The sequence below is a fragment of the Actinacidiphila alni genome, from assembly GCF_900112845.1.
GTDB classification, from domain to species: domain Bacteria; phylum Actinomycetota; class Actinomycetes; order Streptomycetales; family Streptomycetaceae; genus Actinacidiphila; species Actinacidiphila alni.
Window position 1 is genome coordinate 172,357 of the sequence record NZ_FONG01000006.1, and the last position, 115,343, is coordinate 287,699.

General features: G+C 72.5%; 95 protein-coding genes and 4 pseudogenes (2 of these 99 only partly in view). 36 read left to right on the forward strand and 63 right to left on the reverse strand.

Features of this window, described 5'->3' with window-relative positions:
- The 7 genes from BM076_RS12245 to BM076_RS12275 all read right to left on the reverse strand — a co-directional run.
- Positions 1-92: the beginning of an ABC transporter permease gene (locus BM076_RS12245; protein ID WP_093713501.1), read on the reverse strand. Its footprint begins 664 nt before the window's first position; 92 of the gene's 756 nt are visible here — the first part of the coding sequence; its start codon is at positions 90-92; its stop codon lies beyond the left edge, outside the window.
- Positions 82-1,014, reverse strand: coding sequence for an ABC transporter ATP-binding protein (locus BM076_RS12250; protein ID WP_322935144.1), 933 nt, complete (start codon positions 1,012-1,014; stop codon positions 82-84). The genes BM076_RS12245 and BM076_RS12250 overlap by 11 nt, the downstream gene beginning before the upstream one ends.
- 2 nt (positions 1,015-1,016) lie before the next feature.
- On the reverse strand, positions 1,017-1,316 hold the full coding sequence (locus BM076_RS12255; RefSeq protein WP_093713502.1) for a hypothetical protein: 300 nt from the start codon (positions 1,314-1,316) through the stop codon (positions 1,017-1,019).
- Entirely contained in the window at positions 1,313-3,958 is a 2,646-nt protein-coding gene (locus BM076_RS12260) for an AfsR/SARP family transcriptional regulator (RefSeq protein ID WP_093713503.1), read from the reverse strand. The genes BM076_RS12255 and BM076_RS12260 overlap by 4 nt, the downstream gene beginning before the upstream one ends.
- A 62-nt stretch (positions 3,959-4,020) precedes the next feature.
- Positions 4,021-5,364: a pyridoxal-dependent decarboxylase, exosortase A system-associated gene (locus BM076_RS12265; protein WP_107416953.1), complete on the reverse strand. Its 1,344-nt coding sequence runs from the start codon at positions 5,362-5,364 to the stop codon at positions 4,021-4,023.
- Complete coding sequence (locus BM076_RS12270) at positions 5,361-6,959, reverse strand: acyl-CoA ligase (AMP-forming), exosortase A system-associated (RefSeq protein ID WP_218160067.1); 1,599 nt, start codon at positions 6,957-6,959, stop codon at positions 5,361-5,363. The genes BM076_RS12265 and BM076_RS12270 overlap by 4 nt, the downstream gene beginning before the upstream one ends.
- 7 nt (positions 6,960-6,966) lie before the next feature.
- Positions 6,967-7,266 (reverse strand): phosphopantetheine-binding protein, encoded by a 300-nt coding sequence (locus tag BM076_RS12275; protein WP_245796005.1) that lies wholly within the window; start codon positions 7,264-7,266, stop codon positions 6,967-6,969.
- Between the two features lie 349 nt (positions 7,267-7,615).
- Here BM076_RS12275 and BM076_RS12280 point away from each other — a divergent pair, with 349 nt between their 5' ends.
- Complete coding sequence (locus tag BM076_RS12280) at positions 7,616-8,701, forward strand: helix-turn-helix transcriptional regulator (protein ID WP_093713504.1); 1,086 nt, start codon at positions 7,616-7,618, stop codon at positions 8,699-8,701.
- A 333-nt stretch (positions 8,702-9,034) separates the two neighbouring features.
- Here the strand turns inward: BM076_RS12280 and BM076_RS12285 are convergent, their stop codons facing one another.
- Positions 9,035-10,870 (reverse strand): condensation domain-containing protein, encoded by a 1,836-nt coding sequence (locus BM076_RS12285; protein WP_093713505.1) that lies wholly within the window; start codon positions 10,868-10,870, stop codon positions 9,035-9,037.
- A 249-nt stretch (positions 10,871-11,119) separates the two neighbouring features.
- Here BM076_RS12285 and BM076_RS12290 point away from each other — a divergent pair, with 249 nt between their 5' ends.
- The 10 genes from BM076_RS12290 to BM076_RS12335 all read left to right on the forward strand — a co-directional run bounded on the left by BM076_RS12290 (position 11,120) and on the right by BM076_RS12335 (position 20,014).
- Positions 11,120-11,320 (forward strand): hypothetical protein, encoded by a 201-nt coding sequence (locus BM076_RS12290; RefSeq protein WP_143120560.1) that lies wholly within the window; start codon positions 11,120-11,122, stop codon positions 11,318-11,320.
- A 175-nt stretch (positions 11,321-11,495) separates the two neighbouring features.
- A complete protein-coding gene (locus BM076_RS12295; RefSeq protein WP_093713507.1) occupies positions 11,496-11,762 on the forward strand; it encodes an acyl carrier protein in 267 nt (88 codons plus the stop codon).
- 39 nt (positions 11,763-11,801) lie between these two features.
- A complete protein-coding gene (locus BM076_RS12300) occupies positions 11,802-12,410 on the forward strand; it encodes an acyl-CoA dehydrogenase family protein (RefSeq protein ID WP_093713508.1) in 609 nt (202 codons plus the stop codon).
- Complete coding sequence (locus BM076_RS12305) at positions 12,407-13,543, forward strand: acyl-CoA dehydrogenase family protein (protein WP_093713509.1); 1,137 nt, start codon at positions 12,407-12,409, stop codon at positions 13,541-13,543. The genes BM076_RS12300 and BM076_RS12305 overlap by 4 nt, the downstream gene beginning before the upstream one ends.
- Complete coding sequence (locus BM076_RS12310; RefSeq protein WP_093713510.1) at positions 13,540-14,142, forward strand: GNAT family N-acetyltransferase; 603 nt, start codon at positions 13,540-13,542, stop codon at positions 14,140-14,142. Before BM076_RS12305 ends, BM076_RS12310 begins: the two co-directional genes overlap by 4 nt.
- Positions 14,139-14,639, forward strand: coding sequence for a GNAT family N-acetyltransferase (locus BM076_RS12315; protein WP_093713511.1), 501 nt, complete (start codon positions 14,139-14,141; stop codon positions 14,637-14,639). Before BM076_RS12310 ends, BM076_RS12315 begins: the two co-directional genes overlap by 4 nt.
- Positions 14,632-15,069, forward strand: coding sequence for a GNAT family N-acetyltransferase (locus BM076_RS12320; RefSeq protein WP_093713512.1), 438 nt, complete (start codon positions 14,632-14,634; stop codon positions 15,067-15,069). The genes BM076_RS12315 and BM076_RS12320 overlap by 8 nt, the downstream gene beginning before the upstream one ends.
- 3 nt (positions 15,070-15,072) lie before the next feature.
- Positions 15,073-15,663, forward strand: coding sequence for a GNAT family N-acetyltransferase (locus BM076_RS12325; RefSeq protein WP_093713513.1), 591 nt, complete (start codon positions 15,073-15,075; stop codon positions 15,661-15,663).
- Positions 15,660-19,172: a S41 family peptidase gene (locus BM076_RS12330; RefSeq protein WP_093713514.1), complete on the forward strand. Its 3,513-nt coding sequence runs from the start codon at positions 15,660-15,662 to the stop codon at positions 19,170-19,172. The genes BM076_RS12325 and BM076_RS12330 overlap by 4 nt, the downstream gene beginning before the upstream one ends.
- A complete protein-coding gene (locus tag BM076_RS12335) occupies positions 19,169-20,014 on the forward strand; it encodes a 4'-phosphopantetheinyl transferase family protein (RefSeq protein WP_093713515.1) in 846 nt (281 codons plus the stop codon). The genes BM076_RS12330 and BM076_RS12335 overlap by 4 nt, the downstream gene beginning before the upstream one ends.
- A 36-nt stretch (positions 20,015-20,050) precedes the next feature.
- Here the strand turns inward: BM076_RS12335 and BM076_RS12340 are convergent, their stop codons facing one another.
- Positions 20,051-20,608, reverse strand: a complete 558-nt coding sequence (locus BM076_RS12340; RefSeq protein ID WP_093713516.1) for an RNA polymerase sigma factor — start codon at positions 20,606-20,608, stop codon at positions 20,051-20,053.
- A gap of 443 nt (positions 20,609-21,051) precedes the next feature.
- Between BM076_RS12340 and BM076_RS12345 the strand changes: the two genes are divergently transcribed.
- From BM076_RS12345 to BM076_RS12355, 3 genes are read left to right on the forward strand one after another with little or no spacing between them, the layout of a single operon-like run.
- Positions 21,052-22,623, forward strand: coding sequence for a CDP-glycerol glycerophosphotransferase family protein (locus tag BM076_RS12345; RefSeq protein WP_245796006.1), 1,572 nt, complete (start codon positions 21,052-21,054; stop codon positions 22,621-22,623).
- 2 nt (positions 22,624-22,625) lie between these two features.
- On the forward strand, positions 22,626-23,342 hold the full coding sequence (locus BM076_RS12350; protein WP_093713518.1) for an IspD/TarI family cytidylyltransferase: 717 nt from the start codon (positions 22,626-22,628) through the stop codon (positions 23,340-23,342).
- Positions 23,343-23,347: 5 nt separating this feature from the next.
- Positions 23,348-24,421, forward strand: coding sequence for an NAD-dependent epimerase/dehydratase family protein (locus BM076_RS12355; protein ID WP_093713661.1), 1,074 nt, complete (start codon positions 23,348-23,350; stop codon positions 24,419-24,421).
- Between the two features lie 104 nt (positions 24,422-24,525).
- On the opposite strand, the gene BM076_RS12360 is transcribed toward BM076_RS12355, so the two are convergent.
- A complete protein-coding gene (locus BM076_RS12360; protein WP_093713519.1) occupies positions 24,526-25,335 on the reverse strand; it encodes an acyltransferase in 810 nt (269 codons plus the stop codon).
- Between the two features lie 319 nt (positions 25,336-25,654).
- Here BM076_RS12360 and BM076_RS12365 point away from each other — a divergent pair, with 319 nt between their 5' ends.
- Positions 25,655-26,791, forward strand: a complete 1,137-nt coding sequence (locus tag BM076_RS12365; RefSeq protein WP_093713520.1) for an L-talarate/galactarate dehydratase — start codon at positions 25,655-25,657, stop codon at positions 26,789-26,791.
- A 57-nt stretch (positions 26,792-26,848) separates the two neighbouring features.
- Here the strand turns inward: BM076_RS12365 and BM076_RS12370 are convergent, their stop codons facing one another.
- The 3 genes from BM076_RS12370 to BM076_RS12380 all read right to left on the reverse strand — a co-directional run bounded on the left by BM076_RS12370 (position 26,849) and on the right by BM076_RS12380 (position 30,234).
- On the reverse strand, positions 26,849-28,501 hold the full coding sequence (locus BM076_RS12370; protein ID WP_093713521.1) for an MFS transporter: 1,653 nt from the start codon (positions 28,499-28,501) through the stop codon (positions 26,849-26,851).
- 204 nt (positions 28,502-28,705) lie between these two features.
- The gene (locus BM076_RS12375; RefSeq protein ID WP_093713522.1) at positions 28,706-29,104 is read right to left on the reverse strand and encodes a RidA family protein; all 399 of its coding nucleotides are present in this window, start codon (positions 29,102-29,104) and stop codon (positions 28,706-28,708) included.
- Positions 29,101-30,234 carry an acyl-CoA dehydrogenase family protein gene (locus BM076_RS12380; protein ID WP_093713523.1) on the reverse strand — a complete coding sequence of 378 codons (1,134 nt, stop codon included), beginning with the start codon at positions 30,232-30,234 and terminating at the stop codon, positions 29,101-29,103. Before BM076_RS12380 ends, BM076_RS12375 begins: the two co-directional genes overlap by 4 nt.
- Before the next feature lie 103 nt (positions 30,235-30,337).
- On the opposite strand from BM076_RS12380, the gene BM076_RS12385 reads away from it, so the two are divergent.
- Together BM076_RS12385 and BM076_RS12390 are read left to right on the forward strand one after the other, a co-directional pair.
- On the forward strand, positions 30,338-31,945 hold the full coding sequence (locus BM076_RS12385; RefSeq protein ID WP_093713524.1) for an AMP-binding protein: 1,608 nt from the start codon (positions 30,338-30,340) through the stop codon (positions 31,943-31,945).
- 74 nt (positions 31,946-32,019) lie between these two features.
- Positions 32,020-32,835, forward strand: coding sequence for a PaaX family transcriptional regulator (locus tag BM076_RS12390; protein ID WP_093713662.1), 816 nt, complete (start codon positions 32,020-32,022; stop codon positions 32,833-32,835).
- Positions 32,836-32,842: 7 nt separating this feature from the next.
- Here BM076_RS12390 and BM076_RS12395 read toward each other — a convergent pair whose 3' ends face one another.
- Both BM076_RS12395 and BM076_RS12400 read right to left on the reverse strand, forming a co-directional pair.
- The gene (locus BM076_RS12395) at positions 32,843-35,191 is read right to left on the reverse strand and encodes a bifunctional salicylyl-CoA 5-hydroxylase/oxidoreductase (protein ID WP_177246422.1); all 2,349 of its coding nucleotides are present in this window, start codon (positions 35,189-35,191) and stop codon (positions 32,843-32,845) included.
- Between the two features lie 2 nt (positions 35,192-35,193).
- Positions 35,194-36,021 carry an enoyl-CoA hydratase family protein gene (locus BM076_RS12400; protein WP_093713525.1) on the reverse strand — a complete coding sequence of 276 codons (828 nt, stop codon included), beginning with the start codon at positions 36,019-36,021 and terminating at the stop codon, positions 35,194-35,196.
- A 294-nt stretch (positions 36,022-36,315) separates the two neighbouring features.
- Between BM076_RS12400 and BM076_RS12405 the strand changes: the two genes are divergently transcribed.
- Positions 36,316-36,765 carry an ATP-binding protein gene (locus BM076_RS12405; protein WP_093713526.1) on the forward strand — a complete coding sequence of 150 codons (450 nt, stop codon included), beginning with the start codon at positions 36,316-36,318 and terminating at the stop codon, positions 36,763-36,765.
- Between the two features lie 27 nt (positions 36,766-36,792).
- On the opposite strand, the gene argF is transcribed toward BM076_RS12405, so the two are convergent.
- Positions 36,793-37,791 (reverse strand): ornithine carbamoyltransferase, encoded by a 999-nt coding sequence (argF, locus tag BM076_RS12410; RefSeq protein ID WP_093713527.1) that lies wholly within the window; start codon positions 37,789-37,791, stop codon positions 36,793-36,795.
- A gap of 76 nt (positions 37,792-37,867) precedes the next feature.
- Positions 37,868-39,094, reverse strand: a complete 1,227-nt coding sequence (locus BM076_RS12415; protein ID WP_093713528.1) for an arginine deiminase — start codon at positions 39,092-39,094, stop codon at positions 37,868-37,870.
- Between the two features lie 149 nt (positions 39,095-39,243).
- Here BM076_RS12415 and BM076_RS12420 point away from each other — a divergent pair, with 149 nt between their 5' ends.
- A complete protein-coding gene (locus BM076_RS12420; protein WP_093713529.1) occupies positions 39,244-40,287 on the forward strand; it encodes an SPFH domain-containing protein in 1,044 nt (347 codons plus the stop codon).
- Positions 40,284-41,180, forward strand: a complete 897-nt coding sequence (locus tag BM076_RS12425) for an NAD(+)/NADH kinase (RefSeq protein WP_093713530.1) — start codon at positions 40,284-40,286, stop codon at positions 41,178-41,180. Before BM076_RS12420 ends, BM076_RS12425 begins: the two co-directional genes overlap by 4 nt.
- A 58-nt stretch (positions 41,181-41,238) precedes the next feature.
- On the opposite strand, the gene BM076_RS12430 is transcribed toward BM076_RS12425, so the two are convergent.
- The 3 genes and pseudogenes from BM076_RS12430 to BM076_RS12440 all read right to left on the reverse strand — a co-directional run.
- Positions 41,239-42,471, reverse strand: coding sequence for an ROK family transcriptional regulator (locus tag BM076_RS12430; RefSeq protein WP_322935271.1), 1,233 nt, complete (start codon positions 42,469-42,471; stop codon positions 41,239-41,241).
- Positions 42,472-42,511: 40 nt separating this feature from the next.
- On the reverse strand, positions 42,512-45,556 hold the full coding sequence (locus tag BM076_RS12435; protein WP_093713531.1) for an alpha-mannosidase: 3,045 nt from the start codon (positions 45,554-45,556) through the stop codon (positions 42,512-42,514).
- A 215-nt stretch (positions 45,557-45,771) separates the two neighbouring features.
- Positions 45,772-46,125, reverse strand: a pseudogene (locus BM076_RS12440) (MFS transporter); the annotation flags it as partial.
- Here BM076_RS12440 and BM076_RS12445 point away from each other — a divergent pair.
- Positions 46,115-46,714, forward strand: a pseudogene (locus BM076_RS12445) (helix-turn-helix transcriptional regulator); the annotation flags it as partial. The pseudogenes BM076_RS12440 and BM076_RS12445 sit on opposite strands and share 11 nt — an antisense overlap.
- Positions 46,715-46,818: 104 nt before the next feature.
- Here the strand turns inward: BM076_RS12445 and BM076_RS12450 are convergent.
- The 7 genes from BM076_RS12450 to BM076_RS12480 form a co-directional block, all read right to left on the reverse strand.
- Entirely contained in the window at positions 46,819-49,362 is a 2,544-nt protein-coding gene (locus BM076_RS12450) for a polynucleotide kinase-phosphatase (RefSeq protein ID WP_093713533.1), read from the reverse strand.
- Positions 49,359-50,870: a 3' terminal RNA ribose 2'-O-methyltransferase Hen1 gene (locus BM076_RS12455; protein WP_093713534.1), complete on the reverse strand. Its 1,512-nt coding sequence runs from the start codon at positions 50,868-50,870 to the stop codon at positions 49,359-49,361. Before BM076_RS12455 ends, BM076_RS12450 begins: the two co-directional genes overlap by 4 nt.
- A gap of 34 nt (positions 50,871-50,904) precedes the next feature.
- Positions 50,905-51,876, reverse strand: a complete 972-nt coding sequence (gene mmuM, locus BM076_RS12460) for a homocysteine S-methyltransferase (protein ID WP_093713535.1) — start codon at positions 51,874-51,876, stop codon at positions 50,905-50,907.
- 7 nt (positions 51,877-51,883) lie between these two features.
- Positions 51,884-52,807 (reverse strand): LLM class F420-dependent oxidoreductase, encoded by a 924-nt coding sequence (locus BM076_RS12465; protein WP_093713536.1) that lies wholly within the window; start codon positions 52,805-52,807, stop codon positions 51,884-51,886.
- A gap of 105 nt (positions 52,808-52,912) precedes the next feature.
- A complete protein-coding gene (locus BM076_RS12470) occupies positions 52,913-53,326 on the reverse strand; it encodes a DUF6099 family protein (RefSeq protein ID WP_093713665.1) in 414 nt (137 codons plus the stop codon).
- A 134-nt stretch (positions 53,327-53,460) separates the two neighbouring features.
- Positions 53,461-53,832 carry a nucleotide pyrophosphohydrolase gene (locus tag BM076_RS12475; RefSeq protein ID WP_093713666.1) on the reverse strand — a complete coding sequence of 124 codons (372 nt, stop codon included), beginning with the start codon at positions 53,830-53,832 and terminating at the stop codon, positions 53,461-53,463.
- Positions 53,833-53,840: 8 nt separating this feature from the next.
- Complete coding sequence (locus tag BM076_RS12480) at positions 53,841-55,112, reverse strand: AAA family ATPase (RefSeq protein ID WP_093713537.1); 1,272 nt, start codon at positions 55,110-55,112, stop codon at positions 53,841-53,843.
- 148 nt (positions 55,113-55,260) lie between these two features.
- On the opposite strand from BM076_RS12480, the gene BM076_RS12485 reads away from it, so the two are divergent.
- Complete coding sequence (locus tag BM076_RS12485; protein WP_093713667.1) at positions 55,261-55,863, forward strand: DUF1697 domain-containing protein; 603 nt, start codon at positions 55,261-55,263, stop codon at positions 55,861-55,863.
- Positions 55,864-55,931: 68 nt separating this feature from the next.
- Here BM076_RS12485 and BM076_RS12490 read toward each other — a convergent pair whose 3' ends face one another.
- The 10 genes from BM076_RS12490 to BM076_RS12535 all read right to left on the reverse strand — a co-directional run bounded on the left by BM076_RS12490 (position 55,932) and on the right by BM076_RS12535 (position 66,387).
- The gene (locus BM076_RS12490; RefSeq protein ID WP_143120561.1) at positions 55,932-56,180 is read right to left on the reverse strand and encodes a hypothetical protein; all 249 of its coding nucleotides are present in this window, start codon (positions 56,178-56,180) and stop codon (positions 55,932-55,934) included.
- Positions 56,181-56,207: 27 nt separating this feature from the next.
- Positions 56,208-57,566, reverse strand: coding sequence for an Nramp family divalent metal transporter (locus BM076_RS12495; RefSeq protein ID WP_093713668.1), 1,359 nt, complete (start codon positions 57,564-57,566; stop codon positions 56,208-56,210).
- A 49-nt stretch (positions 57,567-57,615) separates the two neighbouring features.
- Complete coding sequence (gene groL, locus BM076_RS12500) at positions 57,616-59,265, reverse strand: chaperonin GroEL (RefSeq protein WP_093713539.1); 1,650 nt, start codon at positions 59,263-59,265, stop codon at positions 57,616-57,618.
- 20 nt (positions 59,266-59,285) lie between these two features.
- Positions 59,286-60,311: an NAD(P)-dependent alcohol dehydrogenase gene (locus tag BM076_RS12505; RefSeq protein WP_093713540.1), complete on the reverse strand. Its 1,026-nt coding sequence runs from the start codon at positions 60,309-60,311 to the stop codon at positions 59,286-59,288.
- Positions 60,308-61,096, reverse strand: a complete 789-nt coding sequence (locus BM076_RS12510) for an iron-sulfur cluster assembly protein (RefSeq protein ID WP_093713541.1) — start codon at positions 61,094-61,096, stop codon at positions 60,308-60,310. Before BM076_RS12510 ends, BM076_RS12505 begins: the two co-directional genes overlap by 4 nt.
- The gene (locus BM076_RS12515) at positions 61,093-62,100 is read right to left on the reverse strand and encodes an amidohydrolase family protein (protein WP_093713542.1); all 1,008 of its coding nucleotides are present in this window, start codon (positions 62,098-62,100) and stop codon (positions 61,093-61,095) included. The genes BM076_RS12510 and BM076_RS12515 overlap by 4 nt, the downstream gene beginning before the upstream one ends.
- A 20-nt stretch (positions 62,101-62,120) precedes the next feature.
- Positions 62,121-62,462, reverse strand: a complete 342-nt coding sequence (gene mimD / locus BM076_RS12520) for a propane 2-monooxygenase effector subunit MimD (RefSeq protein ID WP_245796008.1) — start codon at positions 62,460-62,462, stop codon at positions 62,121-62,123.
- On the reverse strand, positions 62,459-63,565 hold the full coding sequence (locus BM076_RS12525) for an aromatic/alkene monooxygenase hydroxylase subunit beta (RefSeq protein ID WP_093713543.1): 1,107 nt from the start codon (positions 63,563-63,565) through the stop codon (positions 62,459-62,461). Before BM076_RS12525 ends, mimD begins: the two co-directional genes overlap by 4 nt.
- A 47-nt stretch (positions 63,566-63,612) precedes the next feature.
- Entirely contained in the window at positions 63,613-64,665 is a 1,053-nt protein-coding gene (locus BM076_RS12530) for an FAD-binding oxidoreductase (protein WP_093713544.1), read from the reverse strand.
- Positions 64,666-64,746: 81 nt separating this feature from the next.
- Positions 64,747-66,387 (reverse strand): ferritin family protein, encoded by a 1,641-nt coding sequence (locus tag BM076_RS12535; RefSeq protein ID WP_093713545.1) that lies wholly within the window; start codon positions 66,385-66,387, stop codon positions 64,747-64,749.
- Positions 66,388-66,640: 253 nt separating this feature from the next.
- Here BM076_RS12535 and BM076_RS12540 point away from each other — a divergent pair, with 253 nt between their 5' ends.
- A complete protein-coding gene (locus BM076_RS12540) occupies positions 66,641-68,497 on the forward strand; it encodes a sigma-54-dependent Fis family transcriptional regulator (RefSeq protein ID WP_093713546.1) in 1,857 nt (618 codons plus the stop codon).
- 50 nt (positions 68,498-68,547) lie between these two features.
- On the opposite strand, the gene BM076_RS12545 is transcribed toward BM076_RS12540, so the two are convergent.
- A complete protein-coding gene (locus BM076_RS12545; protein ID WP_093713547.1) occupies positions 68,548-69,885 on the reverse strand; it encodes a class I SAM-dependent RNA methyltransferase in 1,338 nt (445 codons plus the stop codon).
- 110 nt (positions 69,886-69,995) lie between these two features.
- Complete coding sequence (locus tag BM076_RS12550; protein WP_093713548.1) at positions 69,996-72,050, reverse strand: APC family permease; 2,055 nt, start codon at positions 72,048-72,050, stop codon at positions 69,996-69,998.
- A 213-nt stretch (positions 72,051-72,263) separates the two neighbouring features.
- On the opposite strand from BM076_RS12550, the gene BM076_RS12555 reads away from it, so the two are divergent.
- Positions 72,264-72,929: a potassium channel family protein gene (locus BM076_RS12555; RefSeq protein WP_093713549.1), complete on the forward strand. Its 666-nt coding sequence runs from the start codon at positions 72,264-72,266 to the stop codon at positions 72,927-72,929.
- Positions 72,929-73,618, forward strand: a complete 690-nt coding sequence (locus tag BM076_RS12560; RefSeq protein ID WP_093713550.1) for a potassium channel family protein — start codon at positions 72,929-72,931, stop codon at positions 73,616-73,618. Before BM076_RS12555 ends, BM076_RS12560 begins: the two co-directional genes overlap by 1 nt.
- Positions 73,619-73,708: 90 nt before the next feature.
- On the opposite strand, the gene BM076_RS12565 is transcribed toward BM076_RS12560, so the two are convergent.
- The 4 genes from BM076_RS12565 to BM076_RS12580 all read right to left on the reverse strand — a co-directional run bounded on the left by BM076_RS12565 (position 73,709) and on the right by BM076_RS12580 (position 78,394).
- Positions 73,709-74,554: a DUF3159 domain-containing protein gene (locus BM076_RS12565; protein WP_093713551.1), complete on the reverse strand. Its 846-nt coding sequence runs from the start codon at positions 74,552-74,554 to the stop codon at positions 73,709-73,711.
- Positions 74,555-74,557: 3 nt separating this feature from the next.
- Complete coding sequence (locus BM076_RS12570; protein ID WP_093713552.1) at positions 74,558-74,956, reverse strand: OB-fold nucleic acid binding domain-containing protein; 399 nt, start codon at positions 74,954-74,956, stop codon at positions 74,558-74,560.
- A 94-nt stretch (positions 74,957-75,050) separates the two neighbouring features.
- Positions 75,051-75,734: a response regulator gene (locus tag BM076_RS12575; RefSeq protein ID WP_093713670.1), complete on the reverse strand. Its 684-nt coding sequence runs from the start codon at positions 75,732-75,734 to the stop codon at positions 75,051-75,053.
- A 104-nt stretch (positions 75,735-75,838) separates the two neighbouring features.
- Complete coding sequence (locus BM076_RS12580; RefSeq protein ID WP_093713553.1) at positions 75,839-78,394, reverse strand: sensor histidine kinase; 2,556 nt, start codon at positions 78,392-78,394, stop codon at positions 75,839-75,841.
- Positions 78,395-78,670: 276 nt separating this feature from the next.
- Between BM076_RS12580 and BM076_RS12585 the strand changes: the two genes are divergently transcribed.
- Entirely contained in the window at positions 78,671-79,903 is a 1,233-nt protein-coding gene (locus tag BM076_RS12585) for a hypothetical protein (protein ID WP_177246423.1), read from the forward strand.
- Between the two features lie 457 nt (positions 79,904-80,360).
- Here BM076_RS12585 and BM076_RS12590 read toward each other — a convergent pair whose 3' ends face one another.
- The gene (locus BM076_RS12590; protein WP_177246424.1) at positions 80,361-82,598 is read right to left on the reverse strand and encodes a tetratricopeptide repeat protein; all 2,238 of its coding nucleotides are present in this window, start codon (positions 82,596-82,598) and stop codon (positions 80,361-80,363) included.
- 172 nt (positions 82,599-82,770) lie between these two features.
- Here BM076_RS12590 and BM076_RS12595 point away from each other — a divergent pair, with 172 nt between their 5' ends.
- Complete coding sequence (locus BM076_RS12595) at positions 82,771-85,998, forward strand: AfsR/SARP family transcriptional regulator (protein WP_093713555.1); 3,228 nt, start codon at positions 82,771-82,773, stop codon at positions 85,996-85,998.
- Positions 85,999-86,357: 359 nt separating this feature from the next.
- Here BM076_RS12595 and BM076_RS12600 read toward each other — a convergent pair whose 3' ends face one another.
- The 5 genes from BM076_RS12600 to BM076_RS12620 form a co-directional block, all read right to left on the reverse strand.
- Positions 86,358-87,092, reverse strand: coding sequence for an ABC transporter ATP-binding protein (locus BM076_RS12600; RefSeq protein WP_093713556.1), 735 nt, complete (start codon positions 87,090-87,092; stop codon positions 86,358-86,360).
- Entirely contained in the window at positions 87,089-87,235 is a 147-nt protein-coding gene (locus BM076_RS37475; protein WP_245796009.1) for a hypothetical protein, read from the reverse strand. The genes BM076_RS12600 and BM076_RS37475 overlap by 4 nt, the downstream gene beginning before the upstream one ends.
- Before the next feature lie 232 nt (positions 87,236-87,467).
- Positions 87,468-88,241 (reverse strand): DUF3710 domain-containing protein, encoded by a 774-nt coding sequence (locus BM076_RS12610; RefSeq protein WP_093713557.1) that lies wholly within the window; start codon positions 88,239-88,241, stop codon positions 87,468-87,470.
- A gap of 2 nt (positions 88,242-88,243) precedes the next feature.
- Positions 88,244-88,774, reverse strand: coding sequence for a dUTP diphosphatase (dut, locus tag BM076_RS12615; protein ID WP_093713558.1), 531 nt, complete (start codon positions 88,772-88,774; stop codon positions 88,244-88,246).
- Positions 88,771-89,379 (reverse strand): PaaI family thioesterase, encoded by a 609-nt coding sequence (locus tag BM076_RS12620; RefSeq protein ID WP_093713559.1) that lies wholly within the window; start codon positions 89,377-89,379, stop codon positions 88,771-88,773. Before BM076_RS12620 ends, dut begins: the two co-directional genes overlap by 4 nt.
- Positions 89,380-89,492: 113 nt before the next feature.
- Between BM076_RS12620 and BM076_RS12625 the strand changes: the two genes are divergently transcribed.
- Positions 89,493-90,386 carry an SDR family oxidoreductase gene (locus tag BM076_RS12625; RefSeq protein WP_093713560.1) on the forward strand — a complete coding sequence of 298 codons (894 nt, stop codon included), beginning with the start codon at positions 89,493-89,495 and terminating at the stop codon, positions 90,384-90,386.
- A gap of 37 nt (positions 90,387-90,423) precedes the next feature.
- On the forward strand, positions 90,424-90,921 hold the full coding sequence (locus tag BM076_RS12630) for a DUF3093 domain-containing protein (RefSeq protein ID WP_245796010.1): 498 nt from the start codon (positions 90,424-90,426) through the stop codon (positions 90,919-90,921).
- Positions 90,922-90,946: 25 nt separating this feature from the next.
- On the opposite strand, the gene BM076_RS12635 is transcribed toward BM076_RS12630, so the two are convergent.
- From BM076_RS12635 to BM076_RS12650, 4 genes are all read right to left on the reverse strand, one after another.
- Positions 90,947-91,636, reverse strand: coding sequence for a hypothetical protein (locus BM076_RS12635; protein WP_177246425.1), 690 nt, complete (start codon positions 91,634-91,636; stop codon positions 90,947-90,949).
- Positions 91,637-91,735: 99 nt separating this feature from the next.
- Positions 91,736-92,035 carry a DUF4193 domain-containing protein gene (locus BM076_RS12640; protein ID WP_033173914.1) on the reverse strand — a complete coding sequence of 100 codons (300 nt, stop codon included), beginning with the start codon at positions 92,033-92,035 and terminating at the stop codon, positions 91,736-91,738.
- Positions 92,036-92,529: 494 nt separating this feature from the next.
- Complete coding sequence (locus tag BM076_RS12645) at positions 92,530-93,699, reverse strand: sensor histidine kinase (RefSeq protein WP_245796012.1); 1,170 nt, start codon at positions 93,697-93,699, stop codon at positions 92,530-92,532.
- Positions 93,700-93,830: 131 nt separating this feature from the next.
- Positions 93,831-94,484, reverse strand: a complete 654-nt coding sequence (locus tag BM076_RS12650; protein ID WP_093713563.1) for a response regulator transcription factor — start codon at positions 94,482-94,484, stop codon at positions 93,831-93,833.
- Between the two features lie 304 nt (positions 94,485-94,788).
- On the opposite strand from BM076_RS12650, the gene BM076_RS12655 reads away from it, so the two are divergent.
- Positions 94,789-94,977 carry a PIN domain-containing protein gene (locus tag BM076_RS12655; protein WP_093713564.1) on the forward strand — a complete coding sequence of 63 codons (189 nt, stop codon included), beginning with the start codon at positions 94,789-94,791 and terminating at the stop codon, positions 94,975-94,977.
- A gap of 124 nt (positions 94,978-95,101) precedes the next feature.
- On the opposite strand, the gene BM076_RS12660 is transcribed toward BM076_RS12655, so the two are convergent.
- Both BM076_RS12660 and BM076_RS12665 read right to left on the reverse strand, forming a co-directional pair.
- Complete coding sequence (locus BM076_RS12660; RefSeq protein ID WP_093713565.1) at positions 95,102-95,920, reverse strand: inositol monophosphatase family protein; 819 nt, start codon at positions 95,918-95,920, stop codon at positions 95,102-95,104.
- A gap of 11 nt (positions 95,921-95,931) precedes the next feature.
- On the reverse strand, positions 95,932-97,065 hold the full coding sequence (locus BM076_RS12665; protein WP_093713566.1) for a ferrochelatase: 1,134 nt from the start codon (positions 97,063-97,065) through the stop codon (positions 95,932-95,934).
- Positions 97,066-97,318: 253 nt separating this feature from the next.
- Here BM076_RS12665 and BM076_RS12670 point away from each other — a divergent pair, with 253 nt between their 5' ends.
- The 3 genes from BM076_RS12670 to sepH all read left to right on the forward strand — a co-directional run bounded on the left by BM076_RS12670 (position 97,319) and on the right by sepH (position 101,329).
- Positions 97,319-98,569: an MFS transporter gene (locus BM076_RS12670; protein WP_093713567.1), complete on the forward strand. Its 1,251-nt coding sequence runs from the start codon at positions 97,319-97,321 to the stop codon at positions 98,567-98,569.
- Positions 98,517-99,848 carry a D-arabinono-1,4-lactone oxidase gene (locus BM076_RS12675; protein ID WP_093713568.1) on the forward strand — a complete coding sequence of 444 codons (1,332 nt, stop codon included), beginning with the start codon at positions 98,517-98,519 and terminating at the stop codon, positions 99,846-99,848. Before BM076_RS12670 ends, BM076_RS12675 begins: the two co-directional genes overlap by 53 nt.
- A gap of 374 nt (positions 99,849-100,222) precedes the next feature.
- Positions 100,223-101,329: a septation protein SepH gene (sepH, locus tag BM076_RS12680; protein ID WP_093713569.1), complete on the forward strand. Its 1,107-nt coding sequence runs from the start codon at positions 100,223-100,225 to the stop codon at positions 101,327-101,329.
- 77 nt (positions 101,330-101,406) lie between these two features.
- On the opposite strand, the gene BM076_RS12685 is transcribed toward sepH, so the two are convergent.
- Positions 101,407-102,243, reverse strand: a complete 837-nt coding sequence (locus BM076_RS12685; RefSeq protein WP_093713570.1) for a sulfurtransferase — start codon at positions 102,241-102,243, stop codon at positions 101,407-101,409.
- A 224-nt stretch (positions 102,244-102,467) separates the two neighbouring features.
- Between BM076_RS12685 and BM076_RS12690 the strand changes: the two genes are divergently transcribed.
- Positions 102,468-103,211 (forward strand): VOC family protein, encoded by a 744-nt coding sequence (locus tag BM076_RS12690; protein WP_093713571.1) that lies wholly within the window; start codon positions 102,468-102,470, stop codon positions 103,209-103,211.
- Between the two features lie 325 nt (positions 103,212-103,536).
- Here the strand turns inward: BM076_RS12690 and BM076_RS12695 are convergent, their stop codons facing one another.
- Positions 103,537-104,703 (reverse strand): ROK family transcriptional regulator, encoded by a 1,167-nt coding sequence (locus tag BM076_RS12695; protein WP_177246426.1) that lies wholly within the window; start codon positions 104,701-104,703, stop codon positions 103,537-103,539.
- 257 nt (positions 104,704-104,960) lie between these two features.
- Between BM076_RS12695 and BM076_RS12700 the strand changes: the two are divergent.
- Both BM076_RS12700 and BM076_RS12705 read left to right on the forward strand, forming a co-directional pair.
- Positions 104,961-105,407 (forward strand): annotated as a pseudogene (locus BM076_RS12700) (Gfo/Idh/MocA family protein); the annotation flags it as partial.
- Positions 105,394-105,898: pseudogene (locus BM076_RS12705) on the forward strand (sugar phosphate isomerase/epimerase family protein); the annotation flags it as partial. The pseudogenes BM076_RS12700 and BM076_RS12705, both read left to right, overlap by 14 nt.
- Before the next feature lie 123 nt (positions 105,899-106,021).
- On the opposite strand, the gene BM076_RS12710 reads toward BM076_RS12705, so the two are convergent.
- The 6 genes from BM076_RS12710 to BM076_RS12735 all read right to left on the reverse strand — a co-directional run.
- On the reverse strand, positions 106,022-109,675 hold the full coding sequence (locus BM076_RS12710) for a glycoside hydrolase family 3 C-terminal domain-containing protein (RefSeq protein WP_093713573.1): 3,654 nt from the start codon (positions 109,673-109,675) through the stop codon (positions 106,022-106,024).
- Positions 109,672-110,385 carry a hypothetical protein gene (locus BM076_RS37480; RefSeq protein WP_245796013.1) on the reverse strand — a complete coding sequence of 238 codons (714 nt, stop codon included), beginning with the start codon at positions 110,383-110,385 and terminating at the stop codon, positions 109,672-109,674. Before BM076_RS37480 ends, BM076_RS12710 begins: the two co-directional genes overlap by 4 nt.
- A gap of 237 nt (positions 110,386-110,622) precedes the next feature.
- The gene (locus tag BM076_RS12720; protein ID WP_093713574.1) at positions 110,623-111,273 is read right to left on the reverse strand and encodes a thymidine kinase; all 651 of its coding nucleotides are present in this window, start codon (positions 111,271-111,273) and stop codon (positions 110,623-110,625) included.
- A gap of 68 nt (positions 111,274-111,341) precedes the next feature.
- Positions 111,342-112,535: an alkaline phosphatase family protein gene (locus BM076_RS12725; RefSeq protein ID WP_093713575.1), complete on the reverse strand. Its 1,194-nt coding sequence runs from the start codon at positions 112,533-112,535 to the stop codon at positions 111,342-111,344.
- Positions 112,535-113,119, reverse strand: a complete 585-nt coding sequence (locus BM076_RS12730) for a DUF5998 family protein (RefSeq protein WP_093713576.1) — start codon at positions 113,117-113,119, stop codon at positions 112,535-112,537. Before BM076_RS12730 ends, BM076_RS12725 begins: the two co-directional genes overlap by 1 nt.
- Positions 113,120-113,195: 76 nt before the next feature.
- On the reverse strand, positions 113,196-115,343 hold the 3' portion of the coding sequence (locus BM076_RS12735) for a bifunctional acetate--CoA ligase family protein/GNAT family N-acetyltransferase (RefSeq protein WP_093713577.1). The gene runs 645 nt beyond the window's last position; only the last 2,148 of its 2,793 coding nucleotides appear in the window; the start codon falls outside the window, past its right edge; its stop codon occupies positions 113,196-113,198.

Here is a 115,343-nt window from a genome sequence, read left to right on the forward strand (position 1 = left end):
ATGTAGCTGATCAGCTGGCCCGGGTCGCGCAGCCGCAGCAGGGTGTTGTGCTTGGCCATCAGGCCGGTCCGGTAGAGGGCGTCAGTCGCCATCGAGCACCGCCAGGGATCGGTAGAGGTCGTCGAGATCGGGCTTGCGGACGTCCACCGAGACGACCGGCTGCCCGGTGTCGGCCAGCAGCCGCATCAGAGCGGCGGTCGGGTCGGTGGTCGACTCGTGCAGTTCGGTGCCGTCGGCGAGGGTGACGCGCACCTCGCCGGGCAGGCCCTCCAGGAGCTGGGCGCTGGTGCCGCGGGCCACGACGCGGCCGCGCTTGGCGACCGCGAGGGTCGCCTCCAGTTCGGTGAGTTCGGTGAGGTAGTGGGTGGTGTAGACGACGGCGGCGCCGTCGGCGGCGCGCAGCTTCACCGCGTCCAGCAGCGCCTGCCGGGTCTCCGGGTCGGCGCCCGCGGTGGGCTCGTCGAGCAGCAGCAGGGCGGGGCGGTGGATCATCGCGACGGCCGCCTGCGTACGGCGCTGCTGGCCGCCGGACAGGACGCCGGCCGGGCGGTCGAGGAATTCGGTCAGCCGCAGGGCGGCGGTCAGTTCGTCGATCGCGTCGGTGAGCGCCTTGCGGCGCAGGCCGGACAGGCCGCCGAACAGTTTCAGGTGCTCGCGGACGGTGATCGGCGGGTACAGCGCGATGTTCTGCGGCGAGACGCCGATCCGGCCGCGTGCCTTCGCCGGCTCCTCGCCGCCGATGAGCGCGGTGCCGGAGTCGGCCCTGATCAGCCCGGAGACGATCTCGACGAACGTCGACTTGCCCGCTCCGTTGTGCCCGACCAGGCCGACGATCTCGCCCGGCCGCGCCGTCAGGTCGAAGCCGTCCAGCGCCTGCACGTCGCCGTATCTCTTGCTGAGCCCGGCCACCTCCAGCATCGCCCGCCCGGCCCTGGCCTTGCCGCGGCCCACCACCGGCAGAGCCTTGGGCGCCGGTTCGTCCTCACGTCCCGCCGGCGGCGCGGGAGTCCTCAAGCTCATTGCTCCTCCAGGGAATCGGTGTGCTGGGTGCGACGGATGAGGGTCTCGGCGTAGGCGCTGCCCGCCGTGGGGTACGTCCGCTGTGCGCGGCCGACGACGTCCGCCGCCGGGCGCCCGGGCCGTACGGGCCCGCGGACCGGCCACTCCGGCAACCCGGGCCCGGCCGGGCACACCGTGACCGGCGTGGGCGCCACGGGCCGGACCGACAGCGGCAGGCAGCCCACGCCCGTCGAGATGTCCGACGAACCCGCGGCGGGCGGTGGCGTCAGGTGAGCGCGCCGCAGGCGCGGGGTCACAGCTCCTCCACGGATTCGGTGCGGCGGCGGGTCGGGAAGGGGGCGGCGGGGCGCTGGCGCGGTGCGGGGGTGCGGGCGGCGGCGCGGGCCGCGGCCGGGGTCGCGGGGGTGGCGCCGGTGCTGGCCGCCAGGCCGTAGCGGCGCTGGGTGGCCGGGGTGGCGGTGCCCGTGGTGCGGGCCGGGGCCGTGGCCGGGGCGGGGCGGCCGGGGCGCGAGGCGCGGCCGTCGGCGGGCTGCGACGTCTCGCGGGCGAGCCGCCCCAGCGCGACGGCCGCCGCCTCGTACCAGGACGCGGCGCCGAGCCGTTCGAAGACGCCGAGCGCGCCGCGCAGCCGTGCGGTGGCCTGCTCGTAGCGGCGCTCGCGCAGGTCGAGGGTGCCGAGCGAGTACAGGATCGCGGCCTCGCCGAGGGAGTCGCCGGCCTTGCGGGTCGCGCGCAGCGCGTCGGTGCCGACGGTCCGCCAGTCGTCGTGCGCCCGCTGGACGGCGGCCAACAGGCCGACGGAGACGGCCAGTTGCCAGCACGCCTCGGTCTCGCCGATGTCGCCGGCCTGGCGTACGGCGGCCAGCAGCGTCTCGCGCTCGGTCGCGTACCACTCGCCGGTGTCGCTGAGCACGGCCCGCAGCACGGGCAGGTCCATCGGCCAGCGGGTGGGGTGCTGCTGCTCGGCGGCCGGGGTGCCGCCCTGCCGCAGCAGCGCCTCGTCGGCGAGGGTGAGCCAGGCGCCGAGCATCCGCCGGCGCGGGGTCCGCTCGTCGTGCTCGTCGGCGAGCGCGGCCAGGCACTCGGCGGCGTGCAGCCGGACCAGGCCGCCCATCCGGTAGCGGGCGGTGACGCCGCTGCCGCCGACCAGGTCGACCAGCCGCGCGTCGGCGAGCGTCTCCAGGACGTCCACCGCCGCGGCGGGCGCCGCGTCGAGCAGCGGCGCCGCCGTCCACGCGGGGAATTCCGCGGTCGGCAGGCCGCCGAGCCGGGCGAACAGCCGTTGCGCGGGCGCGTCCAGCAGGTCGTACGTGCCGCGCAGCGCCGCCCGTACGTCCTGGCCCTGGTGGGACAGCTCGTCCAGCCGGCGGCGCTCGTCGCGCAGCCGCGCGGTGAGCTGGCCCAGGCTCCAGTGCGGCCGGGCGGACAGCCGGGCGGCGGCGGCCCGCAGCGCCAGCGGCAGCCCGTCGCACAGCTCGGCCAGTTCGATGGCCTCGCTGGGCTCGGCGGCGACCCGCTCGCGCCCGGTCATGGCGGCGAGCAGTTCCACCGCCTCCGGGATCGCCGGCACCGCCACGTCGACGGTGTAGGCGTCGGCGGGCGCCGACAGCCGGGTCCTGCCGGTGACCAGCAGCCCGCAGGTGGGCGCGCCGGGCACCAGCGGGCGCAGCAGCGTCTCGTCGGCGACGTCCTCGACGACCACCAGCATCCGCCGCTCGGCGAGCGCGCTGCGGTAGAGCGCCGCCCTGCCGTCCAGGCTCTCCGGCACGGCGGTGCCGGTGAAGCCAAGGGCGCGCAGGAAGCGTTCGAGGACGTCGGAGACCTCGCGCTGCCCGGCGCCCGCGGGCAGCCTGGCGTAGAGCTGGCCGTCGGCGAAGGCCGGGGCGAGCGCGTGCGCGGCCTCGATCGCCAGCGCGGACTTGCCGACGCCCGCGCAGCCGGTGATCAGCGCCATCGGCGCGGCGGCGCCCGAGAGGCTGTCGGCCAGTTCGGCCAGCACCTCGGTGTGGCCGGTGAAGTCGGTGAGCCGGGCCGGGAGCATCCGCGGCAGCGGCAGCGGCGCGGTGCCGTCCAGGGTGACGGGCGCCTCGGCCTCGGGCAGGTCCAGATCGGCGGAGCCGTTGAGGATGGCCCACTCCAGGCGCAGCAGCACCGGGCTGGGCTCCAGGCCGAGTTCCTCGATGAAGGTGCGCCGGGTGCGGTGGTACGCCGACAGCGCCTCGGCCTGCCGCCCGCAGCGGTAGAGCGCGGTCATGAGCTGCACGGCGGGGCGCTCGCGCAGCGGGAATTCGGCGGCCAGCGCGCTGATCTCACCCAGCACCTCGTGGTGCAGGCCGAGCCGCAGCTCCGCGTCCAGGCACTCCTCCAGTGCCTCGAAGCGGCGCTCGGCGATCCGCACCAGCTTCGTCTGCACGACGGGGCTGTCCACCTCGGGCAGCGGATCGCCGTTCCACAGGTCGAGCGCCTCGCGGAAGGCGGTACGGGCGGCCGCGGGCCGGCCGTCGGCGGCGGCGAGCCTGCCGCGCGCGGCCAGTTCGTCGAAGACGTGCAGATCCAGCTCACCCGCGGCCAGGTCCATGGTGTAGCCGAGGCCGCCGCTCATCCGGATCCGCTTGCCGAGCCCGGCGCGCTCCATCCCCTGCCGCAGCGCGGAGACCGCGGTCTGCACCTGCGAGCGTGCGGTGGCCGGCGGGGTGCCGCCCCAGACCGCGTTCACCATCGTCTCCAGACCGACACCGTGGCCGGTCTCCAGCAGCAGCAGCGCCAGCACGATCTGCTGCCGCCGGGCCGTGACCGCCATGGGCTGCGACCCGCGCACCTCCAGCGGGCCGAGCACCCGGAACCGTATGCCGGCGCCCGACGGCGCGTCGCCGGGCGCCGGCGGGTCCGCGGTGGGGTCCGCCGTGCTCCCGGCGGGGAGGGGTGATGCGATCGCCATGTCCGTCAGCCTTCCTTGCAGCGTGGGGCTCGCGGGGCCGGTGCCGCCGCGGCGGGGTGGAGTCAGATCAGGACTTCGTGGGGTGCCGGGTGGCCGAGGAAGCCGACCGGACTGGCCGTCAGGCCGTAGGCGCCCGCCTGGAACACCGCGACGAGGTCGCCGATCTCCGCGTGGGGCAGTGACACGTCCTTGCCGAGCAGGTCGAGCGGGGTGCACAGGCAGCCGACCACGTCCACCGTCTCGGTGGCCGGCCCGGTGGCAGAACCGGCCACCGCGATCGGGTAGTTGCGCCGGATGGCCCGGCCGAGGTTGCCGGTGGCGGCGAGCTGGTGCTGGAGGCCGCCGTCCACGACGAGGAAGGTGGTGCCGCGCGAGACCTTGCGGTCCACGACGCGGGTCAGATAGACGCCGGCCTCGCCGACGAGGTAGCGGCCCAGTTCGATGACGGGCCGGACCTGCGGGAAGGCCGGGCGGATGGCGGTGTCGAGGAGCTTGCCGAGGTTCTCGCCGATCGGGCCGAGGTCCAGGGCCCGGTCGCGGGCGGCGTAGGGGATGCCGAAGCCGCCGCCGAGGTTGAGGTAGCGGACGGGTGCGGGCGCGTGGTCCGCCAGGCCGGTGACCAGGTCGACGGTGGCGCGCTGGGCGGCGCAGATGCTCTCCGCGTCGAGATTCTGCGAGCCGGCGAAGACGTGGAAGCCGTGGAAGTCCAGGCCGGCCGCGCCGATCGCGGCCAGCAGCTGCGGTGCCTGCTCGGCGTCCACCCCGAACTGCTGCGGCCCGCCGCTCATCTTCATACCGGAACCACGTACGGCGAAGGGCGGGTTGACGCGCAGCGCGACGCGGGCGGTGATGCCGAGCTGTTCACCGGCCAGGCGGACCCTGGCCAGTTCGGTGGCCGACTCCAGCTCGATCAGGACACCGGCGGCGACGGCCTGCCGGATCTCGATGGAGGTCTTGCCGGGCCCCGCGAAGCCGATCCGTTCGGCGGGGACGGTGGTGTCGAGCGCGCTGAGCATCTCACCGGCCGACGCGACGTCGAGTCCGTCGACGAGGCCGCTCATGTGGTGCAGCAGCGCGGGCATCGGATTGGCCTTGACGGCGTAGTTCAGCTCCACGCCGTCGGGCAGCGCCGACCGCAGCTCGGCGACCCGGCGGCTGATCAGCCCCCGGTCGTAGGCGAAGAAGGGGGTGGAGCCGACGCGTTCGGCCAGCCGCGCGACGGGCACGCCGCCGACCGCCAACTCGCCGTCCACGACGGCGAACCGGCCGTGCCGGCCGAAGCCGCCGAAGGCGTCCGGGTCGGCCGCGGGGTGTACGGGGGCGGCGGCTTCCTCTACGTGTGCCGCCGGTACATGTGCCGGTACGTCCGCCGCCGGGGTGGCCGTCCCGGTGCCCGCGCCGCTCATCGGGTGCCCTCCACGGTCTTGCGCAGCTCGACCCGGTCGAATTTGCCGTTGACCGAGCGGGGCAGCACGTCCAGGACGACGGTGCGGCGCGGCAGCATGTACGGCGGCAGCTCGCGGGCGAGCACCTGGTGCAGCCGCGCGGTGTCGCAGGCCCCGGCGACGACCAGCACGACGTGCTGGCCGAGCCGTTCGTCGCCAACGCCGAGCGCGACCGCCTCGGTGGCCAGGCCGCTGGCATACACGGCCTCCTCAATCTCGGTGGGGCTGATCCGGTAGCCGGAGGACTTGATCATGTCGTCGGTGCGGCCGACGAAATACAGGAAGCCCTCCTCGTCGCGGTAGACGGTGTCGCCGGACCAGACCGCCAACTCCGTTCCGCCGTACGGGACGGCGCCGGGGACCGGGCGGAAGCGTTCGGCGGTGCGCTCGGCGTCGTTCCAGTAGCCGAGGGCCACCAGCGCGCCGCGGTGCACCAACTCGCCGTGCTCGCCCGGCTCGCAGGGCGTGCCGTCGGGGCGGAGCACCATGATCTCGGCGTTGGGGATGGCCTTGCCGATGGAGTCGGGGCGGCGGTCGGCCTCGTCCGGGTCCAGGTAGGTGGAGCGGAATGCCTCGGTCAGCCCGTACATCAGATACGGCCGGGCCTGCGGGAAGATCTCGCGCAGCCGCCCCAGGGTGGCGCGCGGCATCCGGCCGCCGGTGTTGGCGAAGTACCGCAGCCGCTCGGTGGCGTCCTGCGGCCACTGCTGGGCGGTCAGTTGCAGCCACAGCGGCGGTACGCAGGTCAGCGCGGTCACACCGTGCCGGGCACACAGCCGTACGACCTCGCGCGGCAGCAGGTAGTTGGTGAGCACCAGGTGGGCGCCGGTGATCAGGGTGGTGGTGAGCTGGCTGAAGCCGGCGTCGAAGCTGAACGGCAGCGCGGCCAGTACGACGTCGTCCTCGGTGTGCCCGAGGTAGGAGGCGACGCTCTCGGCGCCGGAGAGCAGATTGCGGTGCGAGAGGACGACGCCCTTGGGGCCGCCGGTGCTGCCCGAGGTGTAGAAGACGGCGGCCACATCGGTGTCGACGACGGCGTCCGCGCCGGGCACCGGGAGCGGTCCTTCGGCGCGCAGCCGCTCCCACGGCACCGCGGTCCAGCGGTCGTCGGCGGGCAGTACGGTGCCGGTGTCGCCGATCAGCACCAGGTGGCGGACGGTGGTGTCCGGCGGCAGCGCCGCGCGGACCGTCTCAAGACGCTCGGCGGTGGTGATCAGCGCGGTCACGTCGCAGTCGGTGGTGATACCGGCCAGGTGGCGGCCCTTGAAGAGCGGGTTGACGGGGACGAAGACGGCGCCGGCCGCGGAGGCGGCCAGCATCGACACGACGGTCTCGACGCGCTTCTCCGCGTAGACGGCGACCCGGTCGCCGCGCCGCACGCCCAACGCGTGCAGGCCGTACGCCACTTCGGCGACCTGCCGGGCGAGTTCGCCGTAGCTGACGGTGCGGTCCTTGAACGTCAGGGCGGGGCGGCGGGCCGCGCCGCGCGCGATCAGCCGGTCAAGTCGGGTCAGCGGCGCGGCGGCCTGCCGCGCGGCCATCGTCGGCTCGGTCATCGCCGGCTCACTTCTCGCCGTCGGACTCGGCGGCCGCGGCGTCCGGCTCGACGAATTCGGCGACGGTCGCCCACAGCGAGCCGACCGTCGCGAACGTCTCCTCGGTCAGCAGCTCGTCGTCCAGCTCGACCCCGAAGTGGTCCTCCAGGTCCGCGAGAAGCTGGACGACGCCCATCGAGTCCAGTCCCAGCGCGGCCAGATCCGCGTCCGGCGACAGTTCGTCGCCCTCGGCGTACGGCAGTCGGGGCAGCAGTACGTCCTGAAAGGTGCGCGGAATCTTCCGCATCTCCCGCGTCGTCTCGGCCATGGCGGTCGGTCCCCTTGTCTTCTCGCCTCGTCTCCCGGCGCGTCCGTCTCCGTCCGCGTCCGGGGCGCGGGGTCCGCCCGCGCACAGCGATTACTTGACCGCCGGTCCCTCTCGAACCGCCATCGCCGCGCTCTCGCCGCCGGCCGCGGACGGGCGTCGCGGGGGCCTTCGGCGGCGGTGCGGGCAAGCGGGCCGATAGCGGTTCGATAGTCCGCCGGGAGCGGGTATCGGCGGGCCCGGCCGGGCGGTGAGAACGGCGTGATGGCGGCCCGACGCACCATGGGCGGAACACATACGGAACCCGACCCGCCGCGGCACCGCGTTGATACACGAAGGGGAGGAACCCTCCATGCTCACGGGGATATCGGACCTCGCGCCGACACCGGACCGCCCGCCCGAGTACCCGCTGCCCGCCGTCCACGACCGGCACCACGCGGCCGACGGCCACGACAGCGGCGACCTCGTCGCGGTGTACCAGTACGCGACCCGGCGCGGCGCCGTCACCCCGGGCTCGATCGAGCTGGTCGCCCTCGAACTCGGCCTGTCCGCCGGGGAGGTCTTCTCGGCCGCCGCCCGGCTGGTCGAACTGCGGCTGCTGCGCACCGACGAGGTCGGCGGCACCGGCCTGGTGCCGGTCGACCCGCACTCGGCGGCGACGCTGCTGACGTCGCCGATCGAACGGGCCATCCTGCAACAGCGGGAGCTGGCCGACCGGCTGCGCGCCCGGATCGATTCCATCGCCGGCGGACCGAGCGGTGCCGACGGGCCGCTCGGCGTCATGGACACCGTCGAGGGCGAGGCGGAGATCCGCGGTCTGCTGCGGCTGGCCGCCGTCGACTGCCGGACCGAGGCGATCGTGCTGCGGCCCGGCCACGACGAACGGATCGCGCCGGACGACCTCTTCGACGCCTGCTACGACGCGCTCGGGTCCGACACGGACGTACGGGTGCTCTCGCCGCACCGCGACCGGGCCGATTTCGCGTCCCGGGCCCGCGCGAAGAAGCTTGCCGAGCGGGGGGCGGCGATCCGTACGATCCGGTCCGTGCCGCAGACGGCGGTGGTCTTCGACCGGGCGCTCGCGGTGGTCGTCACCGCGGGCGAGAACGGCGGCCCGCCGACCGCGCGGCAGGTCCGTGACGAGACGATGATCCGGTGCATGGTCGACATGTTCGACCTGCTCTGGGACGGGGCGGCGCCGTTCGCCCTCGACGAGGCGGGGTACGCGGAGGACATCAACGACGATCTTCAGCGGTCGATCGCGCGGCTCATGGCGCAGGGGCTGACCGACGAGGTTGTCGCGCGGCGCCTCGATATGTCCGTACGGACGTGCCGGCGCCATATCGCCGCTCTCTTGCGGAGCCTCGGGTCCGTCAGCCGGTTTCAGGCCGGCGTCCAGATCGCGCACCGCCTCTCCGCGGAGGAGGCTGCCGCCTGACCTGGCCTTCTCCCCCGGACGCCGTGGGGCCCATCCCTGACAGGGATGGGCCCCACGGCGTCCGGCACTGGGTGCCCGATGCGCCACGCGGCGCTTGCGGTGGAGGGTGCCCCTTCAGGGGCGCTGGGGGCACCTCCCAGCGGTAGCTGGGGGAGGAACTGCGCGCTCAGCCCACGCGGGGCCACAGGCAAAAAACCGCCCCCAGCGGGGCAGACGCTGTTGTTTTCGCGACCACCGGCCCGGTGGGGGCTGAGCGCGCAGTTCCCCGCGCCCCTAAAAACATGACTCCCGCCCTCCGCAGGAGACCTCAGCCACCGCACTCCGCAGGAGGACTCACCGTTCCCCGGAGGGGGTGAGGGTGCGGGCGAGGCCCGACAAGGGGCGGGGGCCGGAGAGGTCGGTGAGGTCAAGACCTTGCCAGCCACGGGAGCGGAGGACGGAGAGGACGCGCGGCCCGCGCAGGAGACGGCCACCGGCGGCGACGTAGGAGACGTCGGAATCGACGGAGGCGAGGCCATTGACCTCGGCGACGACGGCGGCGAGGTCGGCCGCCCCCGGCGGCACCGTACCGCCGGGAGAACCGCACTCCGGGGGAAGGCCGACAAATTCGTCGGGGCAGCGCGCCCCCGGCGCACCGGGAACCGCGTCCAGGCAGTGCAGCCGCAACTCCCCCTCGGACAGCGCCCCGTGCGCCTCGACGGTGGCGAGCAGCCGCCCGCCGGCGACGGACACGACGGCGGACCGTACGGCAGGATGCGCCCGCACCACCCGTTCCGTGGCGTCGAGATCGACGGTGTCGGGCCCGAGCCGGGCGAGGCGGAGCGCGGCGGGCGGGGCGAAGCCGAAGAGGCCGGCGGCCTCGCCGAGGCGCAGGTCGGCACCGGGCTCGCGGTGCGCTTCGAGCAGCCGCGCGTACCCGCGCAGGACGCGCTCGACGCCGTCCGCGTCCATGAGAGCGGCCGTGGCGTTGAAGGCGACGGTGACGCCGTCGTCCCACTCCCCGACCCGGAGGTAGGTGTCGGTGCCCGACCGCGCCCAGGCCGTCGGCTCGGGTATCCGCAGGAAACGTTCCTTCCGCGTCCCGCAGCTCGTCCCGCCGTGGCTGAGGAAGTTGACCTCGGAGGAGGCCCGCAGCGGTGTGCCGCGCCGGAAGCCGTCGCGCGCGACGATCTCCATGACCTCGTCGTACGGCGCGTACGCGTGCTCCTGCGCGGTGTCGACGGCGCGCGCGACCCGCGCGACCACCTCGGCGAAACCGGGGTCGCCGCCGAGGTCCACCGAGACGAGCACCGGCGAGAACATGCAGGTCATGACCGACATGCGGGGCCCGTCCTCGCGGTGGCTGGTGAGCCAGCGGAAGGTGACCGCGGGCTCCCCCGCGTACGTCGCCATGGCCACCGCGTACGCGGCCAGGTGCACCACCGAGGGCCACACCCGCAGCCACCCGGCGATCTCGCGGACCGCGCCGAGCAGCGTCGGCGAGGTGAGTGTGGCGCCGTACGCGGCCGGTCCTTCGGGCGGGGCGGGCGTACGGCGCCGCGCGAAGGTGTCGGCGGGCAGCGCGGGCACGGTGTCCTGCCAGTACCGCAGGACCGCCGTGCGTTCCGGTGTCGGCAGCGCCTCGGCCGCCGCGAGATCGGCGGGCTGGTACGCGACCGCCGGCAGCTCGACACGGCGGCGTTCGGCGAGCGCGCCGAGCAGCGCCTCGAAGTCCCGCTGGAAGAGCTGGATGCTCCAGTCGTCGAAGGCCAGGTGGTTGAGGACCAGCGCGAGCCTGCGCGGCACGCCGCCGGTGGTGACCGCGCACGCCCTGATCGGCCACTCCCGCGCCAAGTCGAACTCGGTCACCGACATCTCGCTCACCACGGCCGCCGGCGCGGGCGTGCCGTCCTGCTCGGTGCTCGCCACCCGCAGCGGCAGCGGCCGGGGCGGTTCGACCCGCTGGCGCGGGCCGGGCGCCGCGTCCGCGTCGAAGACCGTGCGCAGCCCCTCGTGCCTGCGCACGAGATAGCCGAGCGCGGACTTCAGCCCGGCCAGCGAAAGCCCGTCCGGCAGTGGGGTGTTGACGACGATGTGCGCGTCGTAGCGGGTGCCCGCCGGCACCTGCTGGTAGCGCAGCCAGTGGTACCGCTGGCCCCAGCAGAGGTCCGCGCTTCTCACCTCGGGCATCCCGCCCTCCTCTGATTCCGCGTGGGTTCGACTTCCCAGGATCCGGCTCCCGGCGGAATAACGGCAGCGTTTCGCGGTGGCCGATTGTGGACGGCAAAAAGCTGCCACCGGGATTCAACCGCCCACCGCCGGGCGAGGGTTGACGGGGCAGCGGCCGTCCGGGAATCTCGGTGATGTCGGAGAAACCTGGTCCGGCATCCGGGATCCCACCCGGGGCCCGGAATTCCTTTCACGGAAGGTGTGATTTCTTTGTCGTCCAAGATCGCTGTGAAGGCCGCCGTCAAGGCCGCGTCCAAGGCTGCCTCGAAGGCCGCCTCCAAGGCCGCGAGCAAGGCGGCCGTGAAGGAGTCCTCGAAGGCGGCGAGCAAGGCCGCGTCGAAGGCTGCTTCCAAGGCCGCGTCCAAGGCCGCGAGCAAGGCGGCCGTGAAGGCCGCGTCGAAGGCCGCCTGACCTCGGACTCAGTACCGTCCGAGCGTACGGCCGGCTGATCCGTCGCCGGCAAGGCGCCGCGACCGCCCGCGAGGCGGCCGGCGCCCTGCCGGCGGACCCGCCGGGCCCCGCACGGGACCCGGACACCGGCACCGCCGTTCGGAACCGCCCGCCCAGTAATAAAAGGGGAAGCCCGGTGGAACACGCCGAGATCATCGATCACCTTCAGCATTCCCTCTCCGTGATCCTGGACCGCCCGCTCCCCGAATTCAGCGCGGACACCAGGATTCTCGAAGACCTGGAGATCGACTCCATGCGATTCGTCGAACTCCTCATGAGCCTCGAGGACACCATCGGCCTCGAAGTCGACCCGGAATCCCTCGAACCCGAGGTTTTCCAGTCGGCGGGCTCCTTTGCCGACTACATCAAAATCCGGCTCGACCTCTCCCGGGTCGCCGGATAGCCGGACCGCCGACCACGGCACGGCCCAACGGAGGATTCGATGAGGGACACGCTCATGGCGTGCGAAGCGGCGGCCCACGACGGCGGGTTCACGCCCGGCCTGGAGCTGGCGCTGCGCACGGTGGACACCGCCGTTCCTCCGGGACGCGTCACCGCCCTTCCGGCGGACCGGGTGCCCGCGGGCGCCGTCGTCGTGCCGCACCGCCTCGCCGCGCTGGAAGGCGTGGCCTTCGTGACCTCCGCGCCCGCCGGGCCGGAACCCGCCCACGCCCAGGGGGACCACCGCACCGTGTTCGCCGCGCTGCTCGGCGCGGTACGGGTGGGTGTGTCCCGCAGGCTGCTCGACGACGCCGTCGCCCATCTGTCGGGCCGGGCGGCCGGCGGCGAGCCCCTGATCCGCAAACAACTCGTGCTCGGCACCGTCGCCGATGTCATCACCGCGCTCGACGCCGTACGCCAACTCCTGTGCGTCGCCCACCGCGTGCCCCGAGCGGTGACCGACGCGCACGACCGGATCACCGCGCTCGACTGGGACACCGCCAAGCTCTTCGGGGCCTCCGGCTTCCTCGCCGACGGCCCGGTGCGCGGTGCGTATGTCGGCCGGCTCGCGGCGGACTGCTGGACCGACCGGGAGGACGTACAGCCATGATCCCCCTCGACACTCCGCTGCGGGAGCTGCGCGAGCAGTGCCGGGAGGCGGGCGCGGAACTGCGCGCGCACGCCCTGGCCGTCGACGCCGACCCGGCGGGCACCGCCCACCTCGACCTGCCGATCCTCGCGCTGGTCAGGTCCGCCTCCACGCCCAAGGATTTCCGCACCGACTCCGCCGTGGACGACGGCGGTTACTCCGACAGCTGCCTGTCCCGGGTGGTCGCGGGCGTCGAACTCGCCCGCGGCGACGCGGGGGTGCTGTGCGCCAACACCGGCCCCTCGCTGGCCGGGGTCGCCGTCGACACCCTGGGCAGCCCTGAGCAGCGCGAGCTGTTCTACGAGACCATCGCCGACGGCCGCGCCTGGACGTTCTTCGGCATGACGGAGCCGGCGCACGGCAGCGACGCGACCGCCATGGAGAGCAGGCTCGACGCGGCGGGCGACCCCGCCGACGGTTATCTGCTGTCCGGCACCAAGCGCTATGTGGGCAACGCCTCCCGCGGCGCTATCGGCGTGGTATTCGCCCGCACCGGCCGCACCCCGCTGTCCATCCGCGGCGCCCTGATCCGGCAGCCGGCGCCCGGTTTCCACGGCGAACCGCTGGACATGATCGGGCTGCGCGGCGCCCGGATCTGCCGGCTCGCGATGGACGAGGTGCCGGTGCCGCGCGAGATGCTGCTCGGTGCCCATCTGCCCGCCTCCCGGCGGGGGTTGTGGGGCATCAGCCGCACCTTCAACGCGATGCGGCTGCAGATCGCCGCGCTGGCGCTGGGCACCGCGCTCGGCACCCGTGACTACGTGGTCGAGCAGCGGCCCAACTGGTCGGGCCACGAGGTGATGTCGGCCCGGCTCGACGCGGCGACCGCGCTGCTGTACGAGTCCGCAGCGGCCGTGGACCTGCAACCCGACGCGGTGCGGCCGCCGTCGACGGCCAAGCTGCACATCACCGACCTCGCGGTACGCACCAGCCGGTGGGCGGCGCGGGCGCTGGGGCCCGGCGCGCTGCTGGAGCACCCGCTGCTGGAGAAGTGGAGCCGGGACGTGCTCGCCTTCGAGTTCATGGACGGCACCAGCAACATCCAGCGGCTGCACATCACCCATGACCTGTCCTCGCGGAAGGTGCGGACATGACCACGACCACGGACATGACCGCCGCCGGCACGGGAACCGGCCTCGCGACCGGCCCCGACACATACGCCGCCGCCGATCCCTCGACGGACCTGAGCGGCGCCGCCCCGGAAGGCACCGGCTTCCGCTGGTCCGCGCGCCCGGTCACCGCGGCCGACCACGCCGCCGTACTGGACCTCTTCACCGAACCCGACTTCTACTTCCGCACCCACCGCCCCGACACCCGCCCGCAGTGGGAGGTCCTCTCGCTGCTCGACGAGGACACCCGGCTGCTGAGCGCGGACGGCCGGCCGGTGGGCCTGTACGCCCTGGAGGTCAGCGGCGGTGAGCACGCCTGCCACTTCTTCCTGCACCTGCGGCTGACCGCCCGCCTGCGCCCGGACGCCTGGGCGTCGGCGTACCGCGAGCTGATCAGGGCGCTGCGCTGGCAGCGCGAGGTGGTCCGACTGGCCGTCGTCGTCGGCGAGTTCGACGACCGAGGGCTGACCGCCGCCCGGCTGGCCGGCTTCGCCGAGGAAGGCGTCCTGGCCGGGAACATCGTCCACGACGGGCACCGCCGCGGTTCCGTCTTCCTCTCCCGGATCTGGGAGCCCACGTCATGATGCTGCGCGGATACCGGGACTCCGACCTGCCGCTGCTCAGCGGCGACTGGCTGCCGGGCGAGCTGCTCGGTCTGCCCGTGCCGGGCCGGCCCCCGCTGGCCGAACCCGCCCGGGTGCCCGCACCCCGCGATCCGGCGGAGGACGGGGCCACCGGCGAGGACGACGAACTGTGCGTCGTCCCGGGCGCCGGCTTCGTCCGGCTGGCCGCCGTGGACTGGGTGCACCGCAGGGCGCGCCTGGAGATCGGGCTGCGGCCCGGCGCGGAGGGCGGCGCCGAGCCGCTGCTGAAGGCCGCGCTCGACCACGCCTTCCGGGCGCTGAATCTGCGCCGCGTCTTCGGCTGGGTGACACCGGCCGTACCACTGCCGTCCGGGCTGCCGCGCGACGCGCTGCTGCGCGACGCGGGCCTGGCCCCGGAGGCCGACGTCCCGCGGGCGCTGTGGCTCGACGGCCGCCCGGTGGCCCGACAGATCTGGGGAGCGACCCGCCATGGCTGACCTGAGCCTGCTCGGCACCGCCGAGGCCGCCGCGCGGCTGAGCGCCGCGCCGCAGACCGCCCGCGGCTTCCTCGGCCTCGACCCGGTCACCCAGAACGCCGCGCTGCTCGCGCGCGAGCTGACCCGTACCGGGGCGCAGGTGCTCAGCGCCGACGGCGTGCTGCTCGGCTACGCGCCCAACTCCGTTCAGCCGCGCCAGGGTTGGGTCGCCACCACGTCCGCGGATCCGGCGCCGCTGGCCGCGCTGCTTGACTTCCTGCGCACCTATCGCCGCTGCACCTCCTACGTCGCGGAGGTCCCCGAGGGCGCGCCCGCGGTGGCCGCGCTTGAGGCGTGCGGTTTCACCGGCGCGGGCCGGCTGCCCGGTCATGTCTTCCACTCCGGCGGCTACCACGACGTGCTGGTCTACAGCGCCACCCAGGAGGGCTGAGCCATGCCGTTCGTGACCGTCCGGCACTTCACCGAGGACGACATCCCCACCCGTACCGCCCTGTTGCGCGAGTCGCGCTTCCAGGCGAATCTCACCGACTTCGCGGTCGTCAGCGCCGACGACGCCCTGACCGCCAACCAGCGCCGCACCATCGAGCGGGAGCACGCGGTCAAGCGGATGTTCACCCTGTGCGGCAGCGGCGGCGGCACCGTCGGCTTCGCCTGGATCACCTCGATCGACTGGCCGGGCCAGACGTGCGAGCTGTCCTTCGGCGTGCTGCCCGAGTGCCGCGGCCGGTACGGCGCCGCCGCCGTCGCCGCCGCCCACGCCCACATCCGCGCGGAGTTGAACATGCGGGTGGTCGTCAACCAGGTCCTGGAGCACAACACGATGCTCGTTCCGGCCGAACTCCTCAGTGAGCAGCGGCGGGTCCGCTGCGCGTACGACTCCTACACCGTCGGCGAGTGGCGCACCGCGTGCTACTGGACCGAGAGCGAGCAGGACGTCGCCCGGCAGCGCGAGCAGGCCGCGCAGCGGCGCCGCGCGATCGCCGACCGTATCCGCACCGCGTCCGCGTCACCCCTGCCGTCATGAACGCCCGTACCGCGGAAGGCGGTTATCTGCACCACGCGACGATCGCGGGCGACACCGTGGCGTTCGTGTGCGAGGACGAGCTGTGGACGGTGCCGGCGGACGGCGGCACCGCGCGCCGGCTCACCGCGGGCAGCACCGCGTGCGCGGGGCCGCGGCTGTCGCCGGACGGCCGGCGGATCGCGTTCACCGGCACCTTCGACGGCCTCACCGAGGTGTGCCTGACGTCGGTGTCCGGCGGTCCGGTGCGGCGACTGACGTACCAGGCGGGCCGCTGCGCGGTCGCCGGCTGGCACCCACTGACCGGTGAGGTGCTGTACGCGAGCACCGCGGGCCAGCCCGAGGGCTTCGGCTTCCGGCTGTTCGCGGTGCACGCCGACGGCGGCCCGCCGCGGCTGATCGAGGCGGGCCCTGCCGCGGCCGTCTCGTACGGCCCCGGCGGGGGCTGCGTGATCGGCCGCAGCATCGCCGACCCGGCACGGCGCAAGCGCTACCGGGGCGGCGCGGCGGGCGAGTTGTGGGTGGACGCGGACGGCACGGGCGACTACCGGCGGCTCGACCTGCCCGCGGGCAACCAGGCCGACCCCTGCTGGGTGGGCGACCGGATCTACTTCATCAGCGACCACGAGGGCATCGGCAACGTCTACTCCTGCCACCCGGACGGCACGGGTCTGACCCGGCACACCGACCACGACGAGTTCTACGCCCGCGGCCTGTCCACCGACGGCCGCCGGCTGGTCTACCACAGCGGCGCGGTGCTGCACGTGCTGGACCCGGCGCGCGGCGGCAGCAGGCCGCTGCCGACCGACCTGGCGCCCGCGGGCGTCCAGCACCAGCGCCGTATCGTCTCGGCGACCGGCTTCCTGGACGGCGCGCACCTCAACCCCGACGGGACGGGCCTGGCGATCACCGCGCGCGGCAAGGCGTTCACGCTGGCCCCCTGGTCGGGTCCTGTGCGCCGGCACGGCCGCGCCGACGGCGTCCGCTACCGGCTGCTGAACTGGCTCGCGGACGGCGAACGGCTGGTCGCGGTGGCAGGCGACGACGGACCTGGCGAACGGCTCGCGCTGCTGCCCGCCGAGGGCGGCGCCGAGCTGCTCGGGGTGTCGCTGACCGACCTCGGCTACGTCACGGCGCTGGCCGCCTCGCCCGCCACCGGGCAGGTCGCCTTCGCCACCAACCGGCAGGAGCTGTGGAGCGTCGACACCGACCGGCCGCGCCTGGAGCCGCGGCTGCTCGACACCAGCGCGCACGAGCGGATCGAGGACCTGGCCTGGTCGCCGGACGGCCGCTGGCTCGCCTACACCTATCCCGACACGCCCCGAAGCACCGCGATCAAGGTCGCCGAGGTCGACACGGGGCAGACCTTCCGGGTCACCCGCCCGGTGCTGCGCGACGCGCTGCCCTGCTTCGACCCGCTGGGCCGCTATCTGTACTTCGTCGGGCAGCGCGATCTGACGCCCGAGCACGACCAGGTGCAGTTCGAGATCGGCTTCCCCTTCGGCGCCCGGCCGTACGCGGTGCCGCTGACCGCCGGCCAGCAGCCGCCGTTCGTGACGCCGGGGCCGTCGGACGACGCGGGCGGCTTCGACGGACTGGGCGGGCTGGGCGAGCTCGACGTGCTGGACCGGCGCGGCGGACTTGACCCCCTCGACGGGCTGGACGGCCTCCTGCTGGACGGGCCCGGCGCCCCGGATGCCGCCGACGGCCCGGACGGGGAAGCGTACGGCGACGGAGCCGGGTACGAGGACGGCGATCAGGAACACGGCCGGGTGGCGATCGACTTCGAGGGCATCGAGCGGCGGCTCGTCCCGCTGCCCGTGCCCGAGGGCCGGTACGCGACGGTGCTCGGCCTGCCCGACTGCGTGCTGCTGCTGTCGGTGCCGCTCAGCGCGCCGGAACCCGACGACCCGCCGCAGCAGCAACAGGAGGGCAGCGTCACGCTGGTGGACCTCGCGACAGGCGACGTCACCGAGGAGTACCTCGGCCCGGTCGACGAGATCAGCACCGACCGGGCGGGCACCTCACTGCTCTACCGGCACAATCACCGGCTGCGCGTCGTCCCGGCGGGCGCCCCCAAGGAGGCCGTCGAGGACTTCGACACGCCCATCGCGCCGCCCGGCCGGCCCACCGGCTGGATCGACCTGGACCGGGTGAAGATCCCGTTCGTGCCGGCCGCCGAATGGCGGCAGATGTTCCGCGAGGCGTGGCGCCTGCAACGCGAGAGCTTCTGGAACGCCGACATGTCGGGGATCGACTGGGACGCGGTGCACAGCTGCTATCTCCCGCTGCTCGACCGGGTCGCCACCCGCGCCGAACTCTCCGACCTGGTCTGGGAGTTGCACGGCGAACTGGCCACCTCGCACGCGTACGAGCGGGGCGGCGACTACGGCGAGCGCGGCGGCGAGGCGCAGGGTTTCCTCGGCGTCGACTGGGTGCCGGCGCCCGAGGCCGACGGCCGCTGGCGGATCGCGCAGGTGCTGCGCGGCGACCCGTGGAATCCGGACGCCACCTCGCCCTGCGACCGGCCCGGTGTCGACATCCGCGCGGGCGACGAGATCGCCGCGGTCGACGGCAGGCCGGTCGGCCCCGGCGGCCCCGCCGAACTGCTCACCGGACTCGCCGGACGCGAGGTCGAACTGACGGTGCTGCGCTACGGCGCCCGGCCGCGCCGGGTCGTGGTCAGGGCCGCGCGCAGCGAGGCCCGCGCCCGCTACCTGGACTGGGTCGCCCGCAACAGCGCCTACGTGGACGAGGTGTCGCACGGCCGGCTCGCGTATCTGCACGTGCCGGACATGTTCCGTACCGGATACGCCGATTTCGTCCGGCAGTTCCTCGGCGGCCTGGACCGCGAGGGCCTGGTGGTCGACGTGCGGTACAACGGCGGCGGGCATGTCTCCCCGCTGCTGCTGGACCGGCTGGCCCGCAGCAGGACCGGCGCCGAGCACGGCCGGTGGAGCGGCGCGGTGCCGTATCCGCTGGAGTCGCCGCGCGGACCGATGGCGGCGCTGATCAACGAACAGACCGGTTCGGACGGCGAGATCTTCGGCCACATGTTCCGCGAGCGCGGGCTCGGCACCCTCGTCGGCACCCGCACCTGGGGCGGCACCATCGCCACCTGGCCGCGGCACGGCCTGGTCGACGGCACCGTCACCACGCAGCCGGAATTCTGCTACTACTTCCGCGGTGTCGGCGCGGGCCTGGAGAACCGCGGCGTGGAGCCGGACATCACGGTCTCCGTCGTCCCGGCCGGCCCCCGCCCGGGCCTGGACGCCCAACTCGCCACCGCCGTCAGCCACTTGCTGACCGTCGTCGCGGGCGCCTCCCCCTCACCTGGTTTCGGCGAACCGGAGACGGCGGCCTCCGGCCCGGTGGGTGTCGGCGCCGGCTCCCCGGCGGCCCCGCGTACGGCACCGGCCCGCCCCGCCCGCACCCGCACCACGGGAAGCACCGGCACCCGCAAAGCCGCGGACACGGGCGGCGGCCCGGACACGGGAGGGACCAGCGGATGACCGGGACACGGCCGGCCGCGGCAACGCGACCGCCGACCGGCACGGCGGACCGTACGATGCCGGATCCGGTCAGCAGGACCGGCCACGCGGTGCCGGATCCCGATGGCACGACGGGCCGTACGGCCACCGGCGTGGCGGTGTTCGCGCCGCCCGCGCGCGGCGTCTGCGATGTGTGGCTGGTGCCGGTGCGGCGGCGGGCGGAGTGGGTGGGGCTGCTCGGGTCCGAGGAGCGCGCGCGGTGGCGGACGATCGGCGCGGGGCCGGCCGCGGACACGCTGCTGACCTCGCGGGCCGCCCAACGGCTGGTCGTGGCACGCTACTTGGGCGTGTCCCCGGAGGAGGTGACGGTCGAGCGGAGTTGCGCGCTGTGCGGCGCGCCCCGGCACGGACGGCCGCGGGTGCCGGGCGCCGCCGTCGACTTCTCGGTGTCGCACACCGACCAGTGGCTGCTGATCGCGGTCGTCGGCGGCGCGGACGGAAGCCTGGTCGGCGCCGACCTCGACCGCCTGGACCCGGGCCGTGACGCGGACGGCCTCGCGGCACTCACCCTGACCCCGGCCGAGCACGCCGCGTACGTCCAACTCCCGGATCCGGAACGGCCGGTGGCGTTCCTGGACGCCTGGGTGCGCAAGGAGGCGGCGATGAAGCTGACGGGCCACGGCCTGTCCGCTCCCCCGGCCGCCATCGACGTCCGCACCCCGCTGGCCACCGCACCGGGTGTCACGACCTGGCCGCGGACGGCGCTGCACCTGACCGCGCTCGCGGCGCCACCCGGCCACCGCGCGGCCCTGGCGACGACCGCGCCCCTGACCCGGGTCGAACGGCACACGCTGCCGGAGTGAGCGGTCAACCCCGGCGACCCGAAAATTGACGTGCCGTCAGACCTCGGAGCCGCGGCCTGAACCGGGCTGGTCGAGCCAGGACTTGAGCTGGTCGGCGAGCCGCCGGTGCGCGCGCCTGACGCGCGACTCCACGATGCCCGGCGGCACTTCGGTGATCCGGGCGACCTCGTCGACCGACAGATTCTCGACCTCGACGAGGTAGAGCGTGACGCGGACGATCGGCGCGAGGGCGTCCTTCGCGTCGCGGATCACCTCGTCGGGACTGGTGGGAGCCGACGGCACGGACCGCGGCGCGCCGCCGCGCAGCTCCTGCGAGTCGAACCAGGCGCCGACCAGATGACCGTAGAGCCAGGGAACGACACCGCCGGCCGGCCGCGCCCAGTGGAAATCGCGCACCGCCCGCTCGAAGGTCCGCCCCACCAGCTCCTCGGCTGCGGCCTGACCGGAGGTCATCCACCGGGCGCCTGCGTAGACGCGGTCGAGATGGACGAGCACGTCGCGCTCGAAACGCCGGTCCTCCGACGGAGCGTCGCCGTAGGACGGCCGGACCACCATGGTGCTCATATCGCTCTCCTCGCCGACGACGTCCCGCATCGATCGATGATCGATCAGACCACTTACGGGAACCGCCTGTCCAACACCGAGTCCGAATGATGGCGATAGGCAGGGGCTATGGAGGCTGACCACAGGGCGCGGGACCCGGAACCGGGCGGCGGACCGCCGCCGCCACCCATCGATCCCCCTCTGGACAACGTTGTCATTTCCGGCAATTTAAAGCTTTACGACTCCTTGGTGAACCCATTGGTTCGTGCGCTACCATCCCCCCACCTCCAGCGCGGAACCCGCACTTCCGCGCTGTGACGCAGCCCCCACGCAACGCGACCGCCAGCAGCGGAAGGACGAGGATGACGCGTACATCTGTCGAGTCGATCTCCTGGGAACGAGTGCACCTCACCCTGGATGTCGCTCTCAGAGGCTTCTCAGGAAACGCTAACAGTCTTCGCTTCCTGCTCATTGACGACGATCGCGAACTTCCGGTGAACAGTAGGCAAATCACCGCGGAACAGCACAGGCTGGAGATCAACGTCACCAACTTCGCGGACCGCCGTCAGGTGCCCAACGGCACCTGGCGCATCGTCCCGACCTGCGACGACGAAAAGTTGCCTGCAGCCACCTTCGACCTCGACGCGGCGGACCGCCTCGACATCGATTCCCGGACCTTCCTGTACGACCGCAACCGCACGGCGTACGTCATCGGCTTCGGGATATCGGACGACGAGGACAGCCCCGAGTTTCTGATGCGGACGTATCAGCTCTTCCGCGGCGCCGGGCCGGCCAAGAACCCGGTGAAGAAACCGCTCGGCAAGCGGCTGGCGCTGAAGGTGCTGCCGCGGGCCCGGCGCCGGAAGATCGCCCAGCGCCTGTACTGGACGGCGCGGCGCGTCCGGCCGCCGAAGGGCGACCGCATCCTGTTCGCCTCCGAGATGCGCACCTCGCTCGGCGGCAACCTGGCCCGCGTGCACGACCGGATGATCGAACGCGGCCTGGACAAGAAGTACACGTTCAACCACTCGTTCCGGGTGCCGGCCACGGCCAACAAGTGGAGCACGCTGCGCCTGATCTACTTGCTGGCGACGTCCGACACCGTGCTGATGGACGACTATTTCGGCCTGCTGGGCAATCTGGAGGTCTCGCCCGACACCAAGATCATCCAGCTCTGGCACGCCGGCAGCGGCTTCAAGGCGGTCGGCTACAGCCGGTTCGGCAAGTACGGTTCGCCGAAGCTGTCCAACGCGCACCGCAAGTACACCTATGTCATCACCGGCTCCAAGCACCTGGTGCCGGTGTACGCCGAGGCGTTCGGCATCGAGGAGTCCGCGGTGGTGCCGACGGGCCTGCCCCGGATCGACACCTTCCTCGACGAGGAGCGGTCGCAGAAGGTCAAGGACGACTTCTTCGCCGCCCACCCGGAATTCCGCGGCAAGAAGATCGTGCTGTTCGCGCCGACCTTCCGCGGCAAGAGCATCGGGGACGCGCACTACCCGTACGAGCGGATCGACTTCGCCAAGCTGCACGAGGTCTGCGGCGACAAGTACGTGGTGCTCTTCCGGATGCACCACTTCATACCGGACGCCCCGCCGATCCCGGACCAGTACCGCGACCGGCTGGTGGACTTCGCGGCCTTCCCCGACACCAACGACCTGCTGCACGTCACCGATGTGCTGGTCACGGACTACTCGTCGGTGATCTACGAGTACACGCTGCTGGACAAGCCGATCCTGTTCTACGCGTACGACAAGGACACGTACTCGGTGATCCGCGGCTTCCACCGCGACTACGACAGCGTCGCGCCCGGCACCATCTGTGTGACCTTCGACGATCTGCTCAAGGCGCTGCAGGACGAGGACTTCGACCTGTCGAAGGTCGAGACCTTCCGGCGGGAGAACTTCGACTACGTCGACACCAATTCGGCGGACCGGGTCATCGACTGGCTGATCGTCGGCGGCACCGACCCCGAGCACATGCCCGGCGAGCACAAGTGGCTCGCGTCCGTCCCGGAGGAGCCGGCCGTGGCCGACGAGCCCCTCAGCGATCAGTCGGAAGCGTGACCATGAACGTCGCCATGCTCTTCGCCGGTGGCATCGGCTCGCGCATGAACTCCCGTGCGCTCCCCAAGCAGTTCCTGGAGATCCACGGCAAGCCGATCATCATCCACACCCTCGAACGCTTCGAGACGCACCCGGAGATCGACGCCATCGCGATCGCCATACTCCCGGAGTACCGGGAGTACATGGAGAAGCTGCTCAAGCGGTACGAGATCCAGAAGGTCAGGTGGATCGTGGACGGCGGCAGTACCGGCCAGGAGTCGCGGCACAACGCGCTCAGGTCGGTCGCCGCCGACTGTCCCGACGACACCGTCGTCCTCATCCACGACGGTGTACGGCCGCTGATCGACGCGCAGTTGATCAGCGCCAACATCGCGATGGTGCACGAGCACGGCTCGGCCATCACCTGCACCAAATTCAACGAGACCGTCGTGTCCAGCGCGCGGGACCACATCGACGACGTGATCCCGCGGGACAACATCTACGCGGCCCAGGCCCCGCAGAGCTTCCACCTCGGCGAGATCCTCGCGCTGTACGACCGGGCGGTCGCCGAGGACGAGCACGACACCATCGACTCGTGCTCGCTGATGCACCGCTACGGCCACAAGATCTACCGGGTGGTCGGACCGCGCTCCAACATCAAGATCACCACGGCCGAGGACTTCTACCTCTGCCGCACGTTCTTCGAGATCATTGAGAACCAGCAGATCGTAGGTATGTGATACCCGTGCCCACCCCGTCCACCGACTCCAGCCCGGTCGTGCAGCACGACCTCCACGAGATCCTCGACCGCGACCTGCCCTGGGAGGAACTGTCGGGCGCCGCGGTGCTCGTCACCGGTGCGAGCGGCATGCTGCCGTCGTACGTCGTCCGCACCCTGCTGGCGCTCAACGACCGTGCGGGGGCCGGCATCACGGTGCACGGTCTGGTGCGCGACGGGGACAAGGCCCGCCGGCTGCTCGCCGATGTGCTCGACCGGCCGGACTTCCACCTCCTCGTCCAGGACGTGACGGCCCCGGTCGACCTGCCGGGTCCCGTCGACTACGTGATCCACGGGGCGAGCGCCGCACGGCCCGCGCTGCACGGCAGCCGGCCGGTGCTGACCATCAAGGCGAATCTGCTGGGCACTTTCAATCTGCTCGACCTGTGCGTGGACAAGGGCAGCCGCGGCTTCGTGCTGATGTCGTCGGCGGAGGTCTACGGCGCCCAGCCCGACGGGACCGAACTCATCGGCGAGGAGAGCTACGGCGGCTTCGACTTCCTCAACCCGCGGGCCTGCTACGCCGAGGGCAAGCGCGCGGCGGAGACGATCTGCACGACGTATCAGGCGCAGTACGGCGTGACCAGCCGCGTCGTCCGGTTCGGCCATGTCTACGGTCCCGGCATGGCGCTGGACGACGGCCGAGTGCAGGCGGACTTCGCGGCGAGCGTGGTGTTCGGCAAGGACATCGTGCTCAACAGCGACGGTTCCGGTGTGCGGACCTACACGTATGTGGCGGACGCGGTGGCGGGGCTGTTCTACGCGCTGCTGCGCGGGGAGGAGACCGCGTACAACGTGGCGGACCCGGCGGGCCTGGTGTCGATCCGGCGGCTGGCGGAGCTCTTCACCGAGGTGCGTCCGGAGCGCGGGCTGCGGCTGCGCTTCACCAATGAGTCCGACGCGCGGTCCTACAGCCTGGTCAAGAAGCAGGGCCTGGACAGCGCGCGGCTGGCGGCGCTCGGCTGGCGCCCGGTGGTGGAGCTGTCGAACGGGCTGAACCGGATGGTGACGCATCTGGAGGCGGACGCGGCGGCCGGCTAGCGCCCCGGGGGACGAAAAAAGCTTCGGGTGCGGAATTCCCCTCCGCGCCCGAAGCAATTTCCTTGTGCCCGCTCCGCCGTCAATTCACCGGCGGCCCCGCGGGATCAGGACGACCGCATTTTCCTGATTTTCCGCCGCGCCGGCGCGGGCAGGAGTCCGGCCGCGCGCCGCTTCATTCCCCCGCCCTGCTTCCGCACCACCGGATTGTCCGGCACGGCGCGGTCGTCGGTGAGATTCCAGTACTGCGACGATTTCTCGCCCTTGCGCGGATATTCCTCGTTCGGGCGGCGGGGCACGACCTCGGGGCGCTCCCACGCGATGTTGCGCCGCACCACACGGGCCGGTGCTCCGACGGCGACGCAGTTGTTGGGGATGCGGGAGGTGACGATGCTGCGGAAGCCGATCACCGACCCGTCGCCGATGGTGACACCGCCCATCACGACGGCGTGCTTGGCGATCCAGACGTGCTCACCGACGACGATGGACCGGGACGGGTTCACCCGCTTCTCGGTCCGCACGTCGTAGATCGGGTGCGTGTCGTCCCCTCTGACCTCGATGTTCTTGGCGAACATCACATCGGCGCCGATCGTCACGGACACGCCCTCGACCGCGCTGATGAAGGCGCGGCCGGCGCAGCCCACGTTCTCCCCGATCCGGATCAGGGACTCGTGCCCGCAGCGCAGCTCGAAGCGCAGCCCGGCCCGCTTCTTCGTCGTCCGCTCGATCTCGATCCGCCCGTTGTCGCCCGTGAAGGTGACGAGCAGATCCTTGACGTCCGCCTTGGAGTCGATGACGAGTGTGTTGTTCGACCCCTTGAAGCGGATATCGATCTTTTCCTCGATGGGCTCGCCGTCGTAGATGATCTCGTTTCCCTGATCGTCCTTGTGGCGTTGCAGTGTGCGCACTTGCAGCATCGCGAATCGAGGGGCGTCTTCGATCGACTGCGATCGTCTTCGAGCGGTTCGAAGTGGGCCCTGCCCCTCGCACCTCCATTCCGGCCTGAGATTTCCGTCAAGCTATCAGATGGAGTTGTGCCTGAATATTGGTGCGGCCGAACCGATCACCGGCTCTTCGGGATGCGGACAGCCCCGTTCGGGGTGTGGACACCCCGGCCGCTGACTGGCACATTATTCATGGATGAACCCATGATTCACATATGCGACCCGAGATGACCCAGGTACACCCGAGGTACAACCCAGGCACGACCGAGGTACGACCCAGGAGGTCCGCGTGATGAGCACTCCGCCCGCCGGTGACCGGATACGTACGGTCCGGTTGTCGTCCGTCGGGCTGCCGCTGGCGGTGCCGGTCAGTGACGCGAAGGTGCTGACCGGGGTGCAGGCGCCGATGACCGAGGTGGTGCTGCTGTTCGCGGAGATCACCACCGAGGACGGCCACGAGGGGATCGGCTTCGGCTACGCCAAGCGGGCCGGCGGTCCCGGGCAGTTCGCGCACGCGCGGGAGATCGCGCCGGTGCTGGTGGGCGAGGACCCCAACGACATCGGGCGGCTGTGGGACAAACTGGTGTGGGCGGGCGCCTCGGTGGGGCGCAGCGGGCTCGCGACACAGGCGATCGCGGCCTTCGACATCGCGCTGTGGGACCTCAAGGCCAGGCGCGCCGGGCTGCCGCTGGCCAAACTGCTGGGCGCGCACCGGGATTCGGTGCGCTGCTACAACACCTCGGGCGGCTTTCTGCACACCCCGGTCGAGCAGGTGATGGAGAACGCGACCGCGTCGCTGGAGCGCGGGATCGGCGGCATCAAGATCAAGGTCGGCCAGCCGGACAGCGCGGCCGACCTCAAGCGGCTGGCGGCGGTGCGGGCCCATCTCGGCGACGACGTACCGCTGATGGTCGACGCGAACCAGCAGTGGGACCGGCCGACCGCCGGGCGGCTCGGGCGGGCCCTTGAGTCCTTCGGGCTGACCTGGATCGAGGAACCGCTGGACGCCTACGACGCGGAGGGGCACGCGGCGCTGGCCGCCGCCCTGGACACCCCGATCGCCACCGGCGAGATGCTGGCGAGCGTCGCGGAGCACATGGCGCTGATCGACGCGCGGGCCTGCGACATCATCCAGCCGGACGCGCCCCGGGTCGGCGGCATCACGCAGTTCCTGAAGCTGGCCGCGCTCGCCGACCACCACCGGCTGCAACTGGCGCCGCACTTCGCGATGGAGGTCCATCTGCACCTGGCGGCGGCGTATCCGCGCGAGCCGTGGGTCGAGCACTTCGAGTGGCTGGAGCCCCTCTTCCACGAGCGGCTGGAGATCAGGGACGGCCGCATGCACCTGTCCGACCGCCCGGGCCTCGGCATCACCCTCACCGACCGGGCCCGCGCCTGGACCAGGGAGCACTACGAGACCGGAGCCTGATCCGCGGGACCCGATTCCAAAGGGCCCGATCCGCGGGCCCGGTCCGCGGGGCGGGCCCTAGGAGCGCCGGCCGCGCAGTCGGAGCCAGACGTCGCGGGCCTGGCGGCCCGCCGCGGTGCGGCTGCGGGCGACCAGCCGGCGGGCCTGGCCCGGTGTCTCCACCATGGCCCGCGAGCCGGACAGCGGCTGGCCCGCCGTCTCGTAGAGGAAGACGGTGGAGATCAGTCCGATGACGCCGGCCACCATCAGGTAGTAGGCCGGGACCATGTCGTTGCCGGTGGCCGCGACGAGCGCGGAGGCGAACAGCGGGGTGGTGCCGCCGAAGAGGGAGACGGAGATGTTGAAGGCGATGGACAGCGCGCCGTACCGCATCCGGGTCGGGAAGAGCGCGGGGAGCGTGGCCGCCGAGGTGCCGGCGAAGGTGACGAGCAGCAGTCCGAGGATCGCGCAGCCGACCGCGGGCAGCGCGATGCCGCCCTGCCGGATCAGCAGGAAGGCCGGAATGGACAGCGCGATCAGCGCGACGCTGCCCGTCATGAAGACCGGCCGCCGCCCCCAGCGGTCGGAGGTGCGGCCGACGAGCGTGATGGTCAGCACCACCAGCAGCATTGTGCCGAGCACCAGCAGTTGTGCGGTGGTGTCACCCATGTCGAGGGTGTCCGTCATGTAGGTCGGCAGGTAGGACGTGACCATGTAATTGGTGACGTTGTAGAGCAGCACCAGACCCATGCAGATGAGCATCGCCTGCCAGTGGTCGGTGAAGATCTCCTTCAGCCGCCCGCCCCCGGACTGCCGGGCCTCGTCCACGGCGGTGCCGCCCGGCGCCGCGCGGGCGGCCTGGGCGGCCTCCTCCTTGAAGGCGGGGGTGTCCTCCAGCTTCAGCCGCATGTAGAGGCCGACGACCCCCAGCGGCCCGGCGACCAGGAACGGGATCCGCCACGCCCAGCTCTCCAGGCCGTCCGAGCCGACGGACAGGGTGAGCACGGTGACCAGGCCGGAACCGAGCGAGTAGCCGACGAAGGTGCCGAAGTCGAGCCAACTGCCGAGGAATCCGCGCCGCCGGTCGGGCGCGTACTCCGCGATGTACGTGGTCGCGCCCGCGTACTCGCCGCCCGTGGAGAAGCCCTGCACGAGGCGGCAGACCAGCAGGAGCAGCGGCGCGAGCAGGCCGACGGAGGCGTGCGAGGGCAGCAGGCCGACGGCGAAGGTGCTCGCCGCCATCATGATCATGGTGATCGCGAGGACCTTCTGCCGCCCGATCCGGTCGCCCAGCGGCCCGAAGACGAATCCGCCCAGCGGCCGTACGAGGAAGGCGGCGGCGAAGGTCGCGAAGGTCGACACGACCTGCGTGCCGGGCGAACTGGAGGGGAAGAAGACCTTGCCGAGGGTGCCCGCCAGATAGGCGTAGACGCCGAAGTCGAACCACTCCATGGTGTTGCCGAGCGCCGCCGCGCCGACCGCGATCCGTACCTTCGGCAGATCGGCGACGGCGACGTCCTCGGCGCTCAGCGCGCGCTTGCGGCGGCGCAGCAGCGTGCGGTAGAGCTGGTCGACCCGCTCCCCCGAGTGCCCTTGGCGCACCCGGTCCGATCGGTCCCGCGCCCGTTCCGGCTTGTGCTGTGTCCGGTCCCGCTTGCCACGCGCCCGTTCCGGCTTCTCGCGTCCGCGCTCGCGCCGGGGCCCGCCCGTTCTCCGGCCGTGCGTGTCCATGACCCGTCCTCCTCGTCGGCTTCGCTCCTTCCTATCCGGCCGACTTGCCGACGGGCCCCAGGCACAGCGGCCGTTCACTCCAGGAGCGGAGCGTACGGCCCAGTGCCGACGGTGCGGACCGGGCCGGATCAGGCCGGACCGGGTCGGATCAGGACGGATCAGGCCGGATCACCGGGAGAACGGATCGCAGGGCCGCGGGGCGGGTTACGGCAGGACGGCGATGCCGTCGATCTCCACCAGGGCCTGCTCGTCCCAGAGCCTGACCGCGCCGATCACCGCCATCGCCGGATAGTCGCGGCCCGCCGACTCCCGCCAGATACGGCCGAGTTCGGCGGCGTGCGCGCGGTAGTCGGCGACGTCCGTGGCGTAGACGGTGACCCGGGCCAGATCGGCGGGGGTGCCGCCGGCCGCGCGCAGGGCGGTGAGGAGATTGCCCAGCGCGCGCCGGAACTGCGCGGGCAGGTCGTCGCCGACGACCGCGCCGGAGGCGTCGAGCGCGGTCTGGCCCGCCAGCATGACCAGGGTGCGACCGGTGGCGCTGACGGCGTGCGAGAAACCGCTCGGCGGGGACAGTTCCGCGGGGTTGATACGGCGCAGGCTCATCGGTACAACTCCCTGGCGATGATGGTGCGTTGCACTTCGGTGGCGCCCTCGTAGATCCGCGGCGCGCGGACCTCGCGGTAGAGGTGTTCGAGCAGGTGGCCGCGGCGCAGGGCGCGGGCGCCGTGGATCTGGACGGCGGCGTCCACCACGTACTGCGCGGTCTCGGTGGCGAAGAGCTTGGCCATCGCCGCCCGGGCGGTCAGATCGGCGGCGCCGGTGTCGTACGCGGCGGCCGCCGCGTACACCAGCAGCCGGGCCGCCTCGGTGCGGGTGGCCATTTCGGCGAGCGGGTGCGCCACCGCCTGGAGGTCCTTCAGCGGGCCGCCGAAGGCGGTGCGTTCCCCGGCGTGCGCGACGGCGGCGTCCAGCGCGGCCTGCGCCATGCCGACGGCGAAGGCGCCGACGCTCGGCCGGAACAGGTCGAGGGTGGCCATCGCGGTACGGAAACCGTGGTCGGGCACGCCGAGCAGATCGTCGGCGCCGACCGGGACGCCGTCGAAGACCAGCCGTCCGATCGGGTGCGGCGAGAGCATGTCGAGGTGCTCGCCGGTCAGCCCCGGCCGGTCGGCGGGGACGGCGAAGGCGGTGACGCCGCGCGCGCCGCTGCCGCCGGGACCGGGGCCGGGCGCTGTGCGGGCGAAGACGGTGAGGATGTCGGCCTCGGGCGCGTTGGAGATCCAGCACTTCTCGCCGGTCAGCCGCCAGCGCCCCGGGCCGTCCGGCTCGGCGGCCAGGGTCAGCGCGGCGGCGTCGGAGCCCGCGCCGGGCTCGGTGAGCGCGAAGGCGGCCACCGCCCGGCCGGCCGTCACCTCGGGCAGCCAGCGGGCGGCGACCGCGGGCGCGGTGAGCAGCGGATGGGCGCCCAGCCCCTGGAGCGCGAGCGCGGTCTCGGCCTCGGTGCACTCGCGCGCGAGCGATTCCCGCAGTACACAGAGATCGAGGGCGGACACGGGCGCGCCGTCGCCGGGCAGCACCCGGGCCAGCAGTCCGAGGGCGCCGAGTTCGGCGAGCAGCGGCCGGTTGACCCGGCCGTCCGCGCCGGCCTCGGCCAGCGGTCGCAGCCGGTCCGCCGCGAGCGCTCTGATCCGGTCCGCCCAGGCCGACCGTTCCGGATCGAGGGTGAACGACATCGCCCGCCTCCCACCTTTATCGCGTCCTGTTGACTGCCGTCATGAACACGTTACGCTGAAACCCCTGCCGCCAGGTGCTTACTCGTCGAGGGGCATTGTCGCCATGGACCTGCTGCCTTCAGCCCATGTGGACACCTTCGCGCGCGACCATCTCCCGCCGCCCGAGCAGTGGCCGCACCTGGACCCCCACGACGCGGGCGCCGGCCCCGGCTATCCCGACCGGCTCAACTGCGCCGCCGAGCTGCTGGCCGGCGGCCGGCCCGGCGCGCCCTGCCTGCGGCTGCCCGACGGCTCCGAATGGACGTACGCGGACCTGCGCGCCGCCACCGCCCGGATCGCCCATGTGCTGACCGACGAGCTGGGCGTGGTGCCCGGCAATCGGGTGCTGCTGCGCGGGCCGACCACCGCCTGGCTGGTGGCCTGCTGGCTCGCGGTGCTTGAGGCGGGCGCGATCGCGGTCACCGTGCTGGCCGCCCAGCGGGCGCACGAGCTGGCGGCGGTGGGCCGGATCGCCCGGGTCTCGCACGCGCTGTGCGACGCGGGCTGTCTCGACGAGCTGGTCGCGGCCGAGCTGCCGGACCTGCGGATCACGCCGTTCGGCGGTACGGGCGAGGACGATCTGCTGCGGCTGGCCGCGGGCCGCCCCGAGACGTACGACCCGGTGCCCACCTCGGCCGACGACGTGGCGCTGATCGCCTTCACCTCGGGCACCACCGGGCTCCCCAAGGGCTGTATGCACTTCCACCGCGATGTGCTGGCGATAGCGGACACCTTCTCGGCGCGGGTGCTGCGGCCGGTCGCCGACGACGTCTTCACCGGCAGCCCGCCGCTGGGCTTCACCTTCGGCCTCGGCGGCCTCGTCGTCTTCCCGATGCGCGCGGGCGCCTCCACGCTGCTGCTGGAGCGGGCCGGGCCCGAGGAACTGCTCACGGCGATCGAGAAGCACCGCGTCACCGTGCTGTTCACCGCGCCGACCGCGTACCGCGCGATGCTCACCGACCTGGCGTCGTACGACGTGTCCTCGCTGCGCCGCTGCGTGTCGGCGGGCGAGAATCTGCCGGCCGCGACCTGGATGGGCTGGCACGAGCGGACCGGGCTGCGGCTGATCAACGGGATCGGCGCGACGGAATTGCTGCACATCTTCATCTCCGCCGCCGACGAGGCGGCCAGGCCCGGCGCGACGGGTGTGCCCGTGCCCGGTTACGACGCGCGGATCGTGGACGAGCGGCTGCGGCCGGTGCCGGACGGCGAGCCCGGGCTGCTGGCCGTCCGCGGACCGACCGGCTGCCGCTATCTGGCCGACGAACGGCAGACGCAGTATGTGCGCGACGGCTGGAATCTGACCGGCGACACCTACGTCAGGGACGCCGACGGCTACTTCCACTACGTGGCGCGCGCCGACGACATGATCATCTCGGCGGGCTACAACATCGCGGGCCCGGAGGTCGAGGAGGCGCTGCTGCGCCATCCGGACGTGCGGGAGGCCGCGGTGATCGGGGTGCCGGACGAGGAGCGCGGCCAGATAGTGCGGGCCTTCGTGGTGCTGCACGACGGGGTGCAGGGCGGCGAGCGGGCGGCGGTCGCGCTGCGCGACTTCACCAAGAGCGTGATCGTGCCGTACAAGGCGCCGCGCGACATCCGTTTCCTGCCCGCGCTCCCCCGCACGCCGACCGGCAAGCTCCAGCGCTTCCGGCTCCGCGACCTGGACTGAGCCCCCGGCCCGGACCGGTGGGCCGGGTCGGTGGGCCGGGCAGGATCCGTACGACAGGCCCTAGGGTGATCACCGTGACCGAGCAGCACACCCCGGGTTCCCTGATCCTCAGCTTCTACGGCGCCTACGGGCGCGCGGAACTGGCCGGGCGGGTCCCGGTCGCCGTGCTGATCCGGCTGATGGGTGCGGCGGGCGTCGACGCGCCGTCGGTGCGCTCGGCGGTCTCGCGGCTGAAGCGGCGCGGGATGCTGGTCTCCGAGCGGGTCGGCGGGGCCGCGGCGTACGCGCTGTCGCCGGACGCGCGACTGGTGCTCGCGGACGGCGACGGCCGGATCTACGGCTCGGGCGCGGCGGCGGAACCCGATCCGGAGGACTGGCTGCTCGCGGTGTTCTCGGTGCCGGAGTCCGAGCGGCACAAGCGGCACCTGCTGCGGTCCCGGCTCGCCGGGCTCGGCTTCGGCACGGCAGCGCCGGGGGTATGGGTGGCGCCGGGCGCGCTGCACGAGGAGACCCGGCACATGCTGCGGCGGCTCGAACTGGCCCCGTACGTGGACCTCTTCCGCGGCGCGCACCTCGGTTTCGCCGCGACCGCGGAGGCGGTACGGCGCTGGTGGGACCTGGAGGCGCTGGCCGCGCTGCACCACGCTTTCCTGGCGGCGCACGAGCCGGTGCTCGCGCACTGGTCGGCCGCCGCTCCCCCGCCGCCGGACCTGGCCTTCCGCGACTATCTGCGGGCCCTGGACTCCTGGCGCAGGCTGCCCTACGCCGACCCGGGGCTGCCGCCCGCGCTGCTGCTCGCGGACTGGCCGGGCGCCCGCTCGGCGGCGGTCTTCACGGCGCTGCACGTACTGCTGCGCGACGCGGGCGCCCGCTTCGTGACCTCGGCCTGACGAGCCGTCAGGAATCCAGCGTGAGGCGGGGCTTGGGCGCGTCGGTGCGGCCGGTGGGCGGCGGCCTGCGGCCGGCGAGGTACGGCGCGGGCCAGGGCGCGGCCGGGCCCGCATAGGACTGCTCGGCGGCGGCGTGCAGCGTCCAGTGCGGATCGTACAGATGCGGGCGGGCCAGCGCGCACAGGTCGGCGCGCCCGGCCAGCAGCAGCGAATTGACGTCGTCCCAGGAGGAGATGGCGCCGACCGCGATCACCGGCAGGCCCGTCTCGTTGCGGATCCGGTCGGCGAAGGGCGTCTGGTAGGAGCGGCCGTACGCGGGCCGTTCGTCGGCGACGACCTGGCCGGTGGAGACGTCCACGATGTCGGCGCCGTGGTCGGCCAGCGCGCGGGCGACGGCGACGGCGTCGTCCCCGGTGGCGCCGCCCGGCGCCCAGTCGGTGGCGGAGATCCGCACGCTCAGCGGCTTGTCCGACGGCCACATCTCCCGTACGGCGTCCAGGACTTCGAGGGGGAAGCGGAGCCGGCCCGCGAGGTCGCCGCCGTAGCGGTCGGTGCGCCGGTTGGTGAGCGGGGACAGGAAGGAGGAGAGCAGATAGCCGTGCGCGCAGTGCAGTTCGAGCAGGTCGAAGCCGGCCCGGGCGCCGCGCTCGGCCGCCGCCGCGAACTGCTCGCGGATCCCGGCCAGTTCACGGTCGGTGAGGGCGTGCGGGACCTGATTGACGCCCTCGCGGTACGGCAGCGCCGAGGGCGCGACCAGCGGCCAGTTGCCGTCGGGCAGCGGCTGGTCGATGCCGTCCCACATCAGGCGGGTGGAGCCCTTGCGGCCGCTGTGGCCGAGCTGGAGCCCGATCGCGGTGCCCGGCGCGTCATGTCCCGGGCTGTCCTGGCCTGTGCCGCCCTGCTGGTGGACGAAGTCGGTGATCCGCCGCCAGGCGGCCTCCTGTTCGTCGTTCCACAGGCCCGTGCAGCCCGGGGTGATCCGGCCGTTCGGACTGACGCACACCATCTCGGTCATCACCAGTCCGGCGCCGCCCAGCGCCCGCGCGCCCAGGTGCACGAGGTGGAAGTCGCCGGGCACGCCGTCGCGCGCCACGTACATGTCCATCGGCGAGACCACGACGCGATTGCGCAGCGTCAGGCCGCGCAGGGTGAAGGGCGTGAACATCGGGGGTGTGCCGGGCGGTGCCCCGAAGCCGCGCTCCACGCCATCGGTGAACTCCCGGTCCCGCAGCCGCAGATTGCCGTGCGTGACGCGGCGGCTGCGGGTCAGCAGATTGAACGCGAACTGCGTCGGCGGCTGGTCCACATAGCTGCCGAGCCGTTCGAACCACTCCAGGCTGGCCAGCGCCGCCCGCTGGGTGCTCTCCACCACCGGCCGCCGCTCGCTCTCGTACGCCGCCAACGCCGCGTCCACGTCCGCCTGTTCGCGCAGGGCAGCGGCGAGCGCCAGGGCGTCCTCCATGGCCAGCTTGGTGCCGGAGCCGATGGAGAAGTGCGCGGTGTGGGCGGCGTCGCCGAGCAGCACGGTCCGGCCGTGCCGCCAGCTGTCATTCGTCACCGTGGTGAAGGACTGCCAGCGCGAGCGGTTGCCGTGCAGCGCTCGGCCGTCCAGCACCCCGGCGAAGAGTTTCTCGCAGGAGGCGATGGCGCCCTCGGCGCCGTCCGGCAGATCCCCGGCCTGTTGGTCGAAGCCGGCGCGCCGCCAGACCTCCTCGGCCATCTCCACCACGAAGGTGCTGGCACCGCGCCGGTACGGGTAGGCGTGCGCCTGCATCACCCCGTACGGGGTCTCCAGGATCTCGAAGCGGAAGGCGTCCAGCGGGAGGTCGGCCGACAGCCAGATGTAGCGGCAGTCGTGCGCGGTCAGCCGCGGGCGGAAGACGTCGGCGTGCGCGGTGCGGGTGGCGCTGTGGGCGCCGTCGGCGGCCACCACCAGGTCGTGGCCCGCGGCGAGTTCGGCGGCGGTGGGCGCGCTCGTGCGGATCCGTACGTCGACGCCGAGGTCGCGGCAGCGCGCGTACAGCAGGGCCAGCAGCCGGCGCCGGTCGAGGGCGGCGAAGCCGTGGCCGCCGGAGCGGGTGAGCCGGTCGCGGTGCCGGATGTCGATCGCGTCCCAGCGCACGAATTCCTTCCGCATCCCCGCGTACACGACCGGGTCGGCGCTCTCGATGCCGCCGACGGTCTCGTCGGAGAAGACCACGCCGAAGCCGAAGGTGTCCTCCGGAGCGCCGCGCTCCCACACGGTGACCGAGCGGCCGGGGTCGAGGCGCTTGAGCAGCGCGGCGGCGTACAGCCCGCCGGGGCCGCCGCCGATGACGGCGACGCGCTCGGCCACGCGGTCGCGGCGGCCGGGCACGGCTAGCGGCCTTCCCAGCGCGGCTCGCGCCTGCCGGTGAAGGCGGCGTGGAATTCGGCGTAGTCGGCGCTGGTCATCAGCAGTGCCTGGGCGGCGGCGTCCATCTCGACGGCGGCGGCCAGCGGCATGTCCAGTTCGGCGGTGAGCAGCTTCTTGGTCTGCTGGTGGGCGAGCGCGGGGCCGTCGGCGAGCCGGCGGGCCAGCGCGGCGGCGGCCCCGTCGGCGCCGCCGTCCGGCGCGGTGACGCTGACCAGGCCGATCCGGTCGGCCTCGGCCGCGTCGATGGTGTCGCCGAGCATCAGCAGCCGGGTGGCGTGGCCGAGGCCGACCAGCCGGGGCAGCAGATAGGCGGCGCCCATGTCGGCGCCGGCCAGGCCGACCCGGGTGAAGAGGAAGGCGAAGCGTGCGGTCGGCTCCACGATCCGGAAGTCGGCGGCGAGCGCGAGAACGGCCCCGGCGCCGGCCGCGATGCCGTGCACGGCGGCGAGCACGGGGAAGGGCGCCTCGCGGATCGCCCGGACGACCTGGCCGGTCATCCGGTTGAAGTCCAGCAGTTCCCCGGTGCCCATGGCGAGGGTGGCGCCGATGATCTCGTCCACGTCGCCGCCGGAGCAGAAGCCGCGCCCGGCGCCGCCGAGCACCAGGGCCCGGGTGTCGCCCTCGCGGGCCAGCTCGGCGAGCAGGTCGCGCAGGTCGGCGTAGGCGCCGAAGGTCAGCGCGTTGAGCCGGTCGGGCCGGTCGAGGGTGACGGTGACGATCCCCGCGGAGCGGTCGACGCGCAGATGGCGCCAGTGACCGGTGGGGCTCGCGGAGCTGGGATACGGACTCATGCGCGGCCTCCTGGACTCGTACCGACGTTATCACCTGTTCGTGACTGTCGTCAGGAGGGCGAGATACGGCAACGCGTCGGGCCGCGGGCTCGGCGGCGCGCCCGGCAGGCGCGCGGACCCGGGTAAAGGCGGTGTCGGACCGGTGGGACTTTGGTCCCCGGGACCTCCGTCCGGACGCCTCTGCTGCCCGGAGTGTCCGATTCCTAAGGTGGAGAACACCAAGGCGATCGACGCCGCGGAACCGCACCGCCGGACCGGAGCGGAACCGCCCACCGGACCAGAACGGAGCCCGCCATGACCAGCGCCAGCCGCACCGCCGGCGAATTCCCCGACCGGCCGACGGTCTGGCGGATCGACCTGCCGCACTCCCCCGCGGCCGTCCCGCTGGCGCGCGCCATGATCCGTACCGTGCTGGTCGAGCTCGGCCAGGACACCGGGCCGGACACCGACACCGCCGAACTGCTCACCGCCGAGGTGGTCGCCAACGCCGTGGAGCACACCCCGCACGGCCCGATCGAGCTGTTCGTGGAGCTGCTGCCGTCCGGTTTCCAGGTGGAGGTGCACGACCAGGGCCTGGACTTTCCCGTCGGCCTGAATCTGCTGATCCCGGCCCAGCCGGACCCGCCGGAGACCGGCGACCTGGACGAGCACGGGCGCGGCCTCATCCTGATCCGCGCGCTGAGCGCGGACTCCGGCTGCCGGCTGACCGGCTCGGGCAAGGCGGTCTGGTTCACCCTGCGCTGAGCCCGGACCGCCGGGCCGCGCCCCGGCTCAGGCCAGCGTCGCGACCAGCACCGCCTTGATGGTGTGCATACGGTTCTCGGCCTGGTCGAAGACCACCGACCGGTCGGACTCGAAGACCTCGTCGGAGACCTCCAGATACGTCAGCCCGGTCCGCTGGTGGATCTCCCGCCCGACCGCCGTGCCGAGGTCGTGGTACGCGGGCAGGCAGTGCATGAAGCGCACGTCCGGATTGCCGGTCGCGGCCAGCACGTCGGCGGTGACGGCGTACGGCGCGAGCAGCGCGATCCGCTCGTCCCAGACCTCCTTGGGCTCGCCCATCGACACCCACACGTCGGTGTGCACGAAGTCCGCGCCGCGCACGGCCTCCGCCACGTCCTCGGTCAGCGTGATCCGTGCGCCCGACGCCTCGGCGAGCCGCCGCGCGTGCGCGACCACGTCCTCCCGCGGCCACAGCGTCGCGGGCGCGGCGATCCGTACGTCCATGCCGAGCAGCGCGCCGGTGACCAGCAGCGAATTGCCCATGTTGGAGCGGGCGTCGCCGAGGTAGGCGTAGGAGATCGCGGTGAGTGGCTTGGAACTGTGCTCGGTCATGGTGAGCACGTCGGCGAGCATCTGGGTGGGGTGCCACTCGTCGGTGAGGCCGTTCCACACCGGGACGCCCGCGTATGCTGCCAGCTCCTCGACGACCTCCTGGCCGTTGCCCCGGTACTGGATGCCGTCGAACATCCGGCCCAGCACCCGGGCGGTGTCCCTGACCGACTCCTTGTGGCCGATCTGCGAGCCGGAGGGGTCCAGATACGTGGTGGACGCGCCCTGGTCGGCGGCGGCGACCTCGAAGGAGCAGCGGGTCCGGGTGGAGGTCTTCTCGAAGACCAGCGCGATGTTCCGGCCGGTCAGCAGCCGCTCCTCGGCGCCGGCCTTCTTGGCGGCCTTCAGCCGCGCGGCCAGCTCCACCAGGTGGCGGAACTCCTCGGGCGTGAAGTCCAGCTCCTTGAGGAAGTGGCGGCCCTTGAGGTCGACGGCCATGCGGAAGCTCCTGGGATCGGGCGGACGGAGAACGCTGGAAGTCTATACGTAGATCAGCATTCTTATACAGCCCCGCTTATACAGCCCCGTCGCGTTCGATCGGGCAGCTCATGCAGCGCGGGCCGCCCCGGCCCCGGCCCAGTTCGCTGCCCGGGATCTCGATCACCTCGATGCCGCGCTTGCGCAGGAAGGTGTTGGTGGTCGCGTTCCGCTCGTAGGCGACCACGACGCCCGGCTCGACGGCCAGTACGTTGCAGCCGTCGTCCCACTGCTCGCGCTCGGCGGCGTGCACGTCCTGGGTCGCGGTCAGCACCTGGACCGAGTCCAGGCCGAGGGCCGCCGCGATGGCCCGGTGCATGTGCTCCGGCGGATGGTCGGTGACCTTGAGGTCGCCTGTGCCCGAGCCCGGCTCAATGGTGTACGAGGGCAGCATCCCCAGGCCCGCGTACTGGGTGAAGGTGTCGCCGTCGACCATCGTCATCACGGTGTCCAGGTGCATGAACGCCCGCCGCTTGGGCATGTCGAGCGCCACGATGGTGCGCGCGGAGCCCGCCTCGAACAGGCCCTGCGCCAGCATCTCCACCGCCTGCGGGGTGGTGCGCTCGCTCATCCCGATCAGCACCGCGCCGTTGCCGATCACCAGCACGTCGCCGCCCTCGATGGTGGAGGGGTAGTCGGCCTGCCCCTTGGACCAGAGGTGGAAGTCGCCGCCGGCGAACAGCGGGTGGTGCCGGTAGATCGCCTCGAAGTGCACGGTCTCGCGCTGCCGGGCGGGCCAGCGCATGGCGTTGATGCTCACCCCGTCGTAGACCCAGGCGGAGGTGTCGCGGGTGAAGATGTGGTTGGGCAGCGGCGCGAGCAGGAAGTCGTCCAGGTCCATGGCGTGGAAGCGGACCGAGACCGGTTCTGCGAAGCGCTCCAGGAATTCCCGCTTGGTCATGCCGCCGATCAGCGCCTCGGTCAGCTCGGCGATCTCCAGCCGCTCGAACGCCTCCCGCAGATGGGGCGTGGCCAGCGGCCCGTACTCCTTGGCCTCGAAGACCCGGTCGAGGACGAGTTCCCGGGCCTGCGGCAGCAGCAGCGATTCACGCAGCAGGTCGCCGAAGAGGTGCACCTCCACACCGCGGTCGCGCAGCACGTCCGCGAAGCCGTCGTGCTCGGCGCGCGCCCGACGCACCCACAGCACGTCGTCGAAGAGCAGCGCGTCCTTGTTGCTGGGGGTCAGGCGCTTCAGTTCGAGGTCCGGGCGGTGCAGTATGACGCGGCGCAGCCGCCCGGTCTCGGAGTCGACGTGGAATCCCATGCCCCCATCCTGACCATCGCGCCCGCGATTCACGCGCCGTATCGGCGGGACGCGCCGGGCGCGGCTCCCACCCACCCCTTCATTTCGTCCCCTTGACGATAAGGGGATCCCTCGATATCGTCGCAGTGACGAAAACAGGAGGGGTTCTCATGGCCGACATCACCAGGCGCTTCGGCTGGCGCCATCTGCGTTCCGCGCCCACCGCGCACATCTGCCACCACTCGCGCGGCACCCTGGTGCACGACGGGCCCGGACTCAGCTTCTGGTACCGGTCGTTGACCGCGGCGCTGTCCGAAGTGCCGGTCGACGACCGGGAACTGGCGATGTCCTTCCACGCCAGGACGTCCGACTTCCAGGACGTCAGCGTGCAGTCCACGGTGACGTACCGGGTCAACGCCCCGGCCACCGCCGCCGCCCGGCTGGACTTCTCCATCGACCCCGACACCGGCATCTGGCGCGGCGCCCCGCTGGAGCAGCTCGCCACCCTGCTGACCGAGACCGCGCAGCAGCACGCGCTGGACGTCCTGGCCAGGACCGCCCTGTCGGCCGCGCTGGTCGACGGCGTGGCGGCGGTACGGCAGCGGATCGCCGACGGGCTGGCGGCCGAACCGCGGCGGTCCGCCACGGGCATCGAGGTCGTGGCGGTGCGGGTGGTGGCGATCCGGCCCGAGCCCGAGGTGGAGCGCGCGCTGCGCACCCCGGCCCGCGAGCAGATCCAGCAGGAGGCGGACCGGGCGACGTACGAGCGCCGGGCCGTCGCCGTCGAGCGGGAGCGGACCATCGCCGAGAACGAGCTGGCCAGCCGGATCGAACTGGCCCGCCGCGAGGAACAGTTGGTCGAGCAGCACGGGACGAACGCGCGCCGCGAGGCCGAGGAGGCGGCCGCGGCCGACGCCGTACGCGCCGAGGCCGAGGCGGCCCGGCTGGTGCGGCTGGCCAAGGCGAAGGCGGAGGCGGCGCGCGAGGCGGGCACGGCGCGCGCCGAGGCGCAGGCCGGCTGGTTGCGGGTGCACGCGGACGTGGACCCGAAGGTGCTCCAGGCGCTGGCGCTGAACCGGGTCGCGGAGAATCTGCCGCGGATCGACAGCCTGACGCTCACCCCCGATGTGCTGACCGGACTGCTGGAGCGGCTCGGCCGCGGTGGCGCCCCGGGTGCCGGCGGCGCGTCGGGCGCCGGTGGTGAGCGGCGGTGAGCCTGGCCCCGCGGGCGGTGCTGGTGCACCGGGTCAGCGAGTACGAGGAGTTGCTGGCCCGGCACGGCACCCACGGCCAGGCGGCGTTCTTCCTGTCCTCGCGCGGCCGGAGCATCCAGGAGGTGCGGGAGCGGCACGAGCGGGCGCGGACCGCGCTCGCCGAGGTGGCCGCCGCCGTGCCGTTGCAGTGGCGGCAGGCCCGGGTGGAGCGGGCCGACCTGGACCGGTTCCTGTTCGCGCCCGAGGACGTGGTGGTGGTGATCGGCCAGGACGGGCTGGTCGCGAACGCCGCCAAGTACCTGTCGGGGCAGCCGGTCGTGGGGATCGACACCGACCCCGGCCGCAATCCCGGTGTGCTCGTACGGCACCGGCCCGCGGACGCGGGCAAGCTGCTGGACTCGGCGGTGCGCGGCGGCCGGGCCGACGACCTCACCATGGTGGAGGCCGTCGCCGACGACACCCAGCGGCTGCTGGCGCTCAACGAGATCTACCTCGGGCCGCCCGGACACCAGACCGCCCGCTACCGGATCGGCCCGGACGACGACGCGGCGCCCGCCGAAGCGCAGGCGTCCTCGGGTGTCCTGGTCGGCACCGGCACCGGCGCCACCGGCTGGCTGCGGTCGCTGTGGCAGGAGCGGGGCAGTGGGCTGCCGCTGCCGTCCCCGACCGAGCCGGACCTGCTGTGGTTCGTCCGCGAGGCGTGGCCCTCCCCCGCGACCGGCACCTCGCGGGTCGGCGGTGTCCTGGCCGCCGCCGACCGGCTGCGGCTCACCGTCGAGTCCGACCGGCTGATCGCCTTCGGCGACGGCATGGAGTCCGACGCGCTGGAGCTGACGTGGGGTCAGACCGTACGTCTGGGGCGGTCGTCGACGGCGCTGCGGCTGCTGGGCTGACGCGCCGGTCCGTGCCCGCGGACGCGTGCCGGGGCCGGGGCCGGTGCCGGTGCCGGGCTCAGGTCAGCAGCAGGGTCCTGGGCTGGGCGGAGAGCGTGCTGTCCAGGACGAGGGAGGCCGCCCCCACCGCCGCCACATTCGCGCCGAGGGTCGTGGAGACGACCGCCGTCGGGTGGGTGGCCTTCACGAACGGCGAACCGGCGACCATGGGTTCGATGGTCGGCAGCAGCCGGTCCGCGAGCAGGTGCCAGGTCGGGCCGCCGAAGACGATGGTGTCGATGTCCAGCAGGGTCGCCGCGGTGCAGACACCGCGGCCGATGCGGATGGCGAGGCGTTCGAGGATGCCGTCCGCCCGCGCGTCGCCCTCCGCGGTCATGGCCGCCAGCCGTTCCACCCCGCGCTGCGCGTCGGCCGGATTGGTCACCGCGTATTCGGTGCCGAGCACCCCGAGCGCGACCGCCTCCTCGACCAGGGTCCTGGTCGAGCACCCGGCGCCCAGGCCGCCGACCTCGCCCGCGTTCCCCGAGACGCCGCGCAGCACGGCGTCGTCCACGACCATGCCCATGCCGGTGCCCGTGCCGAAGTAGAAGAAGAGCAGATTGCGGCTGTCGGTGGCCGCGCCGGTCCAGCGCTCGGCGACGACCGCGGCGGTGACGTCCTTGTCGAGGACCGCGGTGAACCCGGTCGCCTCGCTGAGCCGGTCGCGCAGCGGATAGCGGCCCCAGCCGTGGAGTTCCGGCGGGTCGACCACCCAGCCGGCCGTCGCGTCGATGGGGCCGGGGGCGGCGATGCCCAGGCCCAGGATGCGGTCCCGGTCGGCGCCCGATTCGGCGACGAGGCCGGAGACCGAGGCCGCCATGTCGGCGGCGATCTTGTCGGTGTCGCCGCCGCGCGGTGTGGCCCGGCTGCGCTGGGCCACCACGGTACCGAGCAGGTCGACCAGCACACAGGTGATGACGGCCGGGTCGAGGTGCACGCCGAGCGCGTAACGGGAGGCGGGCACGATCTCCAGCAGGGTGCGGGGCTTGCCGTTCCCCATCGGCTGCTTGCCGGACTCCCGTGCCACACCCTGGTCGAGAAGCCTGCGGGTGATGTTGGAGACGGTCTGCGAGGACAGGCCGGTGGCACGGGCCAGTTCGACCCGGCTCAGGCCGGTGGGGTGCCGGCGGATGGCGTCCAGGACCACGGACTCGTTGAAGTCGCCGACGCGCGGCAGATTGGCGCCGCGCCGGATCACGGACGCCGTCCCCCGGTCCTTCCCGCCGGCCGTCACCCCGTCCCCTCCGCGCACCGTCACCCCCGCCTCTTCGCACACCGTCTCACGCGCCGCCTCACGCACCGTCCGGGTCCTCGCCGCGCGGGATGCGGACGGTCACCATCTGGAAGGGCCGCAGCGCGAGCCGTACGTCGCCCTGCCCGCTGGCCGGCGCGGGCGCGTCGGGAAGCGGCCGCTCCAGCAGGTCGGTCAGTACGGCACGTCCGGTGGCGTAGCCGTCGGCCACCGAGACGGTGGCGCGGGCCCGGCCGCCGTGCGCCTCGTAGAGCCGGACGACCAGGTCGCCGCTGCGGTCGTCGGCCAGCTTGACGGCGCTCACCACGACCGCGTCCTCGTCCACGGTCACCAGCGGCGCCACCGGAGCGGCCCCGGTCACCCGGCGTTCGGGGAGATTGGCCCGGTAGCCCTCGCGGACCGCGTCGTCGATGGCCGCCCCGGGCACCAGCGCGTGGTGGAAGCGGTGCACGCCCTGGTCGGTCTCGGGGTCGGGGTAGCGGGGAGCGCGCAGCAGGGAGGCCCGTACGGTCGTGGTCGTCCCGCCGTCGGCCCGCACCGTACGCGTCACATCGTGCCCGTACGTCGCGTCGTTGACGACGGCCACGCCCCAGCCGGGCTCGTCCACGTGCACGAAGCGGTGGTTGCACGCCTCGAACTTCGCCCATTCCCAGCTGGTGTTCTGGTGGGTGGGCCGGTGGACGTGGCCGAACTGCGTCTCGGCGGCGTACCGGTCGGCCTTGACGTCCAGCGGGAAGGCGAGCTTGAGGAAGCGTTCGCGCTCGTGCCAGTCCACCTCGGTGTCGATGTCGAGGCGCCCCACACCGAGCGGCACGGACAGCAGTTGGGTGACGCGGGAGGCGCCGAAGGCGCGTTCCACGCGGACCGCCGCGCCGTCCACGGCCAGTTCGGTGACCTCGGTCAGGTCGCGGCCGGTGTTGCGGTAGAAGGCGTCGACGTCCCACGCGTCCCACTGGTTGGGGAAGTCGGGATGGAGCTGGAGGAGGTTGGCCGCCCGGTCCGGGGCGATCGCCTCGCGGCCGGACATCAGGTCGCGGGCGGAGACGACCAGGCCACGGGCGTCGACCTCGACCCGCAGCAGGCCGTTGTCGAGCACGTAACCGCCGCCCCGGCGCGCGACGGGGGGCACCGCGCCGGCCCGGGACTCGGCGTCGGGGGTGGTGGCGCCGCCCGCGGGGACGCCGCCGCGGGCGTGCGGGGCGCCGTTGAAGGCCAGCGGCACCGTCCCCTCACCGGCCAGCGCGCTCTGGGCGGCGGTGATCAGGCCGTCCAGCTCCCCGGCCAGCCGGGCGTAGGTCGCGCGGGCCTCGCGGTGCACCCAGGCGATGGAGGAGCCGGGCAGGATGTCGTGGAACTGGTGCAGCAGCACCGTCTTCCAGATGCGATCCAACTCGTCGTACGGGTACGGGAATCCGGTACGTGCCGCCGCCGTCGCCGACCACAGCTCGGCCTCCCGCAGCAGGGATTCGCTGCGCCGGTTGCCGCGCTTGGTCTGCGCCTGGCTGGTCAGGGTCGCACGGTGCAGTTCCAGATACAGCTCGCCGACCCAGACCGGCGGATTCGGGTACTCGGCCTCGGCCTTGTCGAAGAACGCGGCCGGCGCCTCCCAGCGCACCGTGGGCGAGCCCTCCAGGCTGCGCAGCCGCGCCGCCCTGGCCACCATCTCGCGGGTGGTGCCGCCCCCGCCGTCGCCGTAACCGGTCGGCGCGAGCGAGCGCGTCGCGACGCCCTTCTCCTTGAAATTCCGTGCCGCGTGCGCGAGTTGGGCGCCCTGGATCTCGCAGTTGTACGAGTCGACCGGCGGGAAGTGGGTGAAGACCCGGGAGCCGTCCACGCCCTCCCACAAGAAGGTGTGGTGCGGGAAGCTGTTGGTGCGGCTCCAGGAGATCTTCTGGGTCAGCAGCCTGCGCACGCCTGCGGCCCTGATGATCTGCGGGAGCCCGGCGGCGAAGCCGAAGGTGTCCGGCAGCCACGCCTCCTCGCTCTCGATGCCGAATTCGTCGAGGAAGAAGCGCTTGCCGTGCACGAATTGGCGGGCCATCGCCTCGGAGCCGGGCATGTTGGTGTCGGACTCCACCCACATACCGCCCACCGGGACGAAGCGTCCGTCGGCCACGGCCGCCCTGACCTTTTCCCAGACCTCGGGCCGGTGCTCCTTGAGCCAGGCGAACTGCTGCGCCTGCGACATGGCGAAGACGAACTCGGGCTCGTCCGCCAGCAGCGCCGTCATGTTGGAGGCGGTCCTGGCGACCTTCCGTACCGTCTCGCGCAGCGGCCACAGCCATGCTGAGTCGATGTGGGCGTGGCCGACCGCGCTGATCCGGTGCGCGGCGGGGGCGGCGGGCGCGGCCAGCACACCGGCCAGTTCGTCCCGCGCGGCCTGCGCGGTGCCGCCCACGTCCTGGAGGTCCACGGCGTCCAGTGCCCTGCTGACGGCGCGCAGGATCTCCCAGCGGCGGGCGCCGTCCACGGGCAGTTCGGCCATCAGCTCGCCGAGCACCTCCAGGTCGGCGACCAGGTCCCACACCGTCTCGTCGAAGACGGCCAGCCGCATCGCGCCGAGCACGTACTGCGGCGCGTTACCCGCCGTGGACAGGTCGCCCATCGGCGTCGGCCGGAAAGGGACGCCGCTCGCGTCGAGATCGGGGTTGGAGGCGGCCTCGATCCGCCACTCCACCCGCTCGCCGCCGGCCACCGGGGAGCCCACCCGCACATAGGAGTTGCGCGGGTGGAGTCCTTTCACGGGGGTGCCGTCGGGCCGGTAGACCAGGCCCTCGCACTGGAAGCCGGGAGTGCGCGGGGTGAAGCCGAGGTCCAGTACGGCCTCGACGGTGTGCCCGGCCCAATCGGCGGGGACCTCTCCGGTGACCTTGAACCAACTGGTCCCCCACGGCGAACCCCACGGGGTGCCTTCGGCGATCGGCCGGGTCGGCGCCGCCAGACCTTCGGCCACGGGGACGGGTTCGCCGGACGCGGACCAGATCTCGACGTCCAGAGGCGCGGTCCGCGGGTGGACGGCGGGGCGGATGCGCTCCCTCAGGACACGTTCGAGGCGCGCCTCGACCAGCTGACGGTCGTCGTGCATGGGGTGAGGTCTCCTGTCGCTGCCGGCGGGTGCGGGCCCGTGCCCTGAGAACCTACGAATGCGCCGGAATGTTTGTCAATACGTTGGATTAACCGGTCGGCGGCCGGTCGTTGGGTGTGAGCGCCGGGTCCGTGGCCATGGTGGCCGGTTGTCCGCCGGGCCCGTCCGGCACCCGTTTCCGCTGGGCCGGCCAACTCGAATCGATGGATTTACGGTCACGACCACGCCGGGGTCTCCGGCTCGCGCAGCGGCCGGGTGAAGAACCAGCCGATCACCGGCAGCGCGATCAGCGGCAGCAGGGCGACCCGCAGGGAGGTGGCGTCGGCGAGGGCGCCGAAGAGCGGGGTGGCGACGCCGCCGACGCTGACGGCGAGGCCGAGCGTGACGCCGCTGGCGGTGCCCACGCGGGAGGGCAAGTAGTCCTGGCCCAGGGTGACCTGGAGGGAGAAGGGGACGTAGAGGCCGGCCGAGGTGAGCGCGACGAAGAGGTACAGGGCGGGGCCCGGCACCAGCAGCACCCCGGCGACCGCGACGGCGGAGACCACGTACGACCGGCGCACCACGCACGCGCACCGCGCCCATGGCGAGCTGCGGTTGCACACCATCGGTCTGCCCGCGTCGGTCAATCCGCTCGGTCTCGCGGCGCCCGCCGCGCTGACGGTCAATCCGCTGCTGCGCGAGCTGATCCTCACTTACACGCGGGAGCACGACGACGCCGAGGCCGGAGGCGGGGGCGGGGCCCGGTCGGCGGGCGGCGCGGGACGGCCGGAGCACCGGCGGATGCGGGCCGTCCTCCTGGACCAGCTGCGCGCCTCGCCGCAGCAGCCGGTGCATCTGCCCACCCCCACCGACGCCCGCCTCGCGGCGGTCTGCGCGATGCTGCACCGCGACCCCGCCGACCCGCGGACGCTCGCCGCCCTCGGGGCGCAGGTCGGCGCGAACGAACGCACCCTCAGCCGGCTCTTCCGCACCGAGGTCGGGATGACCTTTCCGCAGTGGCGCACCCAACTGCGCCTCTACCAGGCGCTGGTACTGCTCAGCGAGGGGCATTCGATCACGCAGGTGGCGCTGCGCTGCGGCTGGTCGTCGGCGAGCGCCTTCATCGACGTCTTCCGGCGGGCGTTCGGCCACACGCCCGGCGGGCACGCCCGCATCTGAGGTGCCCCCGGTCCGGGATGCCCGGGGCGCCGGCGCGGGGTGCGCCGGTGCCCCGGGTCCGGTGCTCCGGGACGGGTCCGCGCACGGGGCGGTGCGCGGAGGGGTCAGAGCCGGGGGTCGACCGGCTCGGACTCCAGGGCCAGGACGGCGAAGACCGCCTCGTGGACGCGCCACAGGGGCTCGCCGCCCGCCAGCCGGTCCACGGCCTCCAGGCCGAGCGCGTACTCGCGCAGGGCGAGCGAGCGCTTGTGGCCGAGGAAGCGGGACCTCAGCCGCTCCAGGTGCTCGGGGCGGGTGTACTCGGGACCGTAGATGATCCGCAGATACTCCCGTCCCCGGCACTTGATGCCCGGCTGCACCAAGCGGCCCTTGGCGTCGCGGACCAGCGCGGCGAGCGGCTTGACGACCATGCCCTCGCCGCCCTCGCCGGTCAGCTCCAGCCACCACCGCACACCGGCCGCGACCGACTCCTCGTCGGAGGTGTCGACCAGCAGCCGCCGGGTCGTCCTGAGCAGCCCGCTCGGGTCGGCCTCCACCAGCCGGTCGATCAGCGCCAACTGCTGGTCGTGCGGCAGCCCGGTGAGGCTGCGGCCCTGCACGGCGAGCAGCTGGAAGGGTGCCAGCCGCACACCCTCCAGGCCGTCGGTGGTCCAGCAGTAGCGGCGGTAGGCGTCGGTGAACGCCGCCGCGTCCGCGGCCCGTTCGCGCTGCCTGCCGAGCAGGCCCCCGACGTCGGTGCCCCGGGCCGCCGCCGCGTCGAGCGCGCTCAGCGCGGCCGGGAAGACGGCACCGGCCGCGGCGCCGACCGCCGCGTACTGCTTGCGCAGCAGACCGGACGCCTTGAGCGACCAGGGCAGCAACTCGGCGTCGAGCAGCAGCCAGTCGGTGGACAGCTCCTCCCACAGGCCGGCCGTGGTGACGGCGGCCCGCAGCCGGGCCAGCACCTCCTCGGTGACGGCCGCGTCGTCGAAGAACGGCCGCCCGGTACGGGTGTGCAGCGTCCCGGTCGGGCCGCCGGTCACACCGAAGTGCTTCTCGGCGGCGACCTCGTCGCGGCAGACCAGGGCGACCGCGCGGGAGCCCATGTGCTTCTCCTCGCAGACGACCTGCTCGACGCCGTCCTCCCGGTAGGCGGCGAACGCCTCCGCCGGGTGCTCCAGATAGCCCTCCTGGCGCGAGGTCGCGCAAGGCGCCATCGTCGGCGGCAGGTAGGCCAGCAGCCGCGGGTCGACCGCGAAGCGGCTCATCACCTCCAGGGCCGCCGCCGCGTTCTCCTCGCGCACCGCGAGCCGCCCCATCCGGCTGGTCTCCACGATCCGCCGGCCGGTGACGTCGGCCAGGTCGAGCGGGCGCCCGTCGTGACCGCCGGGCGCCTCGGTGACCAGCGGCTTGGCGGGCTCGTACCAGACCCGCTCGGCGGGGACGTCGACGATCTCGCGCTCGGGCCAGCGCAGGGCCGTCATCCTGCCGCCGAAGACCGCTCCGGTGTCGAGGCAGATGGTGTTGTTGATCCAGGACGTGTTGGGGACCGGTGTGTGGCCGTAGACGACGGCGGCGCGGCCCCGGTAGTCCTCGGCCCACGGGTAGCGCACGGGCAGGCCGAACTCGTCGGTCTCGCCCGTGGTGTCGCCGTACAGCGCGTGCGAGCGGACCCGGCCGGAGGTGCGGCCGTGGTACTTCTCCGGCAGGCCCGCGTGGCAGACCACCAGCTTGCCGCCGTCCAGCACATAGTGGCTGATCAGGCCGTCGATGAAGTCCGCGACCCGCTTGCGGAACTCGGGGTCGCGGGCGTCCTCGCGCTCCAACTGCTCGATGGTCTCGGCCAGTCCGTGGGTGTGCTGCACCTTGCGGCCCTTGAGGTAGCGGCCGAGCTTGTTCTCGTGGTTGCCGGGGACGCACAGGGCGGTGCCCGCGGCGACCATGCCCATGACGCGGCGCAGCACACCGGGGCTGTCGGGGCCGCGGTCCACCAGGTCGCCGACGAACACGGCGGTGCGGCCGTCGGGGTGCGCGCCGTCCACGTAGCCCAGTGCGGCCAGCAGCGTCTCCAGCTCCGAGCTGCATCCGTGGATGTCGCCGATGATGTCGAAGGGGCCGGTCAGATGCGTCAGGTCGTTGTAGCGGCGCTCGGTGACGATCTCGGCGGCCTCGATCTCCTCGGTGCCGCGCAGGATGTGCACCTTGCGGAAGCCCTCGCGCTCCAGGCCGCGCAGCGAGCGGCGCAGTTCGCGCTGGTGCCGCTGGATGACGTGGCGCGGCAGCGCCGCCCGGTCCGGGCGCCCGGCGTTGCGCTCGGCGCACACCTGCTCCGGTACGTCCAGGACGATGGCGATCGGCAGCACGTCGTACTCCCGGGCCAGCGCCACCAGGTGCTTCCGGCTCTCCGGCTGCACATTGGTGGCGTCCACGACGGTGCGGCGGCCGGCCGCGAGCCGCTTGCCGGCGATGTAGTGCAGTACGTCGAAGGCGTCACCGGTCGCGCTCTGGTCGTTCTCGTCGTCGCTGACCAGGCCACGGCAGAAGTCGGAGGAGATCACCTCGGTCGGCTTGAAGTGGCGTGCGGCGAAGGTGGACTTGCCGGAGCCGGTGGAACCGATCAGGACGACGAGCGACAGATCGGTGACGGGCAGGGTACGTGGTGCGGTCATGCCGCCACCTCCTTCTTCTTGTCCTTGGTCGTGTCGTGGGTGGTCGCGCTCGCGGTCGTGCCGAGGGTGAACACCGCCATCTGGGTGGGCGGGCCGACCTCGGGGTCGTCGGGGCCGATCGGTGCGAGGCCGACGTCGTAGCCGTGCCGGGCGGCGACGGCCGTCGCCCAGTCGCGGAATTCGGCGCGGCTCCACTCGAAACGGTGGTCGGAGTGGCGCGCGTGGCCCGCGGGCAGCGTCTCCCACCGCACGTTGTACTCGACGTTCGGCGTCGTCACGACCACGGTCCGCGGCCGTGCGGAGCCGAAGACCGCGTATTCCAGGGCGGGCAGCCGCGGCAGGTCGAGGTGCTCGATCACCTCGCACAGCACGGCCGCGTCGTACCCCTTGAGCCGGGCGTCGGTGTACGCCAACGAGCCCTGGAGCAGCGTGACCCGCGACGCCTGCCGCTCGCTCAGCCGGTCCAGGCGCAGCCGCCGGGCCGCGATCTCCAGCGCCCGCGCCGATACGTCCACGCCGACGATGTCGGTGTACCGCACGTCCTTGAGCAGTGCCGCCACCAACTGGCCCTGCCCGCAGCCCAGGTCAAGCACCCGCGCGGCACCGGAGTCGCGCAGCGCCGCGAGGATCGCCTCGCGCCGCTGGACGGCGAGCGGCGCGGGCCGTTCCTCGGTCTCCCCGTCGGGTCCCGTGCTGTCGTCCTCGACCGCGTTGTCGATCTCCTCGACCTCGATGTCGTCGGCGTCGGCCAGCCGGGCCAGCTCCAGCCGCTCGTTCGCCTGCCGGGTGAGCGCCCAGCGCCGGGACAGATAGCGCCGGGTGATCAGCTTCTGCTCGGGGTGCTCGGCCAGCCAGCCCTCGCCGAAGCGCAGCAGCTTGTCCACCTCGTCCGCCGACACCCAGTAGTGCTTGGCGTCGTCGAGCACCGGCAGCAGCACATAGATCTGCCGCAGCGCGTCCGCCAGGCGCAGCTCGCCCTCCAGCACCAGCCGCACATAGCGCGAGTCGCCCCACTCGGGGAACCGTGTGTCCAGCGGCACCGCCTCGGCCTCCACCCGCCAGCCGAGCGGCTCGAAGAGCCGGGCGACCAGGTCTGCGCCGCCCCGGGCGGACACCGCCGGGATCTCGACCCGCAGCGGCAGCGGGGCCGCGGCCCGCTCGGGCAGCGTCCGGCACTCTCCGCGCAGCGCCGTGGAGAAAACCGTGCGCAGCGCCACCGCGAGCAGTGACGACGCGGCGTAGGGCCGGTCGTTCACATACTGCGCGAGCGCGGCGTCGGGCGCGCCGCCCCTGCCCTTGCCCTTCCCGCGCCGCACGAGTGCGGGCGGATCGACCTCCAGCAGCAGCGCGGCCGTCGTCCGCTCCGCGCTCGCCTCGGGGTAGAAGACGTGCGCGGTGCCGTAGGAGGTGGAGAAGGTCTGCGCCTTCTCCGGGTGCTTGTGCAGCAGGAACCCCAGGTCAGTGGCCGGGGCGGCCGCGGTGCCGGTGGTGGAGATCGTCAGGAACACCTGACCGAGTATTCCCTCACCCCTCCCCCGCCGACTACGGAATTTGTCCCGCAGACCGGCCCTCGCCGCCGCCCAGCACCGCGGCCAGCGCGCCGATCTCCGCCGGGCCGACCCGGCAGCAGCCGCCGATCAGCCGGGCGCCCGCCGTCCGCCAGGCGGTCACCCGCGCCGGGTCGAAGGTGCTGCCGCCGCGCCAGCGCCGGGTCCCGGCGTCCCACCGCTCCCCGCTGTTGGGGTAGACGACGGCCGGTTTGCCGGTGACCGCCGCCGCCACCCGCACGGCGTGCTCCGCGTCGGCCGGGGCGCAGCAGTTGACGCCCACCGCGGCCACCTCGTCCCTGCCCGCCGCCACCGTGAACGCCTCCGCCAGCGGCTGGCCCGCCCGCGTCCGCTCGCCTTCCACGGTGTAGGAGAGCCAGACCGGGACCCCGGCTCCCTCCGCCGCCCGCAGCAGCGCTTCCGCCTCGTCGGCGTCCGGCACCGTCTCCAGGGCCAGCACATCGGGGCCGGCCGCCGCCAGCGTCTCGATCCGCGGCCGGTGGAAACGCTCCAGCTCCCGCACGCTCAGCCCGTACCGCCCACGGTATTCGCTGCCGTCCGCGAGCATCGCCCCGTACGGTCCCACGGACGCCGCGACCCGCACGTCCGTGCCGCCGGCCGCCGCCCGCCGGGCCAGTTCCACGCTGCGCGCCAGCAGCGCGGACGCCTCGGCCCGCCCGGTCCCGCGCCGGGCGAACCCCTCGTACGTGGCCTGGTAGCTGGCGGTGATCAGCACCTGGGCGCCGGCCCGCACATAGGCGGTGTGCGCGGCCTCGATCTGCTCCGGCGCGTCGGCGAGCAGCCGCGCGGACCAGAGCGGGTCGGACAGGTCGCAGCCCTGGTCGGCGAGCTGGTTGGACAGCCCGCCGTCCAGCACCAGCGCCCTGCCGCCGCCCGTGGCGGAACCCGCGCCGGCACCCGCCGCCGGGAACAGCGGTGCGGGCGGAGGTACGGGCGGCGGGGACATCGCGGCCTCAGCCCACCTGGGTGCGGACCTGGGACGAGATCAGCTCCAGGTGGTCCAGGTCGGACAGGTCGAGGACCTGGAGGTAGAAGCGGGTGGCGCCCTGTTCCGCGTACTGCCCGATCCGGTCCACGACCTCGGCGGGCGACCCCGCGAGACCGTTCGCCTTCAGCTCGTCGACCTCCCGGCCGATCGCCGCCGCCCTGCGCGCCACCTCGGCGTCGTCCTTGCCGACGCAGACCACCAGGGCGTTGGAGTACACCAGGTCGTCCGCACCGCGCCCGGCCGCCTCCGCCGCGGCGCGGACCCGGCCGATCTGCTGCCCGCTGTCGGCCACCGAGGCGAAGGGGATGTTGAACTCGTCGGCGTAGCGTGCCGCCAGCTCCGGGGTCCGCTTGGCGCCGAGGCCGCCGATCAGGACCGGGATCTTCGCCTGCGCCGGCTTGGGCAGCGCCGGCGAGTCCTTGAGCTGGTAGAACGTCCCGTCGTAGTCGAAGGTCTTGCCGACCGGCGTCTGCCACAGGCCGGTGATGACCGCCAACTGCTCTTCGAGACGGGCGATCTTCTCCTTGGGGAAGGGGATGCCGTACGCGGTGTGCTCCTCCTCGAACCAGCCCGCGCCGAGCCCGAACTCGATCCGGCCGCCCGACATCCGGTCCACCTGCGCGACCTGGATCGCCAGCACACCGGGCAGCCGGAAGGTGCCAGCCGTCATGAGGGTGCCGAGCCTGATCCGACGGGTCTCGCGGGCGAGGCCGGCCAGTGTGATCCACGCGTCCGTGGGTCCGGGCAGGCCGTCCGTGTCGCCCATCTTCAGATAGTGGTCCGACCGGAAGAAGGCGTCGAAGCCGAGGTCCTCGGTCGCCTTGGCGACGGTGAGGAGGGTGTCGTAGTCGGCCCCTTGCTGGGGCTCGGTGAAGATTCGGAGATCCATTCCTCCATCCTGCCCCCACCGCGCGGGAGCGTGCGAAAGACACCTCCGGGAAAGGTCCGCCGTCCGCGCGGGGCGCGGCTGTCGTCCGCGCCGCGACCGGTTCCGTCATCGCCCCTCCCCCCTGGTCTCCCGGGTCAGCGCGCGCACCCGGTCCTTGGCCTCGTCGACCGCGTCCAGCGCTTCGATGCAGTTCCAGTAGGCCGCCTCGTCCTCGGCGGTGCAGGTGACCGCGACCAGGGCGAGGCCGATCTCGCCGAGCAGGGTCCGCAGCGCCCGCAGTGTGCCCTCGGGGTCGCGCACCCCGGTCAGCCGCACCGCCCTCGGCGGATCGCCACCGGCGGCCCCCACCACGGGCCCCGGCCCGGCCCGTACCACCGGCCGTTCGTGATCGGCCGTGAGCAGCCGTCCTACCGCCTCGGTCAGCTCGAACGCCTGCCACGCCTCCGCGATGATGTCGTCCGGCTGCGGTGCCCCGCGCATCGTCTGCTCCGCCTGGGCCACAAGTCGTGCCGCGTCCATGGTCCGCACCCCCTCTGTCCTGCGGCGATCCCTTCGCCATAACTCAGAGTGACAGAAACGGGCCGGGCCGTGAAAGGCCCCTCGGGAGATCTGTGGACAACCGGCCGCCTGTGGAAAACCTCCGGGAAACCTGGTCAGCCGGAGGAGCCGGGAGCCCCGCCGGAAGCGCCCGAGGAGGGCTCCCGCGGCCCGTCCTTCCGGGGGAAGCGCAGTTCGTTGCGGTCGATCTTCGCCGCGAGCGCGGCCAGCACATCGATGCCGAGCACCTCGCAGAACTGCAGCAGATACGCCATCACATCGGCGACCTCGTCCCGCACGCGGTGCGCGGTGCCCTCGTCCGCCATCACCTCCGCCGCCTGCTCGGGGGTCAACCACTGGAAGATCTCCAGCAGTTCGGCGGCCTCCACGCTGAGGGCCGCGGCCAGATTCTTGGGTGTGTGGAAGGGCTGCCAGTCGCGGGCCGCCGCGAAGGCGGCGAGGCGGCGCTGGAGCGCCGCCAGATCCATGTCGTCGGTCACCCCGACTGGTCTACCGCATCCTCGCGGCGCCGGGGCCGCGGTACACCGAGTGCCGTCACCGAGACCCCGCCGAGCCCCTCCGCGAAGCCGGCGTCCTGGACGGTGCCCAGCAGCCTGATGTGCCCCCGCTCGGCGGCGGGTCCGGCCAGCCGCAGCAGTTCGCCCAACTGCCGCCGGTCCAGGCCGTGGTCGAGCCCGTCGCCCAGCACGGTCAGCACCTGACTGGCGGGCAGCAGCTCCGTACTCGTGTCGACGTCCAGCACTCCCGGCCCGGTGAGCAGCACCAACGCAAGGGCCAGGAAGCGCAGTTCACCATCACCGAGGCGGTCGACCGGCACCAGACCGAGCGGGCCGCGGTCCACCGCGGCGATCACCGAGTCCACCGGGCCCGACGCGACCGAACCGCCCGACGTACCCGACGCGCACGCGGCGCTCACCACATTCACCGCGCCCGGGGCCACCTCTCCCCCCGCCGCCGCGCGCAGCGCGGTGATCCCCTCGACCGGCGGACTGCACACCGCCCGTACCGCGTTGACCAGTGCAGCGTGCCGCGTCCCGCACTCGCCCTCGGTCCTGGCCAGGACCGCCGACAGGTTGTCGCAGGAGGCACGCAGCCGGCCGTCGCCGACCGGTACCGGCGCACGCATCAACTCCGGCCGCGGCGCGATCGGGAAGACCCCGCGCAGCGCGACGACCATCTGCTCGGCCGCGGCCAGCACCAGCCGCTGGCCGTCCGTCCGCCCCGCGACCCGCAGCGGCAGCAGCGCGGTCGCCAGCCGGTCGTCCGGGAGCGGCGCCCGGGTCACCGCGACCAGGCCCGCGGTGTGCCAGGCAGCCTGCACGGTGCGCCGTTCGGGATCGCGCAACGCCGTGGTCAGCAGCGTCTCGCCCGCGCCGGTGAGCCGCTCGCCGACGATCCGCAGCGTCGGTTCCGCCTGCACGGCCACGTCCAGCCGTACCGGACCCACCGGGCCCGTGACCGTACAGCCGATACGGAAGCCGCGCCGCCCCTGGGCGTCGGGCTGCGCGTCCTGCGGCACGCACGCCGCCGCGCCGCCGCGCACCGCGGAACCGAAGACCTCGTCGAGCCCGTCCCCGCACGCCAGCCGGCCGAGCGCGGCCAGCGCCTCCAGCACGCTCGACTTGCCGGTGCCGCTGGCGCCCGACAGCAGGGTGATCGGCCCGAAGCCGAAGGAGGCGCCCCGATGCGACTTGAAGGCGGACAGCCGCAGTTCGGTGACGACGGGCCTGTCATGGATGCTGGTCATATGCCCGAACGTAATCAGACCCGGCCCTGCCGAACCGTTCCGGCGACCGACCCGTCCTCCGAACGAGCGACACCGCGCATGATCCGTGCTGACGCCGAACCGCCCCCCTTTCTCCGGATTGTCGGTGCCGACCGCTAGCGTGACCACCGTGACGACCCGCGCGAAGACGAACACGGACACGGACACGGACACAAGTACAGGCAAGAGCACGAGCTATGTCGCGCTGCTGCGCGGCATCAATGTGGGTGGCAAGAACAAGCTGCCCATGCAGACCCTGCGCGACCTCCTCGCCGACCTCGGCGCCACGGGCGTCCGCACCCATCTCCAGAGCGGCAACGCCGTGTTCACCCACGAGGAGGCCGATCCGCTGCGCCTGGCCGCCGACCTGGAGCAGCGCATCGCCGACGGGACGGGGCTGACCGTCGCCTGCCTGGTACGCACCGGAGCGGATCTGCGACGCGTCATGGAGTCCAACCCCTTCCCCATGGACGGCGTCAACCCGTCCCGCTTCATGGTGACCTTCCTGTCAGGACCGGTCCCCCTGGACAAGCTCCCGTCGCTCGACCCGGCCGCCTACGCGCCGGACGAATTCCGCCCCGGCGAGCGCGAGATCTACGCCCATTTCCCCGACGGCGTCCGCGACTCCAAGCTCGCCCCGCTCTTCACCGACCGCCGCCTCGGCCTGACCGCCTCGACCCGCAACTGGAACACGGTCACCAAACTCGTGGAGTTGAGCGACGGCGCGACCTGACCCGCGAGGGCGGCCGGGCCGGGGAACGACCTTGCGGGCAGTCTCGTCAGCCGCCCAGCCAGGCCGTGTCAGCCGCCCAGCCAGGCCGCGCCGAGTCCGGCCAGGCCGAGGGCGGCGAGCGTCAGGCTCGCCCGGAGCAGCGGCGGCCCGTGGCGGAGCCACCACCGCACCCGGGGCAGGGCGGCCGACGGGATGAGGTCCCAGTCCACCCGGCGCAGCGCCGCCCGGTGGATCAGCAGGGCGACGGTGCCGAGGCAGCCCGCCTCGGCCAGTGGCGCCGCGATCGAGCGGAGCGTCTCGCTGTCCGTCTCAACCACCGCCTGGAGCAAGGGATCCGGGCCGCCTCACGCGACCACCATCACGATCAGATAGGCGTTCATCGCGATGATCAGCGCCGCCGCGACGACCGCCGCCACCCGGGTCACCCGCCGGTTGACCAACTCCCCCATCAGCGCCGGATCCCCGGTGAACCGCAACAGCGGCACGAGGGCGAAGGGCACCCCGAAGGAGAGCACCACCTGGCTGAGCACCAGCGCGAGCGTCGGGTCGACGCCGAGACAGAGCACGGCCGCGGCGGGCAGCAGCGACACCAGGCGGCGCTGCCAGATGGGGACGGAGCGGCGCAGGAAGCCCTGCATGACGATCTGCCCGCTGTAGACGCCGACGCAGGACGCGGCGAGCCCGGAGGCCAGCAGGGCGATCCCGAAGACGGTCGCCGCGAAGCCGCCGAAGATCGTCCCGAAGGCGCCGTACGCGTCGGTCAGCGAGTCCGCGCCCGAACCGTGCAGGGACGTCGCGGCCATCAGGATGGACGCGTTGACCACGGCGGCGATGCTCAGCGCCGCCACCACGTCCAGCGCGCTCATCCGTACACCGGCCCGCCGGGCGGCGGCGAGCCCCGTCCGGGCCGACCGTCGCCCGTCCAGCCCCGTCCCGGCCGACCGTCGCCCGTCCGACCGTCGCCCGTCCGAACGTCGCCCGTCCGAGCCGGGTGCCGCCGAATCCCGCCCGGGCCGCACCAGTTCCTGCGTGAGCGCCGAGTGCAGATAGATCGCGTGCGGCATGACGGTGGCCCCGACGATGCCGACCGCGAGCAGTGCGCTGTCCCGGCCCGGCAGGCTCGGCGCGAGCCCGCGCACTGCCGCGCCGCCGTCGATGTGCGCGCGGAAGGTCTGGTAGACGAAGGCCACCAGCACCACCGCGAGCAGCGCCGTGATCACGGCCTCGAACTGCCGCCGGCCGCGCTGCTGGAACAGCAGGACCAGCAGCATGCCGGCGACCGTGAGCGCGCCGCCGGCCGGCAGCGGCACGCCGAACAGCATGTTCAGGGCGAGCGCGCCGCCGACCACCTCGGCCAGGTCGGTCATCATGATGACCAGTTCGGCCTGGACCCACAGGCCGATCCGCAGCCGGCGGCCGTACCGCTCCCGGCACATCTCCGACAGGTTCATGCCGGTCGCGATGCCGAGCTTGGCCGACAGGTACTGCACCAGCATCGCCACCGCGTTGGCGACCAGCACCACCCACAGCAGGGCGAAGCCGTAGCGGCTGCCGGCCGTCACATTGGTGGCGAAGTTGCCGGGGTCGACATAGGCGACCGCGGCCACGAACGCCGGTCCGACGAAGTGCGCGGACTGCCGCCCAGGAGTGCGGCGGCCGGTCCCGGGGGGCGTGCGGACCGCTACCGGACCCGGTCTCGCCATGAACACGGCCGCCTCCTCTCGGTCGTGGGGGTTGTCGGCACGGGTCGCGTCAGTAGATGTTGGAGGGCCGGACCATGCCCTCGGCCAGGTCGCCGAAGCCGGGTGCGACGATCGCGCCCGGATTCTGCACGATCTCCTCGACCACCAGCGTCTCCGTGGTGAGCAGCAGCGCCGCGATGGAGGCCGCGCTGCGCAGCGCGGAGCGGGTGACCTTCAGCGGGTCGATCACACCGAGCGCGAACATGTCGCCGAATTCGCCGGTCAGCGCGTTGAAGCCGTGCCCCGCGGGCAGTTCGGCGACCTGGTCCAGGATCCGCTGGCCGTCGTATCCGGCGTTGATGGCGATCCAGCGCAGCGGTTCGCCGAGCGCCCGCCGGACGATGTCGCGCCCTGCGCCCTGGTCGCCGGCCAGGTCCAGGGCGGTCAGCACCGCGGCGGCCTGGGCCAGGGCGGTGCCGCCGCCCGCGACGATGCCCTCCTCGATGGCCGCGCGGGTGGCGGACAGCGAGTCCTCGACGCGGTGCTGCTTCTCCTTGAGTTCCACGCCGGTGGCGGCGCCGACGTGGATGACGGCGACACTGCCCGACATGCGGGCGATACGGAGCTGGAGATTGTCCCGGTCGTGCTCGTTCTCGGCGCGTTCCAGCTCGCGCTTGACCTGCTCGATCCGCGCCGACACCGCCGCGTCGTCGCCGGCGCCGCCGACCAGGGTGGTGCTGGACTCGGTGACGGTGATCCGCCGGCAGCGGCCCAGCTGGTCCAGCCGGACCGCGTCCAGGCTGAGGCCCGCGTCGCCGGTGACGACCTGGCCGCCGGTGAAGACGGCGAGGTCCTCCAGTTCGGCGATCCGCCGGTGCCCGAAGCCGGGCGCGCGCACCACCACGGACTTGAAGGTGTCGTGCACATTGTTCGCCACGAGCATGCCGAGCGCGGGCCCGTCGACGGTCTCGGCCAGGATCACCAGCGGGCTGCCGCTGCGGGTGACCTGTTCCAGCAGCGGCATCAGCAGCTGCACCCGGGAGATCTTCTCGTTGGTGAACAGGATGTACGGGTTCTCGAAGACCGTCTCCATACGGTCCTTGTCGGTGGCCATGTACGGCGAGATGTAGCCGTGGTCGAATTCCACGCCGTCCACGAAGCTCACGTCGAGCCCGAAGGACGGCGACTCCTCGACGGTGACGACGCCGCTGCGGCCGACGCGGCCCATGGCGGCGGCGATGGTGCCGCCGATCTCGGCGTCGTTGTTGGCGGACAGCGTCGCCACGTGCGCGAGGTCCTCCGGTCCGGTGATCTGCCGGGTGCCCGCGGCGAGTTCGCCGAGCACGGCCGCGACCGCCTGCTCGATGCCGGACTTGAGCAGCATCGGGTTGGCGCCCTCGTCGACCGCGCGCAGGCCCTCGCGGACCAGGGCCTGGGCCAGCACGGTGGCGGTGGTGGTGCCGTCGCCCGCGACCCCGTTGGTCTTGTTGGCGACCTCCTTGACGAGCTGGGCGCCCATGTTGGCGAACGGGTCGCGCAGTTGGATCTCGCGGGCGATCGTCACGCCGTCGTTGGTGATGGTCGGCGGTCCGGTCAGCTTCTCGATGACGGCGTTGCGGCCCTTGGGTCCGAGCGTCACCTTGACCGCGTCGGCGAGGGCGTTCACCCCCGATTCGAGCAGCTGCCGCGCCTCGACGTTGAAACGCAGGTCCTTTGCCATCTCCGTAGTTGCCCTTCTGCTCAGGGGACGAGGATCGCCCGGCCGCGGACCTTGCCCCGGTCCAGGTCCTCCAGGGCGGTGGCGTATTCGCCGAGCGGATACGTCGTGGTGTGCAGCGCGACCTTGCCGCGCGCGGCGAGCACCATGAGTTCGGCCAGGTCGTTGTAGGAGCCGACCAGATTGCCGATGAAGTTGATCTCGGTGGAGATGACGTCGATGGTCGGCACCTGGAGGGCGCCGCCGTAGCCGACCACGTAGTAGTTCCCGGCCCTGCGCAGCATCGCCACGCCCGCCTCGACCGCGCCGCCCTCGCCGACGAAGTCGATGACGGCCTCGGCGCCGTGGCCGCCGGTGAGTTCCAGCACCGCAGCGACCTGCCGGCTGTCGGCCCGCACGATGTGGTCGGCGCCGAGCTGTTCCGCGAGTGCGAGCGCGTCCCAGGAGCGGTCCACGACGACGATCTCGGCGGCGGTGAGCGCCCGCAGCACCTGGACGCCGATGTGGCCGAGGCCCCCCGCGCCGATCACCACGACCGTGTCGCCGGGCCGCAGCAGCCGGGCGGCCTTGCGTACGGCGTGGTACGCGGTCAGCCCGGCGTCGGCGAGCGCGGCCACGTCCGCGGGTTGCAGCGCCGGGTCGAGCTTGACCACCGCGCGGGCGTTGGTCCTGATCAGCTCGGCGTAGCCGCCGTCGGTGTCGATCCCGGGGAAGGCCGAGGCCGTGCAGTGCACGTCGTCTCCGTCGCGGCAGGCCCGGCACAGCCCGCAGGTGGCCAGCGGGTGCAGGATGACGGGGTCGCCGACCTCGATGCCGGTGACGGCGGAGCCCACCTCGTGCACCCAGCCGGCGTTCTCGTGGCCGAGCGTGTAGGGCAGTTCCACGCCGGATTTCGCCTGCCACTGGCCTTCGATGATGTGCAGGTCGGTGCGGCACACCCCGGCCCCGCCGACGCGGACGACGACGTCGAGCGGTGAGGTGATCCTCGGGTCGGGGACGACGACGAGGTCCGGGGTGTTGTCGTACTTGCTGAGCCGTACGGCCTTCATCGTGCGTCCTCCTCGTCCGGTGACGGGGCGGCGCTGGCGCCGTCGGTGCCGTGTTCGTCGGCCGCCGGTACGCCGTAGCGGGTCTCCAGCAGGCCGCGGCACATGGTGGCGTTGCCGTCGACGCTGACCCGCACCGCCCGGGCGAAGCGCAGCCGGGCGGGCAGGTCGTCGGCGGACACCGGTGTGCCGTCGTCGTGCACGACCAGGGGCGCGTCGTGGTCGGTCGGCAGGCCGAGGTCGGCGCGACGGCGCAGCAGGCTGTCCCGTTCCGGGGAGGCGGGCAGGTCGGACAGCCGCGCCCGCGTCAGGTCCTCGACCTGCCAGCCGTCCTGGCGCAGCCGTCGGCAGGCCCTTTCCAGGCAGGCCAGATGGGCCTTGCGCAGGAAGGCCAGCCGCAGCTCGGCCAGCTCGCCGCCCGCCAACTGCGGGAAGGTGCCGGCGAATCCGCCCTGCGCGGCGACGCCGGCGTTGATCTCGTCGGCGGCGAAGTGGTCCTCCAGGCGGATCTCGACGGCCGTGACGCCGGGCACCGCGCGTACGGCGTCGTGCGCGTCGGCGACCATCAGGAAGGCGAAGTTGGGGGCACAGAAGTAGGTGGGCAGCCGCAGCCGGACCAGGACGGCGCTGCCGGCCGGCCCGTGGTCGCGGACCACCGCTTCGGTGACGAAGCACAAGGCGGTGATCGGCTGGTCGAGTTCGGGGTCGCGTACGGTGCCGAGCGCGGCCCAGACCCGCTCCTCGACACCGGTACGGGTCCGGTCGGGCGGCCGGGTGACGGTGGTCATGCCACGACCTCCGCTGCGGGCAGCGACAGTTCGGCCGGCACCTGGAGGTCGTACAGCCGGGCCGCGTTGAGGCCGAGGATCTTCCGCTTGACCGTGGTGGTCAGCTCGCCGTACTCCGACCGCATGTCCTCGGGGATCTGGAAGTCGACGAACTGCTCGACCAGCCACTTGGGGTGCCAGATCGCGTAGTCGCTGCCGAACAGGATGCGGTCCTCGTCCAGCCAGTACAGCAACTCGCCGATGATCTGGGCGAAGTAGCGCGGCCTGGTGTGCATCAGCGGGATGGCGACGGCGAGTCCGCCGTAGACGTTGGGCTCCTGGGTGGCGATCCAGCAGAAGTCCTCCAGGCGGGGCAGCCCGACGTGCTCCACGACGAAGTTGAGGTTCGGGAAGGCGCTCGCCACGTCGTCCACGTCGGCGACGTCGAAGGCGTCCCGGTTGAGCGGGTAGACGGTCGGGCCCTTGTGGATGTGGATGTTGCGGATGCCCAGCTCCTCGCACTTGGCGAGATAGCGGTACGACCACTCGTCGGTGAGCTTGTAGCCCTTGGAGTCGCCGCGCCATTCCGCGGTGTAGAGCTTGACGCCCTTCAGTCCGCCGTCGACCGCGGCGAGTTCTTCGAGGCGGTCGAGCCCGGCCTCGCGGTCGCGCGGGTCCCAGGCGTCGTTGAGCACCAGTTTGTCGGCGTGTTCCCGGGTCAGCGCCAGCGCCCTTTCGCGCTGGTGGAATCCGGTGGTGTAGAAGTCGCTGAGATACGCGGGCTGGAAGATCGCCCGGTCGACGTGGCCGGTCTCGAAGAGGTCGTGGATCAGGTCGGCCTCGGAGTACTTCTCGAACTTGTCCAGCGGCCAGAGCCATTCCTTCGGGCTGAGGTTGCGGTGGTAGTCGTAGAAGCACTCGATGAAGCCCTTGCCGTACCGGTTGGCCTGATTCTGCGGGCTGCCGTCCCACAGGGCCACATGGCTGTCGACGACGAAGTAGGACGTGCCGTCCTTGGTGTACATGTGCGTCCTCTCCTGGCGTTCTAGCCGACGGGCTTGAGGTCGAAGTCGATGTATTCGGCCGCCGCTTCCGGGCTGGAGAAGAGCATGGTGCGGTCGTCGAAGTGCACCATGCGGCCGTAGTGGGTCGACATGATCTCCTCGAAGTCCGACTGGTCGAACTCGAAGCCGATCGCGTCGGTGATCTCGGCGAAGTCGAAGAGCAGGCTGCCCTTTCCGTCGACGCGGATCATCGACGGGAGTTCCTCGACGGTCACCCCGGTCTTGCCGCGCATGATCTCGGCGACGACATGGCCGTTCTGGTTGTTCATCAGCGTCACGCCGCACATGTCGGAGAAGGTGCGGTCACTGGCGAATTTCGTCACTGGGCAAGTCCCTTCGGCTCGGAGAGGTCGAGGTCGGACAGCAGGCCGCGGAAGCCGCTGACCGCGTGGGCCCAGGAATCGGCGAAGGTGACCACCCTGTCCTGGGGCTGGGACCAGATCGGCTGCAGTTCGTGCGCGGCCCTGACGCTGCTCGGCACCCACTTGTCGAGCCAGCCCTGCAGGACGTCCCGGTTGGCGGCGCCGTACGTCTCGTCGCCGGTCAGCAGCCGGAACAGCGCGCGGGTGTAGCGCAGGTCGCGGTCGTAGTCGTGCTCGCCGGCGCCGACCAGGGTGGGCGTCACGTAGTCGCCGTTGCGCGCGGAGATCTGCATCACCAGGTGGCTGCGGAAGAGGACGCCGACCAGGGATTCGAAGACGACATTGGCGGCGAAGAGGGATTCCGCCCAGTCGCCGATGGCGGTGAGGCGTTCGACGTTCTCCCGGACGCCCTGCCATACCGGGTCCTGCTGCCAGGTGCGCTTGTGCACACCGCCGTCGAAGGCGATGTCGGACTCGGACAGGTCCAGGTTGTACAGCGCGAGATCCTGCGCGAAGCGGAGTTTGTGGGCGCTGTTCACCGCGATGGCGTTGTTGATCATGTTGGTGGGCGCGGACCGCTGTTCTGAGAGGAACACATGCATGCCCAGGCCGTGTTCCGCGTGCATCCAGGCGCCGAGATTGCGCTCGACGAAGGTGACCCAGCCCGACGACCAGCCGGCGTACGCGTCGGCCTTCCTGGCGTTCTCCAGATTGAGCTGGATCTGCCGGACGACGCTGGAATTGTTGCGGTAGATCGTCTGCTCCCACTCCTCGTTGGGGTCGAGGAAGCGGTGCCAGTCGCTGGATTTGAGCAGCGTCCAGTCCTTGGGGTAGCCGCCGGGGCCGTCGGCGAATCCGTAGATCCAGCCCTGGCTGAGGTGCCGTTCGGGGTCCGGCTGGACGTCGAAGGTGACGTCCTCGTACATCGTGGCGCGCAGTTTCTGCGGGGTGAAGTAGTTGTACGCGCGGCTCCTGGAGCCGGGGAATTCCCGCAGGCCCGCTTCCGCGCCGGTGAATTCCAGCTGCGGGAAGGTCCGTTGCGGGGTGGTCTCCGCACTCGCCATGACGCACACACCTTTCTCTGGTCAGGGGGCGTTCTCAGTGGCGGCCGTCAGTCCTCGGCCGCCGCGGTGATGGTGAATTTGTCGAAGAAGACCTGTTCCTCGGGCGCGCCAAGGCTCTCCAGCAGCGGCAGGGCGGCGTCGATCATCGGCGGCGGGCCGCAGAGGTAGACGTCGCAGTCGGCCAGATCCTGTTCGCGGGCGGCGAGCGCCGTGGTGACCAGGCCCGTCTCGCCGTCCCCGGCGGCGCCCGGCCAGCCCTCCGGCCAGCTCTCGGACAGGCACGGCACGAAGCGGAAGCCGGGGAGCCGGTCGGCGATCGCGGCCAGTTCCTCCAGGTGGAACAGGTCGCGTTCGGTCCTGGCGCCGTAGTAGTAGACGGCCTCACGATCGGTCCCGCTGTCCGCCATCTGCCGCAGCAGCGCGAGGATCGGCGCCATGCCGGCGCCGCCGCCGACGAAGACCAGCCGCCGGTCGGAGCCGGCCCGCAGGGTGAAGGTGCCGAATGGGCCCTTCAGGTCGAGCCGGTCGCCGACCGTGAGCCCGTCCTCCAGCAGGCCGGAGAAGCGACCGCCGGGATACCGCTTGATGATGAACTCCAACTGCCCGTCGGCCGCCGAGGTGTTGGCCATCGAGAACGAGCGGTGCTCATCGGTGCCGGGCACCCCGATGTCCACGTACTGGCCCGGGTGGAAGCGGAATCCGGACTGCTCGGGGAGCGTGAGGCGGAGCAGCGAGATGTCGTGGGTGAGGTCGTCGAGGGCGGCGACGCGCGCGGTCACGTCGAGCACCGGCAGGCCGGACCTGATCATGTCCTCGTCGTAGTTGACGAGTTCGATCTCCACGTCGCTGTAGGCGTGCGACCGGCACAGCAGCACGTACCCCTCGTCGCTCTCGTAGTCGGCGAGCGCGAAGGTGGAGTACCGGCGCATCTGGATGTCGCCGTCGAGTAGGAAGGACTTGCACGCCGAGCACTGGCCCTCCTTGCAGCCGTGCATCAGCGTGACGCCCTGCCGGAAGGCGGCATCGAGCACCGTCTCGTCCTCGGCGGCCTCGATCTCAATGCCCACCGGCTCGAATCGCACCTTGTGGGTGTCGGACATGACGTCGCTCCTCCAGTCACACGGGGGTTACGGGTCCCCGCCGCGCGGTCGGGGCGCGGCGGGGACGCGGACGGCCGTAGGTCAGGCCGCCGGGGTGACGTTCGGGTTCGCCCGGTACGCGGCCACGTGCGCCTCGCGCTCGGCGTCCGACATCTGGTTGAGCAGCACATTGGGGCTGTTGAAGGTGATGCCGCGGACGTCGTCCAGGGTCCACAGCTTCTTCGGGTCGTCCAGGTCCAGGTGCGGCTGCGGGACCAGGGTCCGCCCGTCGTCGCGGACGTAGCCGAGGTCGGTGATGATGTCGGCGAGGTCCTGACCGTGGTAGAGCGTCTCCCACTCGCGCTTGCCGGTCAGCCGGCCCATGTTGGGCGTCGGCCTGCCCTCGTACTCCGGCCGGAAGGCCACCTTGTCGGTCCAGGCGCAGGTCTCCGAGCAGTACGTGCGCCACTGGCCGTCGACCTTGTCGGTGACCATGTCGGAGCGGATCAGGCAGGGCACCATGCAGCTCCAGCAGCGGTGCGGGTACTCGTAGCCGACGTTCTCGAACGCGATCGGCTTGTTGGCGCCCGGGTGCCGGAGCCGGCTGTACTCCTCCCACCAGCGGCCGAACTGGTTGTACCAGCCGGGGTACTTCTCCTCGAACCACTCGAAGTCCCGGTCGGTCATCGGGTCGATCCGCCAGTAGTTGACGGGCCAGCCGGTGGCGAAGAACTGGGCGACGCGGTGCACGTAGTGCTGGTTGTAGATCCGGTCCCACGCCTCCTCGACCAGGTCGTGCGGGATGGTGAGGCCGTACTTCTCCAGCGGGATCAAGTAGCTGCGGTAGTAGTCGTCGTAGATCCACCGGCGCCACATCTCCGCGTAGCTGTCCCGGTCCTTGCGGCGGTCCTTGGTGCCGTACTCGATGAAGGTGCCGATCGCCGCGTCGACCACGCAGTGGTTGTTCCACCAGGCGTAGCGCAGGTCGCGCTCCAGCAGCTTGCGGTTGTCCTCGTCGGCGAGCGCCATCAGCAGGATCGAGTAGCCGTTGGAGATGTGCCGCGACTCGTCGGACTGCACCGAGTGGAAGACCGTCGGCAGCAGATAGTCGCCGTTGGCGGCGGCCTCGGACGGCATGGCCACGAACAGCGTGTTGGTGAAGGCGGTCTCGGCGACGACCGTCAGATAAATGTTGGCCGCGGTGATCGCGTCGCCGGTGATGAAGCCCTCGCCGAACTGGCGGCCGATGGTGCCGCAGTAGCTGTTGGAGAACGCCTTCTCGGTGATGTCGAACCCGGCGGGGTCGATGTAGTGGTTCATGTAGAGGCGCTTGAGGTTCATCTGGATCGTCGAGTGCCGTACCTCGTCGATCATCTGCACGGCCAGGCCGTTGTGGATCTCCGGGTTGGGCACCGCGTCGATGGCCATCGGCATGGCCCGGGCGGCGGAGATCTCCGGGAACGGGATGATCGACAGGAACAGCTTCTGCCACTCCATCCAGCGCTCCTGCACCTGCCGGAACATGTTGCCCCGGATGGCGCCGTCCATCGCGCCGAAGACCCGGTTGTCCTTCTCCTCCTCCATCGGGAAGTAGGACCGCAGGATCTGCTTGAGCGGGTCCTTCTTCGGCGCCTTGTCGAACGTGTAGTCGGTGCCGAAGCGCTTCGCGGGTGTGGCGAAGGTCGGCTCCCACGACAGTTCGGTGATCTTCTTGTGAGCCTTGCTCAGACTCTGTCGGCTCATGCCTTGCCTCCGGTGGATCTCTCCAGTGGCCGGATCTCTCCGGCGGTCGGGTGGCCCACGGCCATGGCGCCCGCGACTGCGCCTCGGCCGGGCTCGATTCACACGTTCTGGTGGGAGGAATCACACGGCACGGGACCGGTGGCGGCGGTCTCAATATGAGACGAAGCGCGGTCTTCCTCTCGTCCCGGCCCGGTCACATGATGGACGCGTGCCTGAAATGGGCACGCCGTGAGCCGGGCAGGGGAGACACATCGTGCCGCCGACAGACTCCGAGCTATCGCGTCCGCACCGTCCGCCGCCGGAACGGCCGTCCGACCGGCCGTATGACCGGCCGTCGGAACGCCCGTCGGACACGCTGGCCGCCGCGCGCGAACGCTTCCTGACGGTCGGCACGGTCGATTCCGACAAGGTCAGGGAGACGATCGCCGCCTCGTGGTGGCGCTCGCGCACCTGGAACATCGCCGCCGACCACGTGCAGTTGGCGTACGACAAGGACCCGGATCTGGAGACGCCGCTCGTGCACGGCGCCGCGCCCGTGCTGCGGCGGCTGCTGGAGCAGCTCGGCGACGACGCGGTGAGCATCGTGCTGACCGACGCCGACGGCGTCGTCCTCGACCGCCGCACCGGCGACCGCCGGCTGGAGGCGCACCTGGACCGCGTCCAGCTCGCGCCCGGTTTCAGCTACGCCGAGCAGTACGTCGGCACCAACGGCATCGGTACGGCGCTGGAGGGCGGCCGGGCCACGGGCGTGTTCGGGCACGAGCACTACGCGGAGAATCTGGAGGAGCTGGGCTGCGCGGGCGTGCCCGTACGGCACCCGGTCTCCGGTCATCTGCTGGGGGTGCTGGACCTGACCTGCTGGAGCCGGGACGCGGGACCGCTGCTGCTGGCGCTGGCCAAGACCACCGCGGGGCACATCGAGCGGGAGCTGACCACGCTCACCGGGCTGCGCGAATTCGCGCTGTTCCAGGAGTATTTGCGGGCCTGCCGTCGCGGTACGAGCATCGTCTTCGCGCTCAACAACAACGTCGTGATGATGAACGACCACGCCCGGCAGCTGCTCGCGCCGCAGGACCAGACGGCGCTGCTGGGCGCGGCGGCCGAGGCGATGTTCGGCAGCCGGCGGGCCACGCTCGACACCGATCTGCCCAGCGGCGCCAAGGCCCGGATGTTCTGCACTCCGGTGCACACCGCGTCGGGACCGGCCGGCGGGGTGGTCAGGGTGCGGCTGACCGAGGCTGGCGCCGGGGTGCCGCTGCTGCCGTCACCGCGGCCGGCGCTGCCGGGCATCGCCGGTTCCGGCGCGCTGTGGCAGCGTGCCTGCGACGACGTGGCCGCCCGCTACCGCGAGCGCGAGTGGATCACCGTGCACGGCGAGGCGGGCGCCGGGAAGCTCGCCGTACTGCGGGCCGTGCACCGGCGGCACGACCCGGCCGGCCGCTTCCATGTGGTCGACCAGAGCGATCCGCGGCTCTTCCTCGCCGAAGTGCGGCGGGAGCTGACCGAGGAGACCTCGGGCGCCCTGGTGCTGCGCCGTATCGACCGGCTGCCGCCGGTGACCGCCCAGGAGCTGACCGTCCTGCTGCGGCAGCACCGCAAGGACGCCGAACGCACCGGGGAGCGCCGCTGGGTGACGGCCACTCACCAGCCACTCGACCGCGAGGGCGTGATCGCCCCGCTGCTGCGCACCTTCCCCGGCGCGGTCGAGGTGCCGCCGCTGCGCCACCACATCGAGGACGTCCGCGAGCTGGTGCCGGTGCTGCTCGCCCAGGTCGCCTCCCAGCCCGTGCCGACGTGCTCGCGCGCCGCCCTCCAGCTCCTCATGCGCGCCGCCTGGCCCGGCAACATCGGCCAGTTGCGGGCCGCCCTCGCCAAGGTCGTCCGCAACCGCCGCTCCGGCGTCATCGAACCCGCCGACCTCCCCCCGGAGTGCCGCGCCGTCGGCCGCCGCGTCCTGAGCCCGCTGGAATCCCTCGAACGCGACGCGATCGTGCAGAGTCTCCTGGACGCCCAGGGCCACAAGAACGAGGCCGCCCGCGCCCTCGGCCTCTCCCGCGCCACCATCTACCGCAAGATCCGCGACTACGGCATCGACCTCCCGCAGACCTGACGTCCGGACCTGACCGTCCTCCGGCAGTCCTCCGGCACCCCGTGCGCGGCTCAGCCGCCCTGGCGCTCCGGCTGGAGGATCGCCACGCACTCCACGTGGTGGGTGAAGGGGAAGAGGTCGAAGGCGCGCAGGGTGGTGGAGCGATAGCCGGCTTCGGCGAAGTAGGCGAGGTCGCGGGCGAGGGCGGCGGGGTCGCAGGCGACGTAGGCGATGCGGCGGGGGGACAGCGAGGCGAGGTGGTGGACGGTCTGCTTGCCGGCGCCGGCCCGCGGCGGGTCGAGGACGATGAGGTCGGCGGAGTCGATACGGGTGCGCGGCAGAACCTGTTCGACCTTGCCCTGCTCGATGCGGACCCGGTCGAAGTCCTGGAGATTGTGCCGGGCGTCCTCGACGGCGCGCTTGCCCGATTCGATGCCGAGGACGGCGCCCTGGTCGCCGACGCGTTCGGCGAGCGCGCCGGCGAAGAGGCCGACACCGCAGTAGAGGTCGAGGGCCATGTCACCGCGGCGCGGCATCAGTCCCTGCATGACGGCCTCCACGAGCAGGTCGGCGGCCTTGGGGTGGACCTGCCAGAAGCCGCCGTCGCCGACCCGCCAGGTGCGGCCGGCGGCGCGTTCGCGGACGAAGGGGCGGCCGTGGACGCGGTGCACGGCGTGGTCGCGTTCGCCGATCCGCTGGACGGAGACGGGCTGGTCGAGTTCGACGATCGGCAGCCGACCGCCGGGGCGCGGGGTGAGGATGACCTGGCGGTCGTGCGAGCCGGTGGCGGCGATGGCCTCGACGGTGGCGATCTGCGGCCAGGTCCTGGCCTCGACGCCCAGCTCGTCGACCTCGGGCGCCGCGATCAGGCAGTGGTCGATGACCTCGACCTCGTGCGAGCGGTGCTTGCGCAGCCCGGCGCGGCCCTCGGCGTCGACCGCGTACTGCACGCGGGTCCGCCACGCGGGCACCTCGCCCTTGGCGACCTTGTCGCCGGGGGCGGGCATCACGGTGCCGTCCCAGCCGGCCTGTTCCGGGGTGAGCCCGGCGAGGCGTTCGAGCTGTTCGGCGACGACGGCGGCCTTGAGGCGGCGCTGCGCGCCGGGCGCCGCGTGCTGCCAGTCGCAGCCGCCGCAGCGGCCGGGTCCTGAGAAGGGGCACGGCGGCTCGACCCGGTCCTTGGAGGCGGTCAGCACCTCCACCGCGTCGGCGCGGACGAAGCGCGCGCCCTCCTCGCCCTCGGTGACCCGGGCCACGACCCGCTCGCCGGGCAGCGTGTGCCGGACGAAGAGCACCTGCCCGGCCTCCGTACGGGCGACGCAGTGGCCGCCGTGCGCCACCGGGCCGACCTCGACCTCGTACTCCTTGCCGACCAGGGACGCGGCGGAGGGGGCGGATTCGGACTGCATGGGCGCGGCGCTCCAGGGCTTCAGGGGACGACGGGGTCGTTCCGGGGGACGACGGGGTCGTCAGGACAAGCCACTGAGTCTACGGCCCCGCGGCGCACCGGCCGGCCGCGCTACTTCTGCTTCGCGCTGTGTTCCTTGTCCCGGCGCGGCGGGGCGACGGGGCCGCGCCGGATGGCGCCGGGGGCGTTCCAGTCCGCGCGCCGCCTGGCCCGTACCTTGGCCGCCTCGGAGGATTCGAGCTGCCAGGGCACCGAGGTGACCATCACACCGGGGGTGAACAGCAGCCGCCCCTTGAGCCGCAGCGCGCTCTGGTTGTGCAGCAAGTGCTCGTACCAGTGGCCGACGACGTACTCGGGGATGTAGATGCTGACCACGTCGCGCGGCGAGCTGCGGCGCAGGCCGCGGACGTACTCGATGATCGGCCGGGTGATCTCGCGGTACGGCGAGTCGAGGATCTTCAGCGGGACGTCGATGCCGCGGCGCTGCCACTCGCTCTGCAGCGCCTTGGTGTCGTCGGGGTCGACATTGATGCTGAGCGCCTCCAGGGTGTCGGAGCGCATCAGCTTGGCGTACGACAGGGCCCGCAGGGTCGGCTTGTGCAGTTTGGAGACCAGCACGATGGAGTGCACGCGGGACGGGCGTACGTAGTCGTCGCCGGGCTCGTCCGCGGCGGCGATCTCGTCGGCGACCCGGGTGTAGTGGCGGCGGATCGCGGTCATCACCGCGTAGAAGACGACCATGCCGAGCACCGCGACCCAGGCGCCGTGGGTGAACTTCGTCAGCAGCACGATCACCAGCACCAGGCCGGTGAGGAAGGCGCCGAAGGTGTTGATCGCGCGGGAGCGGATCATGTGGCGGCGCTTGGCCTGGTCGGTCTCGGTGCGCAGCTTGCGGTTCCAGTGCCGGACCATGCCGGTCTGGCTGAGCGTGAAGGAGACGAAGACGCCGACGATGTAGAGCTGGATCAGCCGGGTGGAGTCGGCGCCGTAGATGTAGACGAGGACGCAGGCGAAACCGGCCAGCATCACGATGCCGTTGGAGAAGGCGAGCCGGTCGCCGCGGGTGTGCAGCTGGCGCGGCAGGTAGCGGTCCTGGGCGAGGATCGAGCCGAGGACGGGGAAGCCGTTGTACGCGGTGTTCGCCGCGAGGAACAGCACCAGCGCGGTCACCGCGGCCAGGAAGACGAACGGGATCGAATTGTGCCCGAAGACCGCCTCGGCGACCTGGGCGATCACCGGGTCCTGGGTGTAGCCGGAGCCGACCGGCTTGCCGTTGTTCAGCAGGTCGGTGGCCGGGTTGGAGGCCATGTGCACCTTGGTGTTCATGGCCAGCGCGATGATGCCGCAGAACATGGTGACGGCCAGCAGGCCCATCGCCGCGAGCGTGGTGGCGGCGTTCTTGGACTTGGGCTTCTTGAACGCGGGGACGCCGTTGCTGATCGCCTCGACACCGGTGAGCGCGGCGCAGCCGGAGGAGAAGGCGCGCAGCAGCAGGAAGATCAGCGCGAAGCCGCCGAGCCCGGAATTCTCCGCGTGGATCGTGTAGTGCGCGGTGGGCGCGTGCATGTCGTGCCCGGTGGCGATCTTGAGGATGCCCCAGGCGATCATGCAGAAGACGCCGAAGACGAAGGCGTACGTCGGGATCGCGAAGATGGTGCCCGACTCGCGTACGCCGCGCAGATTCATCAGCATCAAGATGATGATCATGCCGACCGCGCCGAGCTGCTTGTGCTCGGCGAAGAACGGCACGGCGGAGCCGAGGTTCTCGATGCCGGAGGCGACGGACACGGCAACGGTGAGCACGTAGTCGACCAGCAGCGCGCTGGCGACGGTGAGTCCGGCCCTGGGCCCGAGGTTGGTGGTGGCGACCTCGTAGTCGCCGCCGCCGGAGGGGTAGGCGTGGACGTTCTGCCGGTAGGACGCCACCACCGTGAACATCAGCACGACGACCGCGACCGCGATCCACGGGCTGAAGTGGTAGGCCGACGCCCCCGCGATGGACAGGACGAGCAGGACCTCGCCCGGCGCGTACGCGACGGAGGACAACGGGTCCGAGGCGAAGACGGGTAGGGCGAGCCGCTTGGGGAGGAGCGTCTCCCCCAGTTTGTCGCTCCGCAGCGCCCGGCCGATCAGGATCCGTTTCGGCAGGTCGGTCAGTTTGGACACCCCGCGATGTTAAGGGATCGTCAATACCGACGCTCCCCCCACTGCCCTACGGAGTGCGGTCGAGTCGGTGACGGGCCGGGTGGCCGAGGTGGCGAACTTGTGCGACCGCCCGGCGCAACCTTCTCGCCCGCCGCACGCGTGTGTAGCTTTGGCCGCGGTCTGAGACGCTTGAGTGGCTCAGCGACAAAGGTTGTGACAGCCGGAAGGACGGTCGTGCACGTCGTGATTATGGGATGCGGGCGAGTGGGCTCCACTCTCGCGCACTCCCTCGAACAGCAAGGTCATACGGTCGCGGTGATCGACCAGGACCCGACGGCGTTCCGCCGCCTGGGCTCCGGTTTCGCCGGGCGCCGGGTGACCGGAGTCGGGTTCGACCAGGACACGCTGCGCGAGGCCGGAATCGAGGAGGCCGGCGGCTTCGCGGCCGTCAGCAGCGGCGACAACTCCAACATCATCGCGGCCCGGGTGGCCCGCGAGATGTTCGGCATCGAGAACGTGGCGGCCAGGATCTACGACCCGCGCCGCGCCGAGGTGTACCAGCGGCTGGGCATCCCCACGGTGGCCACCGTGCGCTGGACCTCGGACCAGATGATGCGCAGGCTGCTGCCGTCCGGCGCCGAGCCGCTGTGGCGCGACCCGAGCGGCGGTGTGCAGCTCGCGGAGGTGCACACCTCCGTCGCGTGGATCGGTCACAAGATCAGCACGCTCCAGGAGGAGACGGGCGTCCGTGTGGCGTTCCTCACCAGGCTGGGCGAGGCGACGGTGCCGACGTCGCAGACCGTCCTGCAGGAGGGCGACCTGGTGCATGTGATCATGCGCACCGACGGGGTCGCCGAGGTCGAGGCGGCGTTCGCCAAGGGTCCCGAGGAGACGCACTGATGAGGGTCGCCATTGCCGGGGCCGGTGCGGTCGGCCGGTCCATCGCCGGCGAGCTGCTGGAGAACGGGCACGAAGTGCTGCTCGTCGACAAGAACCCGACCTCCATCTCGGTGGAACGGGTCCCGCAGGCGGAGTGGCTGCTCGCCGACGCCTGCGAGATCACCTCGCTGGACGAGGCGGCGCTCCAGCGCTGCAATGTGGTGATCGCCGCCACCGGTGACGACAAGGTCAATCTGGTGGTGTCGCTGCTGGCGAAGACCGAGTACGGGGTGCCCCGGGTGGTCGCCCGGGTGAACAACCCGAAGAACGAGTGGCTGTTCAACGAGTCGTGGGGCGTGGACGTCGCCGTCTCCACCCCGCGCCTGATGTCGGCACTGGTCGAGGAGGCGGTGAGCGTCGGCGACCTCGTACGGCTGCTGCGCTTCAGCCAGGGCGACGCGAATCTGGTGGAGCTGACGCTGCCGGAGGAGGCGGCGCTGGTCGGCACCCGGGTCGGCGACGTGGAGTGGCCGCAGGACACCTCGCTGGTCACCATCATCCGCGGCAACCGCGTCCTGACACCGTCCAAGGACGACGCGCTGGAGGCGGGCGACGAGCTGCTGTTCGTGGCCGCGCCGCACCGCGAGGAGCAGTTGGAGGACCTGCTGTCGGTGCAGGGGCCCGGCCAGGACGCGGGCGGCGACGCGTAGTCGACCGGCGGGTGATCCACCCGCGCCGTACGGGAAGCGGCCCCGTACCCGACGCTCATGTCGGGTACGGGGCCGCTCTCCGTGCGGTGGTCAGGGGCGCGCGTGCTTCGGCGGGCCGCTGGACTTCTCGGCCTTCTCCGGCTGTCCGGTCTGCTCCGCCTGCTCGGCCTTCCGCGCCTTCTCGGCGGCCTCGGCCGCCTCCATCTCCGCGATCACGTCGATCGGCGGCGGCGCCTTCACCAGGAAGATCCAGGTCAGGTAGACCGACAGCAGGAAGGGCGGGATGCCGAGGGCGACCTTGACCCAGCCGAGCTGGGTGGCGTTCCCCCACCAGTACAGCGGGAAGAGGATCGCGGACTTGGCCAGCAGGATCAGGCCCCAGGCCCAGCTCGCCTTGGTGTACGCGCGCAGCCGGCCCGGGTTGCGCTTCCGCCAGGACAGATTCTCCTTGAAGATCGGCCCGAGGATCAGGCCGAGCAGCGGGAAGCCGGCGGCGGCGGAGACCAGATACGCGATGGCCAGGCCGAGCGTGTAGAGCATGCCGGGCAGGTAGAAGTTCTTCGCGTTGCCCGACATCATCGCGAAGACCGCGCCGAAGGCGACACCGAAGACACCGCTGAAGGCGTGCTTGAGGGTGTCCTTGCGGGCCAGCCTGGCCGCGCCCATCAGCACCGACAGGGCGAGCGCCGCGATGGCCGAGCTCTTGATGTCCTTGTTGACCGTGTAGATCGCGACGAAGACCAGCCCCGGCACGGTGGTCTCCACCATGCCGCGCACCCCGCCGAAGGCGTCGAAGAGCGCGGCCTCGGTGACCGCGCGCGCCTCGTCGGTGATGGTCCCGTCGCCCGCGACCGCCTGGTCGTCGGGGCCTGTCCGGTCACCGGGGACCGTCCGGTCGTCCGTGACCGTCTGGTCCGTGTTGTCGATCGACGCCACCTGTTACTCCTGTCCGACCGGACGCAGTTCGTACTTGGGGTTGAACAGCACCGGACGACCCCGGTTCATCGAGATCCGGCCGGAGGCGATGATCCGGCGGCCCGGTTCGATGCCGTTGATACTGCGGCGGCCGAGCCAGACCACGTCGAGCGCGGCGGACCCGTCGAAGAGTTCCGCCTCCAGCGCGGGCACACCCGCCCGGGGACGGAGGGTGACCGTACGCAGCGTACCGGTGACGGACACTATCTGGCGGTCGGAGCAGTCACTGATCCTCGTGCAGCCCACCGCCAGGGCGTCCTTGCGCAGCTCCTCGGAGTGCAGCTCCTCCTGCGAGGAGGACAGGCGGTCGAGCATGCGGCGGAAGCGTCCCGCGGGTCGGTCCGAACGGATGGCACCACTCATAACCTCCAGCGTACCGGGCGGGCACGGCCCGGTCATGGCCCCGAAGGCGGCCTGTGGACAACGCCGCTACGACACGGCACGGCTACGGCTACGGCTACGGCTCGAAGCGGTAGCCCATCCCCGGCTCGGTGATGAAGTGCCGGGGCCTGGCCGGGTCCGCCTCCAGCTTGCGGCGCAGCTGGGCCATGTAGACCCGCAGGTAATTGCTCTCGGTGCCGTAGGCGGGCCCCCAGACCTCCTGGAGCAGCTGCTTCTGGCTGACCAGCCGGCCCGGGCTGCGGACCAGCACCTCCAGCAGGTGCCATTCGGTCGGCGTGAGGCGTACGTCGGCGCCGCCGCGGTTGACCTTCTTGGCCGCCAGATCGACGGTGAAGGTCTCCGTCTCGATGACGGCCGCGTCGTCGTCCGGTCCGGTGGGCGTGGCCCTGCGGACGGCGGCGCGCAGCCGGGCCAGCAGCTCGTCCATGCCGAACGGCTTGGTGACGTAGTCGTCGGCGCCCGCGTCCAGCGCCTCCACCTTCTCGTCGGACGCCTGCCGGGCGGACAGCACGATGATCGGCACCCGGGTCCAGCCGCGCAGGCCGCGGATCACCTCGACGCCGTCCATGTCGGGAAGGCCGAGGTCGAGGACCACCACGTCGGGGTGGCGGGCGGCGGCGACCCGCAGCGCGGTGGCGCCGTCGTGCGCGGCGTCCACCTCGTAGGCGCGGGCCCGCAGATTGATGACGAGGGCGCGGACGATCTGCGGCTCGTCGTCGACCACGAGCACCCGGTACATGTGCGTCCTCTTCTTGTTCTTGTCGTTCTTGTCGTTCTTCTCGGTGCCGATGTCGTTGGGGCCGGCGGTGCCGCTGATCCGGGGGCCGGTCCCGGGAGCCGCCCTCATGTGACGGCCGTCGCGGGCAGGTCGGGTGCGGTCGTACGGCCGCCGCCGCCCGCGTCGCCGGGCGCCGCGGGGAGATTGAGCACCATGGTCAGGCCGCCGCCCGGTGTGTCCTCGGCCACCAGCGTGCCGCCCATCGCCTCGGCGAAGCCGCGGGCCACCGCGAGGCCGAGGCCGACGCCGTTGCCGCGCGGCGCGTCGCCGTACCGCTGGAACGGCTCGAAGATGTGGTCCCTGGCGCTCTCCGGCACCCCGGGGCCTCGGTCGACGACGCGCAGTTCGACGCGGTCGCCGAGGACGCTTGCCGCGACCAGCACCTTCTGTCCCTCGGGGCTGTACTTGACGGCGTTCTCGACGATGTTGGCGACGCTGCGTTCCAGCAGGCCGGGGTCGACGGCGACCATCGGCAGCGTCTCCGGTATGTCGAGCGCGACGCTCTGCTCGGGCACCCCGCCGAGCGCCATCGGCACCACCTCGTCCAGGTCCAGCTCGCGGATCAGCGGCGAGACGGTGCCGGTCTGCAGCCGGGACATGTCCAGCAGATTGCCCACCAGGTGATCGAGGCGGTCGGCGCCGTCCTCGATCCCGGCCAGCAGCTCCGCCTCGTCCTGCGGCGACCAGGCGACGTCGGCGGAGCGCAGCGAGGACACCGACGCCTTGATCCCGGCCAGCGGGGTGCGCAGGTCGTGCGAGACGGCGGCGAGCAGGGCGGTGCGTATCCGGTTGCCCTCGGCCAGCTCGCGGGCCTGCGCGGCCTCGTCGGCGAGCCGCTTGCGGTCCAGGACGACGGCGGCCTGCGCGGCGAAGGCGGACAGCACACGCCGGTCGGAGGCGGGCAGCACGCGGCCGGTCAGCGCCAGGGTGAGCCGGTCGTTGACCGGCACCTCCACGTCGGCGTCCTCCGGCCGTACGCAGGGCCGGCCGCCGACGCTCTGCGCGCAGTGCCAGGCCGCGTGCTCGCTGTCCCGTTCCAGCAGCACCACCGCGTCCATGCCGAAGGTCTCCCTGACCCGCTCCAGCAGGGCCTCCAGCGAGCTCTCGCCGCGCAGCACACTGCCCGCCAGATACGACAGGATCTCCGCCTCGGCGCGCAGCCGGGCGGCCTGCTGGGTGCGGCGGGCGGCGAGGTCCACCACCGAGGAGACGGCGGCGCCGACCACGATGAAGATCGCGATGGCGATGATGTTCTCGGGCTGGGCGACGGTGAAGGAGTGCGTCGGCGGTGTGAAGTAGTAGTTCAGCAGCAGCGAGCCGAGCAGCGCCGCGGCCAGCGCGGGCAGCAGGCCGCCGACCAGCGCGGCGGCCACCGTCATGGTCAGGAAGACCAGCATCTCGGTGCCCTGGCTCATCCCGGGGTGCCAGTTGGTGAGCAGCACCGCGAGCGCGACGGGTCCAGCGACGCCGGTCAGCCAGCCCGCGACGATCCGCGAGCGGCCCAGTTTCGCGCCGCGGGCGGTCGGCAGGCCGCGGCCCTTGGCGGCGTGTTCGTGGGTGACGATGTGCACGTCGATGTCGCCGGACTCGCGCGCCACGGTGCTGCCGACGCCCGGCCCGAGCACGTACTGCCACGTCTTGCGGCGGCTGGTGCCGAGCACGATCTGGGTGGCGTCCACGCCGCGCGCGAAGTCCAGCAGCGCGTCGGGCACGTCGTCGCCGATGACGTGGTGGAAGGAGCCGCCGAGGTCCTCGACGAGGGTGCGCTGCACCGCCAGTTCCTTGGCCGAGCCCGACGCCAGGCCGTCGCTGCGCACGATGTGCACGGCGAGGATCTCGCTGCCCGAGCCCTTGGCCGCCATCCGGGCGGCGCGGCGCAGCAGCGTACGGCCCTCGGGGCCGCCGGTCAGGCCGACCACGATCCGCTCCCTGGCCTGCCAGGCAGCGGATATCCGATGGTCTGCGCGGTACTGCTGGAGGTATTCGTCGACCCGGTCCGCGGTCCACAGCAGCGCCAGTTCGCGCAGCGCGGTCAGATTGCCGGGGCGGAAGTAGTTGGACAGCGCCGCGTCGACGCGGTCGGGCGCGTAGATGTTGCCGTGCGCCATCCGGCGGCGCAGCGCCTGCGGCGACATGTCGACCAGCTCGATCTGGTCGGCCCTGCGCACCACCTCGTCCGGCACCGTCTCGCGCTGCCGCACCCCGGTGATCGACTCGACCACGTCGCCGAGTGACTCCAGGTGCTGGATGTTGACGTTGGATACCACGTCGATCCCGGCCCGCAGCAGCTCCTCGACGTCCTGCCAGCGCTTGGCGTTCCGCGAGCCCGGCACATTGGTGTGCGCCAGCTCGTCCACCAGGACCACTTCGGGCGCCCGTTCCAGCACCGCTGCCACGTCCATCTCGGTGAACGCGGTCCCCCGGTACTCGATCTCCTTGCGCCTGACCTCCTCCAGGCCCGCCGTCATCACCTCGGTGCGCGGCCGGTGGTGGTGCTCCACGTACCCGACGACCACGTCCGTGCCGCGCTCGGCCCGCCGGTGTGCCTCGGAGAGCATGGCGTACGTCTTCCCCACCCCGGGCGCCGCCCCGAGATAGATGCGCAGCTTCCCGCGTGCCATAGCTCCATCGTCCCGCTCAGCCGCGCCCTTCGCCCGGCCGGCCCGGGAGGCGCACACTCCGACTCTAGAACGGCGGAACCCGGCATATCGGGCGCCGGGGCTCCCCGGGGGGCGACCTTGACGGCGTCTTGACGCCGTGGGGCCAGGAGCGGGCCGCGCGCTCCCGGCAAGGTTTCCGCAAGGGTTTGGCATGCCTTCCGCCAGCGGGCCGGGGAATGCCGTCCTACGCGGCCGGGCGCCGGTCGCTGGACGTCGTTTCGACGGGGGGTTTCACCCATGGCAACGGTGAGCGGGCCGAGCGGCCCGGTCATACGCGACCCCGGACAGTGGGCCACACTGTCCGACTGCAAGAAGGTCCTGGTCGTGGTCCACACACTGGTGTACGGCCAGCGGCTGGAGGACGTGTTCGAGCTGCTCCGCTCCGATCTGCGGATCCATGTGATGTTCACAATGGCCCCGCACGCCTTCAACCCGCGGGTGCTCCGCTATCTGGAGGCGCTGGACGGACAGGTGCTGCCCTGGTCCAAGGCCGTCACCACCGAGTTCGACCTCATCCTGGCCGCGGGCTCCCAGGGCCTTGAACAGCTGCACGGCCCCGTGCTGCGGGTGCCGCACGGGGCGGGGCACACAAAGCTGTCCCGGCCGGGCGACGCGCCCTCGCGCACGGTCGGCGGGCTCGGCAGGAATTACCTGATGTGGGGCGACAGGGTCGTGCCCGCCGCGTACGCGCTCGCCCACGACGACGACCTCGCGCAGTTGTCGCGGACCTGCCCCGAGGCGCTGCCGATCGCCGAGGTGGTCGGGGACGCCACGTACGACCGGATCGCGCGCAGCCTCCCGCTGCGGGAGGACTACCGGCGGGCCCTGGGGCTGCGCGACGGCGAGAAGCTGGTGCTGGTCTCCTCCACCTGGGGCACCGGATCGAGCTTCAACCGGATGGAGTCGCTGCTGCCGCGCCTGCTGACCGAGCTGGATCCGGTCGCGGGCTACCGCACCGCGCTGCTCCTGCACCCCAACGTGTGGTCGGGACACGGCGGTTGGCAGATCCGGGCCTGGCTGCGGGAGAACGGCCAGGGCGCCGTGCCGCTCGTCACGCCGGAAGCCGACTGGCGCCCCTTGCTGGTCGGCGCGGACTTCGTCCTGGGCGACCACGGTTCGGTCACGCTGTACGCGTCCATGTGCGACGTACCGATCGTGATGACCCGGTTCCCCGGGCAGGGCGTCAATCCCCGCTCGCCCGCGACGGCCCTCGCGTCGCTGGCACCCGCGCTGTCGCCCACACACCCGCTGCCGCGACAGCTCGCGTACGCGCGGGACCACTACGAGTCGCGGGCGTACCACGGCATCGCGGACCGGATCTCGTCCGAGCCGGGGCGCTTCAACCGGAACATGAGAAAGCTGCTGTACCGCTTACTGCGGATCGGGGAACCGGCGCACGAGCCGTCGACCCGGCCGCTGCCCCTGCCCGAGCCGCTGCCGACCGCCCTGGTGTCCGGCGGTGACGTGTGAGACCCGCCCTCGGTCGCCGGCAGGTCGGGGTGGCTCTGTGGCTGCCCGGCGGCTCCGCCGTCATCCGCGACGAGCATCTGAGTGTCTGCCTGGACGGCGCGCAGGACGTGCGGTGGCAGGGGTGCGCCGACGTGCTGTGGTCCGCCGGGCCGGCGTCCGGCCGCGCCGCGGCCGTCGAACGGGCCGGCATCGCACGCCGGATCCGGCCCGGGGCGCTGGTGGTCTGCGTGGGCTACGGGCAGGGGCTGTGCGTGGCTCTGTGCGCCGCGATGCCCGCGGTGGTGTGGGCGGCACGGTTCACGCCGGGTCCGGGTCGGGGGCTCGCGCGCTCCGCCTGGCCCGCCGCCGCGGCTGTCGGCTCGCTGCTGCACGCGTGGGCGGCGGCGCGGCTGCCGGTGGACGGCCCCGTGGACGTCCTCGCCCGCGGCCTCGGCCGGGTCCGGATGACGCCGGAGACCTATGAGGCCCGGGGGCCGGGCGGCGGAGTGTCCGGCGCGTCCGGCCCGTCCGTCATCGGGGCGGTACCCGCCTCAGGGTGCCCATCCGGCGCAAGGTGTCCCTCCAGCCGGACGACATCGGGGGCGCCGACACCCTCGTAGAGCCGCAGCGACCGCTCGAACGCCTGGCGGGCGTCGTCCGGGCGGTCGGAGCGCCGGTGCACCAGGCCGAGCAGTTCGTACGACCGGGCCTCCCAGTGCACGGAACCGGCCGTACGGAATTCCTCGGCCGCCTGGCGCAGGCAGCGTTCGGCGAGGTCGGTCCTGCCCTCCTCGCCGTGCGCCCGGCCGAGCAGCGCCATGGACCTGGCGGCGTCGTACGTGTCCGACGCCGCCAGCAGCTCGGCCCGTGCCCGGCCCAACTCCCGTACCGCGTCGCCCGGCCGTCCCGCCGACAGCGCGACATCGCCGAGGGACAGCCGGCTCAGGGCCGCGCCGCGGGCGTATCCGATCTCCTCCCTGATCGCCAGGGCCTCGGTGAACCAGCGCACCGCCTCGGTGGGCCGTCCCGCCAGGTGATGCGACTGGCCCAGGCCGTGCAGGGCCTGGGCCTCCATCCGACGGTTGCCGTGCCGACGTGCCAGGGCGAGCGCCTGGCCGAACCAGCCGACGGCCTCCTCCGGCCGGCCGGCGTTGCGCAGCCCCGTCCCGCCGGACGTCAGCATCCGCATCTCGCCCTCGACGTGCGCGGCCCGGCGGGCCGCGTCGAGGCCGATGCGGTGGGCCTCCACCCACGCGTCGTAGGGCCGCAGCCGCAGGAACAGCGGACACATCGCGTCGGTGAGCTGCCAGGCCAGGCCGTCCCATCCGGCGTCCACGGCCGCGCGCAGGGCGATCATCAAACGGCTCTGCTCGCGGCCCAGCCAGCCGAGCGCGTCCTGCTCCCCGGCGAACGCGTCGCCGGTGGGTGTGACCGGCGGGAATTCGTAGTCGCGGTCGAGAGTGCGGTGCGAGGGCAGGATCAGCGCCTCGGCGGCGGTGGCGGTCGCCAGGCACCATTCCAGCGCGCGGCGGACGGCCGCGCGACGCACGGGGACGGGATCGACGGTCTCGGCGAGGCCGCGGGCGTGGAGCCTGACCAGGTCGTGGAAGCGGTAGTGCTCGGGCCCGTCGTCGGTCTGCTCCAGCAGGCTCACCTCGGCGAGCGCGTCGATCCGCCGGACGGCGCCGTCCGGCGCCGGTCCGCAGGCGGCCGCGGCGAGTTCGGGCGGGAAGTCCGCGAAGGGCAGCACGCCGAGCAGCCGGTACAGCGCGGCGGCGTCCTCCGGCAGGAAGCGGTACGAGGCGTCGAGCGCGCTCTGCACGGCTATCCCCTCTCCGGCGCGTAATACGGTCAGCCGTTCCGCCCCGCGGTCGAGCGCCTCCGCGGTGACGGCCAAGGGCTGGCCCGGCCGGGCCGCCATCCGTGCCGCGGCCACACAGACCGCGAGCGCGAGGCCGCCGCAGCGTTCGATCACACGGCGGGCCGCGGCCGGCTCGGCCGCCACCCGTCCCGCGCCGAGCCGTTGCCGGAGGATCTCGGCGGACGCGTCGGCGTCCAGGAAGCCGAGGGGCCGGAAGGCGGCGCCCTCGAGGCCGAGGCCGGTCAGCCGCCTCCGGCTGGTGACGGCGACCACGACGTCGGGTGCCGCGGGCAGCAACGGCCTGACCTGCGCGGCCGACACGACGTTGTCCAGCATGAGGATCAGCCGCCGGCCGGCGGTGACCGAGCGCCAGAGCGCGGCGGTCTCGGCCAGTCCCGACGGCACGGATGTCACGCCGAACGCGCGCAGGAACATCCCCAGCACCTCGGACGGTTCCGCCGGCCCCTCCGGCGCGTACCCGCGCAGATCGGCGTAGAGCTGTCCGTCGGGGAAGTCGTCGGCCTTGCCGCGCAGCCAGTACGAGACGAGGGCCGTCTTGCCCACGCCCGCGGGGCCGTTGACGACGGCCACCAAGGGGCCGTCGCGTCCGGTGTCGAGGAGCAGCGCGTCCAGAGCGGCCAAGTCCCGTGCCCGGCCCACCAGTCGGCGCGGACCTGCGATCAACTGCCGGGGCACCGGCAGTTCCACGGGAACCGGCGCCGCGGGAGCCGCGTGCCAATGGATGTCGCCGACGCTGCCGGCCTGTACGACGCCACCGTGCAGGACACCGCCGGAGATCGCGTTGTGATGGTCGCTGTGAGCGGGATGCGAGGCACGTCGTGATTCTGCGTCCACGGTTCGTTCCCCCGTCGCTCCAACTGGCCGCATATATCAGATGAAGTTGTCACCTGTGGACAGTATGAGCTATTTCCCGCGCACAACGAAGCACAGTGGTATGGCACGGTGACGCACCGTCGTGCCATGCTCACTCGTGGGGACGGCGTGACAAGCAGCCGGAGGGGCAGCGATGGAGATTCATCTCCTGGGCGCGATCGGACTGTCGGCGAACGGAACGGTCCTGCCGCTCGGTTCCGACCGCGAACGCTGCCTGCTCGCATCGCTGGCCCTCGACGTCGGCCGACCGGTCGCCCGGGACGTGCTGGCCGCCCGATTATGGGACGACGAACCTCCCGAACGTGCCCGCGCGAATCTGCACACCTACATCTCCCGGCTTCGACGCGTCATCCGGGAGTCCGCCGCCGCGACCGGGCAGCGGCCCGAGGCGGCCATCTCGCTGCGGGCGCACTCGTACACCCTGGACGCCGAGCCGGAGATCATCGACTGGCACCGCTACTTGCGGCTGGCGGACGAGGCCAGAGCAGCCGCCGAATCCGCTGCGGGGGCCCCGGACGAGCCGGACCGGGACCGGGCGGCCCACAAAGAGGCCGCCGCCCTCGCCCTGTTCAAGCAGGCGGACGGACTGTGGTCGGGCGAGGCGCTGTCGGGGCTGCCCGGCGTCTGGGCCCAGGCCGCCCGGACGTCCATGGCGGAGCGGCGGCTGACGGCGACGCACGCTCGCGTCGAACTCCTCATGAGACAGCGGCAGTTCGCCGACGCGGTGTCCGAACTGACCGAGCTGTCCGAACTCCACCCGATGGACGAGACCCTGACCAGGCACCTGATGGTGGCGCTGTACGGATCCGGCAGGCACGCCGACGCGCTCGCGGTCTACCAGCGGGTCAGACGGCTGCTCAGGGACCGGCTCGGCACCGACCCGGGAGAACGGCTCGCCCATACCCATGGACTGGTCCTCCGTCAGGTCCCGCTGACCGACCTCGTGCCGGGCCTGCGGCCCGAGGCACCGAGCGGCCCCTCGCCGAGCGCGCCCGGTCCCCGCAATCTCCCGCGCCGCCAGCGGCTGGTCGGCCGTACCAGTGAACTGGGCCGTCTGCTGGCGGAGAGCACCGGCGGCTCCGCGGGACCGGTCATCACCATCGAGGCCATCTCCGGCATGGCGGGGGTCGGCAAGAGCACGCTCGCGCTGCACGCCGCGTACCGCCTCGGCGACCGCTTCCCGGACGCCCAGATCTTCATCGACCTCCACGCCCACTCCGTCACCCGGGCGCCGCTCACCCCCGCCGCCGGCCTGGTCGCCCTGTTGCGCGCCTTCGGCATACCGCCCACCGGGATTCCGCACGATCTCCAGGAACGCACCGCCTTGTGGCGCACCGTTCTCACCGGAAAACGCGCGGTGATCGTCCTCGACGACGCGCAGAATTCGGAGCAGGTCGCGCCGCTTCTCCCGGACGACAGCGACTCCCTCATCCTGATCACCAGCAGGCGCCGGCTCACCGAACTCCCTTCCGCACGACCGGTGTTCGTGGATGTTCTGCCGCTCGACGACGCGGTCGACCTGTTTCGCAGACTGGTGGGAACGGAACGCGCGGGCGATACCGACAAGATCAAGGCGGTGGTCGAACGGTGTGCGCTGCTCCCGCTCGCCGTGGAAATCGTGGCCAGCCGTTTCAAGGCGCGCCCCTCCTGGAATCTCGATCACCTTCTCGAACGCCTGTCACGCGAACCGGGCCGGCTCCGTGAAATCCGGGACGGCCACCAGGAGATGGCGGCCGCCTTCGAGATGTCGTACAACGCGTTGACCACACCCCAGCGGGCCGCCTTCCGCCGGCTCAGCCTCCACCCCGGTCCCGACTTCGGCGCACACGCCGCCGCCTCGATCATCGGCGAGCCGCTCGACCGCACGGAGCGGTTGATCGAGGACCTGCTCGACTGCCACCTCCTGCAGGAGCCCCGGGCGAACCGCTACCGCTTCCACGACCTGCTGGCCGAGTACGCCATGCTGCTGGCCGAGTCCGAGGGCCGGGCGAACACCGACGCGTTCCTCCGCCTCGTGGAGCACGCCCTGCGGACCGCCGACAGCGCCGACCGGTGGCTGCGCCCGCACCGCTCCCGCCTCGACCTGCCCGCCCCCGCGCGGGACGTGTGCACCCCGGCCTTCGCGGACGCCGACGAAGCACACGCCTGGGTCGTCGAGGAGATGGAGTGCCTGCTCGCCGTGGAGCAGCGGGCGCGACGGCTGGGCCACACCGCGGAGGCGGCCTGGCTGGCGCACGTCCTGGCGGAGTTCGCCGACTCCGAGGGCTACTGGCCCGAGGCGGTCGACATGCACCGCGCCGCGGCCGACCACTGGCACACCGCGGCGTCACCGCACGCCGAAGCCTGGGCGCTGCTCGCGCTGGCCGGTGTCCATGCCCGGGCCTCGCGCTATCCGCTGTCCGCGGAGGCCGCGGAGCACGCCCTGGCGCTCGCCCGCGCCTGCTCCGACAGGCCGAGCACCGCGGAGGCGCTCAATCAGCTCGGCGTGCTGCACTGGCACGTGAGCGAATACGACGCGGCGGTCACGATCCTCAAAGAGGCGCTCGCGCTCCGTGGCGACGACCCGTGGAACCGCGCCCGGACCTTCAACAATATGGCGATCACATATCTCCACATGGGCGACCACAAAAACGCGCTGGATTCCTTCTCCCGGGCCTCGCACGACCTGCACCTGTCGGGCGACCGCCGCCTTGAAGGAAAATTACTGAGCAATATGGGAGATCTGCACCGCCGGGCCGGCGCCACCGAATCCGCGCGTTCGGCATATCAAGAAGCACTCGCCCTGAGCGCCGATTCCGGAAGCGAGAACGACCGCGCCGTCATCCGTATGAACATCGCCGGCACGATGCGGATTCCCGCCGAATTAGACACGGCCGTGGAATTCTACGCGTCGTCGCTCGCCGTATTCCGCCGACTCGGTGACCGGAAGAACGAGACGAGCGCGCTCAACGGCCTGGGAACGGTGTACCGGACGGCGGGCCGTCACACGGAGGCGGCGATCCATCACGACGCCGCACTGCGCCTGGCGCGCGAGCTGGGAGTGGGCGACGACGAGGCCGCCGCCCTCCGCGGCCTCGGGCTCGCCGCTGCCGCGGCGGGCCAGTACGACCGGGCCCGTGCGCACCTGGAAGAGGCTGCCGCGCTGGCCCTGCGGATCGGCGTCCCGGAGGAAGAGGCGCTCGCCTGCGAGGCGCTCGCGCAGCTCCTGCACGACGAGGGCCGTCAGGAAGAGGCCCGGGGTCTGTGGCAGCGGGCGCTCACCCTCTTCGAGCCGTTCAACAATGTTGCAGCGGAAAGAATCTGGGAACGCGTGATCGAATTTGATCAGAATCGGTCGCGCGCGTGGCGGCGAGAAGCGTAGCGGCGACGCCGTACACCCCCTCCACACCCCCGTCGAATTTGGCATATGCCAATGATCAAGCAAGTCTCGACGTGGTCCACGTTCACCCGTAATGCTTCATCCCTTACCAACGAACTCGGGATTTGAGGCACAACACTTATGCGGTATACCATCGCCGCCATCGTCGTCGGCGTCGCCATATTCCTCGCGCCCGGACAAGCCCTGGCAGAGAATTCCGCGCCGCGGGCGGACCACGGCATCAGTCTCCAGGCATTCATGCATAAGCAGGTCTGCATGCCGATGTGAATCGGACCCGGTGTCCGCCCCGCGGGACGCGGGGCGGACGGCGACGTGCGGCGACCGGGAGAGCACGGGACGGATCAGGTGTCCGAGACGATTCGGCCGTCGCGGAGTTCGAGGACGCGGTCGGCGAGGGCGAGGAGTTGGGCGTCGTGGGTGGCGACGAGGGCGGTGACGCCCTCGCTGCGGACGACGGCGCGCAGGAGTTCCATCACGGCGAGGCCGGTGTCGGCGTCGAGCTGGCCGGTGGGCTCGTCGGCGATGATCAGGACCGGGCGGTTGGCGAGGGCGCGGGCGATGGCGACGCGCTGCTGCTGGCCGCCGGACAGCTCGCCGGGGCGCTGGGCGGCGTGGTCGGCGAGGCCGACCAGGGCGAGCAGGAGCTGGACCCGCTCCTCGCGCTCGCGCGGCGGGACCTTGCGCAGCCGCATGGGGACGCCGACGTTCTCCGCGGCGGTCAGGATCGGGATCAGGCCGAAGGACTGGAAGACGAAACCGATACGGTCGCGACGCATCGCGAGCAGGTCGTCGTCGCCGAGCCCGGCGAGGTCGGTGCCGTCCAGGGTGATCCGGCCGCCGTCGGGGCTGTCGAGGCCGCCGACGAGGTTGAGGATGGTGGTCTTGCCGGAGCCGGAGCGGCCCTTGAGGGCGACCAGTTCGCCGCGCGGCACGGTGAAGGAGACCCCGCGCAGCGCGTGCACGGCGGTGTCGCCGCTGCCGTAGGTGCGGCGCAGATCCTCGACGACGACCATGTCGCCGGACGGCGGTCCGTCCGCGACCGCCGTCGCCGCGTGCCCCGTGGACTGCTCGCTCATGCTTCCTCCCCGTCCTGGCCCGTGTCTCGGTCGGGCCGCACCCCGATGTGGTCGTCCTCCGCGGTGAGCCGCACGCGGCGGCGCAAACCGTAGCGTTCGGTGTACCCCTTCGGGAGCCGCAGCCGCCCCACCCGGTCGAGCACCGCGCACTCCTCGCCCGTGCCGGGCCCCGAGCCGTCCCCCGGCCGCGGCGCTTCGGTCGCCGTTCGGCCGTCGCGTATCCGTACGGTACGCCGGACCTGCCCGGAAACCAGCGGCCCCGTGGGTAACGATCAGGACCGGCCGCGGGGCCGGCCGGAAACGCCGCGCGGCCCGGACCCGTCGGTACGGGTACGGGCCGCTGCGCCGTACGCGGTACGGCTCGGGCGCGACGCCTCAGTGCAGCTCGGTGATCTCCGGGCCGCGCCGCATCGGGTCGATGCCGTCGCCGAACTTCGACGGCTCGCCCTGCTCGGGGGCGGCGGCGCCGTCCGGCACCATCTGCGCGTCGTTCGGCAGCTTCAGCACGATCGGGTCGCGCGGCGCCATCGGGGTCTCGCCGCGCAGCACCACGGTGTCGCGGAAGACGGACTCCAGCACGCCGGCCGCGGCGGGCTGCACCGCGCCCTGGCCGGAGATCACCCCGCGCAGGAACCAGCGCGGGCCGTCGCAGCCGATGAAGCGCACGAGCTGCACGCCATTGGTGCCGTCGGGGAGCTGGACAGGCACCTGGGCCCGCAGTTCCCAGCCGAGCGGCCCCTCGACCTCGTCGACGATGCCGCCCTGCTGGGTGATGCCGGCGGCGATCTCCTCGCGGACCTCGCCCCAGATCCCTTCGGACTTGGGCGCGGCGAACGCCTGGAGCTGCACGGCGCTGTCCCGCAGCACCACGGTCGCGGCGACGATGGACTCGCCCGCCACCTCGACCCGCAGTTCCATTCCCTCGACTCCGGGCACGAACAGTCCGCCCAGGTCGACCCGGCCCTCGCCGGGCTCACTGACCTCGCTCACGTCCCACGGGCCGTCGGGCCTGGGGGCGGGCGGAAGGTTGTACCGGAGGGACTCTTCGGAGTCGTCCGACTCCGCGGCGTCCTCGGCCTGCTCGTCAGGGCCTGCGGCCTCGTCGAGCTCGTCGAGGTCGTCTTCGCGCTCCTTGCGACGACGGAACACGGTCACTGTCCTTCCCGGTCTGCTACGACCGATGCGTATCCGTAGGTGGACGTGTCGGCCGACGGCGTCTCCACCGCGGCATGACCCCCCGTGGAGCCGAAGCCCCCCGCGGCCCTGGCAGAGCCGGGCAGCTCCGCCACTTCGTGGAAGCGGACCCGCTCGACCTGCTGGACGACCAGTTGGGCGATCCGGTCGCCCTTCTCGAAGCGCACGGGCTCGCGCGGATCGAGGTTGACGACGATCACCTTGATCTCTCCACGGTACCCGGCATCCACCGTTCCCGGGGCATTCACCATGGCCACACCGCACCTGGCGGCCAGCCCGGAACGGGGGTGCACGAAGGCGGCGTAGCCGTCGGGGAGGGCGATCGAGATGCCGGTCGGCAGCACCGCCCGCTCCCCCGGCGCCAACTCGGCGGCCTGCGTCGTGATCAGGTCCGCGCCCGCGTCCCCGGGGTGCCCGTAGGACGGTACGGGGACGGACTCGTCGAGCCGCCGCAGCAGGACGTCGAGGGGCGGACGGACGGCGCTCATGGATTCACCTCGAAGGCGCGGGCGACCTTGACCTGGTCGGGGTCCGACATGGCCGCGCGGATCTCCTCCGGGCGGCCGTTCTGCGTGAAGTGGTCGAGCTTGACCTCGATGAACAGCGCTTCCGCGCGGACCGCGACCGGCCCGTCGGGGCCGCCGATCCGGCCCTCGGCCGAGCTGTAGATCTTGCGCCCGGCGACCGCGGTGCAGCGCGCCGACAGGTACAGGACAGAACCGACGGGTACCGGGCGCAGGAAGTCGGACTCCAGCCGTCCGGTGACGGCGATGGCCCGCCGCAGCCAGTTCAGCGAGCCCAGCGTCTCGTCGAGCGCGGTGGCCAGCACGCCGCCGTGGGCGAGGCCGGGCGCGCCCTGGTGGGCGGGCTGCACGGTGAACTCGGCGGTGACGCTGACGCCCTCGTCGGCCCTGGCGGCGAGGTGCAGGCCGTGCGGCAGTCCCTCGCCGCAGCCGAAGCACTGGTCGTAGTGCGCCCCGAGCAGCTCGCCCGGCGCCGGGGCGTCGGGGTGCCGCGCGGGCGCGGTGGCGTCGGGCGGCGGCGTCAACGACGGCCGTCCGGCGCTCTCGGGTCGGTTGGTGGCTCCACTCACGCCGGAGACCCTACCCTTCCGCGGGATCCTTTCCCTGCCGGTGTCCGTTGCCTGTGCGGGTCCCCTCGCCACGTCCCCTCCCCGTGAACACCCCTGGTAGCACCGGAGCGCGCATGTCCGCAGGAGTAGGCCAGTCCGTCGTCGTCACCGGAGCGGGCCGCGGCATCGGCCGCGCGATCACGCTGGAGCTGGCGCATTCGGGCTTCGACGTGATCGGCACGGTACGCAGCGACGACGACGCGCGGGCGCTGCGCGCGGTGGTGGACCGCAGCGGCGCCGCGGTGCGCACGGCGGTGCTCGACGTGGCCGATCCGACGTCCTGCGTACGGGCGTTCACCGAGATCGCCGGGATGACGGACGGCGGTCCGTGGGCGGTGGTGAACAACGCGGGCTTCGCGCAGCCGGGCGCGGTGGAGGACGTGGACGACGAGCAGGTGCGGCGCCAACTGGAGACCAATCTGGTGGCGCCGGCCCGGATCGCGCGGCTGGTGCTGCCGACGATGCGGGCCCGGCGGTCGGGCCGGATCGTCAATGTGTCGTCGATCGCGGGACGGGTGTCGCTGCCGATGCTCGGCTGGTACTGCGCGAGCAAGCGGGGTCTGGAGTCGGTGACGGACGCGCTGCGGATGGAGACCGCGCCCTTCGGCGTCCGGGTCTGCCTGGTCGAGCCCGGCTCGTACGACACGGGCATCTGGGAGACCGCCGCCAAGCTGCTGCCGGACGAGCGGACGTCGGCGTACCAGGAGCAGTATGCGGCGGCCGAGGACGTGCTGCGGGGCAGCCGGGACCTGCCGGGGCCGCGCCCGGTGGCGCAGGCGGTGCGCCGGGCGCTGACCGCGCGCAATCCGCAGCCACGCTATCTGGTGGGGAACGCGGCGCGGTCCACGGCGGTGCTGGACGCGGTGGCGCCGACGGCCGCGTCGGACTGGGCGAAGCAGCTGGCCACCGGGCTGCGCCAGGCGCCGCCACGGGTGTCAAGGGCGCTGGCGCGCCTGCGCGGCAGGTAGCGGCGGCGCGCGCAGCGGCGCATGGCAGTCTGGTGCCATGTCTGGTGCAATGTCTGGCGCGCCGTCGGGCGCAACGTCCAGCGCGACACAGCCGTACGACGAACGCCTCACCGTGCCGCGCTCCTGGTGGTTCCTCGCCTTCGGCGTGGGGGTGGCGATGGCGCTGATCATGTTCCCCTTCGGCCCGCTGCCGATGCTCGCGGGGCTGGCCGGCGGCACGGCCGTGGCCATGATGGCGGTCAGCTCCTACGGCTCCGCGCGGATCCGGGTGGTGGCGGGCTCGCTGGTGGCGGGGAAGGCCCGTATCCCGGCGACGGCGCTGGGCGAGGCCACGGTGCTGGACCCGGCGGAGACGGTCGCCTGGCGCTCGCACAAGGCGGATCCGCGGGCGTACATGCTGATGCGCTCGTACGTGCCGACGGCGCTGAAGGTCGACGTGACCGATCCGCAGGACCCGACGCCGTACGTCTATCTGTCGACGCGTTCGCCGAAGCGGCTGGCGGAGGCGCTGGCGGCGGTGCGGACGGCGCCGTAGCGGCGGGCCGGGTGCCCGGGGGCGCTCAGGACTCGACGGCGGGCGGCTGCCACAGGGTGCCGGTGACGGCGGCACCGGGCGGGGTGGGGGCCTCGGGGAGCTCGGGCCACGGCAGTTGCGCGGCGCGCAGGTCGTGGCGGACCCGCTTGGCGAGCTTGCGGGTGTCGCGGCGGTTCATCACGGCGCCGACGGCCGCGCCGACCATGAACGGCGTCAGGGTCGGCAGATTGCGCAGGGTGCGGCGCAGCAGGCGCTGCCGCATCTCCTTCTTCATGGTGCTGCCCAGGGCCACGTTGACCGTGGACAGTTTCAGTACGTCGATACCGCGCTGCTCGGTCCAGGACCACAGATAGGCGGTGGCGCGCTCGCGGGCGCTGCCCGGCACGCGCAGTCCGTAGACCTCGTGCAGTTCGGCGATGAGTTTGTACTCGACCGCGGCGACGCCCAGCGTCTCGGCGGTCAGCTCGGCCGGCATGGCCGGCGGCGTCGGCAGCATCGCGGCGGCGCCCACACCGGCGCCGACGGTCATGGTGCCCTTGACGGCGGTGGCGATCAGCCGGTCCGCGATGTCCTCCGGGCCGAGCCCGGGGAACTGCTCGCGCAGTGTCGCCAGGTCGCGTACCGGGATGCGCGGGGCGACCTCGATCAGCCGCTCGGCGACCGAGCCCATGCCCGCCATCGCCTTCCTGCCGCCGTAGCGCGCCCCGCTGCGCACTCCGCGTGCCCCACGTGCGGTCGTGGCCGCGAGCGAGGCCCTGCGGCCTCGCTCGTCGCCTTCTCGGCCGTCCTGCGAGCCGGTCACGGCGCCCGCGGATCAGGCCGCGCAGTCGCGGCAGATCGGATTCCCGTTCTTCTCCGACGCGAGCTGCGAACGGTGGTGCACGAGGAAGCAGCTCATGCAGGTGAACTCGTCGGCCTGCCGGGGCAGGACGCGGACCGACAGCTCCTCGTTGGAGAGGTCGGCGCCGGGCAGCTCAAGGGACTCGGCCTGGTCGAACTCGTCGACGTCCACCGCGGAGGTGGACTTCTCGTTCCGCCGGGCCTTCAGTTCCTCGATGCTGTCTTCGTTGACGTCGTCGTCGGTCTTGCGTGGGGTGTCGTAATCCGTAGCCATTTTCGCTCTCCCCCTATGGGTGTCTGTGGTCTCTCCAGCGCACGTAACGCGCGGGAGGCCGGACTTGTGCCCGACCCGAGGCGGAGATTTTGCCTCACATCAAGGCCTGTTACTCAATCGACACCCAACCTCGCCCCCGAAGGGGTGAGTGCGCGGGTGGCCGATCGTCGTCCGCGACGGTCTGAAAGTCATATGTCGCGGATGTCATCACGTGTACTTCCCGTGATCATGACCAGGGGAAACATGGATTTTCCGGTCTTTTTCCCAAAATCTTGATCACTGACTGTAGGCATACTTCCGATCACATGTGCGGTCGATCACAACGGTTCACGACAGGGCGCGGACCGAAAAATTTCTCGCACAGCGAACACGCGTCGGCCGTGCCGTGTCTGCCGGACGAAGCCGGAGTGACACGCTTCACAGCACTTCACGGCATTTCACCGCCCTGCCCCGCGCGATCACCACGCGGCACGGCGGATGGAACGCGGCGCACCCTACATCGGAATCGCGACCCGCATGACCAGGCCCCCGCCTTCGCGCGGCTCCGCCGCGATGGTGCCGCCGTGCGCCCGTGCCACCGAGCGCGCGATCGACAGTCCGAGTCCCACCCCCTTGTCGCTGCCGGTCCGCTCCGTACGCAGACGCCGGAAGGGCTCGAAAAGGTTGTCGACCTCGTAGGCCGGGACGACGGGACCGGTGTTGGACACCACCAGCACCGCCTGGCCGCTCTCCACACCGGTGGCGACGTCCACCCAGCCGTCCTCCGCCACGTTGTACCGCACCGCGTTCTGCACCAGATTCAGCGCGATCCGCTCCAGCAGCACGCCATTGCCCTGCACCACGGCGCCGTCCAGCCGGGAGCGCAGTTCCACGCCCTTGGCCTGCGCCTCGGTCCTGGTCTGGTCCAGCGCCTGGGAGGCCGCCTCGGCCAGATCGACGGCCTTGCGGTCCACGATCTCGTTCTCGCTGCGGGCGAGCAGCAGCAGGCCCTCCACGAGCTGTTCGCTGCGCTCGTTGGTGGACAGCAGCGTCTTGCCGAGCTGCTGGAGGTCCGCGGAGGCTTCCGGATCGGACAGCTGCACCTCCAGCAGCGTGCGGTTGATCGCCAGCGGGGTGCGCAGTTCGTGCGAGGCGTTGGCCACGAAGCGGCGCTGCGCGTCGAAGGAGCGCTCCAGCCGGTCCAGCATCCCGTCGAAGGTGTCGGCCAGTTCCTTCAGCTCGTCGTCCGGGCCGTCCAGCTCGATCCGGCGCTTGAGGTCGGAGCCGACCACCGCGCGGGCGGTCCTGGTGATCCGGCCGAGCGGCGAGAGCACCCGGCCGGCCATCACGTAGCCGAAGGCGAAGGCGACCACGGCAAGACCGATCAGCGCCAGCAGGGACCGCTTGAGCAGTTCGTTGAGCGCCTGCTCGCGCTGGGTCGCGGTGCAGCGCGCCAGCGTGGAGTTGAAGCTCTCCGAGGTGGTCGCGTTGATCAGGTCGGGGCATTTGTTGCTGACGATGCTGACCCGGCCGGTGGTCACGGTGAACAGCGGATCGGTGCCCAGGTGCAGGGCCTGCGCCGCGAGCATGTAGATGATCCACAGCAGCAGCACGCCCGCGATCAGGAACATGCCGCCGTACAGCACCGTCAGCCGTATCCGGATGGTCGGGCGGAGCCAGGGCACCTGGCTCTCGCCCGGCAGCGGGTCCCACGGCGGCCTGGGCGGTGCCGGCGGGGTCGCGGGGGGCGGCGGCGAATCCGCGGGCCCGGAAGGGCCCGTGGGGCCCGAGGGGGAGGTCGAGGACGCCACGGGGATCAGATCCGGTAGCCGGAGCCGGGCACGGTGACGATCACCGCGGGCTCACCGAGCTTGCGGCGCAGCGTCATGACGGTCACGCGCACCACATTGGTGAACGGGTCGGTGTTCTCGTCCCACGCCTTCTCCAGCAGCTGCTCCGCGGAGACCACCGAGCCCTCGCTGCGCATCAGCACCTCGAGGACGGCGAATTCCTTGGGCGCCAGGTGGATCTCGGTGCCGTCCCTGAAGACCTCGCGGCGGTTGGGGTCGAGCCTGATGCCGGAGCGCTCCAGGACCGGCGGCAGGGCCGCGGTCGTCCGGCGGCCCAGCGCGCGCACCCGGGCGGTCAGTTCGGTGAAGGCGAACGGCTTGGGCAGGTAGTCGTCGGCGCCCAGTTCCAGGCCCTCGACGCGGTCGCTGACGTCGCCGGCCGCGGTGAGCATCAGCACCCGGGTGGGCAGGCCCATCCCGACGATCTCCCGGCACACCTCGTCGCCGTGCACCACCGGCAGGTCGCGGTCCAGGACGACCACGTCGTAGTCGTTGACCCCGATCCGCTCCAGGGCGGCGCCGCCGTCGTAGACCACATCGACGGCCATGGCCTCGCGGCGCAGCCCGGTGGCTACCGCATCGGCGAGCAGTTGCTCGTCCTCGACGACCAGTACGCGCAAGGCGCTTTTCCTTCCAGGAGCGGGGGGACACGTGCGGTCCGGCGGCGGCGCGGGGCCGGCCGGGGCAAGGCACGCGGGAACGGCATGAGCTGTGCGAATGCTCCCCCATCCTGCACCGGAAGACCGTAAATCGGCGGTAAGGGAGCCGACGGCGGAATTTCCTCCTGCCGAGGGAGGTTTCCGCTCCGGAAAGCGTGGGGATGACGACTGCACACCCACCCACCACGCCTCGCCACGCGTTTCCCTTCGCGTGGTGACCGGCTTGACACACCCCGTGTCAACGACGACGACGAGGGGGCGCCTGATGGACGCGTTCACCACCGGAATCCTGCAACGCATACGGAGCACCGAGTCCGATCTGCGGCGAGCCCGGGAGACGGGCGACGACTTCCTCGCGGACGTCGAACTGGCGGAGCTCGAAGACCTCCGCCGGCTCGCCTCCGAGAACGGCGTACGTGTCGAGACCGTGGACGTACGGCCGAAGGTCGCCTGATCCGCTTCGGCCGACCCACGAGCCGCACGCCCCGGACACCTGCACAGGTGCCGGGGCGTTCGTATGTCTACGCGCGGATAACCGCAGGGTGGGCGGCCGCGGGTGGCAGCGGCCCGGGCGGGACTCAGTCGTGCCAGGCGCCGAGCCCCTCCAGCCGCTCCTGGAGGGGCTCGAAGAGCCCGGGCGGGGCCGCGATGGTCAGCTCGCCCGAGGCGGCGGCTCCGGGCCGTCCACCGGTCAGCGCGCCCGCCTCCCGGGCGAACAGCGCCCCGGCCGCCAGGTCCCAGGGGTTCAGGCCGCGCTCGAAGTACGCGTCGAGCCGCCCGCAGCCCACGTCGGCCAGGTCGATGGCGGCCGAGCCGCCGCGCCGGATGTCGCGGACCGTGGGCAGCAGCTCCGCGACCACCGCGGCCTGGGCGGCGCGCCGCTCGGCGAGATAGCCGAAGCCGGTGCCGACAAGGGCGTGCGAGAACTCCGGCGCGGGCCGGCAGTGGGCCGGCTCGCCGTTGACGAAGGCGCCGCCGCCGCGGAAGGCCCGGTAGGTCTCGCCGCGCATCGGCGCCTCCACCACGCCGGCCACCACCTCGCCGTCCACCTCGGCGGCGATGCTGACCGCCCAGGACGGCAGGCCGTAGAGGTAGTTCACCGTGCCGTCGAGCGGATCGATCACCCAGCGCACCCCGCTGCTGCCCTCGGCGCTCGCGCCCTCCTCGCCGAGGAAGCCGTCGTCGGGGCGCCGGCCGGCGATGAAGGTGGTGATCAGCTTCTCGGCCGCGATGTCCATCTCGGTGACGACGTCGATCGGGCTGGTCTTGGTGGCGGCCACGCCGAGGTCGGCGGGGCGGCCGTCGCGCAGCAGCTCACCGGCCCTGCGGGCCGCTTCGAGGGCGATCTCCAGCAGGTCGGCGGGCTCGGGCGCGGTGGCGGGGTGGGCGGTGCTCAACTCGGGGCTCCTCAGTCGGTTCCGGCGGCGGCGGGCAGCGGCGTCCTGGCCGGGCAGCAGCCGGCGGGGCAGATGTCGTGGCTCGGGCCGAGCGCGCCCAGGGCGCAGCGCTCGGGGGTGCGGCCGCGTTCGGTGGCGGCGCGCTCCAGCACCAGGTCGCGGACGGCGGCGGCGAACCGCGGGTCGGACCCCACGGTCGCGGCCCTGCTCACCGGCAGCCCCAGTTCCGCGGCCTTGGCGACGGCCTCGGTGTCCAGGTCGTACTTCACCTCCATGTGGTCGGAGACGAAGCCGATCGGCACCATGACGACGGCGGGCGCGCCCTGCGCGTGCGCGTCCGCGAGGTGGTCGCAGATGTCGGGTTCGAGCCAGGGGATGTGCGGGGCGCCGCTGCGCGACTGGTAGACCAGCTCCCAGGGCAGGCCGGCGCCGGTCGCGGCGCGGACCGCGTCGGCGATCACCCGGGCGGTGTCCAGGTGCTGCGCGACGTAGGCGCCGCCCTCGCCGTGCCCGGGCACCGGGCCCGAGGTGTCGGCGGCGGCGGTCGGGATGGAGTGCGTGGTGAAGGCGAGCCGGGCGCCGGCGCGGACGTCCTCGGGCAGCGCGGCGAGCGCGGCGAGGGTCGCGTCGACCATCGGCTCGACGAAGCCCGGGTGGTTGAAGTAGTGCCGCAGTTTGTCCACCCGCGGCACCGGGCGGCCCTCCTCGGCGAGCGCGGCCAGCGACGCGGCCAGGTTCTCGCGGTACTGCCGGCAGCCGGAGTACGAGGCGTAGGCGCTGGTGGCCAGCACCAGGACGCGGCGGTGGCCGGCGTCGGAGATCTCCCGCAGGGTGTCGGTGAGATACGGCGCCCAGTTGCGGTTGCCCCAGTAGACGGGCAGGTCGAGGCCGTGCTCGGCGAAGTCCTTGCGGATCGCGTGCAGCAGCTCGCGGTTCTGCGCGTTGATCGGGCTGACACCGCCGAACAGGAAGTAGTGCTGCCCGACCTCCTTCAGCCGCTCTCTGGGGATGCCCCGGCCGCGGGTGACGTTCTCCAGGAAGGGCACGACGTCGTCGGGTCCTTCGGGGCCGCCGAAGGAGAGCAGCAGCAGGGCGTCGTACGGGCCCGCTTCGTGGGGGTCGTGCTGGGGTGGCTGATCGGACATGCCATCGATCCTGCCACCCCCGGCCCGCCGGGCCGCGCTCCGCCTCCCTGGTCCGGCCGCCGTGGCGGGTCGGGTACGCCCGGGTGGTGGCGGGAACCGGTGGGCACGCGCTAAGTGGCGTCCGGTGGGCACGCTCCGATGTGGCGTCCGGTGCGCCCGGCAGGTGGCGAAAACCGGTTGCGAGCGCTCGTAAGCTGTATCCGCCAGCTACGTTCCTTACCGACCATGCGGCGAAACCGCCGGGGAGCGCCCCTTGTCCAGCCCGTACCGCGCGATCTTCGCCGCGCCCGGAACCAAGGCGTTCTCCGCCGCCGGCCTGATCGGACGGATGCCGCTGTCGATGATGGGCATCGGCATCGTGACGATGATCTCGCAGGTCACCGGCCGGTACGGGCTCGCGGGCGCGCTCGCCGCCGCGCTGGCGCTGTCGGGCGCGGCGATCGGGCCGCAGATCTCCCGGCTGGTCGACCGCTACGGGCAGCGGCGGGTGCTGCGCCCGGCGACCGCCGTGACGGTGGTGTCGGTGGCCGCGCTGCTGATCGGGGTGCGGGCCGGGGCGCCGGACTGGACGTATTTCGTCTGCGTGGTCGGCGCGGGCTGCACCCCGAGCCTGGGCGCCATGGTGCGGGCCCGCTGGTCGCGGATCCACCGCGGTTCCCCCGAACTCCTGCACACCGCCTACTCCTTCGAGTCGGTGGTCGACGAGGTCGTCTTCATCCTCGGGCCGATCCTGTCGATCGGCCTGTGCACGGTCTGGTTCGCCGAGGCCGGGCCGCTGCTGGCCGCCGCCTTCCTGGCCGTCGGCGTCCTGCTGCTGACCGCGCAGCACGCCACCGAGCCGCCGCCGCACCCGCGCGACCACGCCGACCGTTCGGTGCTGCGCGAGCCGGGGTTGCGGGTGCTCACCGCGGTCTTCGTCGGCACGGGTTCGCTGTTCGGCGCGGTGGACGTGGCCACGGTCGCCTTCGCGGACGAGCGCGGGCACAAGGCCCTGGCCAGTCTGGTGCTGGCGACGTACGCCCTCGGGTCGTGCCTGGCGGGCCTGGTGTTCGGGCTGCTGACCCCGCGCGGCACGGCGACCGGCAGGTTCCTGCTGGGCATCGGGCTGATGACTGTGAGTATGATCCCGCCACTACTGGTCGGAAACTTGCCGTTTCTGGCCGTGGCGCTGTTCTTCTCGGGCCTGACCATCGCTCCGACGATGGTGACCGCGATGGGCCTGGTCGAAGGGTTGGTACCGCGGGCGAAACTGACCGAGGGCATCACGTGGACCTCCACGGGGATGGCGGTCGGGGTCGCCGTCGGGGCCTCGGTGGCGGGTCGGGTGATCGACGCGCACGGGGCATCGGCGGCCTTCGCGGTGCCCGCCGCCTCGGCGGTCCTCGCCGTGGCGGTGGCGTTTCTCGGGTACCGCCGGCTGCGGCCGGCGCCGGAGCGGGAGGGGCCGCGCGGTGAGCACGACGGGCAGCACGACAAGCAGGACCGCCGAGAAGGCGTGGCGTAACTGGGCGGGCAATGTCTCGGCCCGGCCGCGGCGGGTGGTGGCACCCGCCTCAGCGGCGGAACTGGCCGCGGTGCTGCGGGAGGCCGCCGAGGACGGCCTGACCGCCAAGGCGGTCGGCTCCGGGCACTCCTTCACCGCGGCCGCGGCCACCGAGGGCGTACTGATCCGGCCCGAGGGGCTGACCGCGGTCCGGTCGGTCGACCGCGCGGCGGGCACCGTGACCGTCGAGGCCGGTGTGCAGCTCAAGCAGTTGAACGCGGTGCTGGCCGCCGAGGGCCTGTCGCTGACCAACATGGGCGACATCATGGAGCAGACGGTGGCGGGCGCCACCAGCACCGGTACGCACGGCACCGGCCGTGACTCGGGGTCGATCGCGGCCCAGATCACCGCGCTCGAACTGGTCACCGCCGACGGCTCGGTGCTGACCTGTTCCGCCGACGAGAATCCCGATGTCTTCGCCGCCGCCCGGATCGGGCTCGGCGCGCTGGGCGTGGTCAGCGCGGTCACCTTCGCCGTGGAGCCGGTCTTCCTGCTGACCGCGCGCGAGGAGCCGATGGCCTTCGACCGGGTGATGGCCGAATTCGACCAGCTGGCCACGGACAACGAGCACTTCGAGTTCTACTGGTTCCCGCACACCGACAGCTGCAACACCAAGCGCAACAACCGCAGCGAGGGTCCGGCCGCGCCGGTCCCGGCCGTACGCGGCTGGATCGACGACGAGTTGCTGTCCAACGGTGTCTTCCAGGCCGCCTGCGCGCTCGGCAGGGCTGCGCCCGCCGCGATCCCGGGCATCGCGAAGCTCTCCAGCCGCGCGCTGTCCGCGCGGACGTACACCGACATCCCGTACAAGGTCTTCACCAGTCCGCGCCGGGTGCGCTTCGTGGAGATGGAGTACGCGGTGCCGCGCGAGGCCGCGGTCGACGCGATCCGGGAGCTGAAGGCCATGGTGGAGCGCTCGGACCTGCGGATCAGTTTCCCGGTGGAGGTACGGGTGGCGCCGGCGGACGACATCGCGCTGTCCACGGCGTCCGGGCGGGACAGCGCGTATGTGGCGGTGCACATGTACCGCGGCAGCCGCTACCAGGAGTACTTCACGGCCGTGGAGAAGATCATGACCGGGCACGGCGGGCGGCCGCACTGGGGCAAGATGCACAGCCGCGACGCCGAGTACCTGGCGGCGGCCTATCCGCGGTTCGGGGAATTCACCGCGCTGCGGGACCGGTTGGACCCGGACCGGCTGTTCGCCAACGACTACCTGCGGCGGGTGCTGGGCTCGTAACTGCTTCGTGCGGGAACGTCCGCATTTGCCCCGGGCGCGCGACCCTTTCGTGTGAGCCGGGCCACTCAACTGCCGCGCCCCCGGCCCAGATTCGACGGCGCGGCAGCCCACCCCGCTGGCCCAAATGGAGTACCGTGACGAATCCCGGCTCCCGGTCGCCCGTCCGGGTCGGTCGGCAGTCGGACCGGCACAGCGGGAGGGGAGCCGACGGCACTCGTCCCGGGGTGCCGCGGTTGGTCACACTGAGTGGCCAATCGACCACCGTCCCATAACGGCGTGTCACCATGTCACCCCGACACGCCGGGTAACTCTGCAAGGTTGTGGCACGCTGCACCCGGGCAGGCCACACTCGTCCAACGGGAGCAGCGACGCACGTGACGTCGGCAGGCACCACCCGGGAGGTAACCGTGCCCGAACTGCGGGTTGTGGCCGTCAGCAATGACGGCACACGACTGGTGCTCAAGGCTGCCGACAGCACGGAATACACACTCCCCATCGACGAGCGGCTGCGCGCCGCGGTGCGCAACGACCGTGCGCGTCTGGGGCAGATCGAGATCGAGGTCGAGAGCCATCTGCGGCCCCGCGACATCCAGGCGCGGATACGCGCGGGAGCGTCCGCGGAAGAGGTCGCGTCGATGGCCGGCATCCCCGTCGAACGGGTGCGGCGCTTCGAGGGACCCGTGCTGGCCGAGCGGGCCTTCATGGCCGAGCGGGCCAGGAAGACGCCGGTACGCCGCCAGGGCGAGAGCACAGGGCCGCAGCTCGGCGAGGCGGTGTCCGAGCGGCTGCTGCTGCGCGGCGCCGAGAAGGACACCGTGCTGTGGGACTCCTGGCGCCGCGACGACGGCACCTGGGAGGTCCTGCTGGTCTACCGGGTGGCCGGCGAACCGCACTCGGCGAGCTGGACCTACGACCCGCCGCGCCGCCTGGTGGCGGCCGTGGACGACGAGGCCCGCGCGCTGATCGGGGAGAACGCGGCGCAGCAGGAGAGCGCCAAGGAGCCGAGCTTCCCGTTCGTGCCGCGGATCGCCAGGCTGCCGCGGGACCGCCCGCTGGACCGGGCGCTCGACCGGCAGTTGGAGCGCACCGACCGGCCGGACCGGGAGGCGCGGGCCGAGGAGCGGCCGGAGCCGGAGGAGCGGGACTCGCTGACCAGCCTGCTGGAGGCGGTGCCGAGCTTCCGCGGCGACATGGTGGTGCCCGCGCCGCCGCCGGGTCCGCCCGGGCCGCCGGACACCGAACCCGCCACGGCCGCCGCGGAGACGGCGGAGGAGACCGAGGAGGAGGCGGCTCCGGCCGCCAGTGCCGGGTCCGCCTACGCGGACGTGCTGATGCCGCGTGCCGTCGCCGGGCATCGCGACCGGCTGGTCGGCACCACCGACCGGCAGGCCGAGGCGGACGGCGTCCGGCCGGGGCGGCGTGCCACGGTGCCGAGCTGGGACGAGATCGTCTTCGGCAGCAGGCGCAAGAAGCAGGAGTAGCGGCGGGACGTCACCGCCTCTGCCGTAAGGGGCAGCCACCTGGGTGGCTGCCCCTTACGCATGCGCGGTGCTGCGGGTCAGCCGGGCTGCGGCCCGGTGGCGACCGGGCGGTCCGGGTCGGACGACCACTCGCTCCAGGAACCGATGTAGAGCGCCGCCGGAATGCCCGCGGCGGCCAGCGCCAGCACCTCGTGGGCGCCGGAGACCCCGGACCCGCAGTAGACGCCGACCTCGGCGCCGGAGCCCGCGCCGAGGGCCGCGAAGCGGTCGGCGAGCGCGGCGGCGGGCAGGAACCGGCCGTCGGCGCCGGTGTTCTCGGTGGTGGGGGCGCTCACGGCGCCCGGGATGTGCCCGGCGACGCGGTCGATCGGCTCGGTCTCGCCGCGGTAGCGCTCGGCGGCCCTGGCGTCCAGCAGCACCCCCCGGCGGGCGAGTTCGGCGGCGGCGTCGGCGTCCAGCAGCGGTACGGCGCCGGGCGCGGGGACGAAGTCGCCGTCGCCCGGGGCGGGTTCCGTCCGGCTCAGCGGGTGGCCCGCCGCCCGCCAGGCCGCCAGGCCGCCGTCCAGGACACGCACCCGCGGGTGCCCGGCCCAGCGCAGCACCCACCAGGCGCGGGCGGCGCCCCAGCCCTGCCAGTCGTCGTACACCACCACGTCGCGGTCGGCGCGCACCCCGGCCCGGCGCATCGCGGCGCCGAAGTCCTCGGGGGCGGGCAGCGGGTGCCGGCCGCCGGACCCGGCGTGCCCGGCCAGGTCGGCGTCCAGGTCGACGAAGCGGGCGCCGGGGATGTGCCCTTCCAGATACTCCGGGCGGCCGGGCGGGCCGCCCTGCCGCCAGCGCACGTCGAGCAGGGTGACGGTGTCCGCTTCGAGCGCGGCCGCCAGGTCGGTGACGGGGATGAGGGGTTCTTCCATACGCACATTGTGGGCGACCGGGGGTGGACGCCGTGCGGATCATCGAGGTGCCGCAACACCCCCGCAACGGAGCCGACATGCCATTTCCGTGACGGGACGGCACCAGGGTGATGAATGCGGCCCGGTCGGGGCGCGCGCCGCCGTGGGTGGTGCGACGATCGGCTGTGCCGCACCCCCGACCGGTGGAGCGCGCCGTGCGGCGTGCCCGCCAGGAGACCGCATCCATGACCGACGTACCGAGCCGGCGACCGCCGGGCACCCCCTGCTGGGTCAGCCTCATGGCACACCGGGCCGACCGGGCGCGGGACTTCTACGGCGCCCTGTTCGGCTGGGAGTACGTCCCCGGGCCCGAGCAGCTCGGCGCGTACGTGCTCGCCGAGCTGGACGGGCGGCCGGTCGCGGGCATCGGGGAGGGGCCGCCCGCGCCGCACCGGCCGGTGTCCTGGACCACGATGCTCGCCACGGACGACGTGGACCGCGCCGCCGAGCTGGTCCGCGAGTGCGGCGGCACCGTCGGGGTCGGGCCGCTCCAGGTCGGGCCCGAGGGGCGGCTCGCCCTGGCCGTCGACCCCTCCGGCGCCGTTTTCGGCATCTGGGAGGCCGGCACTTTCGGGGGTGCCGAGGCCGCGGGGGCGCTCGCGCTGAGCGAGTTGGTGACGCGGGGTGCGGCGGTCGTCGGCTTCTACGAGGCCGTCTTCGGCCTCGAAGCCGTCGCCGACGGGTCCGGTCGCTTTCTGCTGCGGGCGGGCGGGCGCTCCGTCGCCGTCGTCCGCGACGTCGGGGCGCGGCTGCCCCGTGAACGCGGGGCGCACTGGACCACGCCCTTCGCCGTCCGCGACGTCTCCCTCACCACCGCCCGAGCCCTCACCCTCGGTGCCCACACCCTCGGCTCCGCCGCGGATTCCCCGTCCAGCGTCACCCTCGCCGACCCCGAGGGGGCGGCCTTCACCCTTGTGTCCCTCACCTAACCCCGCTCCCGCGGAAGGGGGTTTCTCTGCACCTCTTCGGACGAGGGGTGCCCCTCCAGGGGCGCGGGGACGCGGCGCGGCGCTGGCGGAAGTGGGTGCCCGATAGGGGCGCGGGGAACTGCGCGCCCAGCCGTAGCGCGCCTTCAGGCAAAAAACCGCCCCCAGCGGGGCAGACGCTGTTGTTTGTGCGACCACCGGCCCGGTGGGGGCTGAGCGCGCAGTTCCCCGCGCCCCTAAAAAGACCTCCCTTGCCGTCAGGCGAGAAGGCACCGCACTCCGCGGGAGGTGGAGAAGGGCACCCTTCTCCGGACGAGCTGACCGCAGGTCAGGCGGCTCCGGCTAGGAGAGAAGCGGCGTCGGCGAGGACGAGCCCCGCGGCACCGCGGACCTCGGCGCCGTCGCCGAGCCCACCGGTGACGATCTCGACGCCCTCCGCGGCGGAGGGCAACGTGTGGCGAAGGACCCCGGCCCGCATGGGTTCGAGAATGTCGGCGCCCGCGGCGGCAAGATCCCCGCCGACCACCACGAGGCTGGGGTTGAGGAGGGTGACGAGGGTCGCGAGGGCGCGGCCGACGGCGTCACCGGCGTCGCGCACGGCGCGCAGGGCGCCGGAGTTGCGCTCGCGGATGAGGGCGGGCAGGTCGCGGGGGGCGACGGTCTCGCCCCAGCTCTCGGAGAGCAGGCGGGCGATGGCGACGGGACTGGCCACCGTCTCCAGGCAACCGCGGTTGCCGCAGCGGCAGATGAGCCCGTCGGTGATCAGCGGGAGGTGCCCGATCTCGCCGGCGAGCCCGCGGGCGCCGAGCAGCAGCCGACCGTTGGAGACGATGCCCGCGCCGATGCCGGCGGAGAGCCGGACGTAGACCATGTCGCCGGCCTGCCGCCCGGCGCCGTACATGCGCTCGGCGAGCGCGCCGGCGTTGGCGTCGTTGGTGACGCGCACGGGCAGCGAGGTGCGGCGGCGCAGTTCGTCGGTGAGCCGCAGGCCGACCCAGCCGGGCATGATGCCCTCGGCGCCGAGGGCGCCGCTGCCGATCTCGACCGGGGAGGCGATCCCGGCGCCGATGCCGAGGACGCGTTCGCGGCCGACCCCCGTCTCCTGGAGGGCGCGGCCGACCAGGACGGCCACCAGGTCGAGGGTCTCGTCGGGGGCGCGGTCCACGTCCTTGGCGACCCAGTGCTCCCACAGCACCTCGCCGAACAGGTCGCACAGGATGACCCGGACGTGCTGGTGGCCGATGTCCGCGCCGATCGCGTAGCCGGCGCTGGGCACCAGGGACAGCGACTGGGCGGGCCGTCCGGTGCGGCGCGGCTCCTGCTCCTCCGGGCTCTCGTCCTCGGTGACGAGGCCGACGGTGATGAGGTCGGCGATCAGCGAGGAGACGGTGGCCCTGGACAGGCCGGTGACGCGGACGAGTTCGGGCCTGCTGCTGCGCGGGCTGGTGTGCAGGGCCTCGAGGACCCGGAGCCTTCCGACCTCGCGGAGATTCACTGGAGCGTCGATCTTTACCCCCCGGGTCCATGGCGTGACGGCCCTCGCACGGTGCCGTGTTGCCGTTGCCGTCGTCAAGAGCCTTGACTTATGACCAAGTTCAGGCAGAAACTCGCGAACTGTTCTACCCGGCACGGCGAGTTTCAGTCGATGCCGGATGAATAACGATTCGTGGCCCGTACTGGACGTACCAAGAGCGGCATTCCGCCGGGAGGACGTACGTGACGACGACACCACCTCCCGCTCTGCGTGTCGGCATGGTCGGCCATGCCTTCATGGGCGCGGCGCACTCGCACGCCTGGCGCACCGCGGGCCGCTTCTTCGACCTGCCCGTACGCCTCGAACTCGGCGCTGTCTGTGGGCAGGACGAGGACCGGGTGGCGCGGGCGGCACGGCGTTACGGCTGGGAGTCGTACGAGACCGACTGGCGCGTCCTGGTGACCCGTCCGCACATCGACGTGGTGGACATCTGCACGCCCGGCGACAGCCACGCGGCGATCGCGGAGGCGGCGCCGGCCGCGGGCAAACATGTGCTGTGCGAGAAGCCGCTGGCCAATTCGGTGGCGGAGGCCGAGGCGATGGTGGACGCGGCGCGCAAGGACCGCGCCGGATCGGGGGCGTTGGGCGACCTGGGCACGCACAGCGTCGACGCGGCGCAGTATCTGACGGGTCAGCGGATCAGTTCGGTCGGCGCGCTGCTGGAACCCGATCCTGGACGTCTTCGACGAGGTGGGCGTGCGCTTCGCGCACGAGGTGCACCCCAGCGAGATCGCGTACGACTACTGGTCGACGGTGCGCGCGCTGGAGGCGATCGGGCACCGCCCGGCCTTCGGCCTCAATTTCGACCCCAGCCATTTCGTGTGGCAGGACCTGGACCCGGTCGGTTTCCTCTACGACTTCCGCGACCGTATCTACCACGTCGACTGCAAGGAGTCCGTCAAGCGCTTCAACGGGCGCAACGGCAGGCTGGGTTCGCATCTGCCGTGGGGCGGACCTGCGGCGCGGCTGGGACTTCGTGTCGACCGGGCACGGCGATGTGCCGTGGGAGCCGGTCTTCCGGATGCTCAACAGCATCGGCTACGCCAGGATGGACCGGATGATCGGCGCGCCCGCCGCGCTCGCGTACGTACGGGAGCCGGCCGCGATCGAGCCTCCTGCCGCATCCTTCGACGCGGCGTTCAGCTCCTCTTCATGATGGCGTGATTGCGTGAGCACGCCCTTCGGCTCCACCCGGTCGGCCCGGTCCTGACAGACAGGCCGGCCGGGCGGCGCCCGGCGCGCCGTCCCGCGCAGCGGGGGGACGGCGCGCCGTTGCGTGTCAGCCGCCGATCGCGACCGAGAACAGGTGCATCGCCACCTGGTGGTCGACCTGGGTCCTGCTCACGTTCGGCAGGGTGATCGCCTGGACGGTCTTGCCGGGCAGCAGGTCCACGGCGGCCGCGGAGATGTGCACGGTCTGCTGCTGCTGTCCGCCGCCGTTGTTGAGATAGGGCGTGCTGGCGGCGAAGTCGCTGCCCTGGGACGGCGATCCGGACCACCAGTCCGAGAGGGCCAGCGCGTACGTCTGTGTCGTCCCGTCGGTGTAGACGATGGTGCCGGTGCCGGACGTGGCGCCGAAGGCGCTGGTGCCGACGAAGCCGAGCTTGTTTCCGCTGCCGGTGATCTCGATGGCCTGGCCGCCGGCCACCGCGTTGTCGGGGTCGCCGGTGCCGGCGCTCGCGGGCCACGGGAAGGAGATCCCGTCGTGGTCGGTGCTCTCCCCCGCGTGCCAGCCCTGGGCGGCGAGCGCCTGGAGCGAGAGGCTGGCGCCCTCGCCGTCGAGACTGCCGGTGGTGGTGTGGTCGTCGTCGCTGATGCCGGAGTTGTTGAAGGCGGCGGTCAGTGACGCGTACGGCACGGTGACCGGTGCCTGTGCGGTGTGCTCGCCGTCGGGTGTGGTGACGGTGGCGTCCAGGGCGAAGCCGTCGGGGTCGGTGCCCGCCGGGACGGTCACCTGCCAGGTGGTGCTGACGTGCTGTCCGGCGCCGACCGAGGCGAAGGTCGCCGGGGTGGTGGCGGTGGCGGTCCAGCCCTCGGGCGCCTTGAGCGCGACGGACACGTTCCGTACGGCGTCGGCGCCGCCGTTGGTGTAGGTGGTGGTCGCGGTCAGGGTGCTGCCGGCCTTGGCGATCGGCAGCGCCTTGAGGGTCAGGGTGTTGCGGACCACGACCGGGGTGGAGCCGGTGACGCCGCCGACGGTCGCGGAGATCGTGGCGACCCCGTCGGCGACGGCGTGCACGAGGCCGTTCCTGTCCACGCTGGCGACCGTGGGGTCGCTGCTGCGGTAGGTGACCTTGGCGGTGGACAGGTCCACGAAGGACTGGTCGTTGTTGACGGCCTCCACGACGTGGTCGGCGGTGACGGACAGGTCGCGCCGCTCCTTGGCCGGGTCGGTGTCGTCCTTGATCCACTTGTTGGTGCCGGTCAGCGAGAAGGTGTCGCCGGCGTCGTGGACGACGTCCTCCGGCTGCACGGTGACGTACCGCACCTTCGGGGTGAGGGTGCCCTTGATCTTCACGGTCGCGGTGCCGGCCGCGTGCGCGGAGTCCGGGCCGAGCCGGAATTCATAGGTGCCGTTGTAGACGGTCTGCCGGCTGTTCTCCGCGTCCCAGAAAGACAGGTCGGCGGCCTTGACGGTGATCGTCAGGTGCTGGGTCGCGCCGGGCCGCAGGACCTTGGTCTTGGCGAAGCCGACGAGCCGCTTGGCGGGCAGTTCGACGCCGGGGACGGTGAACGGCGTGGCGGCGTACAACTGGGCGACGGTGGCGCCCGCGGCCTTGCCGGTGTTGGTGACGTCCACACCGATCTTCACGCTGCCGTCCGGCGTGATCTGCGACGTGTTGGCATCGACGCCCTTGAAGGAGAAGCTGCTGTAGCTGAGCCCGTAGCCGAAGGGGTAGGTCGGGGTGCCGGTGAAGTACTGGTACGTACGGCCGAGGCCGCCGGTCGCACTCGGCGTCAGACCGTAGTCCTGCTTGTCGGGGAGCTGCGAATCGTCCTTGTACCAGGTGAAGTTGAGGTGCCCGGAGGGGTTGACCTTCCCGAAGAGCACATCGGCGAGCGCGGTGCCCTGGGACTGGCCGTTGTAGCCGCTGAAGACGATCGAGGAGACCGGCGAGTCCGCGGCGGTCTCCTTCTGGATGTCCACCGGGCCGTCGGACTGGATGACCAGCGCCAGTTTGTCGGTGCCGAGCGCCGACGCCTGGTCGATCAGCGACTGGTAGTTGCCCGGCATCTTCAGATTGTCGCGGTCGTTGCCCTCGTCGCCGTTGGCCTGGGTGGTGCCCACGAAGACGATCACGAGGTCGGCGGCCTCGATGTCGGCCTTGATCTTGTCGGAGAGCACCGCGTCGGTGGTCCCGGTGGACGAGGTGCCCGCCGCGTCGTAGACGACCGAGGCGGTCGGGTCGGTGGCGTGGATCTCGTTCTGGATACCGCGCAGCGGGCTGGTCCGGTAGGTGGGGTCGCCGGAGTAGAGGCCGAGCGTGGTGGTGCCGGCGAGGTCGCCGAGGACGACGACCTTCTTGGTCTTCGCCGGGTCGGCGGGCAGCAGCTTGCCGCCGCCGGAGGTCGGCTTGCCGTTCTTCAGCAGCACCAGGGAGTTGTCGGCGACGGTGGTGGCCAGCGCCTGGTGGGCGGGGCTCTCGATCTGGTCGGCCGTGATGCCGGTGTACGACACCGAGCCCGCCGGGTCGAACTCACCGGTCTCCATGCGGATGGTGAAGACCTTCACCAGTGCGGTGTCGACGACGCCCTCACTGAGCGCGCCCGCCTCGATGGCCTCCTGGATGTTGGCGGTGGTGGCCTCGTCACCGGTGCAGTTGAGGTCGGTGCCGGCCCGCAGCGCGTACGCCTGGCCGCCCGCCTGCCCGGACATGGTCGTGCCCGTGGCGGTCTCGGTCCAGGTCGGGCTGTCCTTGTGGTCGGTGGTCCAGCCGGGCGGCGCCCAGTCGTGACCGCCGGGGAACTGCCGCCAGTTGGTGCCGACGGCGCCGCAGTCGGAGGTGATGTAGCCGTTGAACCCGTAGGTGCGCTGGGCGAGTTGATTGGTGGTGTAGGTGTCGGAGACCGACGGGGTGCCGTTGATCGCGTTGTACGACGTCATGAGGCCCGCCACATGCGCGTCCTCGATGAGCGTGCGGAACTGCGCGGTGTAGTAGTCGCGCAGGTCGGTGTCGTTCACGTCGGAGCTGATGCCGGTGCGGTTGTCCTCGACATTGTTGAGCGCGTAGTGCTTGGCGGTGGAGGCGACCTTCAGATAGCCGGTCCTCGAACTGCCGTCGGGGTTGTTGCCCTCGTAGCCGTCGACGAACTGGCCCGCCATCCGGCCGACGAAGTACGGGTCCTCGCCGAACGCCTCGTCGGTACGGCCCCAGCGCGGGTCGCGGTCCAGATTGACGGTGGGCGCCCAGAAGGTGAGGGAGCCGTAGTCGTCGGCGGACGGGCCGAGGTTGTTCTGGCCCTTGCCGAAGAGCGACTTGTCGACGAAGCCGCGCACCTCGTCGGAGATCGCGGTGCTCTCCTGATAGAGCAGCGCCGGGTCCCAGGACATGGAGGAGGCGAAGTTGGTGGGGAAGCTGGTGGCGTGGATGCCGCCCTGCGCCCCGCCGTTGTTCTGGTTGGCGCCGAGCGTGTTGACGCCGTGCTGGCCCTCGCTCCAGTACGTGTACTGCTGGACGCCGAGCCGCGGGATCGCCGGACCGCTGTTGGTGCTGAGCTGCTGCACCTTCTCCTGCAGGGTCATCCGCGACACCAGGTCGGCGGCCCGCTCCTGGAAGGTGTAGTGGGTGTCGAGGTAGATCGGGGTCGCGGCCGCCGTGTCGCGCGGCGTCGCCGCCGCGGCCGCGGGGCCGCCCGCCGCCGCCATGCCCATCGCGCAGGCCATGGCGCAGACCGCGGCCAGTCCCGCGCGTCGGCGCTTTCGCACGTTCATCCTGCCTCCGTCGTCGTCGAACAGATCCGAGCGGTACTGAGTAGGGTTCGGTGCAACTCCGAAGAAACTCCGGGTCCTGCGTCACCAATGGGGCAGTGTGTTGCCAGCTTTGACGGAGCGTCAAGACAGCCGACCGGATTGGATCGACTCTTTTTGACTGCTACTGACGGAAGTCGGCGGCTGCCCGCTCCAGCTGCCGGTACCGGCTCAGGGGCGCTCGCGACCGCGCAGCCGGGGGGTGAAGGTGGCGTGGAAGATGGTGGACGCGGCGCTGAGCACCGAGCGCTCCACCTCGGCCCGGCGCAGCCGCCGTGCGGTGGGGAATCATTGACCGCGCGGCCGATCTCGTCCAGGGAGAAGTCGGCTACGTCGTCGGTGAAGAAGGGGCCGCCGAGCACGATCGGGTCGACGTCCAGCAGGTCGACCAGGCCGAGCGCGCCGGGGTCCGCGGGCGCCGCGGGCCGCATGCCGTCCAGCACCCGGACCAGCCCGGCCAGGACGTCCTCACCGATCACGGTCGCCGCGGCGCCCGGCGCGGGGGCGGCGGCCCGGGTCCCGGCCAGCAGGACGGCGCCGTGCGCGTCGGCGTACAGGCCCATCACCCAGACGTCGGTGCCGGGCAGCGGCGGTCCGGTCGGTACGTGCGGGGCCGGCATCTCGTCCGCGGCGAGCTGCCAGCGGCGGCGGACCGACGCCACCGTGGCGTGCAACAGGCCCAGTTCGCGGGCGGCGGCACGGTGTGGCTGGGCGCGGGCACGTACCGGATCACCGACACCGTGGAGGTCCCGGCCTTCTGCTCGCTGATCGGTGACCGGCGCGACCCGGACCACGGGTCCGGGAGCTACGGCACGGTGATCCGCGCCGATCTGCCCGGCGTCGACTGCCCGGCGGGCGGGCCCGGTCGACCCTGTCGCGTACGGGGCCGGCCGGGCCCGGCGCCCGCGGTGTCAGGGGTGGGTGACCGGCAGTACGTCGGGCGAGATCGTGCCCGCGCCCGCCGTCGCGCTGGTCATCCGCCGCCGGTGGTGGCGGCGGCACAGCACCTCGTAGCCGACCTCGCCCGCCGCGCGGTCCACGTCGCCGATCACCACCTGCGCGCCCTCGACCACCATCACCCCGCCGACCGTACGGGCGTTGTGGGTGGCGCGCTCGCCGCACCAGCACAGGGCCTCGACCTGGAGCGCCTCCACCCGGTCGGCCAGTTCGATCAGCCGCTGCGAGCCGGGGAAGAGCCGGGTGCGGAAGTCGGTGGTGATGCCGAACGCGTGGACGTCCAGGTCGAGTTCGTCCACCACCCGGGCCAACTGGTCGACCTGCTCAGGCGCGAGGAACTGCGCCTCGTCCACGATCACGTAGTCCACCCGGCCGCCGCGGCTGATCATCGCGACCAGATGGCCGTACAGGTCCATGGTGTCGGTGACCTCGACCGCGTCGGTGACCAGGCCGAGCCGGGAGGACAGCTTGCCCTCGCCCGCCCGGTCGTCGCGGGTGAAGATCACCGACTGCAGGCCGCGAGCGGTGCGGTTGTGCACGATCTGGAGCGCCAGGGTGCTCTTGCCGCAGTCCATCGTTCCGGAGTAGAAGGCCAGCTCGGGCATGGGAAGGACGACGGCCTTTCGGTCGGGGACGGAAAGATCAACGGGCGGTGGCGGACGGAGGGCGACCCTCAGGAGCGTACTTCGAGCAGGGGGACCAACTGCTCGGCGGGCACCATCGAACCGTGCAGGCCGACCATCTTGGACTCCCCCACTTCCGTCCTGGTGGCCACCACCGCGATGTCGTCGCGGGCCACCGCCACCACGTCGCCGATCCGGCCGTGCACCCGCTCGTCCGGCGGCGGCCCGAACCAGCCCGCCTCGATCGCCTCGGCGCGGCTCGCCACCCACATCTGCTCGCCGAGCACCTCGCTCCACACCGCGTGCACGTCGTCTGCGGCGCCGGGCACCGCGTAGACGTGCCGGGCGCGGGCCTCGCCGCCGAGCAGCGCGACCCCGGCGCGCAGCTCCCAGTCCTCGTCGAAGTCGATCCTGGACCGCTCGTCGAAGGGGATGTCGATCATGCCGTGGTCGGCGGTGACGTAGAGGACGCCGCGCGGCGGGAGCTGTTCGGCGAGCCGCTGGGCGAGCCGGTCGACCAGCATCAACTGGCCGCGCCAGGCGTCGGAGTCGACGCCGTGCCGGTGGCCCATGGCGTCCAGTTCGCTGTAGTACGTGTAGACCAGGGTGCGGTCGGCGGCGCCGAGCCGCTCGGCGGCCAGGTCCATCCGCTCCTCGCCGGTCAGCCGCCCGTGGAAGGTGCCGCCGGACAGCGCGACCTTCGTCAGGGGGGTGTTGACGAAGGCGGGCGAGGAGACCTGGCAGGTGGCGATGCCGGCGGCGTCGGCGAGCCGGAAGACGGTGGGGTGCGGCTGCCAGACGGCCGGCGCCGTCCAGGGCTGCCAGCGCAGCTGGTTCATCAGCTCGCCGGTCGCCGGATTGAGCGTGGTGTAGCCCGCCAGGCCGTGCGCGGACGGCGGCAGGCCGGTGCCGACCGAGCCGAGCGAGGTCGCGGTGGTGGCGGGGAAGCCGGCGGTCAGCGGCCGGCCGCTGCCGTTCAGCGACGTCGGCAGCAGTGAGGTGAGATACGGCGCCTCGGCGGGGTGCGCCTCGATCAGCTCCCAGCCGAGGCCGTCGACGAGGAAGACGCAGACCCGGTCGGCGGGCGCCAGCGCCAGGCCGGTGGCGGGCATGCCGGGGATGCCGAATCCGGCGACGGCGGCCGGGATGAGGTCGCAGAGCGCGCCGCTGCCGTAGGCGGGGACGGGCGCGGTGCGCGGATCGAGCGGCGCGGGGCCGTACCCGCTGTGCAGCGGCTGGACCATCAGTCGACGGCCGCTGTCGCCTCGGAGAGCGCCTGGGCGAAGGCGAGGGTCTGGCGGACGGTGTCCGGGCCGTCGCCCGCCTCGCTGACCCGCAGCGACAGGTCGTCGGCGGTGGAGGAGCCGGTGTAGCCGTGGTCGGCCTCGCAGTTGGGGTCGCCGCAGGCGGCGGGCTCCAGGTCGAGCCGGGAGACCGCGCCCCAGCCGATGGTCAGCACCACTTCGCGGGGCAGCGTGCCGGGCGTGTACGCCTCCGGGTTGGCGACCACCCTGCTGACCACCACCGAGGAGATCCGGCCGATCTTCACCGACTCGGTGGAGGTGGTCGCGTACGGCGACGGCGAGGTGTCGTCCGCGGCCTGCTCGTCGGTGTGGCTGACGATGAACCGGCTGTCGGTGAGCACCAGCACCGTCACATGGCGGCGCACCTCGTTGGCGTCGAAGGTGGTCTCCTGATGGACCAGGTACGAGGAGACCGGTTCGCGTCCGACCGCGGCCTCGACGGCCTCCGCCACCAGGGCGGGGTAGTAGCCGCTGCGCTCGATGGCCGTGCGCAGGCCCTGAGTCGTCGTACCGGTCTTCGCCATGACGACCATCCTAAGGGCCATGGCTGACAGCGACGTGCCGCCTGCCGGGTGTGCCGTCGGTCGCGGGGGGGGCCGTTCAGAAGAAGGACAGCGCGCGCGGGCCGAGGTCGGTGCGGGCGGGCGGCCTGGCCAGCCGGACCGAGGCGCCCAGCACCGTCAGGCCGCGGGCCGCGACGACCACCGGTTCGAGGTCGACCGCGACGACCTCCGGGAGGTCGGCGGCCAGCAGCGACACCCGCAGCAGCAGTTCCTCCAGCGCGTCGGTGTCCACCGGTTCCGCGCCGCGCCAGCCGAAGAGGATCGGCGCGGCCCTGATCGAGCGCACCAGCTCCGCCGCGTCCCGGTCGGTGGCGGGCACCAGCCGGTGCGCGGTGTCGCCGAGCAGTTCCGAGGGGGCGCCGGCCAGGCCGAAGGAGAGCACCGCGCCCGCGGCCGGGTCGACGCCCGCCCTGATCACGGTGTCCACCCCGCGCGGCGCCATGGCCTGCACCACCGGCAGCAGTTCCGCCGGTTTGCCGAGCCGGGCGGTCAGCTCGTCGTAGGCGCGCCGCAGGTCGCCCTCGTCGGCCAGGTCAAGGCGGACGCCGCCGAGGTCGGCGCGGTGCCGCAGGTGCGGCGCGGTGGTCTTGAGCGCGACCGGGTAGCCGAGCCGGGCGGCGGCGGCCACGGCGCTGTCGGCGTCGGGCGCGGCCAGCGCGCGGCGGACCTGGATGCCGTAGCGGCCGAGCAGCGTCGCCGCGTCCGCGTCGCCGAGCGCGAGGCCGCCCTCGGGGGCCGCGCCGGGCGGCAGCAGCCGGCGCACGTCGTCGGCCGCCGCGGCCTCCTGGATGTCGTCGAATTCCGGGATCCGGCCGGGCTCGGCGGCGGTGGCACGCCAGGACGCGTACGCGGCGGCCTCGGCGAGGGTGCGCACCGCCCGGTCGGGCGCGGAGTAGGCGGGGATCCGGGTGCCGGGCGTGTCGGAGGGTGCGCCGAGCCGGTCGGCCATGGTCTCCAGGGCGAGGTGCACGACGACCACCGGTTTGCCGCCGCCCGCGGCGGCCGCGGTGGCGCGCAGCGCCTCGGCGAGCGCCGGGTCGTCGCCGGACTCCTGGTCGGGCGCGTCCTCGGAGCCGACCCGCGGGATCGCGGTGACGACGACGGCGTCGCTGCCGGGGTCGGCGAGCGCGGCGGCCAGCGCGGCGGCGAAGTCCTCGGGCCCGGCCGCGGTGGTGAGGTCAAGGGGCGCCGCGGGCCGCATTCCGGCGGTGAGCGCGGCGTCGTAGGTGAGCAGGCCGAGCGATTCGGAATTGCCGAGGACCGCGATCCGGTCGCCGGCGGGCAGCGGCTGGAGGGCGAGGAAGAGTCCGGCGTCGAGCAGTTCGGTGACGGTGTCCACCCGGATCACCCCGGCCTGCCGGAAGAGCGCGGAGACGGTGGAGTCCGGGATGCGCGTGTCGGGCACGGCGTGCCCGGCCGGCACGGAACCGCTGTGCAGGGCGCCCTTGACGACCACGACGGGCTTGGCGGCGGCGGTGCGGCGGGCGAGCCGGGTGAATTTGCGCGGGTTGCCGAAGGACTCGAGGTACATCAGCACGGCCTCGGTGTCCGGGTCGTCCTGCCAGTACTGGAGCAGGTCGTTGCCGGAGACGTCGGCGCGGTTGCCCGCGGAGACGAAGGAGGACGGGCCCGCGCCGCGCCGGTGCAGCCCGGACAGCAGGGCGATGCCGATGGAGCCGGACTGGGTGAACAGGCCGAGCCGTCCGCTGCGCGGCATCCCGGGCGAGAGCGAGGCGTTGAGCCGTACGCCGGCGGCGGTGTTGAGGACGCCGAAGGCGTTCGGGCCGATCACCCGCATGCCGTGGCCGCGGGCCTGCCTGACCAGTTCGCGCTGCCGGGCCCGGCCCTCCTCGCCGGCCTCGGAGTACCCGGCGGCGACCACGACCAGGCCCTGGACGCCGGCGGCGCCGCAGTCGGCGACGGCCTCGGGCACCCGGTCGGCGGGGACGGCGATCACGGCGAGGTCGACGGGCTCGCCGATCTCCCGGACCGAGCGGTGGCCGGGGACGCCGTCGATGTCGGTGCCGTCGGTGAAGGAGGTGTTGACGGCGAAGACCCGGCCGGTGAAGCCGCCCTCGACGATGTTGCGCAGCAGGGTGCGGCCGACGCCGCCGGGCCTGCGGCCGGTGCCGATGACGGCGACCGAGCCGGGGCGCAGCAGGCGCTGCACCGAGCGGGCCTCGGC

What these genes read in the sequence shown, in the direction of transcription:
- BM076_RS12260 (WP_093713503.1), bottom strand. Translation starts at nt 3,958, where the DNA reads ATGGCGATCGCATCACCCCTCCCCGCCGGGAGCACGGCGGACCCCACC.
- BM076_RS12265 (WP_107416953.1), bottom strand. Translation starts at nt 5,364, where the DNA reads ATGAGCGGCGCGGGCACCGGGACGGCCACCCCGGCGGCGGACGTACCG.
- BM076_RS12270 (WP_218160067.1), bottom strand. Translation starts at nt 6,959, where the DNA reads ATGACCGAGCCGACGATGGCCGCGCGGCAGGCCGCCGCGCCGCTGACC.
- BM076_RS12275 (WP_245796005.1), bottom strand. Translation starts at nt 7,266, where the DNA reads ATGGCCGAGACGACGCGGGAGATGCGGAAGATTCCGCGCACCTTTCAG.
- BM076_RS12280 (WP_093713504.1), top strand. Translation starts at nt 7,616, where the DNA reads ATGCTCACGGGGATATCGGACCTCGCGCCGACACCGGACCGCCCGCCC.
- BM076_RS12285 (WP_093713505.1), bottom strand. Translation starts at nt 10,870, where the DNA reads ATGCCCGAGGTGAGAAGCGCGGACCTCTGCTGGGGCCAGCGGTACCAC.
- BM076_RS12300 (WP_093713508.1), top strand. Translation starts at nt 11,802, where the DNA reads ATGAGGGACACGCTCATGGCGTGCGAAGCGGCGGCCCACGACGGCGGG.
- BM076_RS12305 (WP_093713509.1), top strand. Translation starts at nt 12,407, where the DNA reads ATGATCCCCCTCGACACTCCGCTGCGGGAGCTGCGCGAGCAGTGCCGG.
- BM076_RS12310 (WP_093713510.1), top strand. Translation starts at nt 13,540, where the DNA reads ATGACCACGACCACGGACATGACCGCCGCCGGCACGGGAACCGGCCTC.
- BM076_RS12315 (WP_093713511.1), top strand. Translation starts at nt 14,139, where the DNA reads ATGATGCTGCGCGGATACCGGGACTCCGACCTGCCGCTGCTCAGCGGC.
- BM076_RS12320 (WP_093713512.1), top strand. Translation starts at nt 14,632, where the DNA reads ATGGCTGACCTGAGCCTGCTCGGCACCGCCGAGGCCGCCGCGCGGCTG.
- BM076_RS12325 (WP_093713513.1), top strand. Translation starts at nt 15,073, where the DNA reads ATGCCGTTCGTGACCGTCCGGCACTTCACCGAGGACGACATCCCCACC.
- BM076_RS12330 (WP_093713514.1), top strand. Translation starts at nt 15,660, where the DNA reads ATGAACGCCCGTACCGCGGAAGGCGGTTATCTGCACCACGCGACGATC.
- BM076_RS12335 (WP_093713515.1), top strand. Translation starts at nt 19,169, where the DNA reads ATGACCGGGACACGGCCGGCCGCGGCAACGCGACCGCCGACCGGCACG.
- BM076_RS12340 (WP_093713516.1), bottom strand. Translation starts at nt 20,608, where the DNA reads ATGCGGGACGTCGTCGGCGAGGAGAGCGATATGAGCACCATGGTGGTC.
- BM076_RS12350 (WP_093713518.1), top strand. Translation starts at nt 22,626, where the DNA reads ATGAACGTCGCCATGCTCTTCGCCGGTGGCATCGGCTCGCGCATGAAC.
- BM076_RS12360 (WP_093713519.1), bottom strand. Translation starts at nt 25,335, where the DNA reads ATGCTGCAAGTGCGCACACTGCAACGCCACAAGGACGATCAGGGAAAC.
- BM076_RS12365 (WP_093713520.1), top strand. Translation starts at nt 25,655, where the DNA reads ATGAGCACTCCGCCCGCCGGTGACCGGATACGTACGGTCCGGTTGTCG.
- BM076_RS12370 (WP_093713521.1), bottom strand. Translation starts at nt 28,501, where the DNA reads ATGGACACGCACGGCCGGAGAACGGGCGGGCCCCGGCGCGAGCGCGGA.
- BM076_RS12375 (WP_093713522.1), bottom strand. Translation starts at nt 29,104, where the DNA reads ATGAGCCTGCGCCGTATCAACCCCGCGGAACTGTCCCCGCCGAGCGGT.
- BM076_RS12380 (WP_093713523.1), bottom strand. Translation starts at nt 30,234, where the DNA reads ATGTCGTTCACCCTCGATCCGGAACGGTCGGCCTGGGCGGACCGGATC.
- BM076_RS12385 (WP_093713524.1), top strand. Translation starts at nt 30,338, where the DNA reads ATGGACCTGCTGCCTTCAGCCCATGTGGACACCTTCGCGCGCGACCAT.
- BM076_RS12400 (WP_093713525.1), bottom strand. Translation starts at nt 36,021, where the DNA reads ATGAGTCCGTATCCCAGCTCCGCGAGCCCCACCGGTCACTGGCGCCAT.
- BM076_RS12405 (WP_093713526.1), top strand. Translation starts at nt 36,316, where the DNA reads ATGACCAGCGCCAGCCGCACCGCCGGCGAATTCCCCGACCGGCCGACG.
- argF (WP_093713527.1), bottom strand. Translation starts at nt 37,791, where the DNA reads ATGGCCGTCGACCTCAAGGGCCGCCACTTCCTCAAGGAGCTGGACTTC.
- BM076_RS12415 (WP_093713528.1), bottom strand. Translation starts at nt 39,094, where the DNA reads ATGGGATTCCACGTCGACTCCGAGACCGGGCGGCTGCGCCGCGTCATA.
- BM076_RS12420 (WP_093713529.1), top strand. Translation starts at nt 39,244, where the DNA reads ATGGCCGACATCACCAGGCGCTTCGGCTGGCGCCATCTGCGTTCCGCG.
- BM076_RS12435 (WP_093713531.1), bottom strand. Translation starts at nt 45,556, where the DNA reads ATGCACGACGACCGTCAGCTGGTCGAGGCGCGCCTCGAACGTGTCCTG.
- BM076_RS12450 (WP_093713533.1), bottom strand. Translation starts at nt 49,362, where the DNA reads ATGACCGCACCACGTACCCTGCCCGTCACCGATCTGTCGCTCGTCGTC.
- mmuM (WP_093713535.1), bottom strand. Translation starts at nt 51,876, where the DNA reads ATGTCCCCGCCGCCCGTACCTCCGCCCGCACCGCTGTTCCCGGCGGCG.
- BM076_RS12465 (WP_093713536.1), bottom strand. Translation starts at nt 52,807, where the DNA reads ATGGATCTCCGAATCTTCACCGAGCCCCAGCAAGGGGCCGACTACGAC.
- BM076_RS12470 (WP_093713665.1), bottom strand. Translation starts at nt 53,326, where the DNA reads ATGGACGCGGCACGACTTGTGGCCCAGGCGGAGCAGACGATGCGCGGG.
- BM076_RS12475 (WP_093713666.1), bottom strand. Translation starts at nt 53,832, where the DNA reads ATGGATCTGGCGGCGCTCCAGCGCCGCCTCGCCGCCTTCGCGGCGGCC.
- BM076_RS12480 (WP_093713537.1), bottom strand. Translation starts at nt 55,112, where the DNA reads ATGACCAGCATCCATGACAGGCCCGTCGTCACCGAACTGCGGCTGTCC.
- BM076_RS12495 (WP_093713668.1), bottom strand. Translation starts at nt 57,566, where the DNA reads ATGGCGAGACCGGGTCCGGTAGCGGTCCGCACGCCCCCCGGGACCGGC.
- groL (WP_093713539.1), bottom strand. Translation starts at nt 59,265, where the DNA reads ATGGCAAAGGACCTGCGTTTCAACGTCGAGGCGCGGCAGCTGCTCGAA.
- BM076_RS12505 (WP_093713540.1), bottom strand. Translation starts at nt 60,311, where the DNA reads ATGAAGGCCGTACGGCTCAGCAAGTACGACAACACCCCGGACCTCGTC.
- BM076_RS12510 (WP_093713541.1), bottom strand. Translation starts at nt 61,096, where the DNA reads ATGACCACCGTCACCCGGCCGCCCGACCGGACCCGTACCGGTGTCGAG.
- BM076_RS12515 (WP_093713542.1), bottom strand. Translation starts at nt 62,100, where the DNA reads ATGTACACCAAGGACGGCACGTCCTACTTCGTCGTCGACAGCCATGTG.
- BM076_RS12525 (WP_093713543.1), bottom strand. Translation starts at nt 63,565, where the DNA reads ATGGCGAGTGCGGAGACCACCCCGCAACGGACCTTCCCGCAGCTGGAA.
- BM076_RS12530 (WP_093713544.1), bottom strand. Translation starts at nt 64,665, where the DNA reads ATGTCCGACACCCACAAGGTGCGATTCGAGCCGGTGGGCATTGAGATC.
- BM076_RS12535 (WP_093713545.1), bottom strand. Translation starts at nt 66,387, where the DNA reads ATGAGCCGACAGAGTCTGAGCAAGGCTCACAAGAAGATCACCGAACTG.
- BM076_RS12545 (WP_093713547.1), bottom strand. Translation starts at nt 69,885, where the DNA reads ATGCAGTCCGAATCCGCCCCCTCCGCCGCGTCCCTGGTCGGCAAGGAG.
- BM076_RS12560 (WP_093713550.1), top strand. Translation starts at nt 72,929, where the DNA reads ATGAGGGTCGCCATTGCCGGGGCCGGTGCGGTCGGCCGGTCCATCGCC.
- BM076_RS12570 (WP_093713552.1), bottom strand. Translation starts at nt 74,956, where the DNA reads ATGAGTGGTGCCATCCGTTCGGACCGACCCGCGGGACGCTTCCGCCGC.
- BM076_RS12575 (WP_093713670.1), bottom strand. Translation starts at nt 75,734, where the DNA reads ATGTACCGGGTGCTCGTGGTCGACGACGAGCCGCAGATCGTCCGCGCC.
- BM076_RS12580 (WP_093713553.1), bottom strand. Translation starts at nt 78,394, where the DNA reads ATGGCACGCGGGAAGCTGCGCATCTATCTCGGGGCGGCGCCCGGGGTG.
- BM076_RS12585 (WP_177246423.1), top strand. Translation starts at nt 78,671, where the DNA reads ATGGCAACGGTGAGCGGGCCGAGCGGCCCGGTCATACGCGACCCCGGA.
- BM076_RS12595 (WP_093713555.1), top strand. Translation starts at nt 82,771, where the DNA reads ATGGAGATTCATCTCCTGGGCGCGATCGGACTGTCGGCGAACGGAACG.
- BM076_RS12600 (WP_093713556.1), bottom strand. Translation starts at nt 87,092, where the DNA reads ATGAGCGAGCAGTCCACGGGGCACGCGGCGACGGCGGTCGCGGACGGA.
- dut (WP_093713558.1), bottom strand. Translation starts at nt 88,774, where the DNA reads ATGAGCGCCGTCCGTCCGCCCCTCGACGTCCTGCTGCGGCGGCTCGAC.
- BM076_RS12625 (WP_093713560.1), top strand. Translation starts at nt 89,493, where the DNA reads ATGTCCGCAGGAGTAGGCCAGTCCGTCGTCGTCACCGGAGCGGGCCGC.
- BM076_RS12630 (WP_245796010.1), top strand. Translation starts at nt 90,424, where the DNA reads ATGTCTGGTGCAATGTCTGGCGCGCCGTCGGGCGCAACGTCCAGCGCG.
- BM076_RS12640 (WP_033173914.1), bottom strand. Translation starts at nt 92,035, where the DNA reads ATGGCTACGGATTACGACACCCCACGCAAGACCGACGACGACGTCAAC.
- BM076_RS12655 (WP_093713564.1), top strand. Translation starts at nt 94,789, where the DNA reads ATGGACGCGTTCACCACCGGAATCCTGCAACGCATACGGAGCACCGAG.
- BM076_RS12665 (WP_093713566.1), bottom strand. Translation starts at nt 97,065, where the DNA reads ATGTCCGATCAGCCACCCCAGCACGACCCCCACGAAGCGGGCCCGTAC.
- BM076_RS12685 (WP_093713570.1), bottom strand. Translation starts at nt 102,243, where the DNA reads ATGGAAGAACCCCTCATCCCCGTCACCGACCTGGCGGCCGCGCTCGAA.
- BM076_RS12690 (WP_093713571.1), top strand. Translation starts at nt 102,468, where the DNA reads ATGACCGACGTACCGAGCCGGCGACCGCCGGGCACCCCCTGCTGGGTC.
- BM076_RS12710 (WP_093713573.1), bottom strand. Translation starts at nt 109,675, where the DNA reads ATGAACGTGCGAAAGCGCCGACGCGCGGGACTGGCCGCGGTCTGCGCC.
- BM076_RS12720 (WP_093713574.1), bottom strand. Translation starts at nt 111,273, where the DNA reads ATGCCCGAGCTGGCCTTCTACTCCGGAACGATGGACTGCGGCAAGAGC.
- BM076_RS12725 (WP_093713575.1), bottom strand. Translation starts at nt 112,535, where the DNA reads ATGGTCCAGCCGCTGCACAGCGGGTACGGCCCCGCGCCGCTCGATCCG.
- BM076_RS12730 (WP_093713576.1), bottom strand. Translation starts at nt 113,119, where the DNA reads ATGGCGAAGACCGGTACGACGACTCAGGGCCTGCGCACGGCCATCGAG.